This is a genomic window from Streptomyces sp. NPDC101234 (genome assembly GCF_044767525.1).
GTDB lineage: Bacteria > Actinomycetota > Actinomycetes > Streptomycetales > Streptomycetaceae > Streptomyces > Streptomyces sasae.
In genome coordinates, this window is sequence record NZ_JBIWOA010000029.1 from 1 (window position 1) to 113300 (window position 113300).

The following is a 113300-nucleotide window of genomic DNA, read 5'->3' on the forward strand; positions in this document are numbered from 1 at the left end:
CCCGATCAGGGGGAGACGCTGCTGGGCCTGCAGACGAAGTACCCGGGAAGCAGACTCAGCGAGGAGGCGCTGGACTTCCGTCCCTACGGTGAGGGTTTCATCGACGGCTACATCAAGAAGGAGCTCTTCCACGACGTGTTCGCCGGGGACCTGCCGAAGGCGACCGCCGAGCTGATGTGGGCCGGCCAGCGCCCGGCCGACACACGCACCCTCGGGGAGCCGTCCGGCGCACCGGCCTGGAAGACCGTTCCGTCCTGGTACCTCGTGGGCCGCGACGACCAGGTGCTGCCCCCGGCCGCGCAGCGGTTCATGGCACGCCGGGCCGGCGCACACACCTTCGAGGCCGACACCTCGCATGTCGCGATGATCGCGCAGCCCGCGGCGACGGCCGCCCTCGTCAAGCGCGCCGCGCGCTGACACCACCAAGCCGACGAAGCCGACGAAGCCGACGAAGTCAGGAGGGGACGGCCATGTTCGAGAGGTGGGGGCGGACGATGGTCGGCCGGCGGTGGTGGGTGATCGGCCCGGCCGCGGCCCTCCTGGCGTTCGGCGGCGTCCGGGGCACGCGGGTCTTCGGCTCGCCGACCACCGGGGGGTTCGACGACCCGGCCGGCCGGAGTTCACGCGCGGCCGCACGTGCCGAGGCGACGCCGGCCCGGCCCGGCAACGACGCGGTGGTCCTGTACACCAGCCCCAGCACGACAGCCGACGCCCCGGCGTTCCGGCGAGCCGTCACACAGACGCTCCAAGCGCTGCCCCACGACGTGGTGACCCGGACCGTCACCTATTGGAGCACCGGCAGTCCGGCCCTGGTCAGCCACGACCGGCACGCCACCTACGCGGTGCTGACCCTGGCCGGCGACGACGAGGCGCAGCGCGGCGACGCGCTGGACGAGATCGAGGACGAACTGACCGCGCCCGGCCTGCGGACCCAGGTCGGCGGCACCACCACGGTCCACCGCGACATCCGCGAGCAGGGCGCGGAGGGCATCGCTTTCGCCGAGACGATCTCCATACCGGTGCTGCTCGTGCTCCTGGTCGTCGGCTTCGGCAGCCTCGGAGGAATCACATGAACGACGCCCCGGCACAGCGTGGGCCGGTCCTGGACGACGAGCAGCTCCGCCGGCTCGCCGAGTACGGTGAGGTGGAGCACGCCGAGCCCGGCCGGGACCTGTACACGTCCGGCGACGACACCTACGACTTCTTCCTGCTCCGGTCGGCGACCGTGGACATCGTCCGGGACGCGACGGCGATCGAGCCGGAGCGTGTGATCTACCGGGGCGGCCCCGGAGACTTCCTCGGCGAGCTCAACCTGCTGACCGGTCAGCACGTCTACCTGACCGCCCGGGTGGTGGTCGGCGGGACGGTCGTCCGGATCCGCTCGGCGATGTTGCGCCGGGCCCTCGCCGAGCAGGTCGACATCGCCGACACACTGATCGAGGCGTTCAGGGAACGGCGCGAGGTGATCCGCGGGGCGGCAGGCAACGCCCTGGAGCTCGTCGGCCGGTCGTACGCCGCGGAGACGCTGGAACTACGCACCTATGTGGCGCAGATGCTTCTGCCGAACTCCTGGCTCGACGCGGCCTCGGACCCCGGACGCTCGCTGATGGGACGGGCGGGGATCGGCGAGGACGACCTCCCGGCCGCGGTGGTCAACGGTTCGCTGCTGCGGCGTGCGACACCCGGAACTCTTGCCGAGGTGCTCGGTCTGACCTATCGAGCCGACGGGCGTCCGGTCGATCTCGTCGTGGTGGGCGCCGGCCCGGCGGGTCTGGCCGCCGCCGTGTACGGGGCGTCCGAGGGTCTCGTCACCGTGCTGCTGGACCGAGCCGGGCTCGGCGGCCAGGCCGCGAAGAGCGCCCGCATCGAGAACTATCTCGGCTTCCCACAAGGAGTCAGCGGCGAAGGCCTGACCCGTCTGGCGATGGTCCAGGCGCTCAAGTTCGGGGTACGGATCCACTCGCCCTGTGCGGTGGCCGGCCTGGACCTCTCCGAGGGGCGACGGCCGGCCGTCCTGCTGGAAGACGGCACACGCATCCAGTGCCGCGCGGTGATCGCCGCGACCGGGGCGCACTACCGCCACCTCGACCTGCCGCAGTGGACGACTTTCGAGAAGTCCGGTTGCGTCCGGTACGCCGCGACCGAGCTGGACGTCCGAGGCTATGAAGACCAGCCGGTGACGGTCGTCGGCGGTGCCAACTCGGCCGGGCAGGCGGCCCTGTCCCTCGCCGCCCGCGGCGCGACGGTGGATCTGATCGTCCGCGGCGCCGATCTCGGAGCCCGGATGTCGTCCTACCTGACCGACCGGATCCGAGCGCATGCGCGGATCCAGGTCCACACCGGCAGCACGATCCGCGAACTGGGCGGCGGCGACACCCTCGCGTCGATCGTCGCCGAGAGGTCCGACGGGCGGCGGGACCGGCTGGCTTCCCGCGCCCTGTTCTGCTTCATCGGCGCCGACCCGGTGTCGGGCTGGCTGGACGGCGTGGCCAAGGACCACAAGGGCTTCATCCTCACGGACAGCCGCCTGCCTGCCCAACCATTCGGCACACCCCTGCCGTTCCAGACCAGCGCACCCCGGGTCTTCGCAGTCGGCGACCTCCGTGCGGGCTCGACGAAAAGAGTGGCCACCGCCGTCGGCGAGGGCGCCGGCGCGGTCTCCTCCGTCCACGAGGCACTCGCCGACGACTGACATGCCCTTTGGCCACTGCTGCGAGGCCTCTGAGGAGTTCCGCGACTACCTTGAAGCAGGGCAGTTGCTGGTAGGGAGTCACACCGGGTCCGGCAGGTTCATGAGGGGAGAGCGGGGTGCCGTCCTCGTCCAGTGACCCGCCTGCCGGCGTCGGTTCGCCGAGGCTCCGCCGGCTCCGCCGTCAGCCGCTGACGAGCCCCACGACCAGGTTGATGGCGGTGGCGAGAACGCTCGTGCCGAAGACGTACGACAGCAGACAGTGCCGTAGCACGATCGCGCGGATCGCCGAACTGGAGACGCTGGTGTCGGACACCTGATACGTCATGCCGAGGTTGTAGCTGAAGTAGAGGAAGTCCCGGTACGCAGGCGGGTCGTCCGAATTGAAGTCGATTCCCTTCGCGGACTCGTAGTACACGTTGGCGTAGCGGGTGGCGTACGTCAGGTGCAGCGCCGCCCAGGCCAGGAAGACACCGCACAGCGCGGTCGCGGCCGCGACATGGCCGGTGTCGGACTTGCCGCGCAGGAGCAGCAGCACGATGGCGACCAGTGCGAACACCGCCACCGCGACGACCATGAGCTCTTCGCCGACGGGCCGGAGGTCCTCTCGTCGGGCATTGCGGTGGGTCGCCACGGCGTCCATCGGCCACAGCACCAGCCAGCCCGCCACGACGAAGAACAGTTCCGTCGCGGCGATGCCGGCCAGAACGCCCAGAGCCGCGTAGGTCGGCAGTCCGACGGCCACACCGACCCCGGCTCCCAGCACCACCGCGCCCGCGAGGCGGGGCGCGGCGTTCAGAGGCAACCAGCGCGTCATGCGGCACCACGCTAGCCGCGCCGTCGCCGATCCGCCCGGCGAGGCCCTGCCCACTGACCGACGACGGACCGGCGGCCGGTGTGCTCGGCGGGGCCAAGACGCATGGGGGGATCCGCGCGGGTGACTGGAGGTGATCTTGGATACCCGCGTGGCTGCGCGGCCGGTCCTCGGCTGCCGGTTCAGGAGGTGGGACCGAAGATCATCGATTCCTTGGTCCACGCCCCGGCCTGCTCGCTGAGGGAGAGACCGAGACCGGCCCGGTTCGGGATGATCATGCGACCGTCCTTGACCTCCAGGCGTTCGTTGAACATCGGCTCCAGCCATTCGAAAGGTTCCACCCAGGCCGTACGCGGACAGGCCGCGGACAGGTGGACGTGGATCTCCATGACGAAGTGCGGGGCGAGGGCGCGGCCCTTGTGGTCGGGCGAGGGCGGCGATCCGGAGAAAGGGAGCGGTGCACCAGCCACGCTCGCCCGGCGAGTTCCACCGATGCACCGGTTCGTGGTGGTCGCCGACCGGCCGGCGACCGGTGCGGAACGTCTGACCAGGCGGAGGCCCGCGCCCGGACTCTCGCTGCGGCGCTGTGCCCGCGGGAAGTGGATGCCTGCGGTTGTGTTCAGGGGGCGGCTGCCGCGAACGCCTTCGAGAAGGCCGCCCCGCATGATGACGGCCGCGACCTGGGCACCGTTCGCGTAGCAGGTGTTGTGAGCCGCCGGGCCGTTGTCTACAGCCAGCCGTTGTGCTTGAAGCCCCGGTGGAGGAGGAAGCAGGCCACGGCGATGACGCCGATCGCGAGGGGGTAGCCGAAGCGCCAGTGGAGTTCGGGCATGTGGTCGAAGTTCATGCCGTACATGCCGGTGACCATGGTGGGTACGGCGATGATCGAGGCCCAGGCGGTGATCTTGCGGGCGTCGTCGTTCTGGGCGACGGCGACCTGGGCGAGGCGGGCCTGGAGGATGGAGTCGATCAGGGCGTCGAAGCCGGTGATCTGGTCGGTGACCCGGGCCTGGTGGTCGGCGACGTCGCGGAAGTAGGCGCGTATGGCGGGGTCGACGGCGCGCAGGGGTGTGACGGAGAGCGTCTCCAGAGGGCGGGCGAGAGGGGCCACGGCCCGCTTGAGTTCGAGGAGTTCGCGCTTGAGCTGGTAGATGCGGCCGGCGTCCGCGGTCTGTCCTGGCTTGGGGGAGAAGACCTCGGTCTCGACCTCGTCGATGTCTTCCTGGACGGCGTCGGCGACGGAGACGTAGTCGTCCACGACATGGTCGGCTATGGCGTGCAGCACGGCGGAGGGGCCCTTGGCCAGCTGCTCGGGGTGGGCTTCCAGGTCCTCGCGCAGGGGGCCGAGGGAGCCGTGGCGGCCGTGGCGGACGGTGACGACGAAGTCGGGGCCGGTGAAGACCATGATCTCGCCGGTGTCGACGACCTCACTGGTCGCGGTCAGCTGCTCGTGCTCGACGTAGGTGACCGTCTTGAAGACGGCGAACAGGACGTCGCCGTACTGTTCCAGCTTGGGCCGCTGGTGGGCGACGACGGCGTCCTCGACGGCGAGCGGGTGCAGGTCGAACAGCTCGGCGACGCGTGCGAACTCCGTCTCGGTGGGCTCGTGCAGACCCAGCCACACGAAGTCGTGGCCGTGCTCGCGTACCTGGCGGACGGCCTCCTCGACCGTCTCCGTGCCGGGCCGGCGGACGCCGTCGCGGTAGAGGACGCAGTTGACGACGGAGGAGCCGAGCGGGGATCGGGCCGGGTGGCTGAGGTCCACGCGACGGCGGCTGCGGCGCGTCAGGCCGGCGACTTTGCGCAGGTTGCCCACCATCGACATGTGTGACTCTCCTCGGCCGGTCAGGGTCCGGAAAGTGTGCCAGGGGACGGTAAGGCTCAGGTGAGGCGCGAAGCGGTGCCGCTCGCCGGTACTGGTGACAGGAAAGCGTGCTGCCCACCGCCCGACCGGTCGGGCGTCGGTGCTCGCCGGAGAAGATCTCCCTGCCCTCGCGCGAGCACGGCGGCGGCCGGCAGGCCGTCGATCAGGGTGACCCGGCCCTCGGTCTTCAGGACCGGGTTGTCCGGCGCGGCGCCGGTGCGTGCCTTGCCCACGGCGGGCATGAACGCTTTCCGCGCCCCGGGGGACAGCGTTGCGAGGCTGCGTTTACGCAGGTCAGCCCGCGTAGCTCAGTGGATGGAGCACGTGCCTTCCAAGCGCCGCTCCCAGCATGGCCGGATGTTCGCTCCGCGCAGTCGGCGTTCGCGCCCAGATCCCATTGTGCCCGTCACTGTCACGCTCGCCCGCTGAACAGGTCGGCTGTGGAAGAGTGCCGGGGCCGGGTTCAGGGGCTGTAGCCGCGTTGCGGTGGTCGCCGCAGTGCTGACCCCTGGCTGCCCAGGCAGGGGTGGGAGGGGCTTCCCGCGGCTCCCGGGCAGCTGTGACTCCCGGAGACCCCTTTGGTGCGGGTTTGGCGCGGATTTGGCGCGGACGAGATCCGGCCCTGGAACGGGCACGTTCCAGGGCCGGAGCATCAGTCACATTCGGCCTGTTCCGGGTCCGCCTGTTCCTGCGGTGGCGGTGACGGCGGGAACAGACGATCTTCCAGAGCAGGCAGCCCGAACAGCAGAAGAAGCGGCACCACCGGGGCGAGCAGAGCGATCACGATCACGGCGCCTCCACACGAAGCTGGCGATCACGACTGTCATTTGACGGCAAGCAGGCCACGTTCACCGTGCGACCGAACGGGTGACGCCGCACCTGGGCACAGGGCCCGTGTAGGCCGAACGGGTGAAGCGTGGTCGTATTCGGCTGGGCCGGGCGACCGCGCCGCCCCGTGCGTGATCGCGCCGGACCGACCTCACCAGCGCTGTCGAGAACGTCAACGGGCTTACCCCGGCGACGACCGTCGCCTTCGGCGAGCACGCCCTCCACCGCACCGGCCGCGACACCTGTCCCGGCAGTGGCATCGCTGAACGTCGGCGTAAAGGTCCCTGCCGACCTGGCCGCGCTCGCAGATCGCTGCCCAGCGGTGCACTGTGGAAGCCGTGGGCTCCTGGCAGCAACGCTCTTCGGGCCTCGGGCGGGGCACGACGCCATTGGGAGACCGGGAAGGCGTCCCGTCCGGACGAACCCGAGTCCGAAGACCTGCTGGCACCTTCGCGCCCCGGCGCGGAGGGACGTCCGTAGGCCAGGCTCCGCGTACGAGCCCCGACCCCAGAGGCATGCCCGTGCTCCGCGCCCCCGCCCTTCTTCTTGTATCCGCCCTCCTGCTCACCGCATGCGGCGGCACCAGGAGCGGCGGCGCCGACCCGGCGACGTCCGCCGCCGCGGGCTATCCGGTCACCCTCGACAACTGCGGCCACAAGGTCACCCTGAAGTCGCCGCCGAAGCGGGCCGTCTCCCTCAACCAGGGCACCACGGAGATCCTGTTCTCCCTCGGTCTCGCCGACCGCATGGCCGGCACGGCCACTTGGACCGACCCGGTGATGAAGGGCCTGGAGAAGGCCGACGCGTCCGTGCCCCGCCTCGCCGACAACAACCCGTCGTTCGAGAAGGTCCTGGACGCCGAACCCGACTTCGTCACCGCCTCGTTCGTCTCCACCCTCGGCAAGGGCGGGGTCGCCACCCGCGAGCAGTTCGAGAAGCTGGGCGTGCCCACGTACGTCTCGCCGTCCGACTGCTCCGACGGCAAGGACAACGACAGCGGCGGCGACGGCTCGCGCAGCGAACCGCTCACCCTCGACGCCGTTTACGGAGAAATACGCGACCTGGCCCGCGCGTTCGGCGTCGAGGAGCGCGGCGAGAAGCTCGTCGCCTCGCTGGAGAAGCGGGTGAGCACGGCCACCGCCGGACTGCATGCCTCGGACGTCTCCCTCATGTACTGGTTCGCCAACTCCCGGTCCCCGTACCTCGCCGGCTGCTGCGGCGCGCCGGGCGCCATCACCCGCGCGGTCGGCGCGCAGAACGCCTTCGCCGACACCCACGACGAATGGCCCCAGATCAACTGGGAGACCGTCGCCGACCGCGACCCCGACGTCATCGCGATCGGCGACCTGACCCGCAAGCAGCAGACCGCCGAGACCGCCGCGGCCAAGATCCGCTTCCTGGAGTCCAACCCCGCCACCCGCAATCTGACCGCCGTGAAGAAGAAGCGGTACGTCCTGCTGAGCGGGCAGGCGATGAACCCCTCCGTCCGCACGATCGAGGGGATCGAGAAGGTCGCGGCCGGTCTGCGGGACTTCGGGTTCGCCAAGTGAGCGTCCGCTTCCTGCTGTTGACGGGCGGCGGCCTGGTCGCGCTGTTCGTGTCGATCGCCGTGGCCGTGACGATCGGCCCCGCCGACATCTCCACCGGCGACGTCCGGGCATCCGTCGCGGCCCATCTCGGCCTCGGCGAGGGCACGTTGGCGCCGCTGCGGGACGGCATCGTGTGGAACCTGCGGATGCCCCGCACGCTGCTTGCCGCCGTGTGCGGGGCCGGACTCGCCGTCTGCGGCGCGGTCATGCAGTCGCTGCTGCGCAACCCGCTCGCCGACCCCTTCGTGCTCGGGGTCTCCTCCGGCGCGTCCACCGGAGCGGTCGCCGTGGTCGTGCTCGGCGTGGGCGGGGGAGCGGTGTCCCTCTCGGCGGGCGCCTTCCTCGGCGCGCTGCTCTCCTTCGGCCTGGTGCTGCTGCTCAGCCACACCCTCGGCCCCGGCACCGACCGGGTCGTCCTGTCCGGGGTCGCGGCCATGCAACTGTTCTCCGCGCTGACCTCCTTCACCGTCCTCACCTCGGCGGACGCGGAGACCACCCGGGGCGTGCTGTTCTGGCTGCTCGGTTCGCTCACCGGGGCCGACTGGGGACAGGTACTGCTCTGCACCGTCGCCCTGGCGGTGGTGCTCGTCGTCTGCTTCGGGTACGCCCGTACGCTCGACGCGTTCGCCTTCGGCGACGAGGCCGCCGCGGGACTCGGGGTCCGGGTCGCCCGCACCCGCCTGGTCCTGCTCTGCGCGACCGCGCTGCTCACCGCGGCCCTGGTCAGCTGCGCGGGCGCGATCGGCTTCGTCGGCCTGGTCCTGCCGCACGCCACCCGCGCCCTCACCGGCGCCGGGCACGCCCGTCTGCTGCCGGTCACCGCACTGACCGGGGCCGTCTTCCTGGTCTGGGTGGACACCCTCGCGCGAACCGTCCTCGACCCCCAGGAGGTCCCGGTGGGCGTGGTGACGTCCCTCATCGGCGTACCGGCGTTCGTCGTCGTCCTCTACCGCGGACGGGGAAGAGCATGACCGGCCTGCACGCGGACCGCGTCGTATGCCGTCTCGGCGACCGGATCGTCGTCGACGACGTCACCCTCACCCTGCGCCCCGGCGAGACCGTCGGCCTGCTCGGCCCCAACGGCTCGGGGAAGTCCACCCTGATCAGGCTGCTGTCCGGGATCCTCGCCCCCACGGCCGGAGTCGTGAGCCTGGACGGCCGCCCGCTCGCCGAGGCCGGCCGCCGCGCTATCGCCCGCCGTATCGCCACCGTCGAACAGCACGCCCACACCCGGACCGAACTGACCGTCCGGGACGTCGTCGCGCTCGGCCGGATCCCGCACCGCCGCGCCTGGACACCCCCGACGGCGGCCGACGCGGCAGCCGTCACCGAGGCGCTCGCGCGCACCGGACTGACCGACCGGGCCGGCCAGTCCTGGCACACCCTCTCCGGCGGCGAACGCCAGCGCACCCAGATCGCCCGGGCCCTCGCCCAGGAACCCCGCGAACTCCTCCTCGACGAACCCACCAACCACCTCGACATCCAGCACCAGCTCGACCTGCTGGAACTCGTCGCGAGCCTGCCGGTCACCACCATGATCGCCCTGCACGACCTCAACCTCGCCGTGATGTACTGCGACCGCCTGCTCGTCCTGCGCGACGGCCGCGCGGTCACCGAGGGCACCCCCGCCGAGGTCCTCACGCCCGCCCTCATCGAACAGGTCTACGGCGTCCGCACCGAGGTCACCCACGAACCCGGCCACCCCGTGATCCGTTTCCTGCGTCCCGCAGCCCGCGAGGGATCTCTCCGCAAGAGGACCACAACGAGCGATGCCCCGACAGCAACCTGAAGAACGAGGCACCGGGCACCCGCCCGCGGAACCGGCACCGTGCCGTGTCGTGGTCTGCCGGGACTGCTGCTGCGGAACCGTGAAAGTCCCCGGCGTGGACCACGACGAGCAGCTCGCGCGCCTGGCCGAGAGCGTCCCCGTACGCGTCTCGGACTGTCTCGACGTGTGCGAACACGCCAACGTGATCGTCGTCCAGCCCTCCGCCGCCGCCCGCGCCGCGGGAGCCCGCCCGGTCTGGCTCGGCCTCGTCAACGACCCCGACGCCACCGACGACATCACCGCCTGGGTGCGGGCCGGCGGGCCCGGCGTCGCCCCCTGCCCCGGCATCCTCGACCTCTACGCCTTCACACCGCCCCGAAGAACACGCTGAGCACGAATGTGTGGCTCTGGCCACCGAGAGGGGCTACGAACGGTGGAGGGCCGAGCACCTGCCTGCCCCGCAGCCGTCTCACGGCCCTTGGTGCGGCCCGAAGCCGCCTGCCTTGGCCTGCCGTGGACGAGACAGGCCGCCTCTCCTCCGCGCGGTTCACCCCCGGCGACCGGGCACTCCGGCGGAAGGCGTCGTGCCCAGCGCCTTGAGTGTCCGCAGGACCGGTGCCGTCTCCATGGTGCGGATCGCCTTGACCGCGCCCAGGCCGTGGGTGAGGTAGCGGTACAGGGCGGCGGTGTCCGGGCACAGGGCGTGTGCCACCAGATTGGTCGGGCCGGTGGTGTGGGCCACGAAGGCGAGTTCGTCATGGTGGGCAAGAGCAGTGGCCACTTCGTCGAGATGCGCGGGGGCGACCGCCATCCACAGCAGGGCCTTGACGTTGCCGCCCAGCAGGGCGGGGTCGATCTCGATGTCGAAGAAGATCGCCCCGCAGGCACGCAGGTGGTCCAGCCGGCGTGAGACCGTCGCCGGTGACCAGCCCGTGCCGACGGCGAGTTCGGCGATGGCCGCTCGTCCCTCCCGCCGCAGTGCGTCCATCAGGGCATGGTCGGCAGGGGAGAGCTGCACTTGGCCGCAGCGATCCGGGGGTGGCGTTCCGCCGGGTCCGACGAGCCTTGTTCCGCCCAGCATCCGCTGTTGCCGCGCGGTCAGCGCGTTGGCGCTCATCTGCCACGGGGTGAGCCAGCCCCGGTAGGTGCGCAGCAGGTGGTGCGGTCTTGTAGAGGTACCGGGAGTCGGGGTCCAGCTGGGTGCCGCCCCAACGGATCGCCCTGGCCTTCTCGTTGACCAGCTCGGTCAGGTCGTCCCGCCGGGCGATGCGTTCGAGCAGCGGTGGAGTGATCGTCAGGACGCCGATGTCCTGTGTGCGCAGGACGAACGCGGCTTGGTCGACGAGGTGTTCGGCGTAGGCGTCCGCGTCGGCCCCGCGTCCGGAGGCGATCAGTTTCTTCACCCACCGGCGATCGAGGTCGAGGGTGAAGCCGTGCCGTCCGTGCGTGGTCGCGGACCTGCGGAAGTACTCGCCGACGATGTGCGGACCGGTCGGCACGAGGCCGAGCCGGTCGAGGCCCCGCGCGAAGCCGTGGGCGTCGAGGTTGAGGTTGCTCCAGTGGAGCATCCGTTCCAGCCAGTCCCGCAACAGGACGACCCGTTTCGGCGCCCCGGTCGTGCCGCCGCTCTCGAACACCCCCACGACATCGGGGGACCGGCCGTAGCCGCGCGGTATGAGGTCCTGCGCGGGGACGTCCCGCAGCTCGGCCGCCACGTTGGGGAAGAGCGTGAGGCCGGCCATCGAACCGATACCGCTGCCTCCGGCGGACACGAACACCGTGTCTCCTGGCCGGAGTTCGACCCCGCCCCGCAGCGCCACGTACGCCGTCCAGCCCTGCTGCAGGTGAGCCACCGGATCCGGCAGCGCGGTGCGGTCCAGCCGGGTGCACTCGGCTGCCGGTACGACGGCGTACTCGCGCCGGCCCAGCCAGTGCGTGACCAGGTCGCCCGGCTCGAAGCCGCTGCCCTCCGGGGCTTCGACGACCTCCCCGATCGCGGCGCCGACCAGGGTGTCACCGGCGTTGAGCACGGGGAACGGGGTGTCCCGGGTCGCACCCGCGATGAGGATACGAAGAGTGGCGAAGACATGGAAGAAGTGGTTGCGTACCAGCACCTCCCCCTCTTGGGGCGGTACGACGGAGGTCTCGACCACACCGAAGTGCTCCGGCTGGGGCAGCCCGGTCGGCTTGGTCAGAAGGCGGACTTCTCTCTGGGTGGCGGGCAGAACTGCCATGCACGCTCCTGAACAGGATGAACGTAAGGGAGTTGAGCCCCAGGACACCGACGGTGGCCGGGGAACTCCAGCGTGCGGTGATCACGCCCGGCCGCTCCAGTGGCGACGGCGGACTGGAGCATTTCTTCCATCCGGGGCGCTCTGTTGAAGGAACCTCACACCACGGGCGTGGCCTCACGTGCGCACGACGGTGTCGGTGACCACGGGCACCCACCCGCCAGGGATGTGCGAAATCGACACCAGGGGTGGCACCGATGGAAGGAATCCACCATCTCCCGGCCCTGGCTGGAGTGCCTCGTTCTCCCGCCCCCACGCTGAGTCGTGGTCGGCCCCGACGCCCCGCCGACCGGGGCCGGGCCGGCGTGTCGACAACGGTGGAGAGGAACCCCCGATGACTGCTGAGCGTGTGCTGACGCCGACTCCCACGGCGTACCGATGGCGGTGGCTGGCGCTCACCGCCCTGCTGCTCGGTGAGGCGATGAACCTGCTGGACGCGACCATCGTGCAGGTCGCCGCACCGAAGATCCACGCCGACCTGGGCGGGTCGGTGTCCGACATCCAGTGGTTCACCACCGCCTACACCCTGCCGTTCGCCGTGCTGCTGATCACCGGTGGCCGGCTCGGTGACATCGCCGGCCGCAAGCGGCTGTTCGTGATCGGTGTCACCGGATTCATGATCGCGTCCGCCGCCTGTGCCGCGGCGCCCACGGTGGGGCTCCTGATCGCCTTCCGCGTGGTGCAGGGAGCCGCGGCGGCGGTGATCATCCCCCAGACCATCGGCCTGATCAAGACGATGTTCGCCGGTCCCGAGATGTCCAAGGCGCTGGGCAGCATCGGTCCGGTGATGGGCCTGGCCGCCGTGTGCGGGCCGGTGCTCGGCGGTGTGCTCACCCACGCCGACCTGTTCGGCTCCTCGTGGCGCGCCGCGTTCCTGGTGAACGTCCCCGTGTCGCTGGTCGTCCTCGCGATCGCGCCCAAGCTGATGGAGAACCGCGCTCCCAAGCGGCCCACCCTCGACCTGACCGGTACGTTGCTGGCCATGGCCGGGATCGGGCTCGTCGTCTGTCCGCTGATCGGCGCCGACCCGACCGCCCTGTCGGAGTGGAGCTGGGCGGCCATCGCGGCAGGGCTGTGCCTGATGGCCGGGTTCGCGGTGCACCAGCGCGCAGCGGCCGCAGCCGGGCGCAGCCCGCTGGTGGAGCCGAGCCTGTTCGCCCACCGCGGCTTCCCGGCCGCCCTGGTGACGTCGACGGCCTTCTTCGCCGTCACCAACGGTCTGATGATGGTCATCGTGCTCCAGCTCCAACTCGGTCTGGGCACCGACGTGTTGAAGGCCGGTCTGACCCTCGCCCCGTGGTCGGTGGGGCTGGCCGTCGCCTCCTGGGTGGCCGGTGCGCACCTGGTCAAGCGCTACGGGCACCGCATGATGTCCCTCGGGCTCGCCGTCCTGCTGGTCGGTGCGCTCGCCGCCATCGCCGTCTATCACGCGGCGGACCCGGACACCTATCCGACGCCGTTGCTGTTCGCGCTCGGGGTCGTCGGACTCGGGGTCGGTCTGTTCAGCCCGGCGTTCTTCACCATCGCGCTCAAGCCGCTTCAGCCGCAGGAGATCGGCTCGGCCGCGGGTCTGCTGAATGCGGTCCAGCAACTGGGTGCGACGCTCGGGGTGGCGATCCTCGGCAGCGTGTACCTGGGCAGCGCGGGCGACGGTGGCGCCTCGGCGGCCCTGCACGCCGTTCAACTCGCGTTCTGGGTCGCCGTGGCGCTCGTCGTCGTCAGCTTCGCGACCAGCCGGATGATGATCGACAAGAATGCTCCGGCCGAGGCCGAGGCCGGGGCGGGGCACTAGCCGAACCGATTCCGACATGGCGTGTGCGGCGGCCTCCGGGCCGCCGCTTCGGCGTGCCTGTGCCCTCCGGGCCACGGCCTCTCAACTCCTCGGCCCCGCAAGCCCTCAGCCCCGGGCGCGAGCCGGGGCGGGCGGCATTCTGGTGCGGGCCAGATCCGTGATGATGGGGCTTGCCGCCTTGAGGTTCTGCAGGACGGGGCTGGTCTCCAGGGCGTGGATCGCGTCCAGGGAGCCCAGCCGCCGGGCCAGGTAGCGGTGCAGGTCGGCAGGGTCGCGGCACAGGGCCTGGGCCACCAGATTGGTGGGGCCCGTGGTCGCGGCGACGTAGGCCAGTTCGTCGTGGCCGGCCAGGGTCGCGGCCACGTTCTCGATGTGTGCCGGGCTCACCGACATCCACAGCAATGCCCTTGTGTTGGCGCCGAAGTGCCCGGTGTCGACCTCGACGTCGAAGAAGATGGCGCCGCCCGCCTGCAGATCCGCCAGCCTGCGCGCCACCGTGACCGGAGACCAGCCGGTCGCCTGGGCGAGCTCCGCGTGGGTGGCCCGTCCGTCCTTCTGCAGTGCCACCAGCAAGTCGGTGTCGCCCTCGGCGAGTTGACGCGGCACGGGTACGTATGAGGTGTCGGCCGCCTCGTTCTCGCGCAGGACGCGCTGCTGCTCGTCGTCCAGCGCGTTCGCGCTGCGGCGCCAGTTCGTCGGTCCGCCGAGGTAGGTGTGCAGGATGCAGTGCGCGGACACCGCGGTGATGTTGCTGGTCCGCGGAATGTCGCGCAGCAGCAGGGAGTTGTGCGCGCCTGCATCGGTCGGTGTGTGGATGATCGCGACGATCTCGGTGCCGCCCGAGGTGAGTTTCACCCACGAGGTGTCCTGCCGGCGCACCAGCGCGTAGGCAAGGTCCTGCGCCGAACTCGCCGCCGCGGTCAGCCGGACGAGCCACTGTGTCCGGCCCGCCTGGTGGGGATCGGGCAGTCCGACGACCCGTAAGGACGCCTCGGTGCGCAGCCGGCGGTAGCGCCGGGCGACGGTCTGCGGCGAGACGTCGAGGGCGGTGGCGATCTGGCTGAAAGGTGCGCGGCCGTCGATGTGCAGAGCGTGGATCAGGGCACGGTCCAGGTCGTCCAGCATGCACACATCCTTCAATGGGGGCCTGCTCCGTGGAATAAACTTGAAGATAGCGCAGAGCACGCTACCATCGCAGCCGCAAGGCCCCGCAGAATTCCATCAGTTCACCGCTCGGGCCGTTGATGCCCGGGTGTAGCGGGGCACGCACAGCGAACGGACAGGCCCTCTCAAGGGCTCTCTTTACCGCCTCAGCCGGCAGGCAGTATTCGCTGATTTCGACGGGGTGTTTCACGGCCGGCGATCAACCTGTGCAGCCTCGCTCCTTTTCGTTGAATTGAACTCGTCTCGGGGAGGGTTTTATGGTGCAAGTGAAGGCACCCTCCGTCGGAGTCGGGCAGACCGCGCTCTTCATCGCGTGGATGCGGCAACTGGAAAGCGAGCGTCCGGATGCGCTGTTCCGGGATCCGCTCGCGGCCGCGATGCTTTCGGCGCTCTCCGAGGATCCGGTCCTCGCCGACGTGGCCGAGGTGATCAAGCAGACGCACAACAGCGCTCGCGGTTTCCCCACGTACTTCGCGCTACGCACGAGGTTCTTCGACGACGAGATCCTCGCCGGGGTCCGGGGTGGCGTCCACCAGGTCGTCACGCTGGCCGCCGGTGTGGACGGGCGTACCGTACGGCTGGACCTGCCGGCCGGGACCCGCTGGTTCGAGGTCGAGCTGCCCGAGATGACCAGGTTCAAGGACGCTCTCGTCGAGGGCTCCGGGCTGCCGCCGGCCTGTGAGCGCATCGGGGTCGCGGCCGATCTGCGCGAGGACTGGCAGTCGGCCCTGCGAGCCGCGGGTTTCGACCCCGGACGGCCCACGGTCTGGCTGGTCGAGGGCCTGCTCATGTACCTGACCGACGCGGCCGGGGAGGCGCTCGTCGCCGGCCTCACCGAACTGTCCGCGCCGGGCAGCCGGCTCATGCTGGAGCACCTCAAGGCGGCCATGCTGGAGGAGGAGGGCAGGCCCGTGCGCGAACGCGTCGAGGAGCAGGGCGCCAAGTGGCTCTCCGCCCGCGACGACCTGGCGGATTGGCTCGGCGGCCACGGCTGGCGGGCCCGGGTGTACGCGGGCGACGATGCGCGCATCGGCCACGGGCGCACGGTGGCTCCGCCTCCGGCCTGCTGGCTGGCGACCGCGGAGCTCACCCGTCAGGAACGCTGAGGGAAACACTCTCCCGTGCTCGATCAATGATTCGGAATTCCATGTTCCGTCGTGGAGCGCAGTATTCCTCGTCATCGTCACGATATTTGGCCGAGACGTGCTGTGCGGCACAGGTCTGCCGGAAGTGTCGCGCGCGGGGGGCACTGGGCATGATCGCCCGCGGTGTGTTTCCCTGCGGTTTGTCGCCCTGTTAACCGGGTGGTGCGGCTCCGGATTCCGATCGTATTGCATCCTGCTTGGCGGGATTTCCCCCTCCAGAACCCGGAATGCGGGATTCCCAGGTAATTATGTCGCCCGCCTCTTTCCTGGGCGCATCCGGGAAGCCCTGCCCCGTCACTCGTCTCACGGACAGCAGAGGATTCGCATGTCTGACGACACAGCCCGCCCGTACGACCCCGAAGAGCCGCGTGGTCGCGGCGGCCACTGCGTGGTGCTCGGAGCCAGCATCGCCGGTCTCTTCGCCGCCAGGGTGTTGTCCGACACCTTCGACCGGGTCACGCTGGTCGACCGGGACGAACTCCCGGCGACGGACGAGAACCGGCGCGGTGTACCGCAGGGGCGGCACGCCCACGCGATCCTGCCCGCCGGCACCCGGGGGCTGCAGGAGATGTTCCCGGGCCTGCTCGAGGAGTTCGAAGCGGCAGGGATCCCCGTGGTGCGCGAACCCACCGAGATGTACTTCGCGCCGGGTGGTCACCTGCTGTGCCAGGAAGGCCGCTACGCCGACCCCACCCCCACCTATCAGCCGACCCGGCCGCAGCTGGCGGGCCGAGTTCGCGAACGCGTGCGGAAGCTGCCCGGTGTGGAGATCATCGACCGGTGCGAGGCCGGGGCGCTGCTCAGCACTCCGGACGGCACGCGCGTCACCGGCGTCCGCGTGGTGGAGCGCGCAGGAGGGGCGGAGCGCGAGCTGACCGCCGACCTCGTCGTCGACGCGACCGGCCGCGGTGGACGCACCACCCGCTGGCTGGCCGACCTCGGCTACGAACCGCCGGGCAACGCCCGGCACTCCAGACACGCAGGCGGGGTGCCCCGGATTCTTTCGAGGCACCCCGCCACAAGGCGTGATCGTTTCAGTGCGCGGTCACAGGGTCGCGCACTGGCCCTGCCGTGCGCCCGTCACGGAGTTGGGATGCCCGTCGTTGGTGGGCGGCGGGACGTTGCCGGAGCAGATCAGGGAGCCGCCGATGGTGTTGCTCTCGATCTCGGCCCGGGAGTCCTCGGGGAAGGGGCCGGTGCCGGTCGTGCCCTGCACCTGTACCGAGCCTCCGACGTGGTTCGCGATGACCTCCGCACCGCTGTGGTTGTCGGACAGCGCCACCTGGCCGGTGATCCTGTTTCCGGCGCAGCCGTCGTCACCCGGGTCCCCGATCACCACGAATCCGGCGGCCCGGGCGACGTTCACCGATCCGGTGACCGTGCTGCCGCAGACGCCGAACCGGGTGCCGTCCAAGGACAGGACGCTGCCCCGGATCGTGGAGTTGCTGATGAACAGGGCGCCACCGGCGGCGCCGTGCACGGTGCCGCCGACCGTCGCGTTGACGATGCAGGTGCTGCCGCTGCCGGCGAACACCGCGTTCGGGACCGATCCGGTGATGGTCCTGGTGCAGGTCACCGTCTGGGTGGCGGACTCCAGGGCACCCGCCAGGTAGTTGCCGTCACCGCTGTACTGGGCGGTGATGGTGTGTGTTCCGGGCAGCAGGTTCGACGTGTTCACCTGCGTGCTGCCGCAGTTGGTGCCGCCGCCCGGCGCCGGCGTGCCGGTGCCGAGAAGTGTGCCGCCGTCGCGGAACACCACCGTCCCGCTCGGCGGCGAGGGCGGGGCGCTGCTCGGGGCGGCGGGGCACACCGTGTCGGTGAACGTGGCGGCCTGGCCGAACGCCGAAGGGCCGGCGGACGCCAGGGTCGTGGTGACGGGCGCCTTGCCGACCGTCTGGACCAGGGTCGCGGCGGTGCTGGGCTTGAGGTCGGCGTTGCCGCTGTAGACCGCGTCGACGTTGTGCGGGCCCGGGCTCAGCGTCCCGATGCTGCTCGACGTCGCCCGCCCGGTCGTGGTGTCCACCGGCACCGGGCCGCCGAGCGGGTTGCCGTCCACCTTGAAGCTCACCGTGCCGCCGTCGGGTACGGGGGTGACCGTCGCGGTGAAGTTCACCGACTGGCCGTACACGGACGGGTTGGCGGAGGACGTCAGCGAGGTCTGGGAGTCCTGCGGGACGGTCTTGAAGAAGATCGCGTCGACTCCCGGCGGTGTGGGGGCCGGATTCGGCCCGCCGGCGTTGCCGGAGAAGGAGCCGTAGAAGACGTTGCCGACGGCCTTCATCTGCTGGAAGTCACCGAGGACACGCTGGGTGGTCGTGGTGTCGGACTTCTCCGGTGAGGAGAACGACTGCAGGACGGTGTCCGTGAACGTGACGCCGTGATCGGTGCTCCGGGCGAGGTGTGCGGAGAAGGTGGGGTATCCCGCGGTGTTGGGGCCGTCGAAGGTGTCGTAGAGGACGCCGACGGTTCCGTCGGCGAGCACCGCGACCGAGGGGAGCGCCGTGTTGGTCGAGGCGGAGACGTTGTGCTCCGCCCCGACGGTGAGACTTCCCGCGCCGTCGTCGGTGAGCCGCCGGATCCTGATCTGGTTGTTGCCCGAGGCGTCCGCGCCGTAGGCCACGTACACGTCGCCGGTGGACGGGTCGACGGCGGCGTGGTCGACGCCGCCGAGCAGCGCGTTGACCCCGCCGAACTTGTACGTTGCGCCCTGGTGGGTGTCGGCCGTCGCGACGGCGATGCCGTTCGGGCCCTCGCCCGGGTTGTTCCCCAGCGTCCAGCCCGTCCCGTCGCCCTTCCACCGGTTCAGCCGGAAGGTGATGTTCTGCGGGTCGCCGGTCCCGGCACCGGTCTGGAGGAGGGTGTAGACCCAGCCGTTGCGCGGATCGGTCGCCAGGCGGACACCGCCGCTGGTTGCCGCGTTCGTGACGACCGGGCCCGGTGAGGCGGGCGCGGTGAAGCCGAACGGGTGGGCGGGGGACGAGACCGCGACCTGCGCCGTCGGCGGGGTGGCGGTGTCCTCGTAGGAGACGTAGAGGTCGTCCTGGCTCGCGTGCGACGGGTCGCGGTTCACCAGCAGCCAGGGCTGGTCGGCGGTCGTGCTGGTGCCGCTGACGGGTGCGGTGGGGGAGCCGTTCCAGGTCCACGCCGCCGCGTTCGCGGGATCGCCGGTCGAGCCGACCACCACTCGGGTCTGGGTGCAGGGGGTACCGACACACGTCAGGAAGGCACCGTAGAGGGTGCCGTCGCGGCCGTAGTCGACGGTCTGGTCGGCTGGAGCGTTCGTCTCGTCGCTGAGACCCGGTGCCGGGATGGTCTTCTCGTTCGCCCAGGACGTGCCGCCGTCCGTCGAGTAGAGCAGGTCGGCGTTGCCGCTGCCCCACCGCATGTTGTCGAACCGGCTGATGACGATCTTGTCGGTGTCGGCCGGGTTGACCGCGATGGAAGGCTCGCCTCGGCCGTTGGGAAAACCGGAGAGTGCGCTCGCGTCGACGACGGTCACCGGAGCGGCCCCCACCCTCGGCCGCGGCAGTCCTCCGGCCAGGGTTCGCGCGGCCGGCGGGGCGTTCCGCGCGGAGTGGCTCGCCGACGTCGTCGGGGCATCGTCCGCCCAGGCCCGCGAAGGCAACAGGGCCAGCGGAACCGAGGTCAGACCGAGCGAGATGGCGGCGGCGAGAACTCGTCTCGCCGCGGTCGGCGCATGCCGCAACGCAGGCACAGGTCTTCGGGGTGGCACGGGCGGGTCTCCTCATCGGATGAGCGGTTCATCGGACACACGATCGGACACGAGGGTCGACTGCCAGGGTGCCGACGGCCACGGGCCGGTCGGCGTCGGCAGCACTGTCGAACCACTCGCATGCCTGTGCGAACCACCCGCCCGGAGCAGCTGTCCCGTACGAGTGCTCCACCTCTCGAAGGGGTGAGCCGATGTGGGTCTTTCGCCGCCGTCGCCGAGGCTGTTCCCGAACGCCACTTCGCCTTCTTCGAAGTCCTTGCGGGACAACGCGGGTTCCCGGCTGATGTGCAGGGGACATGCCCCTGTTGGCCAGGTGCCGAGAGTGCCCATGGGGTCGGTTCGGCCGGTCCTGGCGATTCCCGCAGCTCGCTGATGTAGCAGATCCATAGCTGCTTCATCACTTATATGTGTGTCCGTCGTGGAGGACTGGGTCTTCGGCTGGGTGGTCTCGCGTGGTGCGTCCGATCCCGTCGCACGGCCGTGGGGCGCAGCACTGCTGCGCCCCTCCTTGGCGTTCTGCCGGTCAAGTGGATGAGGCGCGGCGGTCAGTGGGGAGGACCGGCTTGTCCGGCCAGCCATGACCCAGGGGCAGCCGGCCCGCGCGGTGCGCGTCGCGTTGTTCGGTCACCCACCGCTGTACTTGGCCAACGGACTTCGCGACGGGCCGGCCGGTGGTGTCGAGCGGGTGGGTGCACCATCGTGGATCCTCGGCGGTCCACCCCGTCCAGCGGTGCCAGACCATGTCCGACCAACTGCCGTTCGTGACGACATCCGGCCGATGGCGGGGGTCGTGGGCATGCCCGCGGTGCCAGGCGGCCCAGCCGAGGAAGGCATCGACAGCGGCGACGTCCCATCGGCCGGCGTCACGTATGACGAGCCGGTCGCGCCGGACGTCGTCGGCGACGTCGATCAGACACACCGCGATCCCGTCCAGCAGCGGCGCGGAGGGAGCGGCCAGGACTTCACCCACGTGCTCCCCAGCGCCGTTCATACTCCCCAGATTCTCCCCAGGGAACGGCCCCGTGCGGGGTCGGTGGGGCGTGCTGGAGAAGCTGCTGCGGTCGGTCGGCTCGTCGCGTTCGCCCGCGTGGGCACCGACCTGGCCGACCGAGCGGTCACCGCTTCGGCACCGCTCGACGGTCTCGGAATGGGACTCCGGTGCGAACGAGCGAGGAGGACGCGGCTTCTTCATCCCCACGCTCTCCATGGTGGACATCCTTCCGGGGCCGAGCAGCCCCTGATCTCGGAGGTCCCGTCACAGCGGATCAAGCCCACTCCGGCGTGGGCGGCTCTAGCGGACGGACTTGATGCGGGTGGTGATGGCGAAGCCACCGAGAAAGGTGAAGGCGGCGGCGATCAGGTACAGGAGGGTGTAGTTCTTGCCGCCGCAGGTGCCGATCAGGAGGAGCATCGGGGCGACCAGAGGGGCCAGCCCCTGGGCGAGGGTGGTGGAGAAGCCGTAGATGCCCGCGTAGCGGCCGGCGCTGGTCTGCCGCTCGGGGAGCACGTCGAGCATGACGGCCTGGTCGACGGTGGCGAACATGCCCAGACCGAGGTTGCCCAGCACCGCTCCGGCGATGATCACGGGCAGTGTGGGGGCCAGGGCCATGGTGACCGCGCCGGTGGCGAACACGCAGGCGCCGATCAGCACGAAGACGCGACGGCGACGCAGCCTGTCCGACAGGAACCCGCCGCCGATCGCGCCGAGCATGGTGGCCACGACCCCGGCGCCGCCCAGGACTGCGACGATGCTTGAGACGTCCTTGACGCTCACGCCCGTACGGGCGGCCAGGAAGAAGGCGGTGAACGTCGAGGTCAGGGTGAGCCCGAACATGAACAGGAACTTGCCGAGCCAGTTCCAGGCGAAGTCGGGGCTCCGGCGCGGGTCGAACACGTAAGAGGCGGTCAGAGTACGGAGATCGAGTCGTCCCTCCGGCAGCGGCATGCCGCGGCTGTCCGGTTCGTGCACGAAGCGGACGAAGAAGAACATGGACACGGCTCCCACCGCTCCGGGCACGAGGAACATCAGCAGGCTGCTGCCCGACAGGGCACCGGCGAGGAGTGCTCCGCTGACGGGGGCGAGTTGCTGGACGACACCGGTCAGCGCGGCCACCTTGCCACGCTGTTCCTCGGACAGACGGTCGGCCTGGGAGGCCGTCAGCAACGCGAGGACGGTGCCCCAGCCGACCTGCGCCAGCATCCAGCCGAGCGCGAGGCCGAGGACGCCGGAGGCCAGAGCCATCACCAGCAGGGCGACGAGTCCGACGAAGGTTCCGGCGATCAGCAGCGGGCGCCGACGGCCGAGCCGGCTGCGGGTGCGGTCGCTGAGCACACCGAACAGCGGGGCCGTCAGGATGGCGGTGAGCCCGCCCGCGCCGGTGATGTAGCCGAGGAACTCCTCGTGCCCGGGGGCCAGCTGGTCGACCCGGATCGCCAGGGAGATCGCCATCGGGGTGACGATGGCCATGAACACACCGAAGACGGCGAGGACCATGAGCCGGACGTAGGAGTCTTCCGCCTGTCGGGGGTGGCCGGAACCCGCCGTCCCAGTGTCGGCGGGGCCGGTGAGGAGCGGTCCGTCGGTCGGCGGTTGCGGGGGAGGGAGCAGTGCCATGGAGACCTCGTGTTCGGCAGACCGCACGCGGGCGTACGTACGGACAGGGAGGAGGGGACGGGGGAGGCCGAGCGGGGGACGGGGATCGGTCTGGGGACGGGGAGATCACCGGGAAGTCGGGGTGTCCTCGATCGTGATCGTGGTGTCGTGCTCCACGAGGCGTCGCACGACTGCCCGTTCGTCGGGAGTGTTGTTGGGCTGGTGCAGGGTGAGGGCCAGGGACCCGTCAGTGAGCCGGAAGACCATTCCGTGGCCGCCGTCCGCCGGCCACAGGGCGTGCTCGTCCTGCGTCCAGGGCCCGGTGATCCGCCCGGAGGCGGAGTGGGCGAGGCCCATCGCGTAGCCCTGCTCACCGTGACTGGACCAGAGCATGACGAGGTGGCCGCTGCCGAGGCGGAAGAGGAACGGCCCGTCCGTGACGTAGGCGGGGAACCGCTCCGACACCCCGGGCAAGGGGCGGGTCCAGGGGGCGTCGGACGCGTTGAAGAGGAAGACGGGCGTTCCGGTGGCGTACCGCAGGTCCTTGCTGAGGGGTTGCGCGAAGATCGCCCCGTCGTGGATCTGGGTCCACTCGTGGCAGTACACGATCCAGGGCGTCCCCGACGCGTCGACGTGCAGGGTGCCGTCGAGGCACTGCCACTTGCGCGGTGTGACGGCTCCCTCGCTCCAGGGGACGAACGGGCCCTGGAGCGTGTCGCCCACGAGGATCTGCGTGCCGCGGTAGCCGTCCGGAGCGGTGAACGTGGCGAACATGTACCAGCGGCCGCGGTACTCGTGGACCTCGGGCGCCCAGAAGGAGCCCTCGCTCCAGAACCCGGCGGGTGGCCGGAAGGCGGCGAACGGGCCTTCCCAGTGCAGGAGGTCGGTGCTGCGGTAGGTGTTGAACCCGATGCCGGGCCCGTCCCAGATGTCGGGGTCCGTGCTGCCGTAGAGGTGGTAGGCGGAGGTGGTCCGGTCGTGCAGGACGAACGGGTCACGGATCTGGATCTGGTCGAGCGTGAGGCCGTGTCGTACGGGTCCCGGGGTGTCGGTTCTGCCGGCCGTGGACGGTTCGTCCCCGGTGACGAGCCGCCCGCCGTTCACCGCGCGGACCAGACCGTCCACCAGCGGCTGCGAGATCTTTCCCTGACTGAGGCCGACGAGCCGGTTCAGGGAGAACACCCGGGCCGGGCCGAGCTGGGAGACGTCCTGGCCGAGCCGGGTGAGCAGTTCCCGGATCAGGGGGCCGCCCATGGGGTCCTCCAGCCAGTCGCCCAGGGTGCTTCGGCCGGTCAGTGCTGTGTTCACGCGTGGTTCCTTGTCATGGGGTGCGGATACGCCCGGCTCACGGCCACGGGGTGAAGCCCTCGTGCTGTACCGTCCAGCCCTCCGCCGGGAAGCCCGGACACTCGCCGTCCGTTCCGTCCCAGCCGGCCGCCATGAGGGAGACGGCCGTGAGGAGGGAGCCGTTGGAGGGGAGGTAGACCGGCAGGAGGCTGCCGATCTGGGGGGTGTGACCGGTGGGGAGGTAGTGGTTCTTCGGGGTCCGCATGAGCAGGGCGTCCACGGCGAGATCGGGGCGGCCGACGCGGGTCGCGGTCATCGCCATGGCGGGGAAGTCCCAGCCCCAGGCGCTGTTCCACTCCCAGTTGTCCAGGACGTCCTGGAGCGTCGCGGTCATGACCGCCGGGTCGACGAGCGGGGTCTCCGGGACGAAACCGAGGGCGCACAGCAGCGCGGGGTGGTCGTCACGGCGCAGATACGGCTCGGTGGCGACGGCCGTGTACACACCGTCGCGCCGGTGGGGGAGGGCCAGTCCGTCCTGGACGCGCTGCCACTGCTTGTCCCGCTCGCGTCCGGCTCGCTCGCGCCAGCGCTGGGCGATCTCCAACCCCCACCACCAGTAAGCGAGTTCGAAGGTCGGGTCCTCGGTGGTCGTCGCGTCGTAGAACTCCTGGGCGGGGACCAGCGGCGCCGGCAGGTGATAAGTGCCGTCGCGTTCCTCGACGAAGGAGGCCATGAACGCGGCCGTGTCCTCGACGAGTTCGGCGAAACGCGTCACCAGATCGCTCTCGGGGCGGGCGCGGTGCAGCAGTTCGAGGAGATAGAGGGGGTGGGGCTGCTGCCAGAGCAGGAACACCCCGATGTCCGAGGGGCTTTCGCGGCCGTCGGGGCCGGTCTGCTTGGGCCAGCGTGCCCCGTCGTAGTGCTGGCGGCGGGCGGTGACGCGGGCCTCGGGGAGGATGGACAGGTACCAGTCGAGGCTGCGTTCGAGGAGTTCGGGGCGGCCCCAGGCGGCGAAGTGGGCCGCGTGCCACCAGTGCATCTCCAGGTGGTGCTTGCCGTGCCAGGAGTTGGTGATCAGCCCGGTCTCCTGGGGTGGCAGGGTACCGGAGCAGTTGACCGCCGTGAGGTACTGCGAGAGCACCACCCGTCGCTCCAGCTCGGCGGCCCGCGGATCGGTGCTGCCGGTGAGGTCGATCGCGGCGCCGGAGGTCCAGAAGTCCTCCCACCATGCGGCCGAGGCCGCCGCGAGAGAGGTGAAGTCGCCTTCGATGGACGGGACTTTGCCGTCGGGGGAGAAGGATGCGATGAGTTCGAGCGTGTCCGAGTCCGTGGTCAGCAGGTATTCGTGCGGGTTCTCCGTCGGTCGTACGACACCGGTCGGCCAGGCGAGCCGGACGGTGTACGTGGTGTCGTCGAGGGTCCGGCGCAGGACGCACCCCGTGTCGGTGACCTGGTCGAGGTCGGTGCGGTGGCGCTCCGGCGAGGTCCAGTCGCTCGTCTGGAAGAATCCGTCACTCGCGTAGGGGAAGCGGATCACCACCCCGGCCAGGCCGTCGGCGAGCAGTTCGGACTCGATCCGGAAGGCGACACGGGCCCGGTGCGGGTCGGTGACGGTGGTGACCGCCGTCTCGTGGTCGGCGTAGGTGAAGCGGCTGCTGATCGTCCCGGTCCACAGGTCGAGGCACTGTTCGGTGTCCCGCAGGGCCTCGGGCCCGGTCTCGGGCTCGGCGTCGGGCGCGGGGCGCAGCAGGAGGCCGATACGGCCGAGGTCGAGGCGTTGCGGGTTGGCGCTGAGCCAGGCTCCGGGGCGCATCTCCTCGGGCAGATCGCCGCCCATCATGGCGGCGATCCCGAACTTGTCGGGGTAACTCACCTTTCCTCGGGCCGTGTTGTGCTCGGACATGGCGTCCGGAAGGGTGTGGCCCTCGGGGTTGGGCATGGCGTGCCAGCCCCAGGTGCTCATGGTCGCGGTGTTCACGGCGAGCCGGCGTTCCGCCATCGCGGCGCTCTGGTCGTGGTGCGCCGGGAACGACTGCATGCCGGTGAGGTCGCACGAGTAGGCGAAGTCGCCGTTGCCGACGGTGAGAACGTGGGCGGGGTCCGGCTCGGTCAGCCGGACTGTGTGCCGGCGGACCAGCGATTTCCTGTCGATCAACGGTGTTCCTTATTCGACGGTGATGATGGCTTCATTCGACGGTGAGGATGGCTTCGATCGGCTCGCAGCCCGGGGCGGTGGCCAGGACGCGGATCTTCCCGGTGCCGGTGGGCCGCACGACGGCCAGCACGCGGCCTTCGTAGGTGTGCCGTTCGGTCGCGTCGAAGCGTTCCTCCGACGCGGGGGCGGCACTGCCGAAGCCGAGCAGTTCCCCGGCGCCGGAGACCTCGACGGAGACCGGGCGGTCGGCGGCGGTGTGGACGGTGCCCCGCGTGTCGGTCAGGGTCAGGGTGACGTAGGCGAGGTCGCCGCCGGTCGCCCGGATGACCGGGCGGTCGGCCTCGGCGGTCAGTCGCACGGGACCGTTGGCCCACCGGAGGCTGGTGCGGCCGGTCTCGACGCCGTTCTGGTAGGCGACGGCGACCAGCTCCCCGGGGACGTACACGACCTCGAACTCGGTGCGGAAGCGGTGCTCCGCGCCGACGGGCCGTCGCCCGAACGAGTTTCCGTTGCCGAGGAGTTCGACCTCGTCGGCGTCGGAGTACACCTCGACGGTGATCGGCTTTCCCTCCCAGCCCGGCCAGGTCCAGCTCGCGAGGGAGTCACTCCACGCCCAGGGGCCGCCGATGGGGGTCAGGCCGTGGTTCTCGGGGCGTCGGACGGCGATGTAGGGCTCGGTGCGCAGTCCGAAGACGATCTCGCGGTAGTAGGAGGCGGGGCGCCGGTGGCCGGTGATGTCGATGTCGCCGCAGCCCGCGAGGAGCTGGGGGAAGGGGGCGGTGTGTTCGGGGCGGGGGTTCTCGGGTGTGGCGAACTGGGGGCGGCCGATGCCCACTTCGCCGATGTAGTCCCAGCCGGTCCAGGTGAAGTCGCCGATGACGTGCCCGTGTTCCCGCACCAGCTTCCAGTTGCCGTCGATGCGGGTGGGGAAGGTCTCGGTGCCCAGGATGATCCGGTTCGGGAACAGTTCACGGTCGAGGGCGTAGCGGGCCTCGGCGTAGTTCATGCCGGCGACGTCCAGGACGGCGAAGGACTCGGCGGTGCGCCGGGTGACGAGGTCGGAGGCGCTGACGTAGTTGATCATGTCGCCCGCGTCGGCCATCCGGGAGTTGATTCCCCCGCCCGCCGCGGAGTCCTGGGTCTGCTGTGCACGCAGGGCGGCCAGCTCGGACATCACGGCGAGGAAGCCGTTGACGGCGTTGGTGACATAGCGGGTGGAGTCGAGGGAACGGACCTTCTCGGCGAGTCTGCGTCCCCATGCGGCGCCGACCGCCGACCCGGTCTCGGGGATCTCGTTGCCGATCGAGTACATGATGACGCTGGGGTGGTTGTAGTCCTTGGCGACCATCGCCTCGACGTCGCGTTCCCACCACTCGGGGAAGTGCAGGCTGTAGTCGAAGCCGTTCTTGGCCGAGGTCCACACGTCGAAGGTCTCGTCGACGACGAGCATGCCGAGGCGGTCGCAGGCGTCGAGCATGGCCCTGCTCATCGGGTGGTGGGACATGCGGATCGCGTTGAATCCGGCGTCCTTCAGGAGCTGCACCCGCCGCTCCTCCGCGCGGGCGTAAGTGGCCGTGCCCAGTGGGCCGTTGTCGTGGTGCACGCAGGCACCGCGCAGCTTGACCGTACGGCCGTTGAGCCGCAGCCCCCGCTCGGGGTCGAGGCGGAGCGAGCGGATGCCGAACCCCACGCTGTCGCTGTCCACCGGGTTGCCTTCGGAACTCAACGCGACGTGACAGCCGTACAGATGGGGGTTGCCCACGTCCCACAGGCGCGCCTCGCGCACGTACAGACGGGAACGGACGACGGCGTCCTCGCCGGGCAGCACGGTGACCTTGGTGACGTCGCCGGCCAGGGTGTTCCCCGAGGCGTCGCGCAGGTTCACCGCGACGTCGAGGGTACGGATCGCGATCGAGTCGTTGCGCACCCGGGTGGCGACCTCGACCACCGCCCGCGCGCCCTCGACGTCGAGCGTGGTGACGCGGATGCCGTCCGGGACGATGCGCACCAGGCCGCCGGTGAGCATCCGGACGGGACGGTAGATGCCGGCGCCGGTGTACCAGCGGGAGTCCTGGTGGGCGCGGGCCTCGACGCGGATCTCGTTGTCGGCGCCATAGCGCAGGAAGGGGTCCGCGTCGACGATGAACTGCGAGTAGCCGTAGGGGCGTTGACCGGCGTAGTCGCCGTTGATGTGGACGGTGGCATCCCGGTAGACGCCCTCGAACTCGAACTGGACGCGCTTGCCGCGCAGGTCCTCCGGGACGAAGAACGCCTTGCGGTACTCGAAGACGCCACTGGGGAAGTAGGCGCCCGCACCTCCCTCCATGGTCACCTCGCCGTCCGGCGCGACCCGGTCCTGGCCGATCATCGCGTCGTGCGGGAGGGTGACCGGCTGGAACGGGGCCACGGGGCCGGACAGTTCGGCGAACGGGTTCACCTTGCGCCGGGTCTGCCAGTCGTCGTTGAAGGAGGTGCGGATCATTGCCTGCCTTTGGTGTGTTCGGGAGAGGGGAGGTTCAGGCCGCCTGGCCCGCTTCGACCGCGTGGCCTTCTTCGGCCGCGTCGATGCGGCGGGCCTTGGGGATGAGCGCCACCAGCACGGCACCGAGGGCGCACGCTCCGGCGACCAGCAGGAAGCCGTTCGTGAAGCCGCCGTCCAGATAGAACTGGGTGCCCTTCATGACCGCGCCGTCCTGGGCCATCACCGTGAAGACGAGCTGGCTGACGATCACCTGGATCACGCTCTGTATCAGCCACTGGGAGCCGTTGGCGAGGGCCTGCTCCTCGGGTGCCACCGACTCGATGACCATGATCGGCAGCACGGAGACCACCAGGCCCATGCCCGGACCGGAGATCACGCCCAGGAGGACGAAGTGCCAGATCTCCGTGTGGAGTTGGGAGGCGACGGCGTATCCGGCGGTGGTCAGGGCGCCGCCGACGGCGAGCAGGACGCGGGTGTCGACGCGACGGGTGAGCCGTCCGGCGAGGACCGCGGTCACGATCACCAGGACGCTGATCGGTGACTGGACCGTGGCGCTCTTGGTGACGGACCACCCCAGGCCGTCGGAGACCGTCGGGATGGCGGGCATGAGGGTCAGGAGCATGGTGACGGTGCCGACGGCGAAGGTGGCGCCGGCGCCCACCGAGGTGGCCAGGAAGACGGTCCAGACCCGGCGGCGCCTGATCAGCGGCAGCGGGAGCAGCGGGTCGGCGGCGCGGGACTCGTAGGGGAGGAACAGCAGCACCGCGAGGGCGCCGACCCCGATCCAGGTCAGGGTCCTGCCGCTGGTCCAGCCCCAGGCGGAGCCCTCGCCGATGCCGTAGACGATCGCGCTGAGCCCGCCGCCGAGCAGCACTCCGCCGATCCAGTCCATCCGGCGGGCCGCTTCCCGGACCGGGCTCTCGGGCACGCACAGCAGCTGGAGCAGCAGGCACACGGTGGTGGAGGCGACGATGAACCACAGGGCGCCGCGGAAGCCGTGGTGGTCGATCAGCCAGGCCGACAGGAACGGCCCGCCGAGCCCCACCAGGCCGATGCTGGCGGCCAGCACGCCGCTGGCCGTGCCGACCAGGCGCCGCGGGAAGATGTCGCGGGCCAGGGCGTAGGCGATGAACACCGTGGCCCCGTAGGCGCCGGCGAGGACGCGTCCGGCGAGCAGTGTCGAATAGTCGGTGGCGAAGGCGGCGATCGCGTCGCCGAGCAGGCCGACGGCGGTGGCGACGACCAGGACGCGCTTCTTGCCGTACATCGCGGCGGCCTTCATGGCGAACGGCGTCAGGAACGTGCCCAGCAGCGCGCCCCCGAGGGTGAACCAGGCGATCTGGGTCGTACGGAAGTGGACGGCCACCTCGGCCTGCGAGTTGCCGGAGAGCAGTCCCGCGATGGGGTTCAGTGCGACGGTCCACAGCAGGGCGACGAGCGCGAGGAGATGCCGGGAGGAGAAGCCTGTGTTCTCGGCCTGTGTGGTGCCGGGGGCGGTCTCGGTGGAGGACATGAGGTGCCTTTCGCGGCTCTTTGAAACGTTTCAGTCGGGTCGTGACGACTCGCTGTCCATGGGGAGTGGGGAAGGGGGTGCGGCATTCGATCACTTTGGGTTAGTGATGCGCGTCAGTGACGCGCGAAAGTAGAAAACATCAGTGCGTCCGCGGCGGCAAGATGCCGGAAGGTAACGAGCTGATAACGCCGGTTGCTGTCGGGCCGGTGTCAGGAGGAGAGGCGCTGGACCAGTCGCAGACTGGCACCCGGTCCGCCCAGGACCATGCGCCGGCCGGTCAGACCGGCCGCCACGGCCTCGGCCCGCTGGGCACCCGCCTCCCGGAGGTCGAAGTAGACCGTGGAGAGCGGGGGCGCCGCGAAGCGGGCCATGGGGATGTCGTCGGCCCCGACGATCGCGAGGTCGTCGGGCGCGGTCAGCTCCAGTTGGCGCATGGCGGCGAGCAGGGCGATGGCGTGCTCGTCGTTGAACGCGCACACCCCGGTGACCTCCGCGTCCTGCCACCGCCTCACCACACGGGCCAGCGGGGCGATCTCCAGGTCGGCGGCGCCGAGCGCGAGCGGGGGCGCGATACCCGCGTCCGCGCATGCCTCGGCCACCCCCTGGAGGCGTTCCTCGCCCATGCGGCGGAACCGCGCGGGCGAGGGCAGCAGATAGCCGATCCGGCGGTGACCACGGCCGATCAGATGCTCGGCCTGCATGCGGCCCAGCGGGGGCATGGCGGACAGATGGGCGTCGGTCGGCGGCAGCACGACCCGCACCCCGAGTCCGTGCAGGGCCTCGACGGTCGCCTCGTCGAAGCCCTCGAAACCGAGTACCGCCGAGGCGCCCACCGTGGCGCACACGTCCGGCAGGGGCCGGCCGCGCTCGGCCTCCAGGTGGGTGACCAGGGTCAGGCCGTGCTCCGCGAGGGCGACGGTCAGCTCCTCCACGAAGCGGCTGATGCTCGGGCCGATGGGCAGATCGGGAATGGACAGCAGCACGATGTCGCTGCGGCCGGCGGCCAGCGCGCGGGCGGAGGCGTGCGGCCGGTACCGGAGACGTTCGGCGGCGGCCAGGACGCGTTTCCTGGTCTCCTCCGGGATCGTCTGCCCGGGCCGGTTGTTGAGCACGTAGCTGACGGTCGTGCGCGAGACGCCGGCCGCCTCGGCGACATCGGCGCTGGTGATCCGTTTCGCGGGGCGTGTCATGACCCTCTGATCCGTCCGAACCGTCGGCACGCCGGCGCGCGTGTCCCGCCCCTCGCGCACAGCCCGCCACCTGCCGAGGTGTCGGCAGGCACCCCGATGATACGCGTCCCGCGACTCCGTCACTGACGCGCATCAGTCCATGCGGCTCACGGGCGGCAGACGACACGGGTGCGTTCCATCAGGCGTTCCAGCGTCTCGTCCAGGGCGTCGCCCTCGACCAGGCCCACGACCCTCTTCATCGGTACGTCCCGCACCGCCTGGAGCAGCTCCGGCCGGTCGCCCAACTGGGAGCCCTGGTCCTCGGGGAGAGCGGCGGTCAGCTCCTGGAGGAGGGTGGAGCCGACGACGGGGTGGGCGATCCACTCACCGAAGGTGGACTCCAGGGTCAGCTCCTGGGCCACGGCGTCTCCGGCGAGGGAGACGGCCGCCTCCGCGATCACTGTGGCCGCGTTCTCGCCGATCTGGACGAGGTACTCGCCCGGCGCGACCGCCCAGCCGCCGTCCTGGACGTCGTAGCGGACGTCGTAGTGGGCGAAGGCACGGCGGCCGAGGTCGAAGCCGATCGTCCGCGACTCGCCGGGCGCGAGGCGGACCTTGGCGAAGGCGCGCAGCTCGCGCGCGGGCCGCCGCACCGGTCCCGCCTCGGTGGCCACGTAGACCTGGACGACGTGCTTGCCCGCGCGGGCGCCGGTGTTGGTGACGGTGAGCGAGACGCGGGCCGAGTCGACGCCGGTGCTCTCCACGGCCAGGTCGCCGACCGCGAAAGTGGTGTAGGACAGGCCGTGCCCGAACGGGTAGCGCACGGGTGCGCCCGTCGTCCCGTACCAGCGGTAGCCCACCATGACGCCCTCTCCGTAACGGACATGGCCCTGCTCGCCGGGGAAGTTCACGAAGCTCGGGTTGTCCTCCAGGCGCAGCGGAATCGTCTCCGCGAGGCGGCCCGACGGGTTGGCCTTGCCGAACAGCAGGTCGGCGATCGCGTGCCCGCCGCCCTGCCCGAGCAGAAACCCTTCCAGGATCGCGTCGACCTCGTCGTGCCAGCCCTCCAGCGAGACGATCCCGCCGTTGGACAGCACCACGACCGTACGTGCCGCCTCGGCGGCGACGGCACGGATCAGTTCGACCTGTACGGCCGGGAGGAACAGGTCGTCCCGGTCGAACCCCTCGGACTCCGCGCTCTCCGCAAGCCCGGCGAAGACGACGGCCACGTCCGCGGAACGGGCGGCGGCCACCGCGGCCTCCCGCAGCGCCACGGCGTCACCGGAACCGTCCAGCGTGAAGCCGGGCGCGAACTCCACCGTGCTGCCGTGCGCGGCGGCCGACTCCCGGATCGCGTCCAGGGCGTTGTCGAGCCGGGTCGGGTTGAGGTGCGAGCTGCCACCCGCCTGGTAGCGGGGGGTGGCAGCGAACTCCCCGATGACGGCGATCCGTTGGGCGGATGCCAGGGGGAGGGCGCGGTTCTCGTTCCTCAGCAGGACGGCGCACTCGGCCGCCAGCTCGCGGGCCAGCCGGTGGTGGGCGTCGGCGTCGAACCCGACGAGTTCGTCGGACCCGTCGGACCCGCCGGACCCCTCGGGCTCGCCGGGCTGCTCGGCCGCGAGACCGGCCAGGGCCACAATCCGGCGTACGGCCATGTCGACCACGTATTCGTCCAACTCGCCGTCGCGCACGGCGTCCACGATGCGCCGGGCGTTCTCGGGGGAGGGGCCGGGCATCTCCAGGTCCAGCCCCGCGCGCACGGACGCCACCGGGTCGTGGACCGCGCCCCAGTCGGACACCACCGCTCCGGTGAACCCCCATTCGTCGCGCAGGACCTCGGTCAGCAGCCACCGGTTCTGCGCGGCGTGCACGCCGTTGACCTTGTTGTAGGCGGCCATCACCGTGGCCGGGGCGGCCTCGGCCACGATGTGCTCGAAGGCCGGCAGGTAGATCTCGCGCAGGGTGCGCTCGTCGACGTCGGCGCTGACCCGCATCCGGTCGGTCTCCTGGTTGTTGACCGCGAAGTGCTTCAGCGAGGCGCCCACGCCCTGCTCCTGCTGCCCGCGCACGTGCGCCGCGCCGAGGTGCCCGGACAGCAGCGGGTCCTCGGAGTAGTACTCGAAGTTGCGCCCGCACAGCGGCGAGCGCTTGATGTTCACGCCGGGGCCCAGGACGACGTGCACACCGAGGGCGCGGGCCTCGCGTCCCACCGCCGCTCCGACGCGCGCGGCGACCTCGGGGTCCCAGCTGCTGCCGACAGCCACCGCGGGCGGGAAGCAGGTGGACGGCAGGCTCTCGTAGATCCCCATGTGGTCGAACTCCCCGACCTGGCGGCGGACCCCGTGCGGGCCGTCGGTCAGGACGACCGAGGGGAGGCCGGCGTCCTGCACCGGGCGGGTGGACCAGAAGTCCTGTCCCGACAGCAGTGCGGCTTTCTGCTCCAGGGACAGACGGGACGGGTCGATGTCGGGCATGTGGGTGTCCTTCGGGATCGTGGCGGCGGCTCATCGCTCACTGACGCGCGTCAGTGGCGCGCGTCCGTGGACCCTAACCGGGTGACTGTGGGTGGACAAGAGTGAAGAGCCCGACCGGACCCGGAATCATCCCGGGGCCGTATCCACCGCTCCTCCCGGAGGAGGACAGGGCCGCGTCGGCTCGTGCAGGGACACCAGGCGGGCTCGTGCAGGGACACCAGGCGCGATTGCGGGCAGCCGCACGATGCCCCGGCACCCCCTCTCCCGCCAGGCTGGCCGTCCACCCGAAACCTGACCTGGAGACCCGTTTCCCGTGGCTACCTTGCTCTACCGTCTGGGCCGCACCGCCTTCCGGCGCCGCTGGCTCGTGGTGCTGTTGTGGGCGGTGATCCTCGGCGGCGCCGGGGCCGGCGCCGTCACGGCGCCCGCCTCCTCCGACGACGGCACGTCGTTCATGCCCGGCATCGAGGCGCAGAAGGCGTTCGACCTGATCGGGGAGCGCTTCCCCGGCACCGACGCCAACGGCGCCGACGCGCGGATCGTCTTCGTGGCGCCCGCCGGCGAGAAGGTGACGGCCGCCGGCAACCGGGCCGCCATCGACGCCCTCGTGAGGGAGGCGGCCGACGAGCCGAAGGTCCTGAACGCCGTGAGCCCGTTCAAGGCGGGCGCGGTGAGCGAGGACGGCTCCACCGCCTACGCCACCGTGAACTTCACGGTGAAGGCCGACGACCTCACCGACGCCGACAAGGCCGCCCTGGAGAAGGCCATCGGCGAGGCGCGCACGTCCGGTCTCACGGTCGAGGTCGGCGGCACCGCCCTCGCCGAGCAGCCCGCGGCGGGCGGCAGCGCCGAGGTCATCGGTATCGGTCTCGCCGCGGTGATCCTGCTGATCACGTTCGGCTCCCTCGCGGCCGCCGGTCTGCCCCTGCTCACCGCCGTGCTCGGCGTCGGGACCAGCATGGCCGCGATCACGGCCCTGGGCAGTGTCTTCGGGCTCTCCCTGACCACGGGCACGCTCGCCTCGATGCTCGGACTCGCGGTCGGTATCGACTACGCCCTGTTCGTGGTCTCCCGCTACCGGGAGGAGCGCGCGAACGGCCACGTTCCAGGCGAGGCGGCCGGACTCGCGGTCGGCACCGCCGGCTCCGCGGTGGTCTTCGCCGGGCTGACGGTCGTCATCGCGCTGGCGGGCCTGACCGTGGTCGGCGTTCCGATGCTGACCAAGATGGGTCTGTGCGCGGCGGGCGCGGTGGTCGTCGCCGTGCTGGTGGCCCTCACCCTGGTTCCGGCGCTGCTGGGCATGTGGCCGGACGCGGTGCTGTCCCGCCGTACCCGCAAGGGCGGCCCGGCCCGGCGGGCGACCGACAACGCCGGCTCCCGGTGGGCGCGCTTCGTGATGCGCCGCCCGGTGGCCGTGCTGGTGGCGTGCGTCGCGGGCCTGGGCGTCCTGGCCCTGCCCGCCGCGAGCCTGGAGATGGGCATGCCGGGAGCCGAGTCCAAGCCGGCCTCGTCGACGGAACGGCGTGCCTACGACGCCCTCGCGGACGGCTTCGGCGCGGGCTTCAACGGGCCGCTGACGATCGTCGTGGACGCCAGGGGCGCGGCCGGCACCAAGGCGGCCACGGCGGCCGTGAAGGAGATCGCCAAGGAGATCGGCGCCACCGACGGAGTCGTGTCCGTCTCCTCGGCACGGTTCAACCCGGCCGGTGACACCGCCCTGTTCTCCGCGGTTCCGGCCACCGGCCCGAACGACGAGCACACCAAGGACCTCGTCCGCACCATCCGCTCGGAACGCGCCGCCCTGGAGCGCGCGACGGGGGCGACCTTCGAGGTCACCGGCAGCACCGCGATGAACATCGACATCGCGCAGGCCCTGCAGGCCGCGCTCGTGCCCTACCTGGCCGTCATCGTCGTACTGGCCCTGCTTCTGCTGCTGGTGGTCTTCCGGTCGGTGCTCGTACCGATCAAGGCCGCCTTCGGCTTCCTGCTGTCGGTGCTGGCCGCCCTCGGTTCGGTCGTGGCGGTCTTCCAGTGGGGCTGGGGCGCGGGGCTGCTGGGCGTGGAGCAGGCCGGGCCGATCATGAGCCTGATGCCGATCTTCCTGGTGGGCATCGTGTTCGGCCTGGCCATGGACTACGAGGTGTTCCTCGTCGCCCGTATGCGGGAGGCGTACGTCCACGGTGACCGGGCCCCCGACGCGGTCGTCTCCGGTTTCCGGCACAGTGCCCGGGTGGTCGTCGCCGCGGCGGTCATCATGATCGCGGTGTTCTCCGGGTTCGTCGGTTCCGGCGAGTCGATGGTCAAGACGATCGGCTTCGGGCTCGCCGTGGCGGTGCTGTTCGACGCGTTCGTGGTACGGCTGGCGCTGGTGCCCGCGGTCCTGGCACTGCTCGGCGACAAGGCGTGGTGGCTGCCGGGCTGGCTGGACCGGCTGCTGCCCCGCGTCGACGTGGAGGGGGCGGGACTCGCGACAGCGCCGCCGGTGGCGGGCGGCGAGGCCGTGCCGCAGGAGCCGGTACGGGTCTGACGACCGGAGCGGGTCCGCGTCCGACGGCCGGAGCCGGTCCGTGTCCGACGCCTGGAGACGGTCCGCGTCCGACGCCCGCACCAGTGGTCGCGGCGCCGAGCAGCACGGCGCCGCGACCCGCGATATGTGAGCATGGCTGTTCCCTGGAGTGTTTCGGAGCGTGATGAGTACCAGCTGGCGGCACCGGGCGGCGACCCACCCGAAGGCCCTGGACCTCTCGGGCCTCGTCCTCCTGTTCGCCGTCACCTTCACCGGCGTCCTGCTCACCCGGGCACTGGCCTCCGGTCCACCGGCCCTGTGGCCTGGCATCACGTTGTCCGCGCTCGCCTGCGCCGCGCTGTACCGGCGCCGGAGCCACCCCCTGACCGTGCTCGCCGTCACCACGCTGTGCACGATGGCCGTGGGCGCGCTGGACTACCTCCTGACCCCTTTGCTGATGGGCCCGCTCCTGGTCGCGCAGTACGCCACGAGCCTGCGCACGCCCCGGCGCACCGGGTGGAACAGCGCCCTGATCGTCACCGGCTGCGTGGTGGTCAGCGGCCTGGTCTTCCCCTCCTTCCTCGATTCCCTGGTCTTCTCCGTCGTCAACCCCGCCGCGTGGATCCTGCTCTGCGCGGCCCTCGGCAGCTACCGGCGGGTGCGCCGCGAGTACGCCGTGGCCCGCGCCGAGCACAGCGACCGGCAGCGTGAGGAGGAGGCACGCCACCGGGTCGTCCAGGAACGCATGCGTATCGCGCGCGAACTGCACGACGTGGTCGCCCACCACCTGACCCTGGCCGACGCCCAGGCCGGAGCCGTGAAACATCTCGTGCGGACCCGGCCCGACAAGGCCCAGGAGATCATCGACAGGCTCCCGGAGACGACGGCCGCGGCCCTGCGCGAACTCAAGGCCACGGTGGGGCTCCTGCGGGAGGACACCGACCCCGCCGACGACCTGGCCCCCGCGCCGGGACTCGACCGGCTGCCCGGCCTGGTCGAATCCTGTGCGGCGGCCGGACTCCAGGTCACCGTCACCGTCGAGGGACAGCGGTGCCCGCTCGGCCACGTACTCGATCTGACGGCCTACCGGATCCTCCAGGAAGCGCTCACCAACGTCACCAAGCACGGCGTCGGCCGCACCGCCGAGGTACGGCTCGCCTACGCGCCCCGGCGTCTGACCCTGACCGTCACCAACGACACCGTCCCCGACCGCACCCCCGCGCCGCCCGGGCCGGGCGGCGGGTTCGGTCTGATCAGCATGCGCGAACGCGCCACATCGGCGGGCGGCACCTTCCACGCGGGCCACCGCGCCCAGGGCGGCTTCGAAGTCGTCTGCGCCCTGCCGCTGGACGTCTTGCCCAGCAGTGCCATCGACAGCCACCACGAAAGCCCCGACCCATGACCATCCGTGTCCTGCTCGCCGACGACCAGGCCCTGCTCCGGGCCACCTTCCGCATCCTCATCGACTCGGCCGACGACCTGACGGTGGTCGCCGAGGCAGCCGACGGGCGGGAGGCCGTCGAGCTCACCGAGGTGCACCGGCCCGACGTGGTCGTCATGGACATCCGGATGCCGAACACCGACGGAGTGGCGGCCACGGCCGCGATCTGCTCCCGGCCGGAGCTGACGGGCACCCACATCCTCGTCCTCACCACCTTCGAGAACGACGAGAACGTCGCCAAGGCCCTGCGCGCCGGCGCCAGCGGCTTCCTCGGCAAGGGCGTCAGCCCCGACGTCCTGTTGTCGAGCATCCGCGTCGTCGCGGCCGGCGAAGCCCTCCTCTCGCCCACCGCCACCCGCGCCCTCATCACCCGCTTCCTGACGACCCCGGACACCGACGACCTCCTCGCCCTGCCCGACGCCGTCAAGGCGCTGACCGACCGTGAACGCGAGGTCGTGGCCCTGGCCGCGCACGGCAGGTCCAACGCCCAGATCGCCGACCGGCTCGTCCTGAGCCCGCTGACCGTACGCAGCCACATCCAACGGGCCATGACCAAGCTCGACGCCCGCGACCGCGCCCAGCTCGTGGTCATCGCCTACCAGAGCGGACTCGTGAAACCGCAATCCCCTGCATCGGGTCCGTCCGACGCCCTCTGACCGGCGGAAGCCGTCCCGTCGAAGGGAAGGGGAGCGCGGTGTGAAGTCCGCGGCCTTCGTCCAGGGCGGCAAACGGCAGTCCGGAGTCGTCGCAGACTTCCAGACGTACCCCTTCGAATACCCCGTCGACCTGCTCGATCCCATCACGGAAGGCGAGAAGCCGCTGGGCGTGCTGATGTACCCGGGGACGGCGAGCCGTACTGGGAATTGCCGGACCTGAACAGCCCTTCGGGTCCCGGCTCCGTTACGCATCTCTCCCTCTGCGGGTGATCGACCCGACGACGTCGCCGTGGAGGTGTCCGACCACACCGAGTCGCGACCGATCGTGTCGGATCCCGCGCCGCGCGCCCTGGCCGGGGCCCTCATGGCAGCGAGTCGCCCTGCGTGACGGCGGCGCTGTGGTGGGCGCGGATGATCGCGATCACCGTGTCGGCGGTGCGGTCGAGGTGGCTGCGGCCGTCGGGCAGCTGAGCCGTCGGGCTGATGTAGCTCTGCGGGCCGAAGTGAGTGGCCGGGTCCAGCCGATGCACGGTGACCTTCCCGGCACGAACGGCCCGGTTCCATCCGCTGCGACGGCAGAGCCGCCAGCGCTGGGGGAAGATCCAGGTGCCGATCTGCTCGATCCGGTCGTCGGCGCTGGTGAGCTGATGCAGGTGCCCGGCATGGGTGAGGTCGTTGGCTCCGTTGTGGAACCCACCGAGCGTGATCAGCAGGAGCGGGCAGTGCAGCTGGGCGTACAGCGCGTCAACCGCGCCGGTGGCGACCTGGGCGCCGCCGCTGTAGCTGAGCAGCACCACGGGCATTCCGCTGCCGGACTGATAGCCCGCGAGCTGGAGCTGAGAGGCGATCTGGGAGCCGACGGCCCTGTTGTACAGGGGCCGGTAGCGGTGATCGGCGGCGACAAAGGTCTGCACGACATTGTGCAGGAACAGCAACAGCCCGACGCGACGGCGCAGCCACGCCCACACCGGCCTGTCGGCCAGCGGGTCGGCGAGTGGTGAATAGGGCTGCACCTGTCCCAGCACCCGCAGCTCCGGCGCTCCGGCGAGCAGGGCCCTGACCAGCTGGCCGCCGTCCCGGCTGTCACGGACGCGGCGTTTGCCGATGCCGTCGAGGTAGACCAGATAGGCACCCGGGGGACTGTCAGGGGCCGCACCCCGGGCGTAGGGCACGCCCTCCGGGAGTTCGTTGAGCGGGGCCCGCCAGCCGGCCCCGTAGGCCAGCACCTCGTAGCGGGCCAGCAGGGCTTCGGCCAGCAGCGCAGGCCCGACCAAGCAGGCCCAGAGCAGGAAATCGTTCATGCGGCCGACTCCTGTGTCTCGGTCGCGCTGACGCGTACGACAAGACGCCGAACGGTCTCCACAGCGAGACCGAGCCCGAGCCCGGCGACGGCGACGCAACCGGCGGCGCTCCACCAGCCCAGACCGCTCGCCGCGGCGAGCGGGCCGACCAGACCGGCCCCCACGCCCACGAAGAGCAAGAAGTGGAGCAGGGGCCCGAGCAACGGGAACGCAAGGACGGCAGCGAGCACCAGCGGGGCGACCACACTCGGTGTCCACTCCAGGCCGGCGCCTGGCGGCGGAGAGGACAGCACCAGCTCGGCCATGGTCCACGCGGTCAGCGGCCACAGTGCGAAAACCACACCCTCGACGAGGCCGGCGGGCAGCAGCAACCCGGCCACGAGAGTCCGCGACATACCAGGTCGGCGCGCCACCAGCGGCAGGATGCGCCCGGCGGCCTCCGACAGCCCGGCGAACAGGAGCAGGACAACGACGGTGGGGGACATCACTCTGCCTCGCTGCGCCGGACCGAAGGAGACGGCTGATCGGCCGAGCCGGCTGCGTGCAGATACCGCTCGAGTTCGTCGGCGGCGCGTCGATATCCCCCCGCTTCGCGCTGGGCGACCTGCAGGCTGCGGGCGGCTGCTCGGAACCGAGGGTCGTGGAGCAGTTGCCGGGCGAGGAGGTGCGCCGAGCCCCTTGTGGCGTCCTGGGTACGGATCGACAGGCCGGCGCCGAGTTCGACGACACGCCGAGCCACCATCGGCTGATCGGCACCCTGGGGGACCACCAGCAGCGGAACCCCGGCGTACATGGCCTCGTTGACGCTGTTCATCCCGCCGTGGGTGACGAACAGCGCCGCGCGGGCCAGCACCTCCGGTTGCGGCACGAAGCGGCGGGTGAGCACGTTGGCCGGCAACGGACCCAGCGCCTCGGGATCGGTCTGCCCGGTGGAGACGATCACGGTGCCGCCCAACGGGGCGAGCGCGGTGGCCAGGCTGCGCAGCAACTGAGGGTCGTTGAACACCGTGCCCAGTGAGGCGAACAGCACCGGGTCCCGCAGTCGATCAGCCGGGAACGACGGGTCGACCGGTCGAGCGCCGATGCTCGGGCCGACGAACCGGTAGGACTGGTCGAACTCCGCGGCGGCGGGCTGGAACGCCCGCGAGGTGTAGACCAGATTGAGCGGCTGGCGGATGTTCGCGAGGTCGAGCAGGGGCAATCCACGTGCGTCGAAGCGGCGGTGCAACGCCCAGCGGGACTGCAGGTAGCCCTGGACGCTGCGGGGCTGTGCCGTCGCCGCGGTCAGCAGGTCCCAGGAGCCATGGGTGGGGCTGGGGACATGCCGGTTGAGGGCGAACGTGGTGAACGAGGAAGCTGCAGGCACCCCGAGTTCGCGGGCGGCCACCGCGCCCCACAGACAAGCGCTGTCGTGGACGATCAGATCGGGTCGGTCACGGCGCAGGTCGGTGAGTACGGCGGGCAGAAGGTCGACGGCGGTGCTCGCGAGTGACTCCATCCACGTGACCGGCGTCGGCGGATCGGGGAGCGGCTGGTCGCCCCCGGGGTACAGGTACACCGTCGCGCCGGTCGCCTCGATCTCCTCACGGAACGCGGGCGAGGTGTGGTAGCTGACGGCGTGGCCGCGCCGGACGAGTTCGGCCACGACCGGCAGCGTCGGATTGACGTGTCCGTGCATGCCGATGCTGAGGAACGCGATGGTACTCACAGGCCGACCTCCGCTATGGAAGAAATTGACGCCTTGCCCGGGCCTGTCGATGTCGCCGAGGAGTCGTTGACCCGGTACAGCCCCGGTCCGCTGATGCTCAACCCGTCCAGAAAGCGCTCTGCCGTGGTGCACGCGGTGCTGATCAGCCGCTGGGACTGGCCGAAGTCCCACGGTGCGGGCCAGGCCTCGATGCCCGTCGGCAGCACCACGGTAGGGATGTGCTGGGAAACCTCGTGCAGGTCACGCTCGATCTGGTGGTGCAACAGCAGCAGCCCGGCCCTGGCGGCGATCGCACCGGCACGTCGGCGCGGAACGGCGGGGCGCAACGGCGCGCTCTCCGGCCCGGTCGCCACCACCACCACGCTGGCCGCCCCGGCCTGCAGTGCCGCCAGCACCGGGACGTAGGCGGTCAGCCCGCCGTCGACGAGCGTCCGGCCCGCACGCTCCACCGGGGGAAGCATCCCGGGAACGGCCGCGCTGGCCAGCAGCGCGGACTCGAGGTCTCCCTGGTCGAGCAGCACCGGAGCGCCGGTGCCCAGGTCCGTGGCCACCGCGGTGAACGGGACCGCCAGCTCCTCGATCCGCGACGGCAGCCCGGCCCGGGCGATCAGCCGCCGCAGTCCGCGATCGGTGAAGACGCTGGTCCGTGAGGACAGGTAGCCGAGCGGATACACGTCACGGCGACGCAATCGGGTCCACACGTGGTCCAGCCACGGCGCGGCCCTGTCGGGATGGGCGGCCGCGATGGCCCCGTTGAGGGCACCCACCGAGGTTCCGATGATCATGTCCGGGGTGAATCCGTGGCGCTCCAGCGCGTACCCGACACCGACGTGCGCCGCTCCGAGCACGCCACCGGCGCCCACCACCACGGCGACGGGACGGGGAAGAGCGCGCAGACCCACCGTCGTGGGGTTTCCGGACGGTTGGCCCGGGCCGGCTCCGCTGAAACCGAAGTGTGCCGATGAGCGTGATCTCCGGCGACGAGCAACCCTCATGATCCACCTTTCTCGCCATGGGCACCGAATCGGACCGGTTCTTCAACCAGGACCGGACCGCCACAAGATCTGTGACACCTTCAACGTCGCGCGCTGTCCGGCGCTCCGCGCAACGTGGGCATGTTCCGGGTCAGCGACCGCAGAGCGAAGGCCGGCAGGCAGAGCGTCAGCGCGCCGGTGATCACGTCGCCGGTCCGCGCGTCCGTGATGCCGCCGGGCCGCACCGGCCTCCATGCCACGGCGGCCATGCCGACCGCGTGGGGCGACCTGCGCACGAGGCCGGTCCATCAGGGGCCACGACGGCTGGGTATCGCGGTCAACGGAAACCACAGCGCCGCGGCGGCGAAGAAGATGGTCGTCGATCCGGGGCCTCGGGGCAGCACGGCCTGCCCCGGCGTGCAAACGGCCGCGGACAGCGCTGTCGGCATGCCGTGCACGACATCAGCGGCGTTCATACCTCACCGCGCCGGCCCACGGAACGGACGGCTCCTTCGCAACCGCCTTGTACGGGGCGGGCAGTGGGCGGTCAGCCGGTGGGCCGTGGAGCACGGAGGTGGGCCCGCCGGGCCAGTTCCTCCTCCTCGACCAGTTCCACCATGGGCTTGCCCGGCGCGCACAGCACCGTCACGACGAACCGGGTGCGCGCGTCGGGCAGCGCGTTGCCGTCCTGGTAGCGGATCGCGTCGCCGCCCGGCTTCCAGAACGTCCCACCCGTCTCGATCGCACGTTCGGGTTCGCCCTCGAGTTCGAAGCGGACGGCGCCCTTGAGGACGTAGCCGAAGGCCGGTCCCGGGTGGCGGTGAGGCGGGGTTACCGGGTCTCCGGGCTCCCACTCGACGAAGACGGTCATCGTCGACGCGCCCTCGGGGACGGTGATCGGGGCGGTGTCCTGCAGCATCTTCGCCGCCGTTTTCCATCCCTCCGACCGCGTCCGCGTTCCGGTCCCCTGAGCTGAGTCCTTGTCCGGCATGTGTCGGGCTCCCTTGGATTCACCCGGCCATGGCCGCCATGCTCCTCTCCAGTGATGACCGAACTCCGGACGGATCTGTGACACCCGCGATCACATCGGTGTCACAACGTTGGTACGAGTCCTGTCCTAGGAGTCGCGAGGGACCGGCATCACCGCCGCCTCGCGAAGCCATCAGCGGGGTCACCGACCCCTCGACGGGAAGGGGCCCGGAATACCGCTGTTCGGCGTTTTGGAGGTCGCCGGTCCGGAAGAGCACCGCCTCGACGATCTCACCGCGAAACTGCCGGCCGCGCGCGGCTACCTGCGGGACGTGGTCCCCGACGTCCACACCCCGTTCTTCGGGGCGAGGCTCGACCAGCGGGCACTGCTGCCCGGGGTGGACGCCCGCCTGGGGCACGAAACCTTCTCCGAATGGCTCGCGCGGCGATGACCTCGTCGGCCCCCGCCCCCGCACCACGTCCGGGCAGGAAACGGACATACAGGCCACGGGCGCCAAGGTCCGCAGCCACACGGTCGCGACGGCCACGGCTCTCACCCCGCAGGAGGCGCAGATCGCCCGGCTCGCCGGGGAAGGACTCACGAACTCCGAGATCGGTGCCCAGCTGTTCATCAGCCGGCACACAGTCGAGTGGCACCTCCGCAAGGTGTTCTCGAAGCTCGGCATCTCTTCCCGCCGGGAGATCCGTGCCATCCAGTTCGAGGGCGAGGCGACATCGGCCTGATCCGCGACTGGAGTGACCCCCGAAATCCGGCATCTGGACACTGGATGCCCCGTCGTCCTGGGGAGTCCGTCACGGTCATGGCCCGGAGCCCGGGTATCCATCAGAGACGCGCGTAAGTGGCCCCGCGGCGACAAGGCCCGTCGCGAAGCAGCAGACGGCGGAAGCAATCCCGCCATCACCCCGCCGACAAGGACGGGCTAGAACACCTGAGGTCCGTGACGTGGTACGGGGTCCGTGGGAACCACGGAAGCCGCCCTGAGCCGGCCGTCGAGACCCTGATCGAGACGCGGGAGGACGGGGGCGGCTCCACTCGACCGTCGGCTGCATCAGAAGCTCCGCCTCCCGAGACAGGAGTGATGCCAATGGTGTGACTCTGTCACAGAGACTTCGGGTGCCCGGTCATCACTTCGAACGGTGCAGTACGAGGACGTACTGGCCCGGCGGACCCACCTGTGCGCGCCGCACCCCACGAACTGGCATGGAGGCGACAATGTTCGAGCACCGGACGGAGGCCGAGATGAGGCTGTACTCCGAGAAGACGGCGAGGGAACTCGCCCTGAGGCGGCAGAAGGAGAGTGACGCCGAGAACGACTCCACCGAGAAGGCAGGCGCGGTGGACGGCGACTTTCCGGAGAACAGCGACATCACCGAGAACGATGATGCCGTGGATACGCCGTCCTGGGCCGGCGAGGAGCCGTCGACGACGGTGACCGCGGCCCCGGAGTGAGCAGACTGACCTGTGTATGCGTGGGCATTGACCTCCTAGGGAGGTCCCGAGGACGGCAGGGAGCGGAAGAAGTACCCGCTCATCCTCACCACCGCGTACGGCAACGCCCTCCGCGCGAACATGTTCAACGTCGATGTCCGGAAGCCCGCGCTCGCAGCGGCTGGTGTCGTCCCCCTGCGGAAGGCGGGTGAGCGATGGGGGGGCGTCCCGCAAGGGCAGCTTCCACGTGCCACGTCACACGTACGCCCTGGCCCGCTGGCTGGGGCACTTCAGCCCGACCAACACGCTGGACTGCTGCGCCCCGCCTTGGCGTTCTGCCGGTCAAGTGGATGAGGTGCGGCGATCGGTGGGGAGGACCGGCTTGTCCGGCCAGCCATGGCCCAGGGGCAGCTGGCCCGCGCGGTGCGCGTCGCGTTGTTCGGTCACCCACCGCTGTACTTGGCCAACGGACTTCGCGACGGGCCGGCCGGTGGTGTCGAGCGGGTGGGTGCACCATCGTGGATCCTCGGCGGTCCACCCCGTCCAGCGGTGCCAGACCATGTCCGACCAACTGCCGTTCGTGACGACGTCCGGCCGATGGCGGGGGTCGTGGGCATCCCACGGCCCTGATACTCCAGCGCGCGACGCACCCAGTGTTCGGTCATACGGTGTCGCCACTGGCGATCGGGACGCTCCGGCACCCCGACCTCGTCGAAGTCGTGCACGGCGACCTGCTGGAGCCGGTCGGCCACCGACCGGGCGAGTGTCGTCTTGCCCGAACAACTGGATCCGGTCAGCTTGAACAGCATCTGGCCAGGGTCGCAGCCGACCATGACCTTCTCGACCGATTTTCCCTCCCCGGATTCTCCCCAGCGGCCTGGGTGGCCAGTTACTCAGAGCCAGTCCTTCCGTTTGAAGATGAAGTACAAACTGGTGCATACGACGGCCATCAGGATGATTGCAAAGGGGTATCCCAGCACCCAGTGCAACTCCGGCATCTCCCGGAAGTTCATGCCGTAGATCGTGCCGACGAGGGTCGGGGCGAAGAGGATGGCGGCCCAGGAGGAGATCTTCTTGATCTCCTCGTTCTGTTCGAAGCCCGCTTCCGCCAACGCCCGCATCTCCGCGTTCTGTTGCTGGGTGACCAGGGTCGCGTTGACCGTGAGGATTTCCGTGAGGGCCTGGCGGAAGCCGTCCACGCGTTCGCTGATGTGGGTGACGTGGTCGGCCACGTCGCGGAGGTAGCGCTGGAGTTCCTCGTCGGTCTCGTACTTGGTGAAGCCGGCCATCAGGCCGTGCAGCATGCCGACCAGGGGGCGGGTGGCGCGCTGGAACTCGACCGTCTCGCGAGAGAGTTCGTAGATACGGCGGGAGACTTCCGGTTCGCCTCGGAAGACCTCCGTCTCGATCTCGTCGATGTCGTTCTGGACACCGGCGACGACGGGGGCGTAGCCGTCCACCACCGCGTCGAGTATCGCGTACAGGACCGCCTCCGGGCCGAGTCCGAGGAGGTCGGGGGAGTCCTCCATACGGCTGCGGACCGCCGAGAGGTCGGGGGCCGCGCCGTGGCGGACCGTGATCACGAAGTCCGGGCCGACGAAGACGTGGAGTTCTGCGAAGTCGACCTCCTCCGGCGCGTCCAGGTAGCGGGCGGCGCGCAGGACGACGAAGAGCGTGTCGCCGTACCGCTCCAGCTTCGGGCGCTGGTGCGCCTCCATCGCGTCCTCGACGGCGAGTGGGTGCAGGTCGAACTCGGCGGCCAACGAGAGGAGTTCGCCGGAGGTCGGACGGGCCAGGCCGATCCACGCCATTCCCGAGTGCTGGTCGCGCAGTTCGCGGTACGTCTCCGCGAGGGTCGTCGGCGTCGAGACGCGCACCCCGTCGCGGTACAGCGCCGCCTCCACGATGCTCGGCTGCTCGGCGGACTCCACGGCCGACGCGGCCCCGGGCTCCGGCAGTTCGGCCGTGTCCTGCTCCGGTGGCAGGGCGCGGCGCCAGACGGACCTTCTGGCGCTCCGGCCGTTCCTGCCGCTCCCCGCGTTCTTCGAGACGTTCTTCGAGACCGGGCTGGGGCGTCGCTCCGACATCGCGGCCGCCTCTCGGTGGAGTCTGCATCGGTGTGATCCGCGTGAACCATGTGAACCGTGCGATCAAGCGTGGTTCGAGGGATCACGCTTGACCAGTGAGTCCCGGTGCAGGATATACGGGGCATACGGGTCCGGCGGGGGGAATCAGGGAGGGAATCACGGAGGGAATTGGGGCGGGAAGCGGGGAGGGGGCAGGACGGGGTTCGGTGCGGGGTGAGGTCGGGATTCGTGAGGGATGAGGTCAGGATCTGTCCTCGTTCGGCGTTAGCGTGCCCGCATGACGAAGAAGCCGCCCGGCCCGGTTCTCGGCACCCGCGCCCTCAATCGCGCCACCCTCGACCGCCAGCTCCTGCTGCGCCGCTCTCCCCGGTCGGCGCAGGACGCCGTGGCGCATCTCGTCGGCCTCCAGGCGCAGAACGTCAAGCCGCCGTACTACGCCCTCGCCGCCCGTCTCGACGGCTTCGTCCCGGAGCAGCTCGCACGACCCATGGCCGACCGGGAGGTGGTCCGGATCGTCACCATGCGGTCGACCATCCACACCCACACCGCCGCCGACGCCCTCACCCTGCGCCCGCTCGTGCAGTCCGCCCGGGACCGGGAGCTGACCTACTTCCGCAAGGGGCTGGCCGGCGTCGACCTGGACCGGCTCGCCGGGCTCGCCAGGGACCTGGTCGAGGCCGAGCCCCGCACCATGGCCGAGCTGAGACAGGCGCTGCGCGCCGAGTGGCCGGACGCCGATCCGCAGTCCCTCGCCGTCGCCGCCCGCTGCAGGCTGCCGCTCGTCCAGGTCACCCCGCGCGGGCTGTGGGGGCGCAGCGGCCAGGTCACCCTCACCACCGCCGAGCACTGGCTGGGCCGCCCCGCCGAGCCCGCGCCCACCCCGGACGCCACCGTCCTGCGCTATCTCGCCGCCTTCGGCCCCGCCTCCGTCAAGGACATGCAGACCTGGGCCGGACTCACCCGGCTCCGGGAGGTCTTCGAACGGCTCCGGCCCCGGCTGCTCGCCTTCCGGGACGACAGCGGAGCCGAACTCTTCGATCTGCCCGACGCGCCCCGCCCGGACCCGGAGACGCCGGCGCCGCCCCGTTTCCTTCCCGAGTTCGACAACCTCCTCCTCTCGCACGCCGACCGCACCCGCGTCGTACCGCCCGAGTACTGGGGCCGCGCCTGGCGGGGCAACCAGCCCTACCGCACCCTCCTCGTCGACGGCTTTCTGGCGGGCGTGTGGAAACTGGAGCCGGACGCGCTGGTCGTCGAGACCTTCGGGCGACCGAGCCGGGCCGAGCAGGACGGCATCAAGGAGGAGGGGGAGCGGATGCTGGCCGTCATGCACCCGGGGACGCCGTACGACATCCGGTTCGGGACGGTCGTAGCAGCCCAGTGATACCTCGATCGATCGGTCAGTCAGTCCGCCCGACCCGTCACCGCCACCGTCACACCCAGGCCGATCATCGCCATGCCGCCCGCGCCGCCGACGAGTGACAGCCGCCGGTCCGAGCGGGCGAACCAGGTGCGGGCCGCCGACGCGGTCAGGCCCCACAGGGTGTCCGTGACCAGGCCGATCGAGATGGGGACCAGGCCGAGCAGCAGCATCTGAGCGGGGACCCGGCCGGCCGTGTGGTCGACGAACTGGGGGAGGACCGCGGCGAAGAAGACCACGCCCTTGGGGTTCGTGACACCCACCAGGGCGCCGTCCAGGACCGTGCGCAGATCGCCGCGCGGTGCGCCCGCCGGGGCCCGCCGGATCGCCGAGGCCTTCAGCTCCTTGCGGTGCCGGAAGGCCTGGACGCCGAGGTACACCAGGTAGGCCGCGCCGAGCAGCTTGACCGTCAGATACACCGTCACCGAGCGCTCCACCAGCGAGCCGATGCCGAACGCGACCGCCACCACCAGCAGATACGAGCCGAAGACATTGCCGACCGCGGTGGCCACGGCGGTACGGCGGCCGTGGGCCAGCGCCCGGCCGATCACGAACAGCACGCTCGGCCCGGGGATCGCGATGACCAGGAGCGACATCGCGGCGAAGGCCAGGATCCGGTCCGTGGACACCATCTGCATCATTCCTCCCGCGCCGCCCTTCGGAACACAGCCGTCCGTTCGGAGTACGGGCGCCCGTCCGGAACACAGCCGCCCGTTCGGAGCACATTCAAACAGGGCCTCTAGAGTCGGGGCCATGGAACTGCGGCAGCTCACCTATTTCGTCGCCGTCGCCGAGGAGCTGCACTTCGGGAGGGCGGCCGAACGGCTGCACATCGTGCAGTCCGCGGTGAGCATGCAGATACAGCGACTGGAGCGGGAGCTGGGCGCCGAGCTGTTCGACCGTTCGCCGCGCCGGGTCCGGCTCACCGGCGCGGGGGAGCGGCTGTTGCCCGAGGCGCGGGCCGTACTGGCGGCGGCGGAGAAGGCCCGGGCAGCCGTCGCCCCGCCGGCCGGGCTCAGGATCGGCACCAGCACGGGGCTCGGCACGCATCTGGACCGGGTGCTGGCCGCGTTCGCGCGCCGCGCGCCGGACGTGCCCGTCGAGCTGTACTCGCTGCCGGTGGCCGAGCGGCTGGCCCGGGTGGCGGGCGGGCAGCTGGACGCCGCGTTCGTACGGGCCGTGGAACCCGTGCCCGGCGTACGGGTGCACCCGCTGTGGCCCGACCCCCTGGTGGCCGCCCTCCCCGCCACGCACCCCCTCGCCGCCCGCGCGGAGATCGGCGTCGACGAGCTGGCCGGGCTGCCGCTCGCGCTCACCGAGCGCCGTACCAACCCCGCCCTCGTCGATCTGGTCGTCGGCGCCTGCCGCGAGGCCGGCTTCGAGCCGCTGCCCGGACCGTCGCCCGGCTCCCTCCAGGACACCCTCGCCAGCATCGGCACCCGCCCGCTGTGGACGGTGGTGTACGCGTCCCACGCGCGCGTGCTGCACAGCCCCCGGGTGGCCTTCGTGCCGTTCCGCGCACCGGGCCTGGCCCTGGCGACCGGCCTCGCCGTGCCCGCCGCCGGAGCGTCCGCGCACCTGGACGCCCTCCTGCTGGCCTGCGTCGATCACGAAAGCTGATCGCTGCCGTCGCGATCTGCTTCTTGGTCGCGGACGTACCCTGCGATGGACTGGACCCACCGAACAGGAAACGCACTCGGAGGAGTTCAGTGATGCCGATCGTCACCATCCAGCAGGGTCCCCGCGACACCGAGCTCAAGCGGGACCTCGTCAGGCGGGTCACCGACGCCTTTGTGGACGCGTACAAGATCCCGGCCGAGACCGTTCAGGTCTGGATCCACGAGGTCCCGGCGGACAGCTGGGGCGCCGCCGGGACTCTCACCGCCGACAAGTAGGCGCACGCATGGATAGGGGGCGCTGCGGGCTGCTCGTGGAAGCCCGCAACGCCCCCCGGTTTCTCACCTGAGCTGTACTCAGGAGATCTTCTGGGTCACGAGTTGACCTGCGTGGTCACCAGGTTCGAGAAGGTGGTCAGCCGGGTGTAGACACCCGGGTAACCGGCCTCCGCGCACCCCTCTCCCCAGGAAGTGATCCCTGCCAGGACGCCCCCGATGAGCAGGGGACCGCCGCTGTCGCCCTGGCAGGTGTCTGTGCCGCCGGACGTGTATCCGGCGCAAACCATGTCGGTCTGGACGAAGTCCGAACCGTAGGAGCTCTTGCAGCTGGAGTCGGACACGATCGGGACGGTCGCGGTCCGCAGCTGGTTGGAGGAGCTGCCGTTCTCCGAGGTGGTGCCCCAGCCGAGGATGCGGGCCGTGGTGCCGGCCGCGTACACCGAAGTGTCGGAGGAGCCGACGTACGACGCGGGGGTGTACGACATCGACGTCGAGAGCGTCAGGACGGCCACGTCGTCGCCGTTGGTGGCGTCCGTGTAGTCCGGGTTGATCCAGATCTTGCTGACCTTGCTGACCGTGCCGTTGGTGCCGTTCAGGTACGTGCGGCCGCCGACCACGCGGACACTGCTGGTGGACTCGCCCTCCATACAGTGCGCCGCGGTCACCACCTTCGTCGCCGACACCAGGGTGCCGCCGCAGAACTGGCTGCCCGATGCGTCCGTGATCTGCATCATGAACGGGTACGCGGTGGTGGTGGTCGTGGTGCCGCCGACGATCGGCTGGGGGGCGGCTGACGCGGTGGGGGACGCGATCAGCGCCGTCGCTGCGGCGGCGGCCGCCGCCACGAGCGTGGCGGCGGTCTTTCTTGCGCGGTTTGGCCCGAACATGAGTCTCCTCAGTGGGGGTTGCCGGTGGGGGTCGCGCGGGTGTGGGGGGTGCAGCACGGGGGTCGCGGGACCGACCCCCGTATGCCCGGGCGAGCGGCACATCCATAAGCTAGGACCCGGAACCCCACCCTCCCAATGAGGGAACCCCCTAGGGGGATGGGGGAGGGAAAACCCTCGGTCCCCCTCACTTAACCGGGAGCGCTCTCACTTCGCGCGTCGCCCCGCCGCCAAACGGACTATGTCCACGCGCGATCGGATGCCCAGCTTGCGGTAGACACGGGTGAGCGTCGCCTCCACCGTCTTGACGCTGATGAACAGGCGGGCGGCGATCTCCCGGTTGGTGGCGCCCTCCATGACCAGCGCGGCGACCTGACGCTCCATCGCGGCCAGCCCCTCCAGGACGGCCGGCTCGGCCGGCGCCTCGACGGCGGGCTCGGGTGCCGAGACGGCCTCGTCCACCTGGCGCAGCCAGGGCAGCGCCCGGCAGCGCCGGAACAGCCGGGTGGCCTCGTCGAACGCGGTGGGGGAGCGCCGGTCGCGCAGCGAGGCCAGCGCGAACGCGGCCCGTGCCTCCTCCAGGCCGTAGCCCAGTTTGGCGAACCGGTCCTGGGCCGAGGTCAGCTGCGCCACGGCCGCGTCGTGCTCCCCGCGCGCCGCCCGGACGAGCGCCTCCGCCCGGTCGAGTACGGCGAGCACACTCTCCCGACCGAGCCTGAGCGCGTGCTCCCGGGTGATGTCGATGACGTCCTGCGCCTCGGCGGTCTCACCCACCCGGACGAGTGCCTCCGCCAGGTCGCCCTGCCAGCGGCCGCGGGCCGGGTCGGTGATGCCGAGGCTCTGCTCCAGCTCCCGCACCCGGCGCAGCGAGCGGACGGTGCCCGCCGGGTCGCCGGCCACCAACTGGGCGTATCCGAGCGCGCCCAGGGCCCGTGAGAGGTACACGGTGTCGCCGTCCTGCTCGGCGTGCTCCACCGCCTCCCGGGCCAGGGCCAGACCCCGGTCCACGTCTCCGCCGGAGGCCTCGGCCAGTGAGGTGAGCATCGCGGAGGCGGTCTCGCCGATCCCGCAGTCATGGGCCAGGCGCAGGCCCTCCCGCGCCAGGTCGAGGGCGCGGCCGCAGTGCCCGGAGCGCAGTTCGGTCTCGGCGAGCCCGCGCAGGAAGTGCACCTCGCTCTCCACCTGGCCGCGTCGGCGCACCTCGCGCAGCAGCGCGGTGACCGTGGCCCGCGCCTCGGCCAGCTGGTCGCCCATCACCAGCCAGCGGAACCGGGCGCTGCCCGCCCCGTTGTGATGGCACGACACGTTCGGGTCCTGCGGCTCCTTCAGCGCCCGTTTGATGGTGGCGGGCGCGGCCGGATGGCCCATCAGGGTCTCGACCTGGGCCTGCAGGGACAGCGCGAGGAGCTCGGTGCGCCGGTCGTCGCCGCGTGCCGCGAGGTCGGCGGAGTGCGCGGCCGCCTGCCGGGCCTCGGTGAAGTCGCCCTCCACGATCAGCGACCGCCAGGCCAGCTGGTAGTGGACCAGGCCGAGCAGCCGGGGGTCGTCGCCGGCGTCGGCGAGGGCGTGCGGGAAGGCCGCGTCGACCTCGGTCATGGTGTGGCCGGCCGAGTCGATCACGAGGATCCAGGCCCGTACCCGGTCCGCCGGACGGGTGGCGTGGGTGAGCACCTCGCGGGCGATGTCCTGGGCGAGGTCGACCTCGCCCGCGCTGGTCGCGTCCTCGGCCGCCTGCAGCCGGCGCTCGTCCGGTCCTGGCACGTTGTCGCCGGGGGTGTGCCGGGCTGCGAGCAGCCCGATCTGCGCGGCCACCGAGGGCGCGCCCCGGTCCCGGGCCTGGGTCGCCGCCTCGGCGAGCCGCGCGGCGACCTCGGGGTCGGTGCCGGTGGTGGCCAGGGCCAGATGGCGGGCCCGCTCGATCGGGTCGGAGGCGGCCGTCGACAGCGCCGCGTGTGCGGCCCGGCGCTCCTGGGCGGGCGCCTCGGCGTACAGCGCGGCGGAGATGAGCGGATGCGCGAAGCGTACGGCCGGGCCCTCCGGCTCGGTGGCCAGCAGCCCGAGTTCGGCCGCCTGGGCGCACTCCGCCTCGGCGTTCTCGCGGCCCGCCGCGTGCAGCAGCGCCTGGGTGGGTCTCGCCCCGGCGCTGGCCACGAGGAGGGTGCGGCGGGCCTCGACGGAGAGCATGTCGAGGCGGGTGAGCACCAGGGCGCGCAGCGAGGTCGGCACCGGCAGGGGCTCGCCGGGGCGGGGCGGGGTCGCGTTCTCGGCGAGGGCGCGGCCGAGCTCCAGGGCGAACAGCGGATTGCCGCCGCTGGTGCGGTGGATCTCCCGGACCGTGGACCGGGTGAGCCCGGCGTGCCCGCGGTGGTCGAGGAGTTCGGAGACCTGCTTGCGGTTGAGCGGGCCGAGGCGTACGGCGACCGTGTCCGGCGGTGACGCCCGTAGGTGACGGTCGTACTCCTGGCCCTCCGTGCGGACCGCGCACAGCAGTTGGACCGGGGTGCCGCCGAGCCGGCGGGCGGCGAAGCCGAGGAGTTCGGCGCTGGCCGGATCCAGCCACTGCAGGTCGTCGGCGACGATCAGTACCGGGCCCTCGGCGGCCAGCGCGCGCAGTGCGGAGAGCACGGCGAGACGCAGGGCGAGGCCGTCGCGCTGGAGGGTGGACTCGCCGCGGCCGGTGAGCGCCGACTCCAGGGCGGTGCGCTGGGCGCCGGGCAGATGGGGCGCGACCTCGTCGAGGACGAGCCCGAAGAGGTCGGCGAGCGCGAGGAAGGGAAGATGGGATTCGGACTCGGTGGCGGAGCAGCGCAACACCGTACGGGCGGCGCCGGCGTATTCCGTCTCCAGGGCCCGCAGGACGGTCGATTTACCTATTCCGGCGGGCCCGTGCAGGAGCACGCTGCCGCCCGAGGCGAGCTGTTCCCGGGCCGCCGCGACCAGCTCCGTCCGGCCGATGACCAGATCGGGGCGGCATCTGGCAGGCTCCTGGAAGTCCCGTCGCACGGTCACCGCTCCCCTCGTGTGTCGTGTCCCAGCCAAATTCTAGGCAATGAACCCTGAAATTCGGCCGAACGGCGTGGTGAGGGAAATAACAGCGCCTCGGCAGCCGGAAATTCAAAGCGCGTCCGCATGAATGGAATGGGTCCCCTCCGCTACGGCAACAACCCCCGTCCGAGCTACGGCAACAGCCCCGTCCGACGAGCCGCCGACACCGCCTCCCCCCGGGTGTGGGCGCCCAGCTTCCGCATCGCCGAGCGCAGATAGCCCTTGACCGTCTCGGGCCGCAGCCCCAGCTGCTCGGCCACCGCCGCGTTGGTCGCACCGGCCGCCACCCAGGACAGAACGTCCAGTTCACGGGGTGCCAGGACCGTCTCGGCCGCCGGGGCCCGCGCGGTCAACAGCCCGCAGGCGGCGAGCAGTTCGGCCCGCAGCCCCGGGTCGGCGATCCGCGGCGCCAGCGCCCGCAGCGCGGCATGCGCCTCCCGCACCTGCTCCCAGGCGGCTCCCGGATCCGGTACGACGGCGGGCTCCGGCCGGGCCGCCACCAGCAGCCCCCTCGCCTCGTCCTGCACGACCAGCGCCTGCTCCACGTCCCGGGCCGCCGCCACCGCCGCGCCCAGCATGCGGTCGCCCAGCGGCTGGGCGGTGCGCAGCGCGCCGTACAGCACGCCCCGCACCCGGCGCCGTACCACCACCGGCACCGCGAGGACCGAGCGGATGCCCTCGACCGCCACCGGGATGTCGTACTCGTGGCTGATCTGCCGGGAGACGGAGTAGTCGGTGACCGCGCACGGGCGGGCCAGTGCGACCGCCTTGCCGCCCAGCCCGTTCCCCGAGGTCACCGCGAGCGAGCGCAGGGACATCGTGTTGGTGCCGCTGAGCTCGCTGATCCGCACCTGCGGCCGGCCCGCCTCGACCACCCCGCCGAACGCGATGGGGAGCCCGGTGGTGCGCCGGAGTCTGGCCAGCGCACCACGAATCTCCACCGCCCCCGCGACCTCTGCTGCCACCTGTATTGCCCCTTCGACCCCGGCCCTGTGCTGTCCACACCCCCGTTCGGGGGTAGTGAGACCTGCATCACGGATTACACGATGCCAGAGAGCCGCCCGGCAATGGTCCGGTACTGAGGAGGACGCTGATGACAAGGGCGACGGAGGACTTCCGCAGGGCACGGGACTTCCTGCTGGAACACCGCGCGGACTACGCCACCGCCTACGAGGGCTTCGAGTGGCCGCGTCCGGACCACTTCAACTGGGCGCTCGACTGGTTCGACGTCATCGCAGAGGGCAACGACCGCACCGCCCTGCACATCGTCGAGGAGGACGGCACCGAGACGAAGCTGTCCTTCGCCGAGCTGTCCGAGCGCTCCGACCGGGTCGCGAACCATCTGCGCGCGCGGGGCGTCGAGCCCGAGGACCGCATCCTCGTCATGCTCGGCAACCAGGCCGAACTGTGGGAGACCGCGCTGGCCGCGATGAAGCTGCGCGCCGTCGTCATCCCGGCCACCCCGTTGCTCGGCCCGGCCGACCTGCGCGACCGCGTCGACCGGGGCCGGGTGAAGCACGTGCTCGTGCGCGGCGAGGACGCGGCCAAGTTCGACGAGGTGCCTGGCCGGTACACCCGGATCGCGGTGGGCGGGGGAGCGGCGGCGGGCTGGGAGGCGTACGAGGACGCGTACACCGCCCCGGCCGAATTCGAGCCCGACGGGCCCACGCTGGCCGACGACCCGCTGATGCTCTACTTCACCTCGGGCACCACCGCCCGCCCCAAGCTGGTCGAGCACACCCACACCTCGTACCCGATCGGGCATCTGGCCACCATGTACTGGATCGGCCTCCAGCCCGGTGACGTGCACCTCAACATCTCCTCGCCGGGCTGGGCCAAGCACGCCTGGTCGAACCTGTTCGCCCCGTGGAACGCCGAGGCGACCGTCTTCATCCACAACTACACGCGCTTCGACGCGGCCCGTCTGATGGCCGAGATGGACCGGCACGGGGTGACCTCCTTCTGCGCCCCGCCGACGGTGTGGCGGATGCTCATCCAGGCCGATCTGGGCGAGTTGGGGACCCCGCCCCGCGAGGTGGTGGCGGCGGGCGAGCCGCTCAACCCCGAGGTGATCGAGCAGGTGCGGCGGGCCTGGGGCGTGACCATCCGGGACGGGTTCGGGCAGACCGAGACGGCCGTGCAGGTCTCCAACAGCCCGGGGCAGACGCTGAAGACGGGTTCCATGGGCCGCCCGAGCCCGGGCTACCGCGTGGAGCTGCTCGACCCGGTGTCGGGCGCGCCGGGGGCCGAGGAGGGCGAGATCGCCCTCGACCTGTCGGCGCGGCCGGTGGGCCTGATGACCGGCTACCACGGGGACGCGGACCGTACGGCGGAGGCGATGGCCGGCGGCTACTACCGCACCGGGGACATCGGTTCGCGGGACGAGGACGGCTACGTCACCTACGTGGGCAGAGCCGACGACGTGTTCAAGGCGTCCGACTACAAGATCAGCCCGTTCGAGCTGGAGAGCGCGCTCCTGGAACACGAGGCGGTGGCCGAGGCGGCCGTCGTACCGGCGCCCGACGAACTGCGGCTGGCGGTGCCCAAGGCGTACGTCGTCCTCGCGGCGGGCTGGGAGCCGGGCCCGGACACGGCGAAGGTGCTGTTCGAGCACTCCCGTCAGGTCCTCGCGCCCTACAAGCGGGTCCGGCGCCTGGAGTTCGCCCCGCTGCCGAAGACCGTGTCCGGCAAGATCCGGCGGATCGAGCTGCGCGAGGCCACGGCGGCGGGCTCGGCCGAGGAGTACCGCGAGGAGGACTTCCGGTGACCTTCGACGAACTGTCGTACACACACGGCACCAGCGGCACCGTCCTGCTCGGTGACACGATCGGCGCCAACCTCGACCGGGCCGTCGCCGCCTGGCCCGACCGCGAGGCGCTGGTGGACGTGGCGTCCGGGCGGCGCTGGACCTACGCCGAATTCGCGGCCGACGTGGACCGGTTGGCGTACGCGCTGCTCGCGAGCGGGGTCGCCAAGGGCGACCGGGTCGGGATCTGGGCCGTGAACTGCGCCGAGTGGGTGCTGGTGCAGTACGCCACCGCCCGGATCGGCGCGATCATGGTCAACATCAACCCCGCCTACCGCACCCACGAGGTCGAGTACGTCCTCAACCAGGCGGGAATCTCCCTGCTGTTCGCCTCCCTCAGCCACAAGAGCAGTGACTACCGGGCGATGGTGGAGGAAGTACGGGGCCGCTGCCCCGAGTTGCGGGAGACCGTGTACATCGGCGACCCGAGCTGGGACGCGCTGCTCCGGCGCGGGACGCCTGACCTGTACGAGGAGTTCCGGGTCCGCAAGAGCGAGTTGTCCTGCGACGACCCCATCAACATCCAGTACACCTCGGGAACGACCGGCTTCCCGAAGGGGGCCACGCTCTCCCACCACAACATCCTCAACAACGGCTACTTCGTCGGGGAGTTGATCTCCTACACGGAGCAGGACCGGATCTGCATCCCCGTCCCCTTCTACCACTGCTTCGGCATGGTGATGGGGAATCTCGCCGCCACCTCGCACGGCGCCTGCATGGTGATCCCGGCCCCGTCCTTCGAGCCGAGGGCCACCCTGGAGGCGGTGCAGCGGGAGCGGTGCACCTCGCTGTACGGCGTGCCGACCATGTTCATCGCGGAGCTGAACCTCCCCGACTTCGCGTCGTACGACCTCTCGTCGCTGCGCACCGGGATCATGGCGGGCTCGCCCTGTCCGGTCGAGGTGATGAAGCGGGTGGTCGCCGAGATGCACATGGCGGAGGTCTCCATCTGCTACGGCATGACCGAGACGAGCCCGGTCTCGCTCCAGACCCGTGTCGACGACGACCTGGAGCACCGCACGGGCACGGTCGGCCGGGTGCTCCCGCACCTGGAGGTCAAGGTCGTCGACCCGGCCACCGGGGTGACCCGACCCCGCGGCACGGCAGGCGAGTTGTGCACCCGGGGCTACAGCGTGATGCTCGGCTACTGGAACGAGCCGGACAAGACCGCGGAGGCGGTCGACCCCGGGCGCTGGATGCACACCGGCGACCTCGCGACGATGCGCGAGGACGGGTACGTCGAGATCGTCGGCCGGATCAAGGACATGATCATCCGAGGTGGCGAGAACGTCTACCCGCGCGAGATCGAGGAGTTCCTCTACGCCCACCCCAAGATCCGTGACGTTCAGGTGGTCGGCGTGCCGCACGAGAGGTACGGCGAGGAGGTCCTGGCCTGCGTCATCCCGCACGACCCGGCCGACCCGCTCACCCTGGAGGAACTGCGGGCGTTCTGCGAGGGCCGACTGGCGCACTACAAGGTGCCGAGCAGGATCCAGATCCTGGAGGCCTTCCCGATGACGGTGTCGGGGAAGGTCCGGAAGATCGAGCTGCGAGAAATGTACGCCCCGAGCTAGAGCGCCCCGTCAGGGGCGCGGGGCTGTATTCGATATGCGGCTACCGCCGCGTGGGCGCGCCGAGCCCCCACCGGCCCGCACAGTCTCACGCGCCCTTCGTGTCCATTTCATCGGCCACCCCATTCACCGCCTGCGGCGCCCCCGTGAAGTCCAGCACGAACAGCGGTATCCCCAGCGCGTCAGCGCACTCGCGGGCGTCCTCGGCGTACCCCGCAAGGGAGAAGTACACACAACCGGAGTCCTCCGTCATCGCCGACAGCCACAGGCACTCCACATCCCGCCGAGAGGCCGGCCGCACGGTCGGGTCCACGTGGGCCACCAGCCCGCGCGCGGCCAGGCCGATGCCGGACGGCGGCCGCTCGCCCGCGCGGCGGATGTCCCGGTAGCCGAGCCAGCGCAGATAGAGCGCGGCCGCGGTGACCGCGTCCCGGGCGGTACGGATCGTCACGGGACGGAAGGCGGGCCGCGGGTCGGGGTCCGACGGGGGCGCGGACCCGGTGCCGGCGACCGGGACGCGTAGTACCGCCCCGCACGGGCAGCCCAGTTCCGGCTGCGGCCACTGGTCCCGGCGGCCGCAGGCGCCGCAGCTCACGGTCACCCAGTCCTCGTCCCAGGCGCGGTGCGCCACCGGGGTCGGCTCGGCCGCGTCGTCGAGGCACGGGGTGACCGGGGCGCCGCAGGCGCAGGGATACGACGGCGCGGAGTAGACGTGCTCGCGCCGGCAGGCCGGACAGCGCACCGGCACGCTCTCGGACATGGCCACCTCGGGCGTCGCGACGGTTCAGCGGTCCCATCGTGCTCCTGCCGTGCCCCGGTTGTCCGTCCCTTGACGACGTTCGCCCCCACACCTACATTGATTTCAGATAGTAGAAGTTAGTTTCCGCAATACGGAATAAATAGCTGAATCAACGCGGAATCGTGCTCACCGCGGGGCGCGCCGGGAGCAGGCATCCGACAGTCGAAAGCAGGAGTTCTCGATGGCTCGAATGACCGCTGCCCGCGCGGCAGTTGAGATCCTCAAGCGCGAGGGCGTCACCGACGCGTTCGGTGTGCCCGGCGCGGCGATCAACCCCTTCTACGCGGCGCTCAAGGCCTCCGGCGGCATCCACCACACCCTCGCCCGCCATGTCGAGGGCGCCTCACACATGGCCGAGGGGTACACCCGTACCCGCCCCGGCAACATCGGCGTCTGCGTCGGCACCTCCGGCCCGGCCGGTACCGACATGATCACCGGCCTGTACTCGGCGACCGGCGACTCCGTCCCGATCCTCTGCATCACCGGCCAGGCCCCGACCGCGGTGATCCACAAGGAGGACTTCCAGGCCGTCGACATCGCCGCCATCGCCAAGCCGGTGACCAAGATGGCGGTCACCGTGCTGGAGGCCGCCCAGGTCCCGGGCGTCTTCCAGCAGGCCTTCCATCTGATGCGCTCCGGCCGGCCGGGCCCGGTCCTGATCGACCTGCCGATCGACGTCCAGCTCACCGAGATCGAGTTCGACCCGGAGACCTACGAGCCGCTCCCGGTCTACAAGCCCGTCGCGTCCCGCGCCCAGATCGAGAAGGCGATCGGGATGCTGAACGCGTCCGAGCGCCCGCTGATCGTCGCGGGCGGCGGGGTCATCAACGCGGACGCCGCCGAACTACTCGTCGAGTTCGCCGAGTTGACGGGCGTTCCGGTCGTCCCGACGCTGATGGGCTGGGGCGTCCTCCCCGACGACCACGAACTGAACGCCGGCCTGGTGGGCCTGCAGACCTCGCACCGCTACGGCAACGCGACCTTCCTGGAGTCCGACTTCGTGCTCGGCATCGGCAACCGCTGGGCCAACCGGCACACCGGCAGGCTGGACGTCTACACGGCGGGCCGGACGTTCGTCCACGTCGACATCGAGCCCACCCAGATCGGCCGGATCTTCGCCCCGGACTACGGCATCGCGTCCGACGCCAGGGCGGCTCTGGAGCTGTTCGTCGAGGCGGCAAGGGAGTTGAAGGCAAAGGGCGGCCTCCCCGACCGCTCGCGGTGGGCGGCCGCGGCCCAGGAGAAGAGGGCGACCCTCCAGCGCCGTACGCACTTCGACGACGTCCCCATCAAGCCGCAGCGCATCTACGAGGAGATGAACAAGGCCTTCGGTCCGGAGACCCGGTACGTCTCCACCATCGGCCTCTCGCAGATCGCCGGTGCCCAGCTGCTGCACGTCTTCAAGCCCCGGCACTGGATCAACTGCGGCCAGGCGGGCCCCCTCGGCTGGACGGTCCCGGCCGCGCTGGGCGTGGCGAAGGCCGACCCGGAGGCGTCCGTGGTCGCGCTCTCCGGTGACTACGACTTCCAGTTCATGATCGAGGAGTTGGCCGTCGGCGCGCAGCACAAGATCCCGTACGTCCATGTCCTCGTCAACAACGCCTACCTGGGCCTGATCCGCCAGGCGCAGCGGGCGTTCGACATCGACTTCCAGGTCAAGCTGGAGTTCGAGAACATCAACTCGCCCGAGCTGGGCGTCTACGGCGTCGACCACGTCAAGGTGGCCGAGGGGCTGGGCTGCAAGGCGATCCGGGTGACCGACCCGGCGGAGCTGGGCGCGGCCTTCGAGCAGGCCAAGAAGCTGGCGGCGGAGCACCGGGTGCCGGTGGTCGTCGAGGCGATCCTGGAGCGGGTCACGAACATCTCCATGTCGACCACCAACGACATCTCGAACGTCGTGGAGTTCGAGGAGATCGCGACCGAGCCCGGCCACGCGCCGACGTCGATCAGGACGCTGAAGGTCTGAGCCGGCGCGGACGAGAGCGGGCGGCCCGTCCTGGGGACGGGCCGCCCGCTTCGTGCTGTAGGTGGCACGGTGCCCGCCGCCCCCGTGCCGGCAGGCACCGTGTGCCGTGAATATGCCCCCTGACTGGGGCGGTTGAAGCATCCTGAACACCGTTCAGAGCTTTATTTGAGGTTTCGCCACCCCCTTCGCTCCGGTTCGTCGGCTTTCGGTCAGCTCTCAAGATGCTCGCTCAGCCCGGGCCAGTCGTCCGGCCCGCCGCCCTGCCACTCGATGAGGTCGCTCTCCTCGACCTCGATGCGGTCCAGATCCGCCATCCGCAGGATCTCGATCACGTCGTCGAGATGCGAGGCGATCCCCAGGGTCACGTCCCCCTCGGTGACCCGCCGGGAGCCGTCCAGGGCCGGTGCGTGCACGACGATGCGGGGGAACTCCGTCGGTGGGTGTGCTGTCATGCCTTCAGCCTCCTGCGGCGGGGGCGGATGCGCACGCCGAAGCGCCGGATGCGGACGGTTTCCGCATCCGGCGCTCGGGGGCGTCCGTGGGGCTCTCCTCGGTGGTGGCCGTCCGACGGCGCGAGGCTGGGCGCGACAGGCCGTTCGCGCCGCCGGACGGGGTTCCGGGGGAGGGGGATGGCTGGGACCGCGGCGGGTGCGACGGAGCCGGGGCGTCCGTCCCTCTCGTCGAGACGGGCGCCCGGTCCCTTCACCACCGCACTGGCTCGCACACCGCCGCGGTCCTTGCCGCGCCCGCGTACATCCGGCCGGCCACCCCTCATTCGGGCCGTCCGGCGGCACGCGGGCCGTTCGGGTCGGTCCGGCGCGCAGGGCGCGGACCGGTTCCGCCACGCGCTCGCCGCACGCCCGGCCGGCGGCGTGGAGACCGGCCAGGTTCTTCTCGACGGTCTGTCGAAGTGGTTTCCGGGCGGCGCCGACGCCTGGGCGCGACAGGACAGTTGTCGGCGACGGCGCCGCCCGGAAGCGCGGGGGTTCGCCGGGTCAGACCCGGGCGCCGGACAGGCGCTCGACCGCGCGCAGCAGCGCGGAGTGGTCCAGGCCGCCGTCGCCCTGCGCGCGCAGGGACGCGACCAGCTGCGCCACCACGGCACCGACGGGCAGTGCGGCGCCGACGTTGCGGGCCGCGTCGGTCACGATGCCCATGTCCTTGTGGTGCAGGTCGATCCGGAAGCCCGGCTTGAAGTCCCGGCTGAGGAAGTTGTCCTTCTTCCGCGCCAGCACGGTCGAGCCGGCCAGGCCGCCGCCCAGGACGTCCAGCGCGGCCGTCAGGTCCACGCCGGACTTCTCCAGGAAGACCACGGCCTCGGCGCACGCCTGGATGTTCACGGCGACGATCAGCTGGTTGGCGGCCTTCACGGTCTGGCCGGAGCCGTGCGGACCGCACAGCACGATGGTCCTGCCGAGCGCCTCGAACACCGGCTTCGCGGCGTCGAAGTCGGCCTTCTCGCCGCCGACCATGATGGACAGCACGGCCTCGACGGCGCCGGCCTCACCGCCGGAGACGGGCGCGTCCAGGACGCGGATGCCCTTGGCCGAAGCCGCCTTCGCCAGGTCGACCGAGGTCTGCGGGGTGATGGACGACATGTCGATGAGGAGCGCGCCGGACCGGGCGTTGTCGAGGATGCCGTCGGGGCCGTACGCGACGGCCTCGACCTGGGGTGACGCGGGCACCATCGTGATGATCACGTCGGCGTCCCGCACGGCCTCGGCGATCGAGGCCGCGGCTGTGCCGCCGGCGGCGGCCAGCCGGTCCAGCTTGTTCTGCTCCAGGGTGAACCCGGTGACGTCGTAACCCGCCTTGAGCAGGTTCTCGGACATGGGGGAGCCCATGATGCCGAGGCCTATCCAGGCGATCGCCGGGCGGGCCGGGCGGGCGGAATCTGCGAGGTTGCTCATGTCGGGGGTGCCTCTCTGACTGCTCGGCGGGGTCGGGGAGTTCAGCGCGCCGCGCGCGGGAGCCACTCGAAGGACTCGGAGCTGGGCCGGTCGCCGGGCTTGTACTCCAGGCCCACCCAGCCGTCGTAACCGGCCTTCCTCAGCAGGTCGAGGAGCTCCTCCAGCGGGAGCGAGCCCGTGCCCGGGGCGCCGCGGCCCGGGTTGTCGGCGATCTGCACATGGCCGGTCCTCGACGCGTACCGCTCGATCACCGACGGCAGGTCCTCACCGTTCATCGACAGGTGGTACAGGTCCATGAGGAAGCGCGCGTTGCCGAGTCCGGTCGCCTCGTTCACCTTGTCGACGATCCCGACCGCGGCCGGCGCCGACACCAGCGGATACAGCGGTGACTCCGGTTTGTTCAGCGCCTCGATCAGCAGGACTGCGCCGATCCGGTCGGCCGCCCGCGCCGCGAGGACCAGGTTCTGCAGCGCCAGCGCGTCCTGCTCGGCCGGATCCACGCCGTCGACACGGTTGCCGTACAGGGCGTTGAGGGCCCCGCAGCCGAGCGATCCGGCGAAGTCGGCGGCCACGTCGATATTGGCGCGGAACCTCTCCGACTCCTCGCCCGGGACCGACAGGGCGCCCCGGTCGGGACCCGGCAGCCGCCCGGCGTAGAAGTTCAGGCCGTTCAACCGGACCCCCGCGTCCTCGATCGCCCTCTTCAGCGCGTCGAGCTCGGACCGCTCGGGGGTGGGGGAGCCGACCCAGGGCCACCACAGCTCGACCGCGCCGAAGCCGGCCGCGGCGGCGGCCGCGGGGCGCTCCAGGAGCGGGAGTTCCGTGAAGAGGATCGACAGGTTGACGTTGAAGCGCTGCTCTGCGAATCCCATGGGGCCGGCGCTCCCTTCCGTTTCCAGTGATTCCGCATTGTGGAAGTTTGTTTCTGCTTAACGGAAGACTGCCTGTGGTGAGGGAAGGCTGTCAAGTACTCTGAGGGGGTGGCCCGGTCCAACGACGAGGTCGCCGCGCTGCTCCAGGAGTACGCCGACCTCATCTCGATCACCGGCGGAGACGCGTTCAAGGCGCGCGTCTACGAGAAGGCCGCACGCGCGGTGGGCGGCCATCACGCCGACGTCTCCACCCTCGACCTCAAGGGGCTCCAGGAGATCCCGAACGTCGGGAAGTCCATCGCCCAGAAGGTCCGTGAGTACTTCGACAGCGGCGGCGTGGTCGCCGTCGAGGAGCTGCGCGCGAAGATCCCGGACGGGGTGCGGCGGCTGACGGCCATCCCCACCCTCGGCCCGAAGAAGGCCATGGCGGTCTACGAGGAACTGGGCGTCTCCTCGGTCGAGGAACTCGCCGACGCCATCCGCGACGAGCGGCTGCGCGACCTCAAGGGCTTCGGGCCGAAGACCGAGGAGAACATCCTGCACGGCATCGAACTGCTCCGGTCCGCCGGCGGGCGGGTGCAGATCGACGTGGCCATGGAACTGGCCGAGGACATCGTCGGCGCGCTCTCCGGCGTGACCGGCTGCGAGCGGTGCGCGTACGCCGGTTCACTGCGCCGGATGCGGGAGACCATCGGCGACATCGACATCCTCGTGGCGGCGGAGAAGTCGGCGCCGGTCATGAAGGCGTTCACCGGGCTGCCGTACGTCACCGAGGTCATCGGGCAGGGCGGGACGAAGACCTCCGTACGCACCGGCAAGGGTCTCGACGTCGACCTGCGCGTCGTACCGCCGGACTCCTGGGGTGCGGCCCTCCAGTACTTCACCGGCTCCAAGGCCCACAACATCCGTACCCGCGAACGGGCCGTGCACCAGAAGCTCAAGCTCTCCGAGTACGGGCTCTTCGACGTCGAGAGCGGCGACAAGATCGTCTCCGAGACCGAGGAGGAGGTCTACGCCCGGCTCGGCCTGCCGTGGATCCCGCCGCCGCTGCGCGAGGACCGCGGGGAGATCGAGGCCGGGCTGCGGGACGAACTGCCCGACCTGGTCACCGAGGCCGACCTCCGCGGCGACCTGCACACCCACACCGACCTCACGGACGGGCTCGCCCCGCTGGAGGAGATGGCCGAGGCCGCCGCCGCGCGCGGCTACGCCTACTACGCGATCACCGACCACGCACCCGACCTGGCCATGCAGCGCATGACCGACGAGCGGATGCTGGCCCAGCGGGAACGGGTGCGCGAGCTGGACGGCACGTACCCCACCCGGGGCCGGCGCGGCGGACTGCGGCTGCTGCACGGCACCGAGCTGAACATCGGCCCGGAGGGTGAGGTGGACTGGCCGCACGACTTCCTCGCCGGGTTCGACCTGTGCGTGGCCTCGGTCCACTCGCACTTCAACCAGGGCCGCGAGGCGCTGACCCGGCGGCTGGTGCGGGCCTGCGAGAACCCCCACGTCAACGTCATCGGCCACCCCACCACCCGCCTCATCGGCAAGCGGCCCGGCATCGACGCCGACCTGGACGCCGTCTTCGAGGCCTGCGCCCGTACCGGCACCGCCCTGGAGATCAACGCCCACCCGCACCGGCTCGACCTGCGCGACGAGGACATCCTGCGGGCCCGGCGGTACGGCGTGCGGTTCGCCGTCGACAGCGACGCCCACGCCGTCCCGCACCTGGCCAACATGCGCTACGGCATCGGAACCGCCCAGCGTGGCTGGCTCACCGCGGGCGACGTGATCAACACCTGGCCGGAGCGGCGGCTGCGGAGCTTCCTGCGCAAGGGCCGGTGAGCCGGCCGTGCCGGGCGGACCGGCTCAGCGCCCGTGCGGGGGCTTCGCCAGCTCGGCGTTGAACTGGGCGCCGATCAGCAGGGCCAGATTGGACAGCCACAGCCAGATCAGGAAGACCACGACGCCCGCCAGCGATCCGTACAGACGGTGATAGGTGCCCGCATGAGCGGTGTACACGGCGAATCCGACGGTGACGGCCACCAGGAGTACGACCGCCAGGGTGCCTCCCGGCGCCATCTTCCGGACCGGCCGGGAGGGTGCGGGGCCCGAACGGTAGAGCACGAGCACCAGGAGGACGGCGACCGCGGCCACCACCGGCCAGCGGAGTGTGCCCCAGGCCTCCTGCGGTCCGGCCCCCAGGTTCAGCGCCGCGCCCAGACGCCGGGTCAGGTCGCCGGTCAGGAAGAACGCGAGGGTGGAGGTGAGGAGGACGGCGATCAGGACGAGGGCCGTCGCGATGATGCGCGGAGCGGTGCGCCAGACCGGCCGGTGCGAACTGACCCGGTGCATGGCGTGCAGCGCCCGGCGGAAGACGCTCAGATAGCTGCTGCCCGACCACAGGGCCGCGGCCCCGCCCAGGAAGATCAGGGTCCAGGCCGTCGACGACTGGTTCGCCATCTGCCGCAGGGTGCTGCGCAGCAGGGCGCGGGACTCCTCCGGGGCGGCCTGCGCCATGTGGTCGATGACCTCGGGTTTGGCCGTGGGGATGGTCAGCCCCAGGATCGAGAGGATCACCAGCAGGACGGGGAACAGGGCCAGGACCGCGTAATAGGTCAGCGCGGCCGCCCAGTCCGTGACGTCGTCGTTCCAGACGGCCACCGGTGTCCTGCGCAACGCGGCCCACCACCTGGCCGCGCGGCCCTCTGCGTCATCCATGAGACGGATGCTCTCATCCCGACCGGCCGGCCGAGCCGCTTCTGGCGCCGGGGACGTCACGCACCCTCCGGGCAAGCCCGGCAGTTGCCGACAGGTCCTGGGGAATGAGCCGGGCGCGGGTATGGCCCGTTCGGTTATGGTCGCCTCGTGACGGATGGACAGGCTCCGTCGAGCCGGGGTGAACGTGCAGGTCAGAGGGTGTTTGGGGATGCAATGCGATTGAAAGTGGAGTTCACGACCGAGCCCTTCGACCTCGACGAGGCCCCCGCACACGCGCTGGTCGCCCGTGAGGTCATCGAGGGGGCGCAGCTGGACGCGGTGGACGTCGGGCCGTTCGGCAACACCGCGGAGGGCGGCGCCGACGCCGTGCTCACCGCCGTGGACGCGCTGCTGCGCCGGACCCTGGAGGCCGGGGCCACCCGGATCTCGCTCCAGGTCAACGTGGTGGGAGAGGGCGGCGACAAGTGACCGGCAACGGGGACGAGCCCTTCATCACCGCCGTGAAGCCACTGGTCGACGCCATGGGCGGGGAGCTGCTCCCGCCCGACGAGGCCGGCCCCGACGACGTGATCCTCGCCTGGGAGGGCGTCGATGCCGTCGCCGTACGGCTGCCGCAGCTCGCCGACTCCCTCGACCACATCCTGGCCGCCATGGAACGCAAGCAGGGCAAGCCGCTGGCCGACCTGGACCGCAAGGCCAAGCAGGAGGTCGTGCGCGTACTGGAGGCGCGGGGCGCCTTCTCCGTGCGCCATGGTGTGGAGACCGTGGCGAGCGCGCTCGGGGTGAGCCGCTTCACCGTCTACAACTACCTGAACCGCGACAAGGAGAGCTGACCGGAGACCTCACGGGGGAGCCGGCCGGAGGCTTCGCGAGGTGGGCCGGGCGGGGGTTGTTACGCGGAATTTTCAACAAAGTGTTGACGTCAAGTTCCGGAGGGCGTTAGCTGACGGCAGTCCGTTCAGCGCGAAGGCCGCCCGCGGCCACGGAGGCTCCCGTGACGTCGACTTCCACGCCCGCGGGCCTGGCCCGGTTCAATGCTCTGGAGGAGCACGCGGCCTTCGCCGCCCTCCACGAGGCGTGTGCCTCCACGGCATGGGCCCGCCGCCTGCTCGCCGCCCGCCCCTACGCCACCCCCGAGTCCCTCTACTCGGCCAGTGACGCCGCCATGGCCGACCTGACCGGGGCGGACCTGGGGGAGGCCATGGCCGGGCACCCGCCGATCGGCCGCCCCCGGCCGGGCGATCCGACCTCGGCCCGGGAGCAGTCGGGTATGGCAGGCGCCGCCGAAGGGCTCAAGGCGGAGATGCTCGAACTCAACCTGGCCTACCAGGAGAAGTTCGGCCATGTCTTCCTGATCTGCGCCACCGGCCGGACCGGCGAGGAGATGCGCGACGCGGTCAAGGAGCGGATCGGCAACGCGCCCGGACAGGAGCGCGAGATCGTCCGCACCGAGCTGGGAAAGATCAACCGTATCCGGCTGGCCCGGCTCGTCGAAGCGGACTGAAGTCGAAGCAGACCGAAGTCGAAGCAGACCGAAGAGGACGCCTGACGCCATGAGCACCAGCACCACCGCCTCCGTGTCCACCCACATCCTGGACACCAGCATCGGCCGCCCCGCCGCGGATGTCGCCGTCCGGCTCTCCGCCCGCAGCGGCCGGGACGCGGACTGGCAGGCGCTCGGCGGCAGCGCGACCGACGCCGACGGCCGGTGCAAGGACCTGCCGGCGCTGCCGGAGGGAACCACCCATGTACGGCTCGACTTCGCGGTGGAGCCGTACTTCGAGAAGTCCGTGAAGAAGCAAGCCGATGCGCAGCAGGACGCCCCCGCGAATCGGGACAGCGGATCCGTGTTCTTCCCGGAGGTGGCGATCACCTTCGCCGTGAACCCCGGGGAGCACTACCACGTGCCGCTGCTGCTCAACCCGTTCGGCTACTCCGTTTACCGAGGGAGCTAGCTACATGGCAGACAATTCCCGCCCTGGCCGCCCTGTGATTCTTGGACAGAACCAGTACGGCAAGGCCGAGAACCGGGTCGTGAAGATCACGCGCGACGGTGCCACCCACCACATCAAGGACCTCAATGTCTCCGTGTCGCTCTCCGGCGACATGGAAGAGGTCCACTACTCCGGCTCCAACGCCAACGTCCTGCCGACCGACACCACCAAGAACACGGTGTACGCGTTCGCCAAGGAGCACGGCATCAAGTCCGCCGAGCAGTTCGGCATCCACCTCGCCCGCCACTTCGTGACCTCGCAGGAGCCGATCCACCGGGCCCGGATCCGCATCGAGGAGTACGCTTGGGAGCGCATCGAGCACGCCAAGGAAGGCGCGCACTCCTTCGTGCGCAAGGGCCAGGAGACCCGGCTGACACAGGTCACGTTCGACGGCTCGTTGTGGGAGGTCGTCTCCGGCCTCAAGGATCTCGTCGTGATGAACTCGACCGACTCCGAGTTCTGGGGCTACGCCAAGGACAAGTACACGACGCTTCCCGAGGCGTACGACCGCATCCTGGCCACCCAGGTCTCCAGCCGCTGGCGGTTCAACTGGACCGATGACGCGCGGGAGATGCCCGACTGGGAGAGGTCCTACGAGCAGACGAAGACGCACATGCTCCAGGCCTTCGCCGAGACCTACTCCCTCTCGCTCCAGCAGACGCTCTACCAGATGGGCGCGCGCATCATCGACAACCGCGCCGAGATCGACGAGGTCCGCTTCTCCCTCCCGAACAAGCACCACTTCCTGGTCGATCTGGAGCCGTTCGGGCTGAAGAACGCCACCGAGGACGGTGCCGTGTACTACGCCGCCGACCGGCCCTACGGCCTGATCGAGGCGACCGTCCTCCGGGACGGCTGCGAGGCGAAGATCCCGGTCGACCTCTCCAACCTCTGACCGACACCTTTTCGGCACCCTCGGCCGGGGAGCCACGGGGAGCCCGTTCTCCCGGCCGAGGCACTCAAATCCCCGGGGTCCTGCCGTGCCCTCACCACAAGTCCACTGAGCGAAAAGGACGAATTCATGGCAGCAGACCGGCGCATCGTCATCGAGAACTGTTCGATCGCGACCGTCGACGCCCACGACACCGAGTACGCGGACGGGTATGTCGTCATCGCCGGCAACCGCATCGAGTCGGTCGGCGAGGGCAGGGCCCCCGAGGGCCTGGAGAACGTCGAGCGCCGTATCGACGCCACCGGCCACCTCGTGACCCCCGGCCTGGTCAACACCCACCACCACTACTACCAGTGGATCACCCGGGGCCTGGCCACCGACCACAACCTCTTCAACTGGCTGGTCGCGCTGTACCCGACCTGGGCGCGCATCGACGAGCCGATGGTGTACGCGGCCGCCCAGGGCTCGCTCGCCATGATGGCCCGTGGCGGGGTCACCACCGCGATGGACCACCACTACGTCTACCCGAAGGACTCCGGCGACCTCTCCGGCGCGATCATCCGTGCCGCCCGCGAGACGGGCGTCCGCTTCACCCTCGCGCGCGGTTCCATGGACCGCAGCGAGAAGGACGGCGGCCTGCCCCCGGACTTCGCCGTCGAGACCCTCGAAGGCGCCCTCGCCGCCACCGAGGCGACCGTCAAGGAGCACCACGACGACTCCTTCGACGCGATGACCCAGGTGGCGGTGGCGCCCTGCTCGCCCTTCTCCGTCTCCACCGAACTCCTCCGCGAGGGCGCGGAGTTGGCCCGCCGCCTCGGGGTACGGCTGCACACGCACGGCTCGGAGACGGTCGAGGAGGAGAAGTTCTGCCACGAGCTGTTCGGCATGGGCCCGACCGACTACTTCGAGTCCACCGGCTGGCTCGGCGAGGACGTGTGGATGGCGCACTGCGTCCATATGAACGACTCGGACATCGCCGCGTTCGCCCGGACCAGGAGCGGTGTGGCGCACTGCCCGTCGTCCAACGCCCGGCTCGCGGCCGGGATCGCCCGTGTCCCCGACATGCTCGCCGCCGGTGTCCCGGTCGGCCTCGGCGTCGACGGCACCGCGTCCAACGAGTCCGGCGAACTCCACACCGAACTGCGCAACGCGCTGCTGATCAACCGCCTCGGCGCGCACCGGGAAGCGGCCCTGAACGCCCGCCAGGCGTTGCGCCTGGGCACCTACGGCGGCGCCCAAGTCCTGGGCCGGGCAAGCCAGATCGGCTCCCTCGAACCCGGCAAGCTCGCCGACCTGGTGCTCTGGAAGCTGGACACCCTCGCCCACGCCTCCATCGCCGACCCGGTGACCGCCCTCGTCTTCGGCGCGGCCGCCCCGGTCACCGCCTCCTTCGTGAACGGCCGTCAGATCGTCGAGGACAGCCGCCTGTTGCACGTCGACGAGGGCGCGATCGCCCGCTCCACCCGGGCCGAGGCCCAACGGCTGGCCCGTATCACCCCCCAGTAACACCGCTGCTCCGTACGGCACATGAACTCCGGTCGGGAGGGACGGCTCCCGGCCGGCAGCCGTGGACCCCGGGACGGGGCCACGGCGGCTGTCACCTGGGCGCGCGCGCCGGTCGTGCGCGCCCAGGAACGGTCACCGTCCTCCCCTCGGGTCCCGCACGACCTGGATCGCACGCACCACCTCCCTGAACCCCGCGTCAGAGCCGACGTGTAACCGACCGGAGGAGAGCCGCCGTGTCCGCGCACCGAGTGCATCCCGTCGACGAGAAGCTTCCGCCCCTGAAAATGGCGGCCACGGGCCTTCAGCACGTGGCCGCCATGTACGCCGGGGTGGTCGCCCCGCCCCTGATCGTCGGCGCGGCCATCGGCCTGTCCGGCACCGAACTGACCTTCCTCACCGGGGCCTGCCTCTTCACCGCGGGCCTCGCCACCTTCCTGCAGACCCTCGGCGTCTGGAAGATCGGCGCCCGGCTGCCCTTCGTCAACGGCGTCACCTTCGCCGGGGTCGCCCCGATGACCGCGATAGCCGCCTCCACCCACGACAGGGCGGACGCCCTGCCGGTCATCTTCGGTGCGGTGATCGTGGCCGGCCTCCTCGGCTTCCTCGCCGCCCCGTTCTTCGGCAAGGCGGTCCGTTTCTTCCCGCCCGTCGTCACCGGCACGGTCATCACCCTCATCGGGGTCTCGCTGCTCCCGGTCGCCTTCGGCTGGGCCCAGGGCCCCGACCCCACGGCGGACGACTACGGTTCGGCGAAGTACCTGGGCCTGGCCGCCGCAACGCTCCTCGTCGTCCTGCTCGTTCGCCGCTTCACCCGCGGCTTCGTGAAGCAGATCGCCGTGCTGATCGGCCTGGTGGCGGGCACGGTCGTCGCCGTCCCGTTCGGGATCACGGACTTCGGCCCGGTCGCGGACGCGGACGTCATCGGCTTCCCTGCCCCCTTCCACTTCGGCGTCCCGCAGTTCCAGATCGCCGCGATCCTGTCCATGTGCGTGGTGATGGTGGTCTCGATGACCGAGTCGACCGCGGACATGCTGGCGCTGGGCGAGATCGTCGAACGCCCCGCCGACGAGCGGACGATCGCGGCCGGGCTGCGCGCCGACACCCTCGGCTCGGCGATCAGCCCGCTGTTCAACGGGTTCATGTGCAGCGCCTTCGCCCAGAACATCGGCCTGGTCGCGATGACCCGGATCCGCAGCCGGTTCGTGGTCGCGGTCGGCGGCGGGTTCCTGGTGCTGATGGGGCTGTGCCCGACGGCCGCCGCGCTGATCGCCGTCGTACCCCGCCCGGTGCTCGGCGGCGCGGGCGTGGTCCTGTTCGGCTCGGTGGCGGCCGGCGGCATCCAGACCCTGGTCAGGGCCGGGCTGGAGAAGGACGAGAACGTCCTGGTCGTCGCCGTCTCGCTCGCCGTCGGCATCGTCCCGATCACCGCTCCGGACTTCTACCACGCCTTCCCGGAGACGGCCCGGATCGTCCTCGACTCGGGCATCTCCACGGGCTGCGTGACGGCGGTGCTGCTCAACCTCGTCTTCAACCACCTGGGCCGGCCGAGCGCGGCCGCGAGGGGTACGACCCAGGCCGCCGTACCCCTTCCGTCACCTCACTCGATCTCGTAACTGTCCCCGTACACCTTCCACTTGAGCGGGGTGTCCAGGTCGAGGTTGCCCGCCGTGAGGAAGACCCGCTGAGCCGTCTCGACCCGGCTGACGTCCCGGTGGGCGGCCTCCTGCTTCATCGCCCACACGCGGGCGTCGAGGAACGCGTTGAGGTACTTCCGCTGCCCGCCGCCGTCCGCCGGGGTGGCCGCGTGCTTGCGGGCGCGTTTGCGGATGCCGCCGAAACTGACGGCGTCCGTACCGGGGCCGTGCATGACCATCGCGTCGTAGTAGACGAACTGGCCGAGCGTGCCGAGACCGTCCTTCTCGGCGCGCGCCACGGCGGGATTGAAGTAGACACGGTCCCGTTCGTGGCGCTGCGCCCTGCGGAAGGCCGCCGTCTTCGCCGCCTTCCGCCAGGCCGCCGGGGGCGAGGCCCTTGTGGCTGTCGGTGCCGTTCACCTTCCGCAGCGCGGGAAGATACTTCGCCAGGGGGTTGTCCGCGTCCCACTCCGTGTACAGCTCGACCAGCGTCAGCATGTCGCCCGTACCGGAGCAGAAGCCGATGATCCCGCCGGTGTAGCCACGCCCGTCGCCGATGTCCTCGATGTACTTGTACTGCGCCTTCCAGTTCAGGGACGAGTTCTCGGCGCTGCTCACCAGTCGCATCGCGATGTCCTTCTTCACCGGGGCGGCCAGCCCGGTGGCGTCCGCGGCCTCGGCCGAGGGCAGTTGCGAGGTCAGCAGCGCGGCGCCCACGGCGGCGAACAGGGTGCGACGGGCGGCTCGTGCGTGCAGGATCGGCACAGGTTCTCCCAAGCAGGGTGCTGTCAAAGGATGTTGAGACTGGCGCGGCAACTTGGGAAAGCGGTGGGGTGGCGGTAGGAAGTCACTGTGAGCAGACGGGGGAGTACGACATGAACGAGTCGGGCCGGGTCGAGGCCTTCAGCGACGGGGTCTTCGCCATCGCCGTCACCCTGCTCATCCTGGACATCAAGGTGCCGAAGGCCGGAGCCGGCGACAGCCTCTGGCACGCTCTGGGCGACCAGTGGCCGTCGTATGCCGCCTACGTGGTGAGTTTCCTGGTCATCGGGATCATGTGGGTCAACCACCATCAGGTGTTCAGCTATGTCGCCCGGGTCGACCGGACCCTGATGTTCCTGAACCTGCTGGTGCTGTTGGTGGTGGCCGCGGTGCCCTGGCCGACGGCCATGCTCGCCGAGTACCTCCGCGAGGACGCGAACTCGCACACGGCGGCGGCCGTCTACAGCCTGGTGATGGTGCTGATGGCCGCCGCGTTCCAGGCCCTGTGGTGGCATCTCACCCGCACGGGCCATCTCTTCGATGCCCGCGTCGACGCCGAGGCGGCCCGCCGCACCCGGGCCCGCTTCGCCCTCGGCTCACTCGGCTACCCGGTCACGGTCGGCCTGGCCTTCGTCTCCGCACCGCTCACCCTGGCCGCACACGGCCTGCTCGCCCTCTACTACGGCTTCAACCAGGTACCGGTCCCGACCCGCCGGGACCAGGCCACACCATGAGGTTGACGAGCAGGTCCGCCTGCTCGATCGCGTCGTCGAGGGCATGGTGGGTGTGCCGACGGGCGGAGAGGAGATGCGCCGGCATGGTCCGCTTCGCGACCGCCCGCAGCGGCAGGCCCGCCTTCGTCGCGTACAGCGTCTTCATGTCCAGGCAGCCGGAGTGCCCGAAGGGGCTCGCACCGGTGAACCGGATCAGGTACCAGTACAGGAACGTCCAGTCGTACGACGCCGGGTACCCGCACATCACTGGCTGCGCACCCGCGCTCACCTCACCGACCCAGTCGCTGAACTCAGCCAGTGCCAGGGCCGGTTCGGCGCCCTCCACCGCCAGCCGGGCCCGGTCCAGGCCGCTCACCGCGAGTGCCTCGGGGTCGAAGTCCGCGCTGATCGGCCGGAGTTCGCGGTAGAAGGTCAGCTTCTCCGGATCGGCGGCCGTGAAGCCGTCGGCGTCCTGTGTTCCGGCGACGGCCGCGCCGATGCTCAGCATGGAGTACGGCCCCGGGATCGGGCCGTCGGCCTCGATGTCGACCGAGATGTAGCAGCTTGGTTTGACGCGTCGTGCGGACATGACCGGATCCTGGCAGCCGGGAACTCGGTGCGCATCCCGATTCAGGGGCGCCGGGTCGCCTGGCAGGGGCTGAGGGCGGGGAGCCGGCCGGTGGAGTACGAGCGCGGCGGGACACCCATCAGGGTGCGGAAGTCCGTCGTCATGTGCGACTGGTCGAAGTAGCCCGCGGACGCGGCCAGTTCGGACCAGCCGATGCTGCCCGCCCGGGTGGCGACCGCGCGGACGCGGTCGATACGGGCGTAGTGCTTCGGGGAGACACCGACCCCGTCTGCGAACAGGTTGCGCAACTGGCGTTCGCTGACGGCCAGTTCCCGGGCCACGTCCCGTACCTGGGCGGGCGCCCGGTCCATCCGCACCGACAACGCCTCGACACCCGCCCGCAGCAGCGATGTCCGGGCCGGATCCAGCTGCTCCGAGAGCAGCCCGGGCAGTACCTCGGCCATGCGCGGCAGCGCCTCCACAGGGTCCAGCCAGCGCACCTCACGCGCGAACCGGCGGGCCACCCCGCCGGGCAGCCGGTCCAGCGGCACCACCTGGCCGACCAGCCCGTCGGCCGGAACTCCCAGCAGGGGCCGGGCCGTTCCCGGCGCGAGGCGCAGCTCCACGCAGGCGATGTCGCCCTTGCCCTCGTGGTAGGTCGCCCGTACCCGTGGCCCGACGGCCAGCACGTCCCGCCGTCCGTCCCCGCCCACGCGCAGGACCACCTTGGTCACCGCGTCGGGCAGATGCACGAACGTCCCTTCGGGCGGCTCGGTGAAGGACATGGTCCGCACCTCGGCGATCCACGGGCGCAGTGCCTCGGGCAGGGACTGAAGCGGCTTGGCGATGGTCATCGGCACCCTTCCACCGTAAGCGCCCGGCACCCCCGTCGGGGCGGCTCGGCCGTGCCGGAATTTCCAAGAGCCGGGCGGCCCGGCGGGCGCACCGTGGATCGCATGATTCTGGTGACGGGTGCCACGGGCACCATCGGAAGTGAAGTCGTACGGCAACTGGCCGGGCGGGGTGCCAAGGTGCGCGCGCTCACCCGGGATCCGGCCAGGGCACAGCTGCCCGCCGGGGTGGAGGCGGTGCGCGGGGACCATACGGACCCGGCGTCCGTGGATCCCGCGCTGGCCGGTGCCTCGGCCGTGTTCCTGCTCCGTCCGCCCGGCCCCGACGAGGGACAGGACGCGGCGCTGGTCGCCTCGGCCCGGGCCGCGGGTGTCGAGCGGCTCGTGAAGCTCTCCGCCATCGCCACCGGCGACACGGATGCCGGTCCCTCCGCGATGTGGCACGTGGACGGGGAGCGGGCCGTGCGGGACAGCGGGCTCGCCTGGACGGTGCTGCGGCCTTCGTCGTTCGCCTCCAACGTGCTGACCTGGCTCCAGGCGCTCCGTGCGGGCGAGGCGGTGCCCAATATGACCGGGGACGGGGCGTCGGGTGTCATCGATCCGCGCGACATCGCCGAAGTGGCGGTGCGGGCCCTGCTCGACGCCGGGCACGCGGGGCGGACGTACACGCTGACCGGTCCCGAGACGATCAGCGTTCCCGGCCAGGCCGCCGTGCTCGCGGAGGTACTGGGCCGCCCGGTGCCGACCCGGGACCTGTCCCCGGACGAGACCCGGGACTTCCTCCGCACGGCGTGGGGCATGGACGCGCGCCAGGCCGATGGCGCCCTGAACGGCCTGGCGTTCGTCCGCGCCGGAGGTAACGCGGTGGTCACCGAGGACGTGTCCGAGGCGCTGGGCCGGCCCGCCCGGTCCTTCCGGACCTGGGCCGAGGACAACAGGGGGCTCTTCGAGGTGGGCTGAGGCGCTGCCGCACCGGCACCGCTGTTCCTGCGCGCGGCCACGGCCCGTTTCACCGGTTCCGCGGCCGCAGCATCGCCCCGGCAAGCACCAGGGCCGCCACCGCGATCCCGGCCGCCACCCGGAACGCCAGCCGGTAGCCCTCCGCCGTGGCCGGGACCAGCTCCGCGCCCCGGGCCAGCAGGGTGTCCGTGCGGCTCGCCGCCAGCGTGGACAGCGCCGCGAGGCCCAGCGAACCGCCCACCACCTGCGTGGTGCTGAAGAGCCCCGAGGCCAGGCCGGCGTCCTCCTCGGGGGCGCCGGACATGGCCAGACCGGTCAACGGGGGCATCGCGGCGGCGAACCCGGCCGCGAGGAGCAGCATGGGCGCCAGCACGTCGGTCGCGTAGGAACCGTCGGCGCGGGCCCGGCTCAGCAGCGCCATGCCGCCGGCGATCAGCACCAGCCCGGTCAGCAGCACCGGATACGCCCCGAAGCGGCCGACCGTCCGTGCGGACAGGGTCATCATCAGGACCCCGATCACCACGGGCGCCGGCAGGAAGGCGAGACCGGTGGTCAACTCGCCGAAGCCCAGCACACGTTGGATGTAGAGCGCGCCGATGAACTGGAAGCCGTACATCGTCGCGACCATCAGGATCTGCACGGCGTTCGCGCCGGTCAGCAGCCGGGAACGGAACAGTCTCGGGCGCAGCAGCGGGCGTTCGGTACGCGTCTGGCGGACGGCGAACGCCACGAAGAGGGCAAGGGCGAGCGCCGCCTGCAGCAGGGTCGCGGTCCTGCCGCGGTCACCGGAGCCGACGATGACGTACACCGTGAGCATCAGCGCACCGGTGACCAGCGCCGCCCCCGGGTAGTCAGCCCCGTCGCGGAGCCCGGCGCCGGGCTCGGGGGACAGCACCCGGACCGCCGCCAGCCAGGCGACGACGCCGATCGGCAGATTGATCAGGAAGATCCAGTGCCAGCCCAGCGCCTGGGTGAGCGCCCCGCCGAGGAACGTGCCCAGCGTGGCCCCGCCCGCCCCGACCGCACTGAACACCGCGATGGCACGGGCCTGTTCGCGCGGCTCCGGGAAGAGCGCCACCAGCATGCCGAGCACCACCGCCGACGCCATCGCCCCGCCCACACCCTGGAGGGCCCGCGCCGCGACGAGCAGTGCCCGGCTCGTAGCCAGCCCGCACAGCACGGAGGCCACGGTGAACACGGCGATCCCGGCCGTGAACATCCGCTTCCGCCCCAGCAGGTCACCCAGTCGGCCGGCCAGCAGCAGAAGCCCGCCGAACGGGATCAGATAGGCGTTCACCACCCAGGCCAGCCCCGCCCCCGAGAAGCCCAGGTCCGTTTGCATCGCGGGCATCGCCACGGTCACGATGGTGCCGTCCAGGATTGTCATCAGGGCTCCCGCGCACAGCACGACCAGAGAGGCCCAGCGGGAGTACCTACGATGTGGCGTTCGTGTCGGTGACGAGGTGAGGGCCGTCATGGCGGCGTGGCCTCCGATTTTCCGTAGTCTCCAGGGGAACTGCCGGTTTCCGGCGGATCCTTGGTGCACGACTTGTAACGGAGTACAGCGTGGGTGACCATGGAGGCCGGTGTAAGGAGGCAGGTCGATGTCCCTGAGGAACACCGGTGTTACGTCGCAGGTCGTGAACGCGCACGCGTGCCCGGTCCGCGAGGTTCTTGACAGGGTGGCCGGCAAATGGAGCGTCCAGATCCTGGTCGCGGCCTCACACGGCCCCATCCGCTTCACCGAGCTGGAGCGCGGTATCGAGGGCATCAGCCGCCGGATGCTCACCCTCACGCTGCGCAACCTGGAGCGCGACGGACTGGTGACCCGCACCGTCCATCCGACGGTGCCCCCGAAGGTGGAGTACGAACTCACTCCGGTGGCCTATGAACTGCACGAGACCTTGCAGCGGCTGACGGACTGGGCCGAGCGCAACCGCGGGTACATCGCACAGGCGCGGGCGGTCTACGACGCCGAGCACAATCCCGAACTGCTCGACGCGTAGACGGAGTTCGCGGGGTTCTAGAGCCCGAAAAGCTCCGGGTCCGAAGTGAGTTCCTTGAAGATCTCACGCGGATCGGCCACCAGCTTGCGGGCCTTGAGGTCCAGCAGCCCGCCGACCGCGTCGACCTCGGCGGCCGGTGTGCCGTCCGCCTTGGTCATCGTCTGGCGTATCCGGAACGTCTTGCCGCCGCTCCACTCGAACGCACAGGTCACATCGACCTCGTCACCGGCGAGCAGCTCCCGTTTGTACCGGATGGTCGTCTCCAGCGCCACCGGGCCCACACCCCGGCCTATCAGCCGGGCCTGGCTGACCCCGGCCGCCTGCAGCAGCGACCAGCGGGCGTGCTCCGCGTAGTTGATGTACACCGCCTGGTTCAGATGGCCCTGTACATCAGTCTCGTAACCACGGACCGTGACGCGGACGGAATACGGTTCGCTCACGACTTCCCCTTCTCGTGTACGGCACACTGATCTTTCGTCTGCATCCTGGCACGCCCGTCACACCCGGCGCGGCGATGCCAGCAGATAGCGCGTTCTGGTCCGGGGCTCCGTGTACTCGCCGGTCTGCCAGCCGGCCCGCTCCAGGGTGGCCGCGCACGCCCGCAACCGCTCGCCGTCCGCTTCGTACACCGCGACGGCCTCCGGCTGCGGGGTCGCCCGGACCCGGTAGCCGGCGCGGTCCGGCCCCTCGGGCGGATGCCCGGACGCCTCCAGGGCGAGCGCGGCGGCCCGCACCAGATGCGCACGCTCCCAGCCGCACGGCCGGTCCACGGCAGCGTCGGGATTGGTCATCCGGCGCAGCTCCAGCAGCCCCTGCCAGGCGCTGTGCACCTCACGTGCGCGGGCGGGCCCGTCGTCGGCCGTCTCCTCACCGCCGACGCGCGCGGCGAACACCCCGTCCGGCTCCGGCCGGACCGCTGCCTCGGGCTGCGGAGCCGCGTCCCGAGTCCGGTGCCCCGCGGGCGTCAGGAAGTGGTCGTGCGGCGGGCGCGGGTGCCGGAAGGCGAGGCCGTGCCTCACCAGCGCCGCCAGCTGTGCCTCCGTACCCCGCAGCCGCCCGGTGACCGGATCGGCGGCGTCGATGACCCGCCGTTGCGCGGCGGTGGGCGGTCGGGTCACGGCGTGCTCCTTCCCGGTGCCGAGCGCTACTGATCCCTTCTCCGAAGGCTACGACCGGGGACTGACAGCGGGGGTCCGGCTAGGTGCCCGGCCGGATGTTCCACCCCGCGATCACCGGCCGTGCGTGTTCCGTGCCCAGTCGGCTCAGCGTCCCGGTCGCCAGCTGGAAGAGGGCCCCCTGGGACGGGGGCAGGCCGAGGCGGCGGGCGGTCAGGACGCGCAGGAAGTGGCCGTGGGCCACCAGCACCACGACCCCCTCCGTGTTCGCGAGGGCCGCGTCGACCTTGGCCAGCATCCGGTCGGCGCGCTCCCCGACCTGCTCCGGGGTCTCCCCGGGATGCTCGGGCGGACCGGGCGCCACCCCGTCCGTGAACAGGAACCAGCCCGGCCGGGTGCGCTGGATCTCCATGGTGGTCACGCCCTCGTAGCCGCCGTAGTCCCACTCCCGCAGATCGGAGTCCACGCGTGCGTCGGGCACCCCGATCAGCTCGGCGGTCTCCCGGGCCCGCTGGAGCGGGCTGACGAAGGCGGCGCCGATGCGGTGCGAGCGGATCAACGGCATCAGCCGCCGCGCCTCCGCCCGTCCGTGCTCGGTGAGCGGCACGTCGGTCCAGCCGGTATGCCGACCGGACCGCGACCACTCGGTCTCACCGTGCCGGACGAGAAAGAGATCACCCATGACTCAGAGGCTAAGAGCCCAGTGCTCCAGTTCGGCGAACTCCCGCGCCCGTAGGCCGTGCCGCGGATCGACCGGAAGGAGCAGTGCCGGGCCGTCGTGATGCTCGGCGACATGACGGACATCGCGTCCGGTGACCATGTCGTCCACCCACACGAACGGCCGTCCCGCCGCCCACTCCACGACGGTCCGGGTCTTCCAGTACAGCCCGTCCGGGTCTTCGGCGAACAGCTCCGGCCACTCGATGACGGGCAGTTCGGGCAGCCCGATGACCGGCCCGATCATCTCGTTGGCCTGATGCATCCAGGTGGTGGCCCAGGCCGGTTCGTACGGCAGCGCGAGCAGCCGGGCCCCGTGCCCCGGGTGCAGCCGCACCCGCAGCCCCCGGCGCAGCTTCCGGGAGCCGGGTTTCTGACGGGCGGACCAGTTGGCGGGGTGCAGCCTGCGGGTCACATACCCGCGGTGCCACAGGAACCTGGCCCGGAACGGGTTGAGGGGGCCGTCGACGTCGAGGAGGAGCAGCGGACGCTGGGTCATGGGGACGGGTTACCCGGGGGAGCGGGGCCGTCGCACCTGCACGGCACATTCGGCCCGGTCCCGGTCCTGGTCGGGTGATCCCAGGGCGCCCGCCCGATCTCCGCCCGGCCCGCGGGCCCCGGTCGCGCCCGCACACCCGGGCGGGCGTGCCGGGGAAGCCGGCCACTACTGCCGATAGCCGCTCAGGAACCGTCCGATCCGGCCGATCGCCGTCTCCAGGTCCTCCGCGTGGGGGAGGGTGAGGATGCGGAAGTGGTCGGTGGTGGGCCAGTTGAAGCCGGTGCCCTGGACGACCTGGATCTTCTCCTGCAGCAGCAGGTCCAGGACGAACTTCTCGTCGTCGTGGATCGGGTGGACCTTGGGGTCGATACGCGGGAACGCGTAGAGGGCGCCCTTCGGCTTGACGCAGGAGACACCCGGGATCTCGTTGAGCCTCTCCCAGGCCACCGTGCGCTGGTCGTACAACCGACCACCGGGGGCGGTGAGTTCGCGGATGGACTGGCGGCCGCCGAGCGCGGCCTGGATGGCGTACTGGGCGGGCGCGTTGGCGCACAGCCGCATGGAGGCCAGCATGGTGAGGCCCTCCAGGTAGTCCTTCGCGTGCTGCTTCGGGCCGGTGACGACCAGCCAGCCCGAGCGGAAGCCGGCCACCCGGTAGGTCTTGGACAGGCCGCAGAAGGTGAGGACGACCAGGTCGGGGGCGAGGGCCGCGGTCGAGTGGTGGACGGCGTCGTCGTACAGGATCTGGTCGTAGATCTCGTCCGCGAAGACCATCAGGCCGTGCCGGCGGGCCAGGTCGAGGATGCCCTCCAGGATCTCCTTCGGGTAGACGGCACCGGTCGGGTTGTTGGGGTTGATGATGACCACGGCCTTGGTGCGGTCCGTGATCTTCGACTCCATGTCGGCCAGGTCCGGGTACCACTCGGACTGCTCGTCGCAGAGGTAGTGCACCGCCTTGCCGCCGGCGAGGGTCGTCACGGCGGTCCAGAGGGGGAAGTCCGGGGCCGGGATCAGGATCTCGTCGCCGTCCTCCACCAGCGCCTGTACGGCCATGGAGACCAGTTCCGAGACGCCGTTGCCGAGGAAGACGTCGTCGACGCCCACCTCCAGGCCCAGCGTCTGGTAGCGCCCCGCCACGGCCCGGCGGGCGGAGAGGATGCCGCGCGAGTCCGTGTAGCCGTGCGCCTGCGGGAGCATCCGGATCATGTCCTGGAGGATCTCCTCCGGCGCCTCGAAGCCGAACAGCGCGGGGTTGCCGGTGTTCAGGCGCAGCACGCTGTGGCCCGCCTCCTCCAGCGCGTTGGCGTGCTCGATCACCGGTCCGCGGATCTCGTAACAGACCTCGCTGAGCTTGTTGGACTGCCGGAACTCCATGCGCCCCTCCGGAAACTCGTGTTGCTTGGTTTTACCAAGTAGGAGCTTGGAAAGTCCAACATCTTGTCTAGACTGCGTCGCATGTCACCTCGCCGAAGCTACGACCAGTACTGTTCCGCAGCCCGCGCGCTCGACGTCGTCGGCGACCGCTGGACCCTGCTGATCGTCCGCGAACTGCTCGCCGGTCCCCGCCGCTACACGGACCTGCACGCGGATCTGCCCGGGGTCAGCACGGACGTCCTCGCCTCCCGGCTGAAGGACATGGAGCGGGACGGGCTCACGACCAGGCGGCGGCTGCCTCCGCCGGGCGCGGCGTACGTCTACGAACTCACCGGGCGAGGGCGCGAGTTGCTGCCGGTGCTGCAGGCGCTGGGCAAGTGGGGGGAGCCGGAACTGGGCGACCGCCGGCCCACGGACGCGGTACGCGCCCACTGGTTCGCGCTGCCGCTGCTGCGGTCCCTGGAGGGCGAGGGACTGGTCGAAGTCCGGCTGGAGGAGGGGGACTTCCACGTCCACGTGGGCGGGGAGGACGGCCCGGTGTACGGCGACGGTCCGGCCCCCGCCGAGCCCGACGCGCGGCTGCTGCTCGACACGGAGACCTGTACGGCCCTGGCCCGGGGCGAGCTGACGCTGCCGGACGCGGTGCGGGCGGGGCGGGTGACGGTGACGGGGGACGGGTCCCTGGCCAAGGAGCTGCGGGAGGCCTGAGACGGCGACTGGGCCCCCGCCGTGAACGAGGGCCCAGTCGACTGGGTCGGGTGTCGGGTCAGGCGCCCGGCGGCACCCGTGACGGCCGCCCCGTCCCCCGGGTCAGCGCATACCCGCCGATGCCCGCCAGCGCGGCCAGCACGCCACCGATCCCGGTCCACACCCAGCGGTCGGTCCACCAGCCGGAGGACCAGCCGTCGTCGGGTTCGATGCTGGACAGCACAGCCGACTTGGCCGACTTCGAGGACGAGGAACTGTCGTCGTCCGACGCGGACTTGACCGCGATCCCCGGCACCAAAGGCTTCGCCAGCGAACCGTCCACCGCCGCCGAGCCGCCGATGTCCTTGGAGTCCACCCGGACCTCGGCACTCACCGGCTGACCGAGGTCCGCCGAGCCCAGGTTCACCACGGTCAGCCGGATGTAGTACGTGCCCGGCAACGGGTCGTCGGCCCACGGCTCCGACCACGCCCGCACCGTACGCATCACACAGGCCAGCTCCACCGACGTGGCGCCCTGCGCGGCCGTGCGGGTCTGTGCGCCGTACTGGCAGGCCTGCCGGCGCCGCAGACCGTCGTACACGTCGATCTGCCAGGTCTGCGCCGCATGCGAGTCGGGCAGCTTCACCGTCGCCCTGACGTCGGGACGCCGGCCGGCGTCTGCGGGGAACGACCAGTACAGGTAGTCGCCCGTCGATCCGCTGGCCGTCGCCTTCTCGCCCTGGTCGATCTCGGTCGCCGTACGGAAGGACGTGCCCGCCTGGGTGGGCGCGCCGCTGTCCTCGGAGGCGCTGGGGGAGGGCGAGGCGTCGTCGGCGGCCGCCGGCCCCGCGGCCAGCCCCACCGCCAGCAGCGCGGCACTCAACACATGTGTGATTCTCATCAGTTGGTCCTCCAGACCGCGACCCGCCAGCGCGACAGCCAGCCCCACAACACACCCGCGAGGAAGCCGGTCAGCACCAGCGCCCCGAGCAGCCACCAGCCGCGGCCGAGACCGAAGGACGCGACGTCGCTCGCCTTCGACGGCCCGTCCACCACGTCGACCGTCAGCTCGATGGGCAGACCGGGACTGGTCTTCACCCCGGACGCGGCCGAGAAGGAGTTGGTCACCTGGACGCAGACGGTCTCGGCGGCGGCGTTCTCGTCGTCGCTCTCGGCCTTCGGGTACCGCAGCCCGGTCGAGATGACGTCCGTACGGCCCGTGCCGGACGCCTCACCGCGCACGATCTCGCGTCCGGTCGCCGTCACCGCGCGCAGCAGCACGCCGTAGTCGGGGTTGACGGCCCGGTCGGCGGCGACGCTCACCGAAGCGCGCAGCTCCTGGCCGGGGTTGACGTCCACCTTGTACCAGCGCTGCTGCCCGAACTCCTCACGGTCGGTGTACAGACCGGACTTGAGCGCGGGCGCCGAGGAGCACTGGTCCGTGCCCTCGGTCGCCACCGGCGTCACCACGGGGTCCGCCGCGCGGTGCACCAACTGACCCACGCGGTCGGTCAGTTCCTCCTTGTGCTGCACGGAGGTGTAGGTACCGCCGGTCGCGTCCGCGATGCAGCTCAGCTGGTCGCGGGTCTTGGCGTCCGGCACCAGGCCGAGGGTGTCGATGGTGAGCCCGACGCCCTTGGCGGCGATCTCGCGGGCCACCTCGCACGGGTCGAGCGGCGGGCAGGTGTCCTCGCCGTCGCTGATCAGGACGATACGGCGGGTCCCGTCACCGCCCTGGAGATCGTCGGCCGCCTTCAGCAGCGCGGGGCCGATCGGGGTCCACCCGGTCGGCTGGAGCGTGGCGACGGCGGTCTTCGCCTCGGTGCGGTCCAGGGTGCTGACCGGGTAGAGCTGCGCGGTGTCCTTGCAGCCCACCTTGCGGTCGTTGCCGTGGTAGTTGGCGCCGAGTGTGCGGATGCCGAGCTGGACACCTTCGGGTGTCGCGTCCAGCACCTCGTCGAACGCCTGCTTGGCCGCGGCCATTCGCGTCCCGCCGTCTATGTCAGCCGTCCGCATGGAACCGCTGACGTCCAGCACGAGCTCCACCTTGGGAGCGGCCTGGTCGTCGGTCTCGTCGGCGACCGCCTGGCCGGGGAACGCGATCCCGGACGCCAGGGCGGCGAGCAGAGCGCAGACTCCTGCCGCCAGCCGTTGTGTTCTGATCATCGGCGGATCTTATTGATCAGAGGTGCCGGGCTCCAAAACGAGGTCCGGGTACCGAAACGGGAGTGACCGGCAGGCCAACGGACGGCGGCGGGAGACCGTCGGTCACCGGGGCTCGGCGAGCGGGTTCGGCAGCGCCGCCCACTGGTCGCCGGGGATCTCCGGCGAGAGCCGCATCAGCGTCAACGCCTTCGCGGGCACCGGGCCTTCGAGAAGGGTCGTCAGATCGGGGGTCGTGGGCAGGTCCCGTACGGCCGTCTCCAGGGCCGTCGCCAGAGCCTGCCCCGAACCCGCCGTGCCCGCGAGCGCGCCCGCGACCAGGGAGCCGAACAGCTTGCGGCGCAGCGTCGTTTCGTCGTCCGTGACCAGGCGGCCCGTCAGATCGGGCGGGGCGATGCCGTGCCGGGCCAGCCGGGCGGGGCTGAGGCGGATGTCGGCCAGGTCGCGGTAGACCAGGCGAAGCGGTGCGCCGGTCTCGGAGAGCACCACCAGCAGGTTCTGGCCATGCGCCTCCAGGGCCACGCCCAGGTCCAGCAGCCGCAGCCCCACCGTCAGGGCGAGCCGGGTGAAGTCGGCCAGCCACGACGGTGATTCGGGGAGGGCGGTGGTGGCCAGGGCGGCGACCGGCAGGACCCGCTCACCCGGTGCCGCACAGGCCTCGGGTGACTCGCGCAGCACCGCGGCGAGGTCGGGGGAGTCGGCGGTCGCCGCGCCGAGGGTGCGGGTGACGTGCAGCAGCCCGTCCGTCCGGGATGCCAGGTCCGTCGCGAAGGACGACAACGTCATCGCCGCGTCGATCGAGTACGTCGAGATGTCCCGCACGGACGAGGTCAGCCGGGCGCTGAGCGCGGTCTTCAGATGCGGTCCGCCGGGGAGCGCCAGCGTGCGCAGGGACATCAGCGGGTGCGCGTCCCGCCAGGGCCCGCCCGTGCCGCCCTTGAGGACATGGGCGGTCTGCCAGGGGTGCACGGGAATCAACAGCCGTTCCCCGTCCCGGAGCTCGTCCGGCCAGTCGCCGGTCAGCAGGCACTCCCCGGCCGCGACCGGGACCGTCTCCAGCCGCACCACCGGGCGGTGCTCCGGCCCGTACGCGAGCTGCTCCGCCGCCGAGAAGCCGGGCCGGGAACGGCAGTTGGGGTGGAAGGGATGCCCGTCGACCACCCGCTGCTCCCACTCCCAGTCCCGGTCCGGCCACTCCTTCGCGGGAAACTCCCGGTCCGCCCGCGACAGCGCCAACGACGCGGCGCTGTGCCCGAGTTCGGTGGCGAACCCCGCCGAGTGCGGCCACCCCAGATCCGTCATCAGCAGCGCCGGATCGTCGTACGGCACCCCGTCCAGCCGTACGGCGGTCACATACGCGTCCGTGGCGTACGGATCCGCGTGCGGACCGTGCAGCGCCCGCCCGTCGGCCAGCCGCAGCGCCAGGCTGTGCGCCCCGCGGACCCGGCGCGCCACCCACGGCAGCGGCTCGTGCGCCAGCGCCCGCCACAGGCGGGTCAGCACCGCCGCCCGTGCCCCGGGCAGCTCGGCCCGGTACCGGTCGACGAGCTCCGGCCGTGCTTCGGCCAGCTCGGCGGCGAGCCGGTTCTCGATGGGGGAAGGACGGTGCACGGGAGGGCTCCTCGGGGACGGGTACGACGTTCATGATGCCCGTCGACGAGAGACATACTGATCGTGATCGGACTGTGTGGACGTCAGAGAACGAATGGAACGAGTGGACCTCATGCCCCCCAGCGACGCCGTCGCGGAGTGCGCCGACGCGTATGCTGCCGCGCCCCTGCTCAACTGCCTGATCCGGGAGGTGGCCCAGCCGCTGCCGGACGCCGCGGACGGGGAACTGCGGGTCTACCGGCTGCCCGGCGGACGGCTGCTGCGGGTGCGCGGCGAACGCCGGCCCGCCGCGCCCGAGGTGTACGCGGCCGGCCGCTGGCATCGGATCGGCCACGCCGAGCTGGTCAAACTCGTCGCCGAGGAACTGCGCGGCCACACCGGGCTGTCCAACGGCGACCTGCCGGCCGAGATGATCGACAGCCGGGACACGGTCGCCGCGCTGCTCACGGCACGCGCCCGGGCGACGGCGCCCGACGACCCGTATCTGCGCTCGGAGCAGTCCCTCATCACCGGCCATCCCCACCACCCCGCCCCCAAGGCGCGCGGCGGCGGCCCGGTCGCCGCCTGGCTGCCGTACGCCCCCGAGGCACACGCCCGGTTCCCGCTGGTGCTGCTCGGGGTGCGCGAGGACGAGGTGGCCGAGGAGGGCGACATGTCGGCGCTGGACGCGCTGGCCGCCGTACCGCAGGGATACCGGCTGCTGCCGGCCCACCCCTGGCAGCTCGACCTGGTCGCCCGCGACCTCGCCCCGGCCTTCGCGGACGGGCGGCTGGTGCGGCTGGGCGAGAGCGCGTTCACGACCTGGCCGACGGCGGCGATCCGCACCGTCTACGAGCCGGTGCGGGACCTGTTCCTGAAGTTCAGCCTGGATGTCCGCATCACCAACGACATCCGTCGACTGTGGGCCCATGACCTGCGGAAACTGCGCCGCACGGACGCGGCCGCGACCGCCGCCTTCGCGGCGATGGACGGGCCGGCCGGCTGGCTCGGCGACCGCGGCTACCGCACCGCCCGCTTCGCCTTCGAGGAACTCGCGGTCATCGCGCGGGACGGACTGCGCGGGCCGCTGCTGCCGGGGGCGACCCCGCTGCTCGCCGCCGGCCTGGTGGAGGGCTACGACGGCGACCCGCTGGCCGCGACCGCGGACCCGGAGGCCTGGTGGGAGGCGTATCTGCGCGCGGTCGTACCCCCCGCGCTCACGGCCTTCGCGGACCACGGTGTCGTCCTCGAAGCGCATCTGCAGAACACCCTGGTCGCCGTCGGCCCGGACGGCATGCCGGTGCAGGCGCTGTACCGGGACGCCGAAGGGGTGAAGCTGCTGGCCGACGTGGAGCGGGCCGCGGGATGGGAGCGGCTGGTGTACTGCCTGGTCGTCAACCACCTCACGGAGGTCGCCGCCGCCCTCGCCGAACGGCACGCCGGGTTCGACCCGTGGCCCGCGGCACGTCGGGAGCTGGGACGGCATCCGCTGCCGGAGGTGGCCGAGTTGCTGGCGTCGCCGACCCTGCCGGGCAAGACGAACCTGCTGCTGCGCTGGACCGGCGCGGACGGCGCCGACGCGCGCTATCTGCCGTTGCCGAATCCGCTGGCCGCGGAGTAAAGAGCGATCTTCTTTTCGGCGTGCGTTCCGCGCGTTCGAATATTCCGGTGCCCTGGGTTTTCCGCGCATGGCATACATCACGCAGGACGCGTTTCGACTGCCGATTGTGAAGGAGTAGTGTCGCTGACGCCAACGAAAACAAGCCGTTATGGCCTTTTTAATCATGGATCGCAAGATCAGTAACAAGGAGAAAAGGACATGGCGCTCAAGATTGCACGCCGGGCCGGTGTTGCGCTCGCCTCCGCGGCGGTCGCGGTAGGCGCACTCGTCGCCGCCGGGGGCTCGGCGTCGGCAGCGACCTTGTCGACCGGTTCCAACGTCAGCGCCGCCTCCCACTCCGTGGGCTGGGGGAACGACCGTGACGGGTACCGCTACAACGGCCATGACGGCTACCGCTACGACAGCCGCGACGGCTACCGCTACGACAGCCGCGACGGCTACCGCTACGACAGCCGCGACGGCCACCGTTACGACAACCGGGACCGGTACGAGGACCGTTATGGACACCGCTACGACAGCGACCGTGACCGGTACGAGGGTCGTTACGTCAGCGGTGACAACGACCGCTCGGTGCGGTTCTGACACCGGTCGACGCATGAAGTGCGCTGCCTTCGGTGAACTTGGAGCGTCCACCGACGACAGCGCCCAGAACCCCCGCGACGGACTGAGCAATCCGTAGCGGGAGTCGCCGAACCTTGAGCGGCCTCGGCGACTGACAGGGTACAGGGAGACAATCCGTACCCATAAGAAATGCGGCAGGCCCGGTCGGCGCAGGGACACGGCGACCGGGCCGGCCATAAAGCGACCTGAATTCATTTCGCGGTATTCGGACGGGGCGAGAGCCGAGGTGCGCACGTCGACACGCACCCCTCGCCGGCCGTCACACTCGGTTACTATGCTCACTCAAGCGGAAGAGTGGAAGCTGTGGTCAGGATGCTGAGAGAGGTCACCGCCACCCGTTATATAGAGCCCCTCCGTTCCGGCGGCTCGGTGCCCGGGATCGTCGAGGCCGACGACCTCGGGACGTACGTCGTCAAGTTCACCGGCTCCGCACAGGGCCACAAGGCGCTGGTCGCCGAGGTGATCGTGGGGGAGCTGGCGCGGGCGCTCGGGCTGCGGTTCCCCGAACTGGTCCTGGTGCACTTCGACCCGGCGATCGCCGAGGAGGAGCCGCACCAGGAGGTGCGCGACCTGCACGCGGCCAGCGGCGGAGTGAACCTCGGGATGGACTTCCTGCCCGGCGCGACCGACTTCACCCCGGAGATCGCCAAGGTCTTCCCGGTGGACCCGGTGGAGGCCGGCCGGATCGTCTGGCTGGACGCCCTCACCGTCAACGTCGACCGTACGGTCCACAGCTCCAACCTCATGGTCTGGCCGACCTTCGGCACCGCGCCCCCGCATCTGTGGCTCATCGACCACGGCGCCGCCCTCGTCTTCCACCACCGCTGGGACGTCTCGGTCCCCGAGAAGGCGTACGACTTCCGCCACCACGCCCTCGGCCAGTACGGCCCCGACACCCGCGCCGCCGACGCCGAACTCGCCCCCAGGGTGACCGAGGAGCTGCTGCGTGAGATCCTCGCCGAGGTCCCGGACGCCTGGCTCACCGACTTCGGCGCACCCGACGAGATGCGCGAGGCCTACATCGGCTATCTGCTGGCCCGGGTCCGGGCCTCTGCGCAGTGGCTCCCCACCGACTTCCCGGGCCGCGACCAGCTCGCGGCCGAGGAGGCCGCCCGTGCGGCCAGGACCCGGCAAGGGCGCCCGGACTGGCTGAAGCGGGTCCCCGACCTGCACGGCAAGCCCGCGGCTCAACAGGATTGGTCGGTGCACCTCGGATGAGCGACAGCGGGCGCGTGGAGATCGAGTACTGCACCCAGTGCCGTTGGCTGCCGCGGGCGGCCTGGCTGGCGCAGGAACTGCTGACCACCTTCGAGACCGAGCTGACGGAGCTGGCGCTGAAGCCGGGAAAGGGCGGCGTCTTCGTCGTCCGGGTCGGTGACGAGGTGGTGTGGGACCGGCGTGAACAGGGCTTCCCCGAGCCGACGGCCGTGAAGCAGGCCGTACGCTACCGAGTGGCCCCGGGAAGGTCCCTGGGCCACTCGGACAAGCCTGCTCCCTGAGGGCTCAGCCCCGCAGCTGCTGGTACGCGGGCAGCGTCAGGAAGTCCGCGTAGTCCTCGTCGAGCGAGACCTGGAGCAGCAGGTCGTGGGCCTGCTGCCAGTGGCCGGCCGCGAAGGCCTCCTCGCCGATCTCCGCGCGGACGGCGGCGAGTTCCTCGGCGGCGACCTTGCGGGCCAGCTCAGGGGTGGCCTTCTCGCCGTTCTCGAACTCGACGCCCGCGTTGATCCACTGCCAGATCTGCGAGCGGGAGATCTCGGCGGTGGCCGCGTCCTCCATGAGGTTGAAGATGGCCACCGCGCCCATGCCCCGCAGCCAGGCCTCGATGTAACGGATGCCCACCTGGACGGCGTTGACCAGACCGGGGTAGGTCGGCTTCGCCTTCAGCGAGTCGATCGCGGTCAGGTCGGCGGCCTCGACATGGACGTCCTGGCGCAGCCGGTCCTTCTGGTTCGGCTTCTCGCCGAGGACCCGGTCGAAGGACTCCATGGCGATCGGGACCAGATCGGGGTGGGCGACCCAGGAACCGTCGAAACCGTCGTTCGCCTCGCGGTCCTTGTCGGCGCGGACCTTCTCGAAGGCCACCTTGTTGACCTCGGCGTCCCGGCGGGACGGGATGAAGGCCGCCATACCGCCGATCGCGTGCGCACCACGCTTGTGGCAGGTGCGGACGAGGAGTTCGGTGTACGCCCGCATGAACGGGGCCGTCATCGTCACCGCGTTGCGGTCGGGCAGGACGAACCTGGGCCCGCCGTCACGGAAGTTCTTCACGATGGAGAACAGGTAGTCCCAGCGTCCGGCGTTCAACCCCGAGGCGTGGTCCCGGAGTTCGTAGAGGATCTCCTCCATCTCGTACGCGGCCGTGATCGTCTCGATCAGCACGGTGGCGCGGACGGTGCCCTGGGGGATGCCGACGTAGTCCTGTGCGAAGACGAACACGTCGTTCCAGAGCCGGGCTTCGAGGTGCGACTCGGTCTTCGGGAGGTAGAAGTACGGCCCCTTGCCGAGGTCGAGCAGCCGCTGCGCGTTGTGGAAGAAGTAGAGCCCGAAGTCCACGAACGCGCCGGGGACCTGTTCGCCGTCGACCTCGATGTGCCGCTCGTTCAGATGCCAGCCGCGCGGCCGCATGACGACCGTCGCCAGCTCCTCGTCGGCCTTCAGGGCGTACGACTTCCCGCTCGCCGGGTCGGTGAAGTCGATGTTCCGGGTGTAGGCGTCGATCAGGTTCAGCTGGCCCAGGACGACGTTCTCCCAGGTCGGCGCGGAGGCGTCCTCGAAGTCCGCGAGCCAGATCCGGGCGCCCGAGTTGAGGGCGTTGATCGTCATCTTCCGGTCGGTGGGGCCGGTGATCTCGACGCGCCGGTCGTTCAGGGCCGCGGGGGAGGGGGCCACCTTCCAGGAGTCGTCCGCGCGGATCGCGGCGGTCTCCGGAAGGAAGTCCAGGGACGAGGTGCGGGCGATCTCGGCGCGGCGCTCGGCGCGGCGGGCGAGGAGTTCGGCACGGCGCGGCGAGAACCGCCGGTGCAGCTCGGCCACGAAGGCGAGCGCCGCGTCGGTGAGGACCTCCTCCTGCCGGGGCAGGGGCGCGGCGTCGACGATGGCCGGCGGAGACGGCGCTGGTGCGGACATGAGCTGTCACTTCCTTCAGCGGTGGCACCCGGTGCTTCTGATCAATGGATACTAGTTTCCTCATCGTGGAAGTTCAATGATTTGTTGATGTCAAGATTCTCGACGTGTCACTCAAGATGGACCAGGTCGGCCTCCGTGTCGATGTCGTACGGCTCGGCCACGTCCCCGCACTCGACGAGCGTGATCGCCTCCTCGTGGGCCTTGAGGTAGCCACGGGCGCCCTGGTCCCCGACCGCGCCGGCGGCGATCCCCGCCCAGTGCCGGGCGCCGAACAGCACTGGATGCCCGCGCACCCCGTCGTAGGCGGCCGACACCAGTGATCCCTCGTCCCGGTACGCGCCGAGCACCCGTGCCACGGCCGCACCCCCGATCCCCGGCTGGTCCACCAGCGAGACGAGCACCGCCGGCACCCCCGCCCCGGCCAGCGACTCCAGCCCCGCCCGCAGCGAGGACCCCATGCCCTCGGCCCAGTCCGGATTCTCGACGATCACGCAGTCGCCGAGCTCGGCCCGCTCCCGCACCTCGCCCGCCCGGGCCCCCAGAACCACGTGGACCGGCCCGCAACCGCCCGCGCGCAGCGCCCCGACCGTGTACTCCACCAGTGGCCGCCCCCGGTGCGTCAGCAGCGCCTTGGGCCGCCCGCCGAGCCGTCGGCCGCCCCCCGCGGCGAGCAGCAGCCCGGCGATCCGGTCATGTGTGTCCGTCATGGGTCCTGCATACCCGACACCGGGGCGGGAGGCTGGTTCCGCAGGGCTGAATTTCGGTCCGCGCTGTAGCGCTTTCCGCACGGGAGGGCGTTTACTGACCCGCGTCCCCGGGCGCCCGACCAACGCCGAGGGACACCTGGCGAGGGGGGGAGAGCTGTGTTGCGGAGCTTGGGGCAGAGGCCAGTGACCGGCAGAGACGACGATCCGAGGGTTACGGAACTACGCACGGCGGTCTCCAGACTGCGCCGTGAACTGGCCGCACACCCGGTCGAGTTCCCGGACCGCGCCATAGCGGAGGACGAACTGGCAGCCCTGGCGGCGATGGCGACGGGCGGCATGCCGGAGATCCCGCGCCTGCGCCGGTCCCTGTTACTGATCGCGGGAGCGATCGGCTCGGTGAGCGCACTGTCGCGAGGCCTGTCGGACGTACGCGAGGCGGTGGACCTGTTCGGGGAGACGCCGCGAGCCTGAGCGCCCCCGAAGGGGCGCGGGGCGTCATTGATATGCGGTTCCGCCGCGTGGGCGCGACCAGCCATGGCGCACCCGCACCCGCGAACGGTGAGGCAGTCCCTGCCCCTCAGGCTCCAGAACTCGCCAACGCCTGGGACAACTCGACGGCCACCTGCTGCAGCACCGGCACGATCTTCTCCGTCGCCGCCTCCGTGACCCGCCCCGCGGGCCCGGAGATGGAAATGGCCGCCGCCGTGGGCGAATCGGGCACGGACACGGCAAGGCACCGCACCCCGACCTCCTGCTCGTTGTCGTCCACGGCGTACCCCAGCTGCCGCACCTCCTCCAGGGCGTTCAGGAACCCCTCCGGAGTGGTGATCGTCTTCTCCGTCGCCGCGGGCATCCCGGTCCGCCCCAGCAGCGCCCGGACCTCGGCGTCCGGCACATGCGCCAGCAACGCCTTCCCCACGCCCGTGGAGTGCGGCAGCACCCGGCGGCCCACCTCCGTGAACATCCTCATGGAGTGCTTCGACGGCACCTGCGCCACGTACACGATCTCGTCCCCGTCGAGCAGCGCCATGTTCGCCGTCTCCCCGGTCTCCTCGACCAGCCGTGCGAGGTACGGCCGCGCCCATGTGCCCAGCAGCCGGGACGCCGACTCGCCGAGCCGGATCAGGCGGGGCCCGAGCGCGTACCGCCGGTTGGGCTGCTGGCGTACATAGCCGCAGGCGACGAGCGTGCGCATCAGCCGGTGGATCGTCGGCAGCGGCAGCCCGCTGCTCGCGGACAGCTCGCTCAGGCCGACCTCGCCGCCCGCGTCCGCCATCCGCTCCAGCAGATCGAAGGCGCGCTCGAGGGACTGGACCCCGCCGCTGCTGGACTTGGCGGAGTCGGTGGTGCTGGCGCTGGACGTCGGCACGGCGCGTTCCTTTCGGACTGCTCTCGCGGCGGGCAGGAGGGCAGCAGCCTACCCGGCGGTCGGTTGACTCCCCGCTTGTACGTAGCTACGTTCTGCTTGTCGGAATTGTAATTCCGCTTTGTGGAAACGTCCAGAGTAGGCGCTCATGGGGCCCTGATGGGCAGTGTGCCCTTGACGGCGCGGGGGCGGGAGTGAACACTCCTTCAACAGAACGTTGAATTCCGTTACATGGGTGTAAATCCCGTTTCCCGGAAGTAAAACGGCGGCAGAGAGAGGGGTCCGGGTGTCCGACGCTGAACTGGTGCTGCGCTCGACGCGCGTCATCACCCCGGAGGGGACGCGGGCCGCCTCGGTCGCCGTGTCCGCCGGGACGATCACGGCCGTACTGCCGTACGACACCCCGGTTCCGGCGGGCGCCCGCCTGGAGGACCTCGGCGACCACGTGCTGCTGCCCGGCCTGGTCGACACCCACGTGCATGTGAACGACCCCGGCCGTACCGAGTGGGAGGGCTTCTGGACCGCCACGCGCGCGGCCGCGGCCGGCGGCATCACCACCCTCGTCGACATGCCGCTGAACTCCCTCCCGCCGACCACGACCGTCGACAGCCTCCGGGTCAAACAGGAGGTCGCGGCCGACAAGGCGCACATCGACGTCGGCTTCTGGGGCGGCGCGCTCCCGGACAACGTCAAGGACCTGCGCCCGCTGCACGAGGCCGGTGTCTTCGGCTTCAAGGCCTTCCTGTCGCCGTCCGGCGTGGACGAGTTCCCGCACCTCGACCAGGAGCGGCTCGCCCGGTCCCTGGCGGAGATCGCCTCCTTCGACGGACTGCTGATCGTGCACGCCGAGGACCCGCACCATCTGGAGGCGGCCCCGCAGCAGGGCGGCCCGAAGTACGCCGACTTCCTCGCCTCCCGCCCGCGCGATGCCGAGGACACCGCGATCGCCCAGCTGATCGCCCAGGCGAAACGCCTCCACGCGCGCGTGCACGTCCTCCACCTGTCCTCGTCCGACGCGCTGCCCCTGATCGCCGAGGCCAAGCGGGACGGCGTCCGGCTCACCGTCGAGACCTGCCCGCACTACCTCACCCTCACCGCCGAGGAAGTCCCGGACGGCGCCAGCGAGTTCAAGTGCTGCCCGCCGATCCGCGAGGCGGCCAACCAGGACCTGCTCTGGCAGGCGCTGGCCGACGGCACCGTCGACTGCGTCGTCACCGACCACTCGCCCTCCACGGCCGACCTGAAGACCAGCGACTTCGCGACCGCGTGGGGCGGTATCTCCGGCCTCCAGCTCAGCCTCGCCGCCGTATGGACGGAAGCTCGTAAGCGCGGCCACGGCCTTGAGGACGTGGTCCGCTGGATGTCGGCCCGTACGGCCGCGCTCGTCGGGCTCGACGACCGCAAGGGCGCCATCGCGGCGGGCCGGGACGCCGACTTCGCCGTCCTCGCACCCGAGGAGACCTTCACCGTGGACCCGGCCGGCCTCCAGCACCGCAACCGCGTCACCGCGTACGCGGGCAAGACCCTGTACGGCGTCGTGAAGTCGACCTGGCTGCGCGGCGAACGCATCGTCGCCGACGGCGAGTTCACGCCCCCGAAGGGCCGCCTGCTCACCCGCACCACCCCCTGACCTCCCTTTTCTCCCGTACTCGCAGCTGCCGACCCCCGAAAGGAAGACCTTTGACGGCGATCCCGACCTTCACCGGCGACGCGCACCCCTACTCCGGCGGCGACCCGTACGCGGACTACCGCACCACCGACTTCCCCTTCACCCGGTACGCCGACCTCGCCGACCGGCGGCTCGGCGGCGGGGTCATCGCCGCCAACGACGAGTTCTTCGCGGAGCGGGAGAACCTGCTGGTGCCCGGACGGGCCGAGTTCGACCCCGAGCACTTCGGGCACAAGGGCAAGATCATGGACGGCTGGGAGACCCGCCGCCGGCGCGGCGCCTCCGCCGAGCACCCCTGGCCGACCGCCGAGGACCACGACTGGGCGCTGGTCCGCCTCGGCGCGCCGGGCGTGGTCCGCGGGATCGTCGTCGACACGGCCCACTTCCGCGGCAACTACCCGCAGGCGGTGTCCGTCGAGGGCGTGTGCGTGCCCGGCTCCCCGTCCCCGGAGGACCTGCTGGCCGACGACGTGAAGTGGACACCCCTCGTCCCGCGCACCCCGGTGGGCGGCCACGCGGCGAACGGCTTCACCGTCTCCGTCGAGCAGCGCTTCACCCACCTCCGCGTCAACCAGCACCCCGACGGCGGCATCGCACGCCTGCGCGTCCACGGCGAGGTCGTGCCGGACCCGGGGTGGCTGGCCGCGCTGGGCACCTTCGACGTGGTCGCCCTGGAGAACGGCGGCCAGGTCGAGGACGCGTCCGACCTCTTCTACTCGCCGGCCACCAACACCATCCAGCCGGGCCGCTCCCGCAAGATGGACGACGGCTGGGAGACCCGCCGCCGCCGCGACCAGGGCCATGACTGGATCCGCTACCGCCTCACGGCCCAGTCCCAGATCCGCTCCCTCGAGATCGACACGGCGTACCTGAAGGGCAACAGCGCGGGCTGGGCGTCGGTGTCGGTGAAGGACGGCGAGGACGGCGAGTGGCGCGAGCTCCTTCCCCGCACCCGCCTCCAGCCGGACACGAACCATCGCTTCGTCCTGGCCTCCCCCGCCGTCGGCACGCACGCGCGCGTGGACATCTTCCCGGACGGCGGGATCTCGCGGCTGCGGCTGTTCGGGTCCTTGACGGAGGCGGGAGCGGCAGTGCTGGCGACAAGGCACCGCGAACTGTCCTGACCGGTATTGAGACCTCGCTTCTCAAGCCACCGAGTCGGGTGGCCGGGCGGGCAAAGGGAACCGTCGGGCCACCCGCTACGTTCTTCCCCCGTGACCCTTCAGCAAGAAATCGTCGGCAACGCCATGCAGATGGCGGTCGTCAACCTGCACCCCGGCCAGACCGTCTACTGCGAGGCCGGCAAGTTCCTGTTCAAGACGACGAACGTGACCATGGAGACCCGGCTGAGCGGGCCGTCGGGCAACGGCGGTCAGCCACAGGGCGGGGGCGGCGGCATGGGCGGCATGCTCCGGCAGGCCATGGGCACCGCCATGCAGGTCGGCCAGCGCATGCTCGCCGGTGAGTCGCTGGCGTTCCAGTACTTCACCTCCCAGGGCGGCCAGGGCACGGTCGGCTTCGCGGGCGTACTCCCCGGTGAGATGCGCGCGCTGGAACTCGACGGCACGCGCGCGTGGTTCGCCGAGAAGGACGCCTTCGTGGCCGCCGAGTCCACCGTCGAGTTCGGTATCGCCTTCGCCGGCGGCCGCACCGGGATGAGCGGCGGCGAGGGTTTCATCCTGGAGAAGTTCACCGGCCACGGCACGGTGATCATCGCCGGCGCGGGCAACTTCATCGACCTCAACCCCGCCGACTTCGGCGGCCGTATCGAGGTCGACACAGGCTGTGTCGTCGCCTTCGAGGAGGGCATCCAGTACGGCGTCCAGCGCGTCGGCGGCCTCAACCGGCAGGGCATCATGAACGCCGTCTTCGGTGGCGAGGGCCTCTCCCTCGCCACCCTGGAGGGCAATGGCCGGGTGATCCTGCAGTCCCTCACCATCGAGAGCCTCGCCAACGCCCTGAAGAAGGCGCAAGGCGGCGACAAGCAGGGCCCGACGGGCGGACTGTTCTCGACGCACACGGGGTGAGCGTCTGCGCCCCACCGATGAGTCGCGGGTGCGAGCGGGGTCTGAACCGATGACAACAGACCCCACCCCAGGAAGCAGGCACCCCTCATGGGCAAGCTCGTCTCCACCATGTTCGTCACCCTCGACGGCGAACTCCAGGTGCACGGCAGCGGCGCCCTGGTCCGCTCCCTGCTGGACCTCGGTCTCGTGGACACCCTCCACCTGGTGACCTTCCCGGTCGTCCTGGGCACCGGCCGCCGCTTCTTCCAGGAGGGCGCCTTACCGACGAAGTTCCGGCACACCGGCGGGCGGATCACGGCGGCGGGCGTCTCCATCCAGTCGTACGACATCGCGGGGCGCCCCGACTACGGCTCGTACATCGCGGAGCAGAACGCCTGACGGTGGCGCCGTGACCTCCGTGGAGTGCGGGGCCCGCCCGGTGAAGTCGCCGGGCCCCAAGTTAACTTCCCGAAAACGAAAGGGACTTGACGGGAAATTCTTCAGACTTGTCATTGACATGCCATGGTCTACGCGCGTCATCATTGAGCCATGAGATTCCCCCCACGAATCACCCGCATCGGCGCCGCCGGCGCCCTCCTGTCCGCCCTCCTCGTCGGTGGCACCGTCACGGCCACCACGGCGGACGCGGCTGCCAGCTCGGTCGGCAGCATCTGCTACGGCAACCTGCCGTCGCAGGCGTACGACACGCTCGACCTGATCGCGTCGGACGGTCCGTTCCCGTACTCGCAGGACGGCATCGTCTTCCGTAACTCGGAGGGCATCCTGCCCAGCGAGCCCAGCGGCTACTACCACGAGTACACGGTCATCACGCCGGGCTCGTCCACGCGCGGAGCACGACGCATCGTGACCGGCGAGGCGTACCAGGAGGACTACTACACGTCGGACCACTACGCCTCGTTCGACCTGATCGACTTCGACTGCTGAGCAGCCCGTCGAGTCGACCGGTCCGACACCAGGAACGGTGCGACCGGCCGGAGGTCCGGTCCGCGTTCGGCCGGACCCCCGGCTCCTGATCCGAAGTCATGAATCCGAGCGGTTCCAGCAGCCGTTTCACGGTACGACCCTCGCCCCGCGGCTTCCCCCCATGCCATCGGCCGTGGGGCGAGTCGTTCCCGCTGGAAGACCGCCGCCACGCGCGCGTGGCGCGCCGAAAGTCCACACGAGCGCAACTTTGGTCGACGATCCCGTGCACAGGGCGGTGCCGCGCTCCGGGCCTGCGTAGATTTGTCGACCGTGAGCGGTGACATTCCGGTACGGACGTTCGAAGGGCGACGGTGGCTCTTTCCGTCCGCCGTGATCCATGAACTCGATCCCGACGCCCAGGCCGGCGGCCGGCGGCCCCGCCGTACCGCGCGGGACTGGCTCGTCGACTTCACCTGTTTCCTGCTGGCCGTCGTCGTCGGCGCGGCCGGCGCGAACACCGTCCGGCACGAGGCGCACCTCCCGCACACCCTCGCCGTCCTCGACGTGCTGATCGGCGGCCTCGCCTGCGGCGCGGTCTGGCTGCGCCGCCGCTGGCCGCTCGGCCTCGCCGTCGCGATGATCCCGGTGAGCTTCGTCTCCGCGACCGCGGGCGGCGCCTCCATGGTCGCCCTGTTCACGCTGGCCGTGCACCGCCCGTTCCGGCACCTGGCCTGGATCACCGGCGTCAGCCTGGCCCTGGTCCCGGTCTTCTACTGGCTGCGGCCCGACCCCGATCTGCCCTACCTCGTGGTCGTCGTGCTCGCCGCGCTGTTCACCCTCCTGGTGGCCTGCCTCGGCATGTTCGTCCGCTCCAAGCGGCAGCTGATGCTCAGCCTGCGCGACCGGGCCCGGCGCGCCGAGACCGAGGCCGGGCTGCGTGCCGAGCGGGCTCAACGGCTGGCCAGGGAGGCCATAGCCCGCGAGATGCACGACGTCCTCGCCCACCGGCTCACCCTGCTCAGCGTGCACGCCGGCGCCCTGGAGTTCCGGCCCGACGCACCCCGGGAGGAGATCGCCCGGGCCGCCGGGGTCATCCGGGAGAGCGCCCACGAGGCCCTCCAGGACCTGCGCGAGATCATCGGCGTCCTCCGTGCCACCGACGGCGACGAGGCCGGCGGCCGGCCCCAGCCCACCCTGGCCGCCCTGGAGGCTCTTGTCGCCGAGTCCCGCCAGGCCGGCATGAAGGTCACCCTCGACAACCACGTGGGCGACCCGGCGGCCGTACCCGCCTCCGTCGGCCGTACCGCCTACCGCATCGCCCAGGAAGGCCTCACCAACGCCCGCAAGCACGCTCCCGGCGCCGAGGTCACCGTCCGTGTCACCGGCACGCCGGGAGCCGGCCTGGACATCACCGTGCACAACCCCGCCCCCGAGACCGAGGCCCCGCCCGTCCCCGGTTCCGGCCAGGGCCTGATCGGCCTCACCGAACGCGCCACGCTGGCCGGGGGACGCCTCGAACACCTGGCCACCGGCGACGGCGGCTTCGAGGTCCGGGCCTGGCTGCCCTGGGCAGCGGCCTGAACCGCACCAGGCGACGCCGTACCCCCGTGATGGCGTACGTGATTACGTAGGGGGCATGACCGCGATCAGACTGCTGCTCGTCGACGACGACCCGCTGGTACGGGCGGGGCTGTCCCTCATGATGGGCGGCGCCGAGGACATCGAGATCGTCGGGGAGGGCGCCGACGGCGACGAGGTCGAAGCGCTCGTCGACCGCACGCACCCGGATGTCGTCCTGATGGACATCCGCATGCCCACCGTGGACGGGCTCACCGCCACCGAGCGGCTGCGCGCGCGGACGGACGCCCCGCAGGTCGTCGTCCTGACCACCTTCCACGCCGACGAACAGGTCCTGCACGCGCTGCGCGCGGGTGCCGCCGGCTTCGTCCTCAAGGACACCCCGCCCGCCGAGATCGTCGACGCGGTGCGCCGGGTGGCGGCCGGTGACCCCGTCCTGTCGCCCGCCGTCACCCGCCAGCTGATGCGGCACGCGGCCGGCACCCGGGCCGACACCCGGCAGGCACGCGCGCGTGACCGGCTCGCCGCCCTCAACAACCGCGAACGCGAGGTCGCCGTAGCGGTCGGCCGGGGCCTCGCCAACGCCGAGATCGCCACCGGCCTCTTCATGAGCGTCGCCACCGTCAAGACCCATGTCTCCCGCATCCTGGCCAAGCTCGGCCTCAACAACCGGGTCCAGATCGCTCTGCTGGCGTACGACGCCGGGCTCCTGGAAGACACCCTCTAGGGCTCTCCGGGCCCCTGGGCACCAATCGCGGGGCCGGTGCGTTGTGGAAGTGCCGGGACGGCTTCGGGGGACGCGTCCTCAAGGGGGAACACATGGCGCGAGTGATCGACCTGAGCGAGTGCGGCGACGCGTTCCGCACCGACCCGCACCCGGTGTACGCAGAGCTGCGGGAGCGGGGCCCGGTGCACCGGGTGCGGCTGCCGGGCGCCGACCAGTTCTACGAGAGCTGGCTGGTCGTGGGGTACGAGGAGGCGCGGGCGGCGCTCGCCGACCCCCGGCTGGTCAAGGACACCGGAAAGATCGGCTTCCGGTTCCTCGACGAGGAACTGATCGGCAAGTACCTGCTGGTCACCGACCCGCCTCAGCACACCCGGCTGCGCGGGATCGTCACCCGGGCCTTCACCGCCCGCCGCGTGGCCGAACTGGGCCCGAGGATCCAGGAGATCACCGACCGGCTGCTCGACGAGATGCTCCCGCGCGGCCGCGCCGACCTCATCGACGCCCTCGCCTACCCGCTGCCCATCACGGTGATCAGCGAGCTGCTCGGCGTCCCCGAACTGGACCGCGCCCGATTCCGGAAACTCTCCAACGAGGCGATCGTGCCCAGCGGTTCGGGCGACGAGCACGAGGCGTTCGTGGCACTCGGCGAGTACCTGGCGGAGCTGATCGAGGACAAGCGGTGCGCGGGCCCGAGCGGCGACCTGCTCAGCGACCTGCTCCGCACCACCGCCGAGGACGGTGACCGGCTCTCCGCCGAGGAGCTGCGCGGGATGGCGTACCTGCTGCTGATCGCCGGCCACGAGACCACCGTCAACCTGATCGGCAACGCTGTCCTCGCCCTGCTCACCCACCCGGACCAACTCGCCGCTCTGCGCGCCGACATGAGCCTTCTGGACGGCGCGGTGGAGGAGGTCCTGCGCTGGGAGGGCCCGGTGGAGAACGCGACGTACCGGTATGCCGCCGAGCCCCTGGAGATCGCCGGCGCCGCCATCGCCCAGGGCGACCCGGTCATGATCGGCCTCACCGCGGCCGGCCGCGACGGCGACCGCTATCCCGAGCCCGACCGCTTCGACATCCGCCGCGACAACCGCGGGCACCTCGCCTTCGGCCACGGCATCCACTACTGCCTGGGCGCACCCCTGGCCCGGCTGGAGGGCCGTATCGCCCTCCGCTCCCTCCTCGAACGCGCCCCCGACCTGAACCTGGACGGCCCGGCGGGGGAGTGGCTGCCGGGGACGCTGATGAGGGGGGTGCGGCGCCTCCCGGTGCGCTGGTAGCCGAAGCCGGGCCGAAGCGGTAGTCGTAGCCGACGGTGGTCGTCCCGGCCGTCCTGGCCGTCCCGCCCGTCTCGGCCGTACCGCCCATCCCGCCGGACCGGTCAGGCGAGTCGGTCCGGGATCTCCGCCAGTGCCACCGGTCTTCGCTCGTGCCGGGACACCTCGCAGGCCTCCGCGATCCGCAGCGCCTGGAGCGCCTCACGTCCGTCGCAGGGATTGGCCAGCGCGCCCCGCACCACGTCGACGAAGGCGCACAGTTCGGCCTCGTAGGCGGGCCCGAACCGCTCCAGGAAGCCGGGCCACGGCTTGTCCGCGGGCGGCGGACCGGTCGGCTCCGTCGAGGCCACCGGCGTGCGGTCGTCCAGGCCGACCACCACGGTGTCCCGCTCCCCGGAGAGCTCCATCCGCACGTCGTACCCGGCACCGTTCAGCCGGGCCGCCGTGGCCGTGGCCAGTGTGCCGTCGTCCAGGGTGAGCACGGCCGCGCCCGTGTCGACGTCACCGGCCGCGCGGAACATCGCGGGCCCGGCGTCGGAGCCGGTCGCGTAGACGTCGACGACCTCGCGGCCGGTCACCCAGCGCAGTACGTCGAAGTCGTGGATCAGTGTGTCCCGGAACAGCCCGCCGGACAGCGGCAGCCACTCCGGCGGGGGCGGCGACTGGTCGGAGGTCAGCGCCCGTACGGTGTGCAGCCGCCCGAGCCGGCCCGAGCGCACCGCCTCCCGGGCACCCACGTACCCCGCGTCGAAGCGCCGCTGGAAGCCCATCTGCAGCACCGTCCCGGCCTTCTCCACCTCGGCCAGGGCGTGCAGCGTGCCCGGCAGGTCGAGGGCGATCGGCTTCTCGCAGAAGACCGGCAGCCCGGAGCGCGCCGCCCGGCCGATCAGGTCCGCATGCGCCGAGGTCGCGGTGGTGATCACCACGGCGTCCACGCCCCACCTGAAGATCTCGTCCGTCCCGGGCGCCGCAGTCTCCCCGAGGCGGTGCGCCAGATCCTGGGCCCGTGCCGGATCCACGTCCGTGAGGATCAGCGATCCGACCTCGCGATTGCGGCTGAGCGTGTTCGCGTGGATGGTGCCGATGCGGCCCGTACCGATGACCCCGATGCGCATGGGAACAAGGTGCTGGTGCAGCCCGTGCGCTGTCAATCCGTATGTCCGGACAATCGAACTACACAACTTCCCGCCAACCCGTCACGGGGATACGCTCGGGCCCGTGCCGAAACCAGATGTGGACCCGACCGTATCGCTCGACCTCAGAGTGGACCGTAGCTCACCGGTGCCGTTGTATTTCCAGCTCGCCCAGCAGCTGGAAGCGGCCATCGAACACGGCTCCCTCACCCCCGGCAGCCTGCTGGGCAACGAGATCGAACTCGCCGCACGGCTGGGTCTGTCCCGCCCGACCGTCCGTCAGGCCATCCAGTCCCTTGTCGACAAGGGACTCCTCGTCCGCCGCCGGGGCGTCGGCACCCAGGTCGTGCACAGTCAGGTCAAACGCCCGCTGGAGCTCAGCAGCCTCTACGACGACCTGGAGTCGGCCGGCCAGCGCCCCGCGACGAAGGTCCTGGTCAACACGGTCGTCCCGGCCTCCGCCGAGGTCGCGGCCGCGCTCGGGGTCGCCGAGACCACCGAGGTGCACCGCATCGAACGGCTGCGGCTGGCGCACGGCGAGCCGATGGCGTACCTCACCAACTATCTGCCGTCGGGCCTGCTCGACCTGGACACCCGGCAGCTGGAGGCGACCGGCCTGTACCGCCTGATGCGGGCCGCCGGGATCACCCTGCACAGCGCCCGCCAGTCCATCGGAGCGCGCGGCGCCACGGCCGCCGAGGGCGAGCGGCTCAGCGAGCCGGAGGGCGCCCCGCTGCTCACCATGCAGCGCACCACGTACGACGACACCGGCCGCGCCGTCGAGTTCGGCGATCACATCTACCGGCCGACCCGCTACTCCTTCGAGTTCCAGCTGCTCGTAAGGACCTGAGCGCCGTCTCGGCCCCGGCTGTGCTGGTCGCAATGTCCGGACAATGTGACCGCAAGGTAACCCCCACCCAGGTAAGGGGTGTACCTCATGTTCGATACTGAGGCTTTTGGGGCAGGTGAGGTCGCCTTCGGTGGTCACCGACGGTGAGCTCGCCCGCCCCTCTCGCACGTAGAGAGCACGGCAAGAAGGGCACGGCCTCGTGGCACGGTTTCGGACCTGGTTGGGCATCGCGGTGGCGGGGGCGCTGAGCACCACCCACGCCGAACTCCGCCGTATGGGCATCGACCTCCGGGACGTGGACCAGCCCATCGGCACCCTGTCGGGCGGCGAACGCCAGTGCGTGGCGATCGCGAGGGCGGTCTACTTCGGCGCGAAGGTCCTCATCCTGGACGAGCCGACGGCGGCACTGGGAGTGAAGCAGTCGGGTGTGGTCCTGAAATACGTGGCGGCGGCACGCGACCAGGGGCTGGGTGTTGTGTTGATCACCCATAACCCGCATCACGCGTACTTGGTGGGAGATCGCTTCGTGCTGCTCAGGCGGGGCGCGATGGTGGGCAGCCATTCACGTGAAGAGATCACGCTGGACGAGCTGACAAGCCAGATGGCAGGCGGAAGCGACCTCGAGTCTCTACGCCACGAACTGCAGCGGGGCTGACGAACTGCAGCGGGGCCAGGGGCGCGGGGCTGTGTCGATCTGCGGCTCCGCCGCGTGGGCGCGACCAGCCGCGGACGGCTCACACCCGGCAACGGCGCGGTAGCCACCTTTATGTCCCCCGAACGGCACTCCGCGCGAGCGTGCGGCAGAATCGAGCCCGATGAGCACCTACCGCGACCTCACCGCCCCCATCGGCTCCCGCCGAGCCCCCGTCCTGCGAACGGTGGGCACCAGGGAACGCCGCTCCCACCTGACCGCACCCCGGGTGCCGACGGTGGGCATCGACATCGGCGGCACCAAGGTCATGGCGGGCGTCGTGGACGCCGACGGCAACATCCTGGAGAAGCTCCGCACGGAGACCCCGGACAAGTCCAAGAGCCCGAAGGTCGTCGAGGACACGATCGTCGAGCTGGTCCTGGACCTGTCCGACCGGCACGACGTGCACGCGGTCGGCATCGGCGCCGCCGGCTGGGTCGACGCCGACCGCAACCGCGTCCTGTTCGCCCCCCACCTGTCCTGGCGGAACGAGCCGCTGCGCGACCGCCTCGCCGGCCGGCTCGCCGTGCCCGTCCTGGTCGACAACGACGCCAACGCCGCCGCCTGGGCCGAGTGGCGCTTCGGCGCCGGCCGCGGCGAGGACCACCTCGTCATGATCACGCTCGGTACCGGCATCGGCGGCGCCATCCTGGAGGACGGCCAGGTCAAGCGCGGCAAGTACGGTGTCGCCGGCGAGTTCGGCCATATGCAGGTCGTGCCCGGCGGCCACCGCTGCCCGTGCGGCAACCGCGGCTGCTGGGAGCAGTACAGCTCCGGCAACGCGCTGGTCCGCGAGGCCAAGGAGCTGGCCGCGGCCGACTCCCCGGTGGCCTACGGGATCATCGAGCACGTCAAGGGCAACATCAACGAGATCTCCGGCCCGATGATCACGGAGCTGGCCCGCGAGGGCGACGCGATGTGCATCGAGCTGCTCCAGGACATCGGCCAGTGGCTCGGCGTCGGCATCGCCAACCTCGCCGCCGCCCTCGACCCGTCCTGCTTCGTGATCGGCGGTGGCGTCAGCGCCGCCGACGACCTGCTGATCGGCCCCGCCCGGGACGCGTTCAAGCGCCAGCTGACCGGCCGCGGCTACCGCCCCGAGGCCCGGATCGCCCGCGCCCAGCTGGGCCCCGAGGCCGGTATGGTCGGCGCCGCCGACCTGGCCCGGCTCGTCGCCCGCCGGTTCCGGCGTGCCAACCGGCGCCGGGTGGAGCGCTACGAGCGCTACGAGCGGTACGCGGAGGCCCGCCGCACCCAGGACACCGCATGATCGCTTCGCTGCCGCACCAGGCCGCACCTCCGGACGAACCGCAGCGCCCGCCGGAGACCACCGGCCACAAGGCCCGCCGCCGTGCGCTCACGCTGCTGATCATCGTGCTGCTCATCGGCGTACCGGCCGGCTATCTGGTGATCTCCGCCGCCCAGAGCCGCGACAGCGGCAAGGACAAGGAGTCCAAGTACTCGGCGACCGGCCTCACCGAGGGCTGGCCCTCGAAGGTGCAGCGGCGCCTCTACCAGGTGCCCGTCCCGCACCCGGCCGACCGGATCGCGTACTACGAGACGAACAACTGGAAGACCAGCCGTCTCTACGTCCAGTTCCGTACCAACAGCGCCGGCCTGGACGGCTTCCTGGCGGGCATGGGCGTCAACCGGGACGACCTCAAGAAGAACGACATCAGCATCAGCACCCGCGACCAGAAGATCACCGGCTGGAAGTTCACCGGCCACGGAGCCTGGTCGGGCCTGACGCACACCCAGAAGAACCCGGCGCCCACCCAGGACGTGGTCGTGAACACGGCCGACCCGAACTACCCGATGATCTACGTCGTCTCGCGCACCGTGCCGTAGCGACCGTCCTGCGCGGTCTTGCGCACCGTGTCGTGGCGACGGGCCCGCGCGGTCTCGCGCGCCGTGCCGTGGCGACGGGCCCCGGCCGGCCGCCGGAGCCGATTGTCAGACCCCGCCCGTACAGTCGAAGACGTCTGATCCGACGTGTGGGCCGGGAGGTGGCAGAACGTATGAGCGGCAGCACGGTGACCGAGACCCCTGACGGCGTGCCCGTGCGCCTGGCCGCCGTCTATCTGCCCGCCGACCTCCCGCGCCAGGGCCGGATCGCCTTCTGGGACCCGGCGGGGGACCCGCTGCCCGACTCCGGCCCCGCGTCGGCGACCGAGGACCTGACGGTCGTACGACGGCACGGTGCCGGTGTCCGCCGCCGGCAGGTGCCCGCGCTGACCCTGCCGATCGCCGAGGCCCTCCCGCTGCTCGTCCGGGCCCGCCGCGACCCCGCCGCCCATCCCGCCACCGCCTGCTGGGGCGCCGCCGCCCAGCACGCGCTGCGGCTCGCCGCCCGCGGCCGGCTGCTCCCCGGTCTGACCCCGGCCGGCCACGACGCCTGGCGGGCCGGCCCCCTGGAACCCGCCGACATCGCCCATCTGCGCGCGGTGGCCGCCGCGCTCCCCGCCGAGGGCCACGCCGTCCCGCTGCCCGGCCCCGGCCCGCTCACCCTGCCCCAGCCCGAGGCGCTGATCCGCTCCTTCCTGGACGCGGTCGCCGACACCCTGCCGCGCACCCCCGCCGCGCCCCACACCTCGGGCCGGCCGTTCGCCGCCCGCGAGCCCCAGCGGCTGCCCGACGCCCACGAGTGGGCCGCGGAGGTCGCCGCCGGCATGGACGCGGGCGTGCGGATCTCGCTGCGCCTGGACCTGTCGGCGTACGACCTGTTCGACGACGGCGAGGGCGCGCTTCGCGCGGGAGCGGCGATCGTCCAGGTGCACAGCCTGGCCGACCTGACCCTGGTGACCGACGCGGCCGCGCTGTGGGCGGGGGAGTCCGACGCCGCCTTCGGCCCCCGCGCGCGCGTCGACGCGGCGCTGGCCGTGCGCCGGGCCGCGCGGGTGTGGCCGCCGCTGGACCGTCTGGCGGAACAGGACGTACCCGACGTGCTCGCGCTCTCCGAGGAGGAGCTGGGAGAACTGCTCGGCGTGGCGGCGACCAGGCTCGCGGCGGCCGGGGTCGCCGTGCACTGGCCCCGCGACCTGGCACAGGACCTGACCGCGGCGGCGGTGGTCCGGCCCGCCCCGGGCTCGGCGACCGACGGCACCGGCTTCTTCGAGAGCGAGGAACTGCTCCAGTTCCGCTGGCAGCTGGCGCTCGGCGGCGATCCGCTCAGCGACGCCGAGATGGACGCCCTCGCGGAGGCCCACCGTCCGGTCGTACGGCTGCGGGACCGCTGGGTGCTCGTCGACCCGGCGCTGGTCCGCAAGGCCCGCAAGCGCGAACTCGGCCTGCTCGACCCGGTCGACGCGCTCTCCGTGGCACTCACCGGCGAGGCCGAGGTGGACGGCGAGACCGTCGAGGCTGTCCCCGTCGGCGTCCTCGCGGCCCTGCGCGACCGCCTCACGGCCGGTATCCGCCCGGCCGAGCCGCCCGCCGGACTGCACGCCACCCTGCGCGACTACCAGCTCCGCGGCCTGGCCTGGCTCGACCTGATGACCTCCCTCGGCCTCGGCGGCTGCCTCGCCGACGACATGGGCCTCGGCAAGACGATCACCGTCATCGCCCTGCACCTGAAGCGGGCGCGCAAGGAGCCGACCCTGGTGGTCTGCCCCGCCTCCCTGCTGGGCAACTGGCAGCGGGAGATCGCCCGGTTCGCCCCCGGCGTCCCGGTCCGCCGCTTCCACGGCCCCGACCGCACCCTGGACGGCCTGGACTCCGGCTTCGTCCTCACGACCTACGGCACCATGCGCGCCACCGCGGCCCGCCTCGCCGAACAGCACTGGGGCATGGTCGTCGCCGACGAGGCACAGCACGTGAAGAACCCCTACTCGGCCACCGCCAAGGCGCTGCGCACGATCCCGTCCCCCGCGCGCGTGGCCCTCACCGGCACCCCCGTGGAGAACAACCTCTCCGAACTCTGGGCCCTGCTCGACTGGACCACCCCCGGACTCCTCGGCCCCCTGAAGTCCTTCCGCGCCCGGCACGCGCGCGCGGTGGAGAACGGCGAGGACGAGGAGGCGGTGAGCCGGCTCGCCCGCCTGGTCCGCCCCTTCCTCCTGCGCCGCAAGAAGTCCGACCCGGGCATCGTCCCCGAACTGCCCCCCAAGACCGAGACGGACCACCCCGTCCCGCTCACCCGCGAACAGGCCGCGCTCTACGAGGCGGTGGTCCGTGAGTCGCTGCTCGCCATCGAGACGTCCGACGGCATCGCACGCCGGGGCCTGGTGCTCAAGCTGCTCGGCGCGCTCAAACAGATCTGCGACCACCCCGGGCTGTACCTGAAGGAGGAGTCCCGCGTCGAGGGACTGGCCGCCCGCTCCGGCAAGCTCACCCTGCTCGACGAGCTGCTGGACACCGTCCTCGCCGAGGACGGCTCGGCACTCGTCTTCACCCAGTACGTCGGGATGGCCCGCATGATCACCGCGCACCTCCAGGCCCGCGCGGTCCCGGTCGACCTCCTGCACGGCGGCACACCGGTACCGGAGCGGGAGCGCATGGTCGACCGCTTCCAGGACGGCGCGACCCCGGTCCTTGTGCTGTCCCTGAAGGCCGCGGGCACCGGCCTCAACCTCACCCGCGCGGGCCATGTCGTCCACTTCGACCGCTGGTGGAACCCGGCGGTGGAGGAACAGGCCACCGACCGCGCGTACCGCATCGGCCAGACCCAGCCCGTCCAGGTCCACCGCCTGGTCACCGAGGGCACCGTCGAGGACCGCATCGCCGAGATGCTGGAGTCCAAGCGCGCCCTCGCCGACGCGATCCTGGGCTCCGGCGAGGCAGCCCTGACCGAACTGACGGACCGTGAGCTGTCCGACCTGGTGTCGTTGCGGAGGACGTCATGAGCGAGGGCGGCGAGCAGCGCCCGGGGGACGCGGCCCGACGGGCGCTGCGCGCGGCGCGGGGGCGCGGGGCGGATACCGGGGGCGACGGGCCGGCATCGACCGAGGACGCGGCGGCGGCTCCGGCCGAGGGCTTGGCGGAGCACACGGAGGAGCGCGCGCAGGGTGCCGCCGAGCCTGGGGAACCGGCGCAGGGCGTCGGCTCGCGGGCGCGGGGAACAGCGGGCGTGGCGTCGGGGGAGCGGGCGCCCAGGCCCGGTGACGTTGCGCGTCTGGCGCTGCGGACGGCTGTCGCCGCGAAGGGCACGGAGGACGGGGCCGCCGACTCCGACTCCGGTCCGCACGAGGGCGACGCCGACCGGCCCGGCCCGGATGTCATCCGGACCGACTCCGGCGCCGACGGGACCGGCCCGGATGCCACCCGGACCGACTTCGGTGCCGCCGCCTCCCGCCCCGGGGGTCGTCCCGGTGACATCGCCCGGGAGGCGTTGCGTGCGGCGCGGGAAGAGCGGCGGCGGGCCGCGGCGGAGGCGGCCGAAGCGGCTCCGGCCCGTGCGGTGCGCCCGCCGCTGTCACCAGCTCCGGCAGCCGCGACGCGTCATCGCGCCGCCCGTGACCTGAAGCAGTTCCTGGCGACCGCGTTCCGGATGCCCCCGGACGAGGACGAGCCGGTGGCGCCCGGACAGACCGACGACCGGACGGGCGAGGGAACCCCGGCCGGACCCGTCGACGAGGAGCGGGCCGTGGACAGGCGGCTTCCCCGGGTGACGGGTCCGGTATACCCGCACGCCGCGGCAGCTGCGCATCCGGGGCCGACCGATCACGGGCCTGTGACCGGCCCCCGGCGCCCCGAGGACCTTCCGCGTACGAGCGGGGCGATGGGTGCCGGTGACCCCGCGCAGTCGCGGAGGCACGGCCGCACGTCCACCGGAGGCACGGAGACCGCGGGCACCCCAACCGCCCCCACCACCCCCCACCTCCCCCGCACCATGGCCACCCCTCACCGCGACACCGAACTCCGCCGTACCTTCCCCTCCCTCCCGGCCCGGTCCTCCGCCGTCGGCCCCGAGTTCGCCGAGACCTGGTGGGGCAACGCCTGGGTCCGGGCACTCGAAGAGGGCGCGTTGGACGTCAAGCGGCTGGCGCGGGGGCGGAGTTACGCGGTGCAGGGGCAGGTGGACGCCATCACCGTGACCCCGGGACTGGTCCTCGCGTATGTGCAGGGGAGCCGGCCCCGGCCGTACCGCGTACAGCTGCGGCTGCGTACCTTCGGCGAGGACGAGTGGGAGCGGTTCCTGGAGGCCGCCGCCGACCGGCCCGGGGACATCGCCGCCCTGCTCGACAAGGAGTTGCCGCAGACACTCGCGGACAGCGGGGTCCCGTTGCTGCCCGGACCGGGAGAGCTCGAACCCCGTTGCAGCTGCCCGGACTTCGGTCACCCCTGCAAGCACGCGGCCGCCCTCTGCTACCAGACCGCGCGGCTGCTGGACGCCGACCCGTTCGTGCTGCTTCTGCTGCGCGGCCGCGGGGAGCGGGAGGTGCTCGACGCGCTGTCCCGCCGGAGCGCCGCCCGCGCGGCCCGGGAGCGGCAGCCGACCTCGCTGCCCGGCATCCGGGCCACCGAGGCCCTCGTGCCGCGGCAACTCCCGCCGCTGCCGCCCCCGTTGCCGGTCCCGGCGCACCCCGAGCAGCCCCCGGTCTATCCGGCGGTACCCGGCGGACCCGACCCCTTCGCGCTGGACCAGCTCGCCACCGACGCCGCCGCCCGCGCCCACGCCCTGCTCGCCACCGGATGCGACCCGGTCGGCGAACTGACCCTCTGGCAGGACGCGGTGCGGCTGGCCGCGGCCCGACCCGGCTCCGGCCTCACCGCGTCCACCCGCGCCCTCTACGCGGCCCTCGCCGACGCCGTCGGCCGTACCCCGGGCGACCTGGCACGCGCGGTCGCCGCCTGGCGCCAGGGCGGGATCGAGGGGCTCGCCGTACTCGAAGAGCCGTGGGATCCGCCGGCCGGGCGCTTCGACCGAGCGCGACCGTTGCTCCTCGCCGCCGATCTCCCGGCGTTCCGCCCCTGGCGCAACCACCTCACCCACCCGGCCGGCCATGTCCAGCTCCGCCTCGGCCGCGACGGCCTCTGGTACGCCTACGAGTCCGAACCGGGCCACGACGACTGGTGGCCCAGAGGTACCCCGGACCTGGACCCGGTGGGCGCGCTCACGGGACTCGGGATGTCGGACGACGTATAGGCGCTACGCATTCCTGCCGGTCCCGGGGTATGAATCCGGATGCCCTGGCTGCAGGGCCGTTCGGCCTCGCTCCGATGGCCGCCCGGTGCGACGGCGGCCCCGTCCGCGGGCCCTCGCGCAGGCGATGTCGTCCTGCCCGCCGGGCCGCGCGCGACAGCGTGACACCTCACGCCGAGGCGCTTCAGGGAGCCGATCGGTCGCTGCCTTGGACCGGCCCGAGCCGGCCCGCCGCTGCCATCACCAGCCGGGACAACTGCTCCCGTGCCGACAGAAAAGGGGGTGAATTGCACAGGTAATTGTTCGGTGATGGTCCATGCGCAATGCGTGACAGCCTGACAGTGTGCCCCCACGCCCTGCACGCTGCCGCTTGCCGCCCGCCGGCTCGCCCACATGTCCGCGTTCGGATCCGAGGGTGGTCTCCCAGGGCCGTCCGGGAGAGCGTCGGGAGCCGGAACGGTGTGCGGTGCCACCGCCCACCGTTCCGGCTCCATGGGTGTTTCAGATGCGGTCGCGCAGCCGCCGCTCCCTGCCGTAGAGCCCGACGACGAGCAGGATCAGCCCGCCGGTGATCATGTCCTGTGCGGCCGACGACAGTTGGTTGGCGCTGAGCAGCAGGGCGACCACCGACAGCACCAGCGCGCCGAGCACCGTACGCCAGTAGTCGCCGCGCCCGCCGAACATGGTGCCGCCGACGATGACCGCCGCCAGGGACTGGAAGAGATAGGGGTCGCCGATCGTGACGTTGCCCGAGCCCGAGTAGCCCGCCAGCAGGATGCCCACGCAGGTGGCGAGCACCGCGCTGGCGATGTAGGCGTAGATCCAGGTGCGGTTGACCCGCACCAGAGCGAGCCGGGCGGCCGGCTGGTTGACGCCGGTCAGGTAGAGGTTCCGGCCGGCGCGGGTGCGGGTGAGCACCAGGCCGATGACGATCGCCACCACCGCCCAGATGACGACCACCGGCGGGATGCCGATGCCGAAGGTGGTGCCGTTGGCGGCGGTCAGCTTGCCCAGCCACGCCGGGGCGACGCCGGTGGCGGAGCCGTTGATCCACTTCAGTACCAGACCGGACAGCAGCGCGCTGACGCCCAGCGTCACGATGAGCGGCTCGACCTTGAAGCGGTACGACAGCACTCCGTTGACGAGTCCGCCCACCACGCCGACGGCCAGCGCGACCGCAACCGCGGCCCCGGTGGACCAGTGGTCGGTGCCGCACAGTTCGGCGATGATGACATTGCCGGCCGAGATGAACGCAGCGATGGAGAAGTCGATCCCGCCCACCAGGACGACGATGGTCTGCCCGGCGCCCGCGAGGCCCAGCAGCGAGGCGTTGACGAGGATCGCGTAGAGCACCCGCTGCGAGCCGAAGCCCTCGATGGTGCTCAGGCCGTAGATGTACAGCGCGGTGAGGGCGAGCAGTTGGAGCAGCGGGACCCGGCGCTGCCACTCGTTGAGCGTGTGGAGCAGGGGAACCCCGCCCCCTCCCGTCGTGGGGTCCGCGACCGCGGTCTCTGTGGTCATGCGACGGCCCTCCTGCGGGCGTTGGTCAACACGGCGCCCA

The 113300-nt window shown here is 71.3% G+C and carries 100 protein-coding genes and 5 pseudogenes (1 of these 105 running past the window's edge); 53 read left to right on the plus strand and 52 right to left on the minus strand.

From position 1 onward, the window contains the following. The 3 genes from ACIRR9_RS39640 to ACIRR9_RS39650 all read left to right on the plus strand — a co-directional run. Positions 1-417: alpha/beta fold hydrolase (locus tag ACIRR9_RS39640; RefSeq protein ID WP_403762569.1), on the plus strand; the 417-nt coding region annotated here is incomplete at its 5' end. A 53-nt stretch (positions 418-470) separates the two neighbouring features. Continuing rightward, a complete protein-coding gene (locus ACIRR9_RS39645; protein WP_403762572.1) occupies positions 471-1073 on the plus strand; it encodes an MMPL family transporter in 603 nt (200 codons plus the stop codon). Beyond that, a complete protein-coding gene (locus tag ACIRR9_RS39650; RefSeq protein WP_403762575.1) occupies positions 1070-2692 on the plus strand; it encodes an FAD-dependent oxidoreductase in 1623 nt (540 codons plus the stop codon). The genes ACIRR9_RS39645 and ACIRR9_RS39650 overlap by 4 nt, the downstream gene beginning before the upstream one ends. A 181-nt stretch (positions 2693-2873) precedes the next feature. On the opposite strand, the gene ACIRR9_RS39655 is transcribed toward ACIRR9_RS39650, so the two are convergent. The 5 genes from ACIRR9_RS39655 to ACIRR9_RS39675 form a co-directional block, all read right to left on the minus strand. Then, positions 2874-3506 (minus strand): DUF1345 domain-containing protein, encoded by a 633-nt coding sequence (locus ACIRR9_RS39655; protein WP_403762578.1) that lies wholly within the window; start codon positions 3504-3506, stop codon positions 2874-2876. Positions 3507-3685: 179 nt separating this feature from the next. Continuing rightward, a complete protein-coding gene (locus ACIRR9_RS39660) occupies positions 3686-3973 on the minus strand; it encodes an enolase C-terminal domain-like protein (RefSeq protein WP_403762581.1) in 288 nt (95 codons plus the stop codon). Between the two features lie 257 nt (positions 3974-4230). After that, on the minus strand, positions 4231-5328 hold the full coding sequence (locus tag ACIRR9_RS39665) for a magnesium and cobalt transport protein CorA (protein ID WP_403762584.1): 1098 nt from the start codon (positions 5326-5328) through the stop codon (positions 4231-4233). Between the two features lie 56 nt (positions 5329-5384). After that, positions 5385-5609 carry a hypothetical protein gene (locus ACIRR9_RS39670; protein WP_403762587.1) on the minus strand — a complete coding sequence of 75 codons (225 nt, stop codon included), beginning with the start codon at positions 5607-5609 and terminating at the stop codon, positions 5385-5387. Positions 5610-6019: 410 nt separating this feature from the next. Then, positions 6020-6157, minus strand: a complete 138-nt coding sequence (locus ACIRR9_RS39675; RefSeq protein WP_384563365.1) for a hypothetical protein — start codon at positions 6155-6157, stop codon at positions 6020-6022. A gap of 553 nt (positions 6158-6710) precedes the next feature. Between ACIRR9_RS39675 and ACIRR9_RS39680 the strand changes: the two genes are divergently transcribed. Genes ACIRR9_RS39680 through ACIRR9_RS39695 form a run of 4 tightly spaced genes read left to right on the plus strand, consistent with a single transcriptional unit; the run spans position 6711 to position 9943 of the window. After that, positions 6711-7745 (plus strand): ABC transporter substrate-binding protein, encoded by a 1035-nt coding sequence (locus ACIRR9_RS39680; protein ID WP_403762590.1) that lies wholly within the window; start codon positions 6711-6713, stop codon positions 7743-7745. Beyond that, complete coding sequence (locus tag ACIRR9_RS39685; protein WP_403762593.1) at positions 7742-8755, plus strand: FecCD family ABC transporter permease; 1014 nt, start codon at positions 7742-7744, stop codon at positions 8753-8755. The genes ACIRR9_RS39680 and ACIRR9_RS39685 overlap by 4 nt, the downstream gene beginning before the upstream one ends. Then, a complete protein-coding gene (locus ACIRR9_RS39690) occupies positions 8752-9573 on the plus strand; it encodes an ABC transporter ATP-binding protein (RefSeq protein ID WP_403762596.1) in 822 nt (273 codons plus the stop codon). Before ACIRR9_RS39685 ends, ACIRR9_RS39690 begins: the two co-directional genes overlap by 4 nt. Continuing rightward, the gene (locus ACIRR9_RS39695) at positions 9554-9943 is read left to right on the plus strand and encodes a (2Fe-2S) ferredoxin domain-containing protein (RefSeq protein ID WP_403762599.1); all 390 of its coding nucleotides are present in this window, start codon (positions 9554-9556) and stop codon (positions 9941-9943) included. The genes ACIRR9_RS39690 and ACIRR9_RS39695 overlap by 20 nt, the downstream gene beginning before the upstream one ends. A 156-nt stretch (positions 9944-10099) precedes the next feature. On the opposite strand, the gene ACIRR9_RS39700 is transcribed toward ACIRR9_RS39695, so the two are convergent. The 3 genes and pseudogenes from ACIRR9_RS39700 to ACIRR9_RS39710 all read right to left on the minus strand — a co-directional run. Further along, the gene (locus ACIRR9_RS39700; RefSeq protein ID WP_403762851.1) at positions 10100-10333 is read right to left on the minus strand and encodes an Lrp/AsnC ligand binding domain-containing protein; all 234 of its coding nucleotides are present in this window, start codon (positions 10331-10333) and stop codon (positions 10100-10102) included. Positions 10334-10483: 150 nt separating this feature from the next. After that, positions 10484-10669 (minus strand): annotated as a pseudogene (locus ACIRR9_RS39705) (hypothetical protein); the annotation flags it as partial. 775 nt (positions 10670-11444) lie between these two features. Continuing rightward, positions 11445-11786: pseudogene (locus ACIRR9_RS39710) on the minus strand (NADP-dependent oxidoreductase); the annotation flags it as partial. Between the two features lie 391 nt (positions 11787-12177). Between ACIRR9_RS39710 and ACIRR9_RS39715 the strand changes: the two are divergent. Next, positions 12178-13635 (plus strand): MFS transporter, encoded by a 1458-nt coding sequence (locus ACIRR9_RS39715; protein WP_403762602.1) that lies wholly within the window; start codon positions 12178-12180, stop codon positions 13633-13635. 105 nt (positions 13636-13740) lie between these two features. Here the strand turns inward: ACIRR9_RS39715 and ACIRR9_RS39720 are convergent, their stop codons facing one another. Continuing rightward, the gene (locus tag ACIRR9_RS39720; protein WP_403762604.1) at positions 13741-14760 is read right to left on the minus strand and encodes an Lrp/AsnC family transcriptional regulator; all 1020 of its coding nucleotides are present in this window, start codon (positions 14758-14760) and stop codon (positions 13741-13743) included. 296 nt (positions 14761-15056) lie between these two features. Here ACIRR9_RS39720 and ACIRR9_RS39725 point away from each other — a divergent pair, with 296 nt between their 5' ends. After that, complete coding sequence (locus ACIRR9_RS39725) at positions 15057-15905, plus strand: SAM-dependent methyltransferase (protein ID WP_403762607.1); 849 nt, start codon at positions 15057-15059, stop codon at positions 15903-15905. A gap of 1084 nt (positions 15906-16989) precedes the next feature. Here the strand turns inward: ACIRR9_RS39725 and ACIRR9_RS39730 are convergent. The 9 genes from ACIRR9_RS39730 to ACIRR9_RS39770 form a co-directional block, all read right to left on the minus strand. Continuing rightward, entirely contained in the window at positions 16990-19443 is a 2454-nt protein-coding gene (locus ACIRR9_RS39730; RefSeq protein ID WP_403762610.1) for an Ig-like domain-containing protein, read from the minus strand. 757 nt (positions 19444-20200) lie between these two features. Continuing rightward, positions 20201-20647, minus strand: a complete 447-nt coding sequence (locus ACIRR9_RS39735; RefSeq protein WP_403762613.1) for a hypothetical protein — start codon at positions 20645-20647, stop codon at positions 20201-20203. Between the two features lie 321 nt (positions 20648-20968). Beyond that, entirely contained in the window at positions 20969-22291 is a 1323-nt protein-coding gene (locus ACIRR9_RS39740; RefSeq protein WP_403762616.1) for an MFS transporter, read from the minus strand. Between the two features lie 105 nt (positions 22292-22396). Further along, on the minus strand, positions 22397-23578 hold the full coding sequence (locus ACIRR9_RS39745; protein ID WP_403762619.1) for a glycoside hydrolase family 43 protein: 1182 nt from the start codon (positions 23576-23578) through the stop codon (positions 22397-22399). 37 nt (positions 23579-23615) lie between these two features. Continuing rightward, complete coding sequence (locus ACIRR9_RS39750) at positions 23616-25712, minus strand: hypothetical protein (protein WP_403762621.1); 2097 nt, start codon at positions 25710-25712, stop codon at positions 23616-23618. A 31-nt stretch (positions 25713-25743) separates the two neighbouring features. Further along, a complete protein-coding gene (locus tag ACIRR9_RS39755) occupies positions 25744-28194 on the minus strand; it encodes a glycoside hydrolase family 2 TIM barrel-domain containing protein (RefSeq protein WP_403762624.1) in 2451 nt (816 codons plus the stop codon). A 34-nt stretch (positions 28195-28228) separates the two neighbouring features. Further along, a complete protein-coding gene (locus ACIRR9_RS39760) occupies positions 28229-29707 on the minus strand; it encodes an MFS transporter (protein WP_403762627.1) in 1479 nt (492 codons plus the stop codon). Between the two features lie 209 nt (positions 29708-29916). Continuing rightward, a complete protein-coding gene (locus ACIRR9_RS39765) occupies positions 29917-30897 on the minus strand; it encodes a LacI family DNA-binding transcriptional regulator (RefSeq protein WP_403762630.1) in 981 nt (326 codons plus the stop codon). Positions 30898-31043: 146 nt separating this feature from the next. Further along, the gene (locus ACIRR9_RS39770; RefSeq protein WP_403762633.1) at positions 31044-33350 is read right to left on the minus strand and encodes a glycoside hydrolase family 3 C-terminal domain-containing protein; all 2307 of its coding nucleotides are present in this window, start codon (positions 33348-33350) and stop codon (positions 31044-31046) included. 313 nt (positions 33351-33663) lie between these two features. Here ACIRR9_RS39770 and ACIRR9_RS39775 point away from each other — a divergent pair, with 313 nt between their 5' ends. The 4 genes from ACIRR9_RS39775 to ACIRR9_RS39790 all read left to right on the plus strand — a co-directional run bounded on the left by ACIRR9_RS39775 (position 33664) and on the right by ACIRR9_RS39790 (position 38173). Continuing rightward, positions 33664-35877: an MMPL family transporter gene (locus tag ACIRR9_RS39775; RefSeq protein WP_403762636.1), complete on the plus strand. Its 2214-nt coding sequence runs from the start codon at positions 33664-33666 to the stop codon at positions 35875-35877. Between the two features lie 163 nt (positions 35878-36040). Beyond that, positions 36041-37258, plus strand: a complete 1218-nt coding sequence (locus ACIRR9_RS39780; protein ID WP_403762639.1) for a sensor histidine kinase — start codon at positions 36041-36043, stop codon at positions 37256-37258. Next, complete coding sequence (locus ACIRR9_RS39785; RefSeq protein ID WP_403762641.1) at positions 37255-37953, plus strand: response regulator; 699 nt, start codon at positions 37255-37257, stop codon at positions 37951-37953. The genes ACIRR9_RS39780 and ACIRR9_RS39785 overlap by 4 nt, the downstream gene beginning before the upstream one ends. 40 nt (positions 37954-37993) lie before the next feature. Continuing rightward, the gene (locus tag ACIRR9_RS39790; RefSeq protein ID WP_403762644.1) at positions 37994-38173 is read left to right on the plus strand and encodes a hypothetical protein; all 180 of its coding nucleotides are present in this window, start codon (positions 37994-37996) and stop codon (positions 38171-38173) included. Between the two features lie 142 nt (positions 38174-38315). On the opposite strand, the gene ACIRR9_RS39795 is transcribed toward ACIRR9_RS39790, so the two are convergent. From ACIRR9_RS39795 to ACIRR9_RS39820, 6 genes are all read right to left on the minus strand, one after another. After that, a complete protein-coding gene (locus ACIRR9_RS39795; protein ID WP_403762647.1) occupies positions 38316-39254 on the minus strand; it encodes a hypothetical protein in 939 nt (312 codons plus the stop codon). Beyond that, on the minus strand, positions 39251-39739 hold the full coding sequence (locus ACIRR9_RS39800; protein WP_403762650.1) for a hypothetical protein: 489 nt from the start codon (positions 39737-39739) through the stop codon (positions 39251-39253). Before ACIRR9_RS39800 ends, ACIRR9_RS39795 begins: the two co-directional genes overlap by 4 nt. Beyond that, a complete protein-coding gene (locus tag ACIRR9_RS39805) occupies positions 39739-40962 on the minus strand; it encodes a macrolide family glycosyltransferase (protein WP_403762652.1) in 1224 nt (407 codons plus the stop codon). The genes ACIRR9_RS39800 and ACIRR9_RS39805 overlap by 1 nt, the downstream gene beginning before the upstream one ends. Then, the gene (locus tag ACIRR9_RS39810) at positions 40959-41864 is read right to left on the minus strand and encodes a patatin-like phospholipase family protein (RefSeq protein WP_403762655.1); all 906 of its coding nucleotides are present in this window, start codon (positions 41862-41864) and stop codon (positions 40959-40961) included. The genes ACIRR9_RS39805 and ACIRR9_RS39810 overlap by 4 nt, the downstream gene beginning before the upstream one ends. A gap of 173 nt (positions 41865-42037) precedes the next feature. After that, on the minus strand, positions 42038-42232 hold the full coding sequence (locus tag ACIRR9_RS39815; protein ID WP_403762658.1) for a hypothetical protein: 195 nt from the start codon (positions 42230-42232) through the stop codon (positions 42038-42040). A 251-nt stretch (positions 42233-42483) separates the two neighbouring features. After that, complete coding sequence (locus ACIRR9_RS39820) at positions 42484-42927, minus strand: cupin domain-containing protein (RefSeq protein WP_403762660.1); 444 nt, start codon at positions 42925-42927, stop codon at positions 42484-42486. 229 nt (positions 42928-43156) lie between these two features. On the opposite strand from ACIRR9_RS39820, the gene ACIRR9_RS39825 reads away from it, so the two are divergent. From ACIRR9_RS39825 to ACIRR9_RS39835, 3 genes are all read left to right on the plus strand, one after another. Beyond that, entirely contained in the window at positions 43157-43357 is a 201-nt protein-coding gene (locus ACIRR9_RS39825) for a hypothetical protein (protein WP_403762869.1), read from the plus strand. A gap of 46 nt (positions 43358-43403) precedes the next feature. Then, the gene (locus tag ACIRR9_RS39830; RefSeq protein WP_403762858.1) at positions 43404-43649 is read left to right on the plus strand and encodes a response regulator transcription factor; all 246 of its coding nucleotides are present in this window, start codon (positions 43404-43406) and stop codon (positions 43647-43649) included. A 490-nt stretch (positions 43650-44139) separates the two neighbouring features. Then, the gene (locus tag ACIRR9_RS39835; RefSeq protein WP_403762663.1) at positions 44140-44376 is read left to right on the plus strand and encodes a hypothetical protein; all 237 of its coding nucleotides are present in this window, start codon (positions 44140-44142) and stop codon (positions 44374-44376) included. Between the two features lie 872 nt (positions 44377-45248). On the opposite strand, the gene ACIRR9_RS39840 is transcribed toward ACIRR9_RS39835, so the two are convergent. Next, entirely contained in the window at positions 45249-46442 is a 1194-nt protein-coding gene (locus ACIRR9_RS39840) for a magnesium and cobalt transport protein CorA (protein WP_403762666.1), read from the minus strand. A gap of 277 nt (positions 46443-46719) precedes the next feature. Between ACIRR9_RS39840 and ACIRR9_RS39845 the strand changes: the two genes are divergently transcribed. After that, the gene (locus tag ACIRR9_RS39845; protein ID WP_403762669.1) at positions 46720-47826 is read left to right on the plus strand and encodes a winged helix DNA-binding domain-containing protein; all 1107 of its coding nucleotides are present in this window, start codon (positions 46720-46722) and stop codon (positions 47824-47826) included. Between the two features lie 20 nt (positions 47827-47846). Here ACIRR9_RS39845 and ACIRR9_RS39850 read toward each other — a convergent pair whose 3' ends face one another. After that, entirely contained in the window at positions 47847-48494 is a 648-nt protein-coding gene (locus ACIRR9_RS39850) for a LysE family translocator (protein ID WP_384563462.1), read from the minus strand. A gap of 121 nt (positions 48495-48615) precedes the next feature. Here ACIRR9_RS39850 and ACIRR9_RS39855 point away from each other — a divergent pair, with 121 nt between their 5' ends. Both ACIRR9_RS39855 and dmpI read left to right on the plus strand, forming a co-directional pair. Beyond that, positions 48616-49482 carry a LysR substrate-binding domain-containing protein gene (locus tag ACIRR9_RS39855; RefSeq protein WP_403762672.1) on the plus strand — a complete coding sequence of 289 codons (867 nt, stop codon included), beginning with the start codon at positions 48616-48618 and terminating at the stop codon, positions 49480-49482. Between the two features lie 92 nt (positions 49483-49574). Then, positions 49575-49757 carry a 4-oxalocrotonate tautomerase DmpI gene (dmpI, locus tag ACIRR9_RS39860; protein ID WP_123972902.1) on the plus strand — a complete coding sequence of 61 codons (183 nt, stop codon included), beginning with the start codon at positions 49575-49577 and terminating at the stop codon, positions 49755-49757. A gap of 95 nt (positions 49758-49852) precedes the next feature. Here the strand turns inward: dmpI and ACIRR9_RS39865 are convergent, their stop codons facing one another. The 3 genes from ACIRR9_RS39865 to ACIRR9_RS39875 form a co-directional block, all read right to left on the minus strand. Then, positions 49853-50644 (minus strand): serine protease, encoded by a 792-nt coding sequence (locus tag ACIRR9_RS39865; RefSeq protein ID WP_365351014.1) that lies wholly within the window; start codon positions 50642-50644, stop codon positions 49853-49855. 204 nt (positions 50645-50848) lie between these two features. Beyond that, positions 50849-53650, minus strand: coding sequence for an AAA family ATPase (locus ACIRR9_RS39870; RefSeq protein ID WP_403762677.1), 2802 nt, complete (start codon positions 53648-53650; stop codon positions 50849-50851). Positions 53651-53817: 167 nt separating this feature from the next. Further along, positions 53818-54651, minus strand: coding sequence for a response regulator transcription factor (locus ACIRR9_RS39875; protein ID WP_403762680.1), 834 nt, complete (start codon positions 54649-54651; stop codon positions 53818-53820). Positions 54652-54779: 128 nt separating this feature from the next. Here ACIRR9_RS39875 and ACIRR9_RS39880 point away from each other — a divergent pair, with 128 nt between their 5' ends. Continuing rightward, the gene (locus tag ACIRR9_RS39880; RefSeq protein ID WP_403762683.1) at positions 54780-56453 is read left to right on the plus strand and encodes an AMP-binding protein; all 1674 of its coding nucleotides are present in this window, start codon (positions 54780-54782) and stop codon (positions 56451-56453) included. Continuing rightward, positions 56450-58066: an AMP-binding protein gene (locus ACIRR9_RS39885; protein ID WP_403762686.1), complete on the plus strand. Its 1617-nt coding sequence runs from the start codon at positions 56450-56452 to the stop codon at positions 58064-58066. Before ACIRR9_RS39880 ends, ACIRR9_RS39885 begins: the two co-directional genes overlap by 4 nt. 85 nt (positions 58067-58151) lie before the next feature. Here ACIRR9_RS39885 and ACIRR9_RS39890 read toward each other — a convergent pair whose 3' ends face one another. Then, positions 58152-58823, minus strand: coding sequence for a hypothetical protein (locus tag ACIRR9_RS39890; protein WP_403762689.1), 672 nt, complete (start codon positions 58821-58823; stop codon positions 58152-58154). A gap of 220 nt (positions 58824-59043) precedes the next feature. Between ACIRR9_RS39890 and gcl the strand changes: the two genes are divergently transcribed. Next, positions 59044-60828: a glyoxylate carboligase gene (gene gcl / locus ACIRR9_RS39895; protein WP_403762692.1), complete on the plus strand. Its 1785-nt coding sequence runs from the start codon at positions 59044-59046 to the stop codon at positions 60826-60828. Between the two features lie 209 nt (positions 60829-61037). Here gcl and ACIRR9_RS39900 read toward each other — a convergent pair whose 3' ends face one another. From ACIRR9_RS39900 to ACIRR9_RS39910, 3 genes are all read right to left on the minus strand, one after another. Then, the gene (locus tag ACIRR9_RS39900; protein WP_365346504.1) at positions 61038-61280 is read right to left on the minus strand and encodes a hypothetical protein; all 243 of its coding nucleotides are present in this window, start codon (positions 61278-61280) and stop codon (positions 61038-61040) included. Positions 61281-61823: 543 nt separating this feature from the next. Further along, positions 61824-62738 carry a 2-hydroxy-3-oxopropionate reductase gene (locus ACIRR9_RS39905; RefSeq protein WP_403762695.1) on the minus strand — a complete coding sequence of 305 codons (915 nt, stop codon included), beginning with the start codon at positions 62736-62738 and terminating at the stop codon, positions 61824-61826. A 41-nt stretch (positions 62739-62779) separates the two neighbouring features. Then, the gene (locus tag ACIRR9_RS39910; RefSeq protein WP_403762698.1) at positions 62780-63610 is read right to left on the minus strand and encodes a TIM barrel protein; all 831 of its coding nucleotides are present in this window, start codon (positions 63608-63610) and stop codon (positions 62780-62782) included. Positions 63611-63718: 108 nt separating this feature from the next. Here ACIRR9_RS39910 and polX point away from each other — a divergent pair, with 108 nt between their 5' ends. After that, a complete protein-coding gene (gene polX, locus ACIRR9_RS39915; protein ID WP_403762701.1) occupies positions 63719-65458 on the plus strand; it encodes a DNA polymerase/3'-5' exonuclease PolX in 1740 nt (579 codons plus the stop codon). 24 nt (positions 65459-65482) lie between these two features. Here polX and ACIRR9_RS39920 read toward each other — a convergent pair whose 3' ends face one another. Then, positions 65483-66334: a YihY/virulence factor BrkB family protein gene (locus tag ACIRR9_RS39920; protein WP_403762704.1), complete on the minus strand. Its 852-nt coding sequence runs from the start codon at positions 66332-66334 to the stop codon at positions 65483-65485. Between the two features lie 213 nt (positions 66335-66547). Here ACIRR9_RS39920 and ACIRR9_RS39925 point away from each other — a divergent pair, with 213 nt between their 5' ends. The 7 genes from ACIRR9_RS39925 (at position 66548) to ACIRR9_RS39955 (ending at position 72339) form a co-directional block, all read left to right on the plus strand. Beyond that, positions 66548-66802: a hypothetical protein gene (locus ACIRR9_RS39925; RefSeq protein ID WP_365346514.1), complete on the plus strand. Its 255-nt coding sequence runs from the start codon at positions 66548-66550 to the stop codon at positions 66800-66802. After that, a complete protein-coding gene (locus ACIRR9_RS39930; protein WP_123972887.1) occupies positions 66799-67167 on the plus strand; it encodes a helix-turn-helix domain-containing protein in 369 nt (122 codons plus the stop codon). Before ACIRR9_RS39925 ends, ACIRR9_RS39930 begins: the two co-directional genes overlap by 4 nt. A gap of 161 nt (positions 67168-67328) precedes the next feature. Then, entirely contained in the window at positions 67329-67838 is a 510-nt protein-coding gene (gene uraD, locus ACIRR9_RS39935; RefSeq protein WP_403762708.1) for a 2-oxo-4-hydroxy-4-carboxy-5-ureidoimidazoline decarboxylase, read from the plus strand. Between the two features lie 49 nt (positions 67839-67887). Beyond that, the gene (uraH, locus tag ACIRR9_RS39940) at positions 67888-68289 is read left to right on the plus strand and encodes a hydroxyisourate hydrolase (protein ID WP_384563102.1); all 402 of its coding nucleotides are present in this window, start codon (positions 67888-67890) and stop codon (positions 68287-68289) included. 4 nt (positions 68290-68293) lie between these two features. Further along, positions 68294-69223 carry a factor-independent urate hydroxylase gene (gene pucL / locus ACIRR9_RS39945; protein WP_403762712.1) on the plus strand — a complete coding sequence of 310 codons (930 nt, stop codon included), beginning with the start codon at positions 68294-68296 and terminating at the stop codon, positions 69221-69223. A gap of 126 nt (positions 69224-69349) precedes the next feature. After that, complete coding sequence (locus ACIRR9_RS39950; protein ID WP_403762714.1) at positions 69350-70726, plus strand: 8-oxoguanine deaminase; 1377 nt, start codon at positions 69350-69352, stop codon at positions 70724-70726. A gap of 284 nt (positions 70727-71010) precedes the next feature. Further along, on the plus strand, positions 71011-72339 hold the full coding sequence (locus ACIRR9_RS39955; RefSeq protein WP_403762861.1) for a nucleobase:cation symporter-2 family protein: 1329 nt from the start codon (positions 71011-71013) through the stop codon (positions 72337-72339). Here ACIRR9_RS39955 and ACIRR9_RS39960 read toward each other — a convergent pair. Further along, a pseudogene (locus tag ACIRR9_RS39960) lies at positions 72324-73137 on the minus strand (chitosanase). The gene ACIRR9_RS39955 and the pseudogene ACIRR9_RS39960 sit on opposite strands and share 16 nt — an antisense overlap. Positions 73138-73235: 98 nt before the next feature. Between ACIRR9_RS39960 and ACIRR9_RS39965 the strand changes: the two are divergent. Then, positions 73236-73856, plus strand: a complete 621-nt coding sequence (locus tag ACIRR9_RS39965; protein WP_403762717.1) for a TMEM175 family protein — start codon at positions 73236-73238, stop codon at positions 73854-73856. Here ACIRR9_RS39965 and ACIRR9_RS39970 read toward each other — a convergent pair. Together ACIRR9_RS39970 and ACIRR9_RS39975 are read right to left on the minus strand one after the other, a co-directional pair. Further along, complete coding sequence (locus ACIRR9_RS39970; RefSeq protein WP_403762721.1) at positions 73810-74424, minus strand: exonuclease; 615 nt, start codon at positions 74422-74424, stop codon at positions 73810-73812. The genes ACIRR9_RS39965 and ACIRR9_RS39970 overlap by 47 nt on opposite strands. A 41-nt stretch (positions 74425-74465) precedes the next feature. Next, positions 74466-75257, minus strand: a complete 792-nt coding sequence (locus ACIRR9_RS39975; protein WP_403762723.1) for a helix-turn-helix domain-containing protein — start codon at positions 75255-75257, stop codon at positions 74466-74468. A gap of 93 nt (positions 75258-75350) precedes the next feature. Here ACIRR9_RS39975 and ACIRR9_RS39980 point away from each other — a divergent pair, with 93 nt between their 5' ends. Continuing rightward, positions 75351-76214 (plus strand): NAD(P)H-binding protein, encoded by an 864-nt coding sequence (locus ACIRR9_RS39980; protein ID WP_403762725.1) that lies wholly within the window; start codon positions 75351-75353, stop codon positions 76212-76214. 49 nt (positions 76215-76263) lie between these two features. Here ACIRR9_RS39980 and ACIRR9_RS39985 read toward each other — a convergent pair whose 3' ends face one another. After that, complete coding sequence (locus tag ACIRR9_RS39985; protein ID WP_403762727.1) at positions 76264-77691, minus strand: MFS transporter; 1428 nt, start codon at positions 77689-77691, stop codon at positions 76264-76266. Positions 77692-77818: 127 nt separating this feature from the next. Here ACIRR9_RS39985 and ACIRR9_RS39990 point away from each other — a divergent pair, with 127 nt between their 5' ends. Then, a complete protein-coding gene (locus tag ACIRR9_RS39990; protein WP_185149039.1) occupies positions 77819-78220 on the plus strand; it encodes a helix-turn-helix domain-containing protein in 402 nt (133 codons plus the stop codon). A 17-nt stretch (positions 78221-78237) separates the two neighbouring features. Here the strand turns inward: ACIRR9_RS39990 and ACIRR9_RS39995 are convergent, their stop codons facing one another. The 5 genes from ACIRR9_RS39995 to ACIRR9_RS40015 all read right to left on the minus strand — a co-directional run bounded on the left by ACIRR9_RS39995 (position 78238) and on the right by ACIRR9_RS40015 (position 81925). Beyond that, complete coding sequence (locus ACIRR9_RS39995; RefSeq protein ID WP_123972877.1) at positions 78238-78660, minus strand: thioesterase family protein; 423 nt, start codon at positions 78658-78660, stop codon at positions 78238-78240. Positions 78661-78717: 57 nt separating this feature from the next. Continuing rightward, on the minus strand, positions 78718-79338 hold the full coding sequence (locus tag ACIRR9_RS40000) for a hypothetical protein (RefSeq protein WP_403762730.1): 621 nt from the start codon (positions 79336-79338) through the stop codon (positions 78718-78720). Positions 79339-79417: 79 nt separating this feature from the next. Next, on the minus strand, positions 79418-80017 hold the full coding sequence (locus ACIRR9_RS40005; RefSeq protein ID WP_403762733.1) for a histidine phosphatase family protein: 600 nt from the start codon (positions 80015-80017) through the stop codon (positions 79418-79420). 3 nt (positions 80018-80020) lie between these two features. Next, on the minus strand, positions 80021-80551 hold the full coding sequence (locus tag ACIRR9_RS40010; RefSeq protein WP_403762735.1) for a hypothetical protein: 531 nt from the start codon (positions 80549-80551) through the stop codon (positions 80021-80023). 165 nt (positions 80552-80716) lie between these two features. Beyond that, positions 80717-81925 (minus strand): pyridoxal phosphate-dependent aminotransferase, encoded by a 1209-nt coding sequence (locus ACIRR9_RS40015; protein WP_403762738.1) that lies wholly within the window; start codon positions 81923-81925, stop codon positions 80717-80719. Positions 81926-82006: 81 nt separating this feature from the next. Here ACIRR9_RS40015 and ACIRR9_RS40020 point away from each other — a divergent pair, with 81 nt between their 5' ends. Next, complete coding sequence (locus tag ACIRR9_RS40020) at positions 82007-82633, plus strand: winged helix-turn-helix transcriptional regulator (RefSeq protein WP_403762741.1); 627 nt, start codon at positions 82007-82009, stop codon at positions 82631-82633. A 58-nt stretch (positions 82634-82691) separates the two neighbouring features. On the opposite strand, the gene ACIRR9_RS40025 is transcribed toward ACIRR9_RS40020, so the two are convergent. The 3 genes from ACIRR9_RS40025 to ACIRR9_RS40035 all read right to left on the minus strand — a co-directional run bounded on the left by ACIRR9_RS40025 (position 82692) and on the right by ACIRR9_RS40035 (position 86386). Continuing rightward, a complete protein-coding gene (locus ACIRR9_RS40025) occupies positions 82692-83513 on the minus strand; it encodes a hypothetical protein (RefSeq protein ID WP_403762744.1) in 822 nt (273 codons plus the stop codon). Continuing rightward, complete coding sequence (locus tag ACIRR9_RS40030; RefSeq protein WP_365346547.1) at positions 83513-84778, minus strand: VWA domain-containing protein; 1266 nt, start codon at positions 84776-84778, stop codon at positions 83513-83515. Before ACIRR9_RS40030 ends, ACIRR9_RS40025 begins: the two co-directional genes overlap by 1 nt. A gap of 102 nt (positions 84779-84880) precedes the next feature. Then, on the minus strand, positions 84881-86386 hold the full coding sequence (locus ACIRR9_RS40035) for an IucA/IucC family protein (protein ID WP_403762747.1): 1506 nt from the start codon (positions 86384-86386) through the stop codon (positions 84881-84883). A 94-nt stretch (positions 86387-86480) separates the two neighbouring features. Here ACIRR9_RS40035 and ACIRR9_RS40040 point away from each other — a divergent pair, with 94 nt between their 5' ends. The 4 genes from ACIRR9_RS40040 to ACIRR9_RS40055 all read left to right on the plus strand — a co-directional run bounded on the left by ACIRR9_RS40040 (position 86481) and on the right by ACIRR9_RS40055 (position 90106). Next, complete coding sequence (locus ACIRR9_RS40040) at positions 86481-87986, plus strand: IucA/IucC family protein (RefSeq protein ID WP_403762750.1); 1506 nt, start codon at positions 86481-86483, stop codon at positions 87984-87986. Positions 87987-88184: 198 nt separating this feature from the next. Then, the gene (locus ACIRR9_RS40045; RefSeq protein WP_403762753.1) at positions 88185-88568 is read left to right on the plus strand and encodes a hypothetical protein; all 384 of its coding nucleotides are present in this window, start codon (positions 88185-88187) and stop codon (positions 88566-88568) included. 351 nt (positions 88569-88919) lie between these two features. Further along, positions 88920-89825 carry a HipA family kinase gene (locus ACIRR9_RS40050; RefSeq protein WP_403762756.1) on the plus strand — a complete coding sequence of 302 codons (906 nt, stop codon included), beginning with the start codon at positions 88920-88922 and terminating at the stop codon, positions 89823-89825. Then, a complete protein-coding gene (locus tag ACIRR9_RS40055; RefSeq protein ID WP_403762759.1) occupies positions 89822-90106 on the plus strand; it encodes a SelT/SelW/SelH family protein in 285 nt (94 codons plus the stop codon). The genes ACIRR9_RS40050 and ACIRR9_RS40055 overlap by 4 nt, the downstream gene beginning before the upstream one ends. A gap of 4 nt (positions 90107-90110) precedes the next feature. Here the strand turns inward: ACIRR9_RS40055 and aceB are convergent, their stop codons facing one another. Both aceB and ACIRR9_RS40065 read right to left on the minus strand, forming a co-directional pair. Further along, entirely contained in the window at positions 90111-91733 is a 1623-nt protein-coding gene (gene aceB / locus ACIRR9_RS40060) for a malate synthase A (RefSeq protein ID WP_403762762.1), read from the minus strand. Between the two features lie 107 nt (positions 91734-91840). Next, the gene (locus tag ACIRR9_RS40065; protein ID WP_403762765.1) at positions 91841-92440 is read right to left on the minus strand and encodes an NTP transferase domain-containing protein; all 600 of its coding nucleotides are present in this window, start codon (positions 92438-92440) and stop codon (positions 91841-91843) included. A 183-nt stretch (positions 92441-92623) separates the two neighbouring features. On the opposite strand from ACIRR9_RS40065, the gene ACIRR9_RS40070 reads away from it, so the two are divergent. Next, positions 92624-92911 (plus strand): DUF5955 family protein, encoded by a 288-nt coding sequence (locus tag ACIRR9_RS40070; RefSeq protein WP_403762768.1) that lies wholly within the window; start codon positions 92624-92626, stop codon positions 92909-92911. Positions 92912-93017: 106 nt separating this feature from the next. Here the strand turns inward: ACIRR9_RS40070 and ACIRR9_RS40075 are convergent, their stop codons facing one another. Beyond that, positions 93018-93809 (minus strand): IclR family transcriptional regulator, encoded by a 792-nt coding sequence (locus ACIRR9_RS40075; protein ID WP_403762770.1) that lies wholly within the window; start codon positions 93807-93809, stop codon positions 93018-93020. A gap of 283 nt (positions 93810-94092) precedes the next feature. Between ACIRR9_RS40075 and allB the strand changes: the two genes are divergently transcribed. The 8 genes and pseudogenes from allB to ACIRR9_RS40115 all read left to right on the plus strand — a co-directional run bounded on the left by allB (position 94093) and on the right by ACIRR9_RS40115 (position 101987). Then, entirely contained in the window at positions 94093-95436 is a 1344-nt protein-coding gene (gene allB / locus ACIRR9_RS40080) for an allantoinase AllB (RefSeq protein WP_403762773.1), read from the plus strand. A 50-nt stretch (positions 95437-95486) separates the two neighbouring features. Beyond that, complete coding sequence (alc, locus tag ACIRR9_RS40085; protein ID WP_403762776.1) at positions 95487-96599, plus strand: allantoicase; 1113 nt, start codon at positions 95487-95489, stop codon at positions 96597-96599. 90 nt (positions 96600-96689) lie between these two features. Further along, the gene (locus ACIRR9_RS40090; protein WP_123972859.1) at positions 96690-97502 is read left to right on the plus strand and encodes an AIM24 family protein; all 813 of its coding nucleotides are present in this window, start codon (positions 96690-96692) and stop codon (positions 97500-97502) included. Between the two features lie 120 nt (positions 97503-97622). Beyond that, positions 97623-97880, plus strand: a pseudogene (locus ACIRR9_RS40095) (dihydrofolate reductase family protein); the annotation flags it as partial. Positions 97881-98030: 150 nt separating this feature from the next. After that, on the plus strand, positions 98031-98426 hold the full coding sequence (locus tag ACIRR9_RS40100; RefSeq protein WP_403762779.1) for a ribonuclease domain-containing protein: 396 nt from the start codon (positions 98031-98033) through the stop codon (positions 98424-98426). Positions 98427-98735: 309 nt separating this feature from the next. Beyond that, positions 98736-99986 (plus strand): histidine kinase, encoded by a 1251-nt coding sequence (locus ACIRR9_RS40105; RefSeq protein ID WP_403762782.1) that lies wholly within the window; start codon positions 98736-98738, stop codon positions 99984-99986. A 55-nt stretch (positions 99987-100041) separates the two neighbouring features. Continuing rightward, the gene (locus ACIRR9_RS40110; RefSeq protein ID WP_403762785.1) at positions 100042-100710 is read left to right on the plus strand and encodes a response regulator; all 669 of its coding nucleotides are present in this window, start codon (positions 100042-100044) and stop codon (positions 100708-100710) included. Positions 100711-100802: 92 nt separating this feature from the next. Further along, positions 100803-101987 carry a cytochrome P450 gene (locus ACIRR9_RS40115; RefSeq protein WP_403762788.1) on the plus strand — a complete coding sequence of 395 codons (1185 nt, stop codon included), beginning with the start codon at positions 100803-100805 and terminating at the stop codon, positions 101985-101987. A 101-nt stretch (positions 101988-102088) separates the two neighbouring features. Here ACIRR9_RS40115 and ACIRR9_RS40120 read toward each other — a convergent pair whose 3' ends face one another. Next, positions 102089-103099 (minus strand): Gfo/Idh/MocA family oxidoreductase, encoded by a 1011-nt coding sequence (locus ACIRR9_RS40120; protein WP_123972605.1) that lies wholly within the window; start codon positions 103097-103099, stop codon positions 102089-102091. 118 nt (positions 103100-103217) lie between these two features. On the opposite strand from ACIRR9_RS40120, the gene ACIRR9_RS40125 reads away from it, so the two are divergent. From ACIRR9_RS40125 to ACIRR9_RS40150, 6 genes and pseudogenes are all read left to right on the plus strand, one after another. Next, entirely contained in the window at positions 103218-103967 is a 750-nt protein-coding gene (locus ACIRR9_RS40125) for a GntR family transcriptional regulator (protein ID WP_365346646.1), read from the plus strand. Positions 103968-104217: 250 nt separating this feature from the next. Beyond that, positions 104218-104622 (plus strand): annotated as a pseudogene (locus ACIRR9_RS40130) (ATP-binding cassette domain-containing protein); the annotation flags it as partial. Between the two features lie 160 nt (positions 104623-104782). Beyond that, positions 104783-105928, plus strand: coding sequence for an ROK family glucokinase (locus ACIRR9_RS40135; RefSeq protein ID WP_123972604.1), 1146 nt, complete (start codon positions 104783-104785; stop codon positions 105926-105928). Then, a complete protein-coding gene (locus ACIRR9_RS40140; RefSeq protein ID WP_403762792.1) occupies positions 105925-106506 on the plus strand; it encodes a sugar kinase in 582 nt (193 codons plus the stop codon). The genes ACIRR9_RS40135 and ACIRR9_RS40140 overlap by 4 nt, the downstream gene beginning before the upstream one ends. Before the next feature lie 170 nt (positions 106507-106676). Beyond that, positions 106677-109499, plus strand: coding sequence for an SNF2-related protein (locus tag ACIRR9_RS40145; RefSeq protein ID WP_403762795.1), 2823 nt, complete (start codon positions 106677-106679; stop codon positions 109497-109499). After that, positions 109496-111742: an SWIM zinc finger family protein gene (locus tag ACIRR9_RS40150; RefSeq protein ID WP_403762798.1), complete on the plus strand. Its 2247-nt coding sequence runs from the start codon at positions 109496-109498 to the stop codon at positions 111740-111742. The genes ACIRR9_RS40145 and ACIRR9_RS40150 overlap by 4 nt, the downstream gene beginning before the upstream one ends. Positions 111743-112240: 498 nt before the next feature. Here ACIRR9_RS40150 and ACIRR9_RS40155 read toward each other — a convergent pair whose 3' ends face one another. Both ACIRR9_RS40155 and ACIRR9_RS40160 read right to left on the minus strand, forming a co-directional pair. Continuing rightward, positions 112241-113260 (minus strand): ABC transporter permease, encoded by a 1020-nt coding sequence (locus ACIRR9_RS40155; RefSeq protein WP_403762801.1) that lies wholly within the window; start codon positions 113258-113260, stop codon positions 112241-112243. Beyond that, on the minus strand, positions 113257-113300 hold the final stretch of the coding sequence (locus ACIRR9_RS40160; RefSeq protein WP_403762804.1) for an ABC transporter permease. Its footprint extends 931 nt past the window's final position; 44 of the gene's 975 nt are visible here — the last part of the coding sequence; the start codon falls outside the window, past its right edge; it ends in the stop codon at positions 113257-113259. The genes ACIRR9_RS40155 and ACIRR9_RS40160 overlap by 4 nt, the downstream gene beginning before the upstream one ends.

What these genes read in the sequence shown, in the direction of transcription:
- ACIRR9_RS40005 (WP_403762733.1), bottom strand. Translation starts at nt 80,017, where the DNA reads ATGGGTGATCTCTTTCTCGTCCGGCACGGTGAGACCGAGTGGTCGCGG.
- ACIRR9_RS40055 (WP_403762759.1), top strand. Translation starts at nt 89,822, where the DNA reads ATGAGCGACAGCGGGCGCGTGGAGATCGAGTACTGCACCCAGTGCCGT.
- ACIRR9_RS40030 (WP_365346547.1), bottom strand. Translation starts at nt 84,778, where the DNA reads ATGATCAGAACACAACGGCTGGCGGCAGGAGTCTGCGCTCTGCTCGCC.
- ACIRR9_RS39680 (WP_403762590.1), top strand. Translation starts at nt 6,711, where the DNA reads ATGCCCGTGCTCCGCGCCCCCGCCCTTCTTCTTGTATCCGCCCTCCTG.
- pucL (WP_403762712.1), top strand. Translation starts at nt 68,294, where the DNA reads ATGGCAGACAATTCCCGCCCTGGCCGCCCTGTGATTCTTGGACAGAAC.
- ACIRR9_RS39835 (WP_403762663.1), top strand. Translation starts at nt 44,140, where the DNA reads ATGTTCGAGCACCGGACGGAGGCCGAGATGAGGCTGTACTCCGAGAAG.
- ACIRR9_RS39920 (WP_403762704.1), bottom strand. Translation starts at nt 66,334, where the DNA reads ATGGATGACGCAGAGGGCCGCGCGGCCAGGTGGTGGGCCGCGTTGCGC.
- ACIRR9_RS40100 (WP_403762779.1), top strand. Translation starts at nt 98,031, where the DNA reads ATGAGATTCCCCCCACGAATCACCCGCATCGGCGCCGCCGGCGCCCTC.
- ACIRR9_RS39955 (WP_403762861.1), top strand. Translation starts at nt 71,011, where the DNA reads ATGGCGGCCACGGGCCTTCAGCACGTGGCCGCCATGTACGCCGGGGTG.
- aceB (WP_403762762.1), bottom strand. Translation starts at nt 91,733, where the DNA reads ATGTCCGCACCAGCGCCGTCTCCGCCGGCCATCGTCGACGCCGCGCCC.
- ACIRR9_RS39925 (WP_365346514.1), top strand. Translation starts at nt 66,548, where the DNA reads ATGCGATTGAAAGTGGAGTTCACGACCGAGCCCTTCGACCTCGACGAG.
- ACIRR9_RS40120 (WP_123972605.1), bottom strand. Translation starts at nt 103,099, where the DNA reads ATGCGCATCGGGGTCATCGGTACGGGCCGCATCGGCACCATCCACGCG.
- dmpI (WP_123972902.1), top strand. Translation starts at nt 49,575, where the DNA reads ATGCCGATCGTCACCATCCAGCAGGGTCCCCGCGACACCGAGCTCAAG.
- ACIRR9_RS40045 (WP_403762753.1), top strand. Translation starts at nt 88,185, where the DNA reads ATGGCGCTCAAGATTGCACGCCGGGCCGGTGTTGCGCTCGCCTCCGCG.
- ACIRR9_RS40150 (WP_403762798.1), top strand. Translation starts at nt 109,496, where the DNA reads ATGAGCGAGGGCGGCGAGCAGCGCCCGGGGGACGCGGCCCGACGGGCG.
- ACIRR9_RS40025 (WP_403762744.1), bottom strand. Translation starts at nt 83,513, where the DNA reads ATGAGAATCACACATGTGTTGAGTGCCGCGCTGCTGGCGGTGGGGCTG.
- ACIRR9_RS40145 (WP_403762795.1), top strand. Translation starts at nt 106,677, where the DNA reads ATGAGCGGCAGCACGGTGACCGAGACCCCTGACGGCGTGCCCGTGCGC.
- ACIRR9_RS39820 (WP_403762660.1), bottom strand. Translation starts at nt 42,927, where the DNA reads ATGCCGGACAAGGACTCAGCTCAGGGGACCGGAACGCGGACGCGGTCG.
- ACIRR9_RS39720 (WP_403762604.1), bottom strand. Translation starts at nt 14,760, where the DNA reads ATGCTGGACGACCTGGACCGTGCCCTGATCCACGCTCTGCACATCGAC.
- ACIRR9_RS39910 (WP_403762698.1), bottom strand. Translation starts at nt 63,610, where the DNA reads ATGGGATTCGCAGAGCAGCGCTTCAACGTCAACCTGTCGATCCTCTTC.
- ACIRR9_RS39645 (WP_403762572.1), top strand. Translation starts at nt 471, where the DNA reads ATGTTCGAGAGGTGGGGGCGGACGATGGTCGGCCGGCGGTGGTGGGTG.
- ACIRR9_RS39970 (WP_403762721.1), bottom strand. Translation starts at nt 74,424, where the DNA reads ATGTCCGCACGACGCGTCAAACCAAGCTGCTACATCTCGGTCGACATC.
- ACIRR9_RS39855 (WP_403762672.1), top strand. Translation starts at nt 48,616, where the DNA reads ATGGAACTGCGGCAGCTCACCTATTTCGTCGCCGTCGCCGAGGAGCTG.
- ACIRR9_RS39865 (WP_365351014.1), bottom strand. Translation starts at nt 50,644, where the DNA reads ATGTTCGGGCCAAACCGCGCAAGAAAGACCGCCGCCACGCTCGTGGCG.
- ACIRR9_RS39965 (WP_403762717.1), top strand. Translation starts at nt 73,236, where the DNA reads ATGAACGAGTCGGGCCGGGTCGAGGCCTTCAGCGACGGGGTCTTCGCC.
- ACIRR9_RS39900 (WP_365346504.1), bottom strand. Translation starts at nt 61,280, where the DNA reads ATGACAGCACACCCACCGACGGAGTTCCCCCGCATCGTCGTGCACGCA.
- ACIRR9_RS40135 (WP_123972604.1), top strand. Translation starts at nt 104,783, where the DNA reads ATGAGCACCTACCGCGACCTCACCGCCCCCATCGGCTCCCGCCGAGCC.
- ACIRR9_RS39845 (WP_403762669.1), top strand. Translation starts at nt 46,720, where the DNA reads ATGACGAAGAAGCCGCCCGGCCCGGTTCTCGGCACCCGCGCCCTCAAT.
- ACIRR9_RS40015 (WP_403762738.1), bottom strand. Translation starts at nt 81,925, where the DNA reads ATGGAGTTCCGGCAGTCCAACAAGCTCAGCGAGGTCTGTTACGAGATC.
- ACIRR9_RS39650 (WP_403762575.1), top strand. Translation starts at nt 1,070, where the DNA reads ATGAACGACGCCCCGGCACAGCGTGGGCCGGTCCTGGACGACGAGCAG.
- ACIRR9_RS40040 (WP_403762750.1), top strand. Translation starts at nt 86,481, where the DNA reads ATGGAACGAGTGGACCTCATGCCCCCCAGCGACGCCGTCGCGGAGTGC.
- ACIRR9_RS40155 (WP_403762801.1), bottom strand. Translation starts at nt 113,260, where the DNA reads ATGACCACAGAGACCGCGGTCGCGGACCCCACGACGGGAGGGGGCGGG.
- ACIRR9_RS39770 (WP_403762633.1), bottom strand. Translation starts at nt 33,350, where the DNA reads ATGCCCGACATCGACCCGTCCCGTCTGTCCCTGGAGCAGAAAGCCGCA.
- ACIRR9_RS39760 (WP_403762627.1), bottom strand. Translation starts at nt 29,707, where the DNA reads ATGTCCTCCACCGAGACCGCCCCCGGCACCACACAGGCCGAGAACACA.
- ACIRR9_RS39740 (WP_403762616.1), bottom strand. Translation starts at nt 22,291, where the DNA reads ATGGCACTGCTCCCTCCCCCGCAACCGCCGACCGACGGACCGCTCCTC.
- ACIRR9_RS39725 (WP_403762607.1), top strand. Translation starts at nt 15,057, where the DNA reads ATGGTGCAAGTGAAGGCACCCTCCGTCGGAGTCGGGCAGACCGCGCTC.
- ACIRR9_RS39690 (WP_403762596.1), top strand. Translation starts at nt 8,752, where the DNA reads ATGACCGGCCTGCACGCGGACCGCGTCGTATGCCGTCTCGGCGACCGG.
- ACIRR9_RS39990 (WP_185149039.1), top strand. Translation starts at nt 77,819, where the DNA reads ATGTCCCTGAGGAACACCGGTGTTACGTCGCAGGTCGTGAACGCGCAC.
- ACIRR9_RS39880 (WP_403762683.1), top strand. Translation starts at nt 54,780, where the DNA reads ATGACAAGGGCGACGGAGGACTTCCGCAGGGCACGGGACTTCCTGCTG.
- ACIRR9_RS39785 (WP_403762641.1), top strand. Translation starts at nt 37,255, where the DNA reads ATGACCATCCGTGTCCTGCTCGCCGACGACCAGGCCCTGCTCCGGGCC.
- ACIRR9_RS40140 (WP_403762792.1), top strand. Translation starts at nt 105,925, where the DNA reads ATGATCGCTTCGCTGCCGCACCAGGCCGCACCTCCGGACGAACCGCAG.
- ACIRR9_RS39755 (WP_403762624.1), bottom strand. Translation starts at nt 28,194, where the DNA reads ATGATCCGCACCTCCTTCAACGACGACTGGCAGACCCGGCGCAAGGTG.
- ACIRR9_RS39840 (WP_403762666.1), bottom strand. Translation starts at nt 46,442, where the DNA reads ATGTCGGAGCGACGCCCCAGCCCGGTCTCGAAGAACGTCTCGAAGAAC.
- ACIRR9_RS39905 (WP_403762695.1), bottom strand. Translation starts at nt 62,738, where the DNA reads ATGAGCAACCTCGCAGATTCCGCCCGCCCGGCCCGCCCGGCGATCGCC.
- ACIRR9_RS39670 (WP_403762587.1), bottom strand. Translation starts at nt 5,609, where the DNA reads ATGCCCGCCGTGGGCAAGGCACGCACCGGCGCCGCGCCGGACAACCCG.
- ACIRR9_RS39795 (WP_403762647.1), bottom strand. Translation starts at nt 39,254, where the DNA reads ATGAACGATTTCCTGCTCTGGGCCTGCTTGGTCGGGCCTGCGCTGCTG.
- ACIRR9_RS40050 (WP_403762756.1), top strand. Translation starts at nt 88,920, where the DNA reads ATGCTGAGAGAGGTCACCGCCACCCGTTATATAGAGCCCCTCCGTTCC.
- ACIRR9_RS39985 (WP_403762727.1), bottom strand. Translation starts at nt 77,691, where the DNA reads ATGACGGCCCTCACCTCGTCACCGACACGAACGCCACATCGTAGGTAC.
- uraH (WP_384563102.1), top strand. Translation starts at nt 67,888, where the DNA reads ATGAGCACCAGCACCACCGCCTCCGTGTCCACCCACATCCTGGACACC.
- ACIRR9_RS39665 (WP_403762584.1), bottom strand. Translation starts at nt 5,328, where the DNA reads ATGTCGATGGTGGGCAACCTGCGCAAAGTCGCCGGCCTGACGCGCCGC.
- gcl (WP_403762692.1), top strand. Translation starts at nt 59,044, where the DNA reads ATGGCTCGAATGACCGCTGCCCGCGCGGCAGTTGAGATCCTCAAGCGC.
- ACIRR9_RS39890 (WP_403762689.1), bottom strand. Translation starts at nt 58,823, where the DNA reads ATGTCCGAGAGCGTGCCGGTGCGCTGTCCGGCCTGCCGGCGCGAGCAC.
- ACIRR9_RS39780 (WP_403762639.1), top strand. Translation starts at nt 36,041, where the DNA reads ATGAGTACCAGCTGGCGGCACCGGGCGGCGACCCACCCGAAGGCCCTG.
- ACIRR9_RS40065 (WP_403762765.1), bottom strand. Translation starts at nt 92,440, where the DNA reads ATGACGGACACACATGACCGGATCGCCGGGCTGCTGCTCGCCGCGGGG.
- ACIRR9_RS40010 (WP_403762735.1), bottom strand. Translation starts at nt 80,551, where the DNA reads ATGACCCAGCGTCCGCTGCTCCTCCTCGACGTCGACGGCCCCCTCAAC.
- ACIRR9_RS39975 (WP_403762723.1), bottom strand. Translation starts at nt 75,257, where the DNA reads ATGACCATCGCCAAGCCGCTTCAGTCCCTGCCCGAGGCACTGCGCCCG.
- ACIRR9_RS39950 (WP_403762714.1), top strand. Translation starts at nt 69,350, where the DNA reads ATGGCAGCAGACCGGCGCATCGTCATCGAGAACTGTTCGATCGCGACC.
- ACIRR9_RS39800 (WP_403762650.1), bottom strand. Translation starts at nt 39,739, where the DNA reads ATGTCCCCCACCGTCGTTGTCCTGCTCCTGTTCGCCGGGCTGTCGGAG.
- ACIRR9_RS39695 (WP_403762599.1), top strand. Translation starts at nt 9,554, where the DNA reads ATGCCCCGACAGCAACCTGAAGAACGAGGCACCGGGCACCCGCCCGCG.
- ACIRR9_RS40110 (WP_403762785.1), top strand. Translation starts at nt 100,042, where the DNA reads ATGACCGCGATCAGACTGCTGCTCGTCGACGACGACCCGCTGGTACGG.
- ACIRR9_RS39850 (WP_384563462.1), bottom strand. Translation starts at nt 48,494, where the DNA reads ATGGTGTCCACGGACCGGATCCTGGCCTTCGCCGCGATGTCGCTCCTG.
- ACIRR9_RS39765 (WP_403762630.1), bottom strand. Translation starts at nt 30,897, where the DNA reads ATGACACGCCCCGCGAAACGGATCACCAGCGCCGATGTCGCCGAGGCG.
- ACIRR9_RS40115 (WP_403762788.1), top strand. Translation starts at nt 100,803, where the DNA reads ATGGCGCGAGTGATCGACCTGAGCGAGTGCGGCGACGCGTTCCGCACC.
- ACIRR9_RS39655 (WP_403762578.1), bottom strand. Translation starts at nt 3,506, where the DNA reads ATGACGCGCTGGTTGCCTCTGAACGCCGCGCCCCGCCTCGCGGGCGCG.
- ACIRR9_RS40020 (WP_403762741.1), top strand. Translation starts at nt 82,007, where the DNA reads ATGTCACCTCGCCGAAGCTACGACCAGTACTGTTCCGCAGCCCGCGCG.
- ACIRR9_RS39715 (WP_403762602.1), top strand. Translation starts at nt 12,178, where the DNA reads ATGACTGCTGAGCGTGTGCTGACGCCGACTCCCACGGCGTACCGATGG.